This window comes from Hydrogenophaga taeniospiralis CCUG 15921, from assembly GCF_001592305.1.
In the GTDB taxonomy this organism is placed as follows: Bacteria; Pseudomonadota; Gammaproteobacteria; order Burkholderiales; family Burkholderiaceae_C; genus Hydrogenophaga; species Hydrogenophaga taeniospiralis.
Genome location: NZ_BCWR01000015.1, coordinates 55,444 through 166,363 on the forward strand (window position 1 = coordinate 55,444; position 110,920 = coordinate 166,363).

A 110,920-nucleotide genomic window follows, 5' to 3' on the forward strand; every position below is an offset into this window, starting at 1 on the left:
CAGCAAGGCAGCCGTCGACAAGGCCTGCGAGGTGCTCAAGGCTTACGGAGCCAAGCGTGCCTTGCTGTTGCCGGTTTCGGCCCCGTTCCATTCCAGTCTGATGAAGCCGGCGGCAGAGAAGTTGAAGGAAAAGCTCGCCGCGACACCGATGGCTACGCCGCAGATACCGGTGGTCAACAACATCGATGTGTCGGTGGTGACCGACATCGAGGCGATCCGTGACGCCCTGTACCGCCAGGCTTTTGGCCCGGTGCGTTGGGTCGAGTGCGTGCGCGCCATCAAGGAGCAGGGTGTGTCCACCTTGGTGGAGTGCGGGCCGGGCAAGGTCTTGGCTGGCTTGATCAAGCGCATTGACGCCGAGTTGAGCGGTGTCCCTCTCTACGACCCGGCCACGCTGGCCGAGGTGCGGACCCTTTTGGCCTGAATCACGGAGCGAACACATGTCTGAGGTGAACTTTGCGGGCCAGGTGGCTCTGGTGACGGGCGCTTCGCGTGGCATTGGTGCAGCGATTGCCCACGAACTCGCTGCGCGTGGCTTGATCGTGATTGGGACTGCCACCAGCGACCAAGGGGCGACCAAGATCACGGCCGCGCTGTCCGGCGTGACCGGTGCGGCGGCGGGATGCCGTGGGGCGACACTGGATGTGAACGATGTCGCCGCCGGTGAGGCGCTGGTCGATGAAATCGTCAAGGCCCATGGGGGTATCCAGGTGCTGGTGAACAATGCGGGCATCACCCGAGACATGCTGGCCATGCGTTTGAAGGACGATGATTGGGACGCGGTGCTCGATACCAATCTCAAGGCCGTGTTTCGCATGAGCCGTGCCGTGATCCGTCCCATGATGAAGCAGCGTTACGGTCGCATCATCAGCATCACCAGCGTGGTCGGCGCCTCGGGCAATCCTGGGCAGGCCAATTACGCTGCGGCCAAGGCCGGCGTGGCAGGCATGACGCGTGCGCTGGCGCGCGAGCTCGGTAGCCGCAACATCACGGTCAACTGTGTGGCGCCGGGTTTCATCGAGACCGACATGACCGCTGCGCTGCCCGAAGAGCAGCAAAAGGCGCTGCTGGGTCAGATCCCTCTGGGTCATCTCGGCAAGCCGGCCGACATCGCGCATGCTGTGGTGTACCTAGCCAGCCCGCAGGCAGCATATGTGACCGGGCAGGAGTTGCACGTCAATGGCGGCATGTTCATGTCTTGATCGCGATCTGGCGCGGCATCCGATCTCATTTATCTGAAACGCCGCGAAAGCCGTCTGGCGGGCCGCCTAGGGATGCCTCCCTAGCCCGGCTAAAATGACGGTCTGTATTTCAACCACCCTCAGAGGGACTTATGAGCGATATCGAAGCACGTGTGAAGAAAATCATTGCCGAACAACTCGGTGTCGAAGAAGGTCAGGTCACCAACGAAAAAGCTTTTGTTGCCGATCTCGGTGCAGACTCGCTGGACACGGTCGAATTGGTGATGGCCCTGGAGGATGAATTCGGTATCGAGATTCCGGACGAAGACGCGGAAAAAATCACCACCGTGCAGAACGCCATCGACTACGCGATGGCCCACCAGAAGGCCTGAGCCATCCATGAGCCACCGCAAGGTCGCCCCAAGGGGGTTCAGCTCCCTGGGGGGGCAGTGCATTGCACGCCGTGAAAGGCGTGGGGGTAGTCAATGATCCGACGTCGCGTTGTCGTGACCGGTCTGGGGTGCATCAGTCCTGTGGGTAACACAGTGACCGACGCCTGGACCAATCTTCTCGCCGGAAAGTCCGGCATCGACCTCATCACAAAGTTTGATGCGTCAAGCTTTGCCTGCAAGATCGCGGGTGAGGTCAAGAACTTTGATCTGGAGTCCTACATCAGCGCCAAGGATGCGCGCGCGATGGACACCTTCATCCATTTCGGCATCGCCGCGGCCCAGCAGGCCGTGGTGGACGCGGGCCTGCCCGTGGGTGACGCGCTGGACGAGGAATTGGCCAACCGCATCGGTTGCATCATCGGTTCAGGCATCGGCGGTCTGCCGATGATCGAGGAAACCCATGCCGAGTATGTCAATCGCGGTGCGCGCCGGATTTCCCCGTTTTTCGTGCCAGCCTCCATCATCAACATGATCGCTGGTCATGTGTCGATGCGGTTCGGTTTCAAGGGGCCGAACCTCGCCGTGGTGACGGCCTGCACCACAGGATTGCATTGCATTGGCGAGGCGGCTCGCAAGATCGAGTACGGCGACGCCGACGTGATCGTGGCCGGTGGATCCGAGGCCACGGTTTCACCGCTGGGGGTGGGTGGTTTTGCCGCCATGCGTGCCCTGTCGACCCGCAACGACGACCCGAAAACGGCCTCTCGCCCCTGGGACAAGGACCGCGACGGGTTTGTGCTGGGTGAAGGTGCGGGTGTGATGGTGCTCGAAGAGTACGAGCACGCCAAAGCCCGGGGCGCCAAGATCTATGCCGAAGTGATCGGCTACGGCATGAGTGCCGATGCGGGGCACATGACGGCGCCCAGCATGGACGGCCCACGCCGCGCCATGGTCAATGCGCTGCGCAACGCCGGGATCAATGCCGATCAGGTGGACTATCTGAATGCGCACGGCACGTCCACACCGCTGGGCGATGTGAACGAGACCAAAGCGATCAAAGCTGCGCTTGGCGAGCACGCCAAGAAGACCGTGATCAACTCCACCAAATCGATGACCGGTCACCTGTTGGGTGGGGCCGGGGGCATCGAGAGTGTGTTCAGCGTGCTCGCGGTGCATCACCAGAAGAGTCCTCCGACCATCAACATCTTCAACCAGGATCCCGAGTGCGACCTGGATTACTGCGCCAATACGGCGCGCGACATGAAGATCGATGTGGCCGTGAAGAACAACTTCGGGTTTGGGGGCACCAACGGGACCCTGGTTTTCCGTCGCGTCTGATCCGTTCTGACACATCTCTCTCCACGCTATGCGCAACGCCCCATCGGTGGTCTATCCGGTGGGGCGTTGTCTTTTTCATGGGCGACTGCTTGCGTTGCTGGGTGTCCTGAGCCTGTTGGTGTGGGCCGCGTGGTGGCTCGGGGCCGAGGCGCCACCAGCGCCGGGGGTGAGTGGTCGCCAGTGGACCGCGTTGGCGGGGCTGGGGCTGTGGGTGGGCTGGGTGGGGTTTGCCTGGCGCAGCTGGCAGCGCTCACCAGTCGGGCATCTGCATTGGGACGCTCAGGCCACCGTAGACGCCGAACACCCACGCAAGGGTATCTGGCGATGGCGCAGCGATGCGTATCGCGAAGGCGCACCTTTGCTACGTCTGGAACTGGCGCTGGACCTGCAGGACCGTGTGTTGCTGCGGCTCCGCAATCCCGATGCGGCAGGCAGCTGGGTCTGGGTGGAGCGCATGAGCGATCCACCTCGCTGGGGCGATTTTCGCCGGGCGTTGATGGCGGCGCATTCATGATGTTGTGGGCGTTCCGGCGTGTTGCCGGGTGGGGCCGTGCACACGATTGGGTTATATTTCCGCGCGCATGACCCTCGAAGACCATACCGCTCCGCCGCCACCCGACAGCGACGTCATGCTTGTGCAGCGCACCCTGGCGGGCGAGCAGCGCGCGTTCGACATGTTGGTCATCAAGTACCAGCGCCGGGTGGAGCGGCTCATCGGTCGCATGGTGCGCGACACCGATCTGGTGCAGGACATTGCCCAGGAAACATTCATCCGGGCCTACCGCGCCCTGGCGCAGTTCCGGGGGGACGCGCAGTTCTACACCTGGCTTTACCGGATTGCGGTCAACACGGCCAAGAAGCAGCTCATGGAGCTCAAGCGCGATCCGCTGGTTTTCCAGTCGCAGATGAAATCGGCCGATGACGATGAAACTTCCTCGTCGGAACGCGAACTAAATTCCAGTGTGGCCGATACCGAGACGCCCGAAGCGGTGCTGGCCAGCAAGGAGATCGCCCAGGCGGTCAATGCCGCTATGGATGCGTTGCCCGAAGAATTGCGCATGGCGATCACTCTGCGGGAAATCGAGGGTCTGAGCTATGAAGAGATTGCCCAGGCACTCGATTGCCCCATTGGTACGGTGCGCTCCCGGATTTTCCGGGCGCGAGAGGCCATTTCGAGCCGGATCAAGCCGATGCTGGAGCGCCAGACGGGTAAACGCTGGTAGCACCTTGGCCGATTGCATGGATGTCACGACCCCGCAGTTCCAGAAGTCAGGAAGTCAACAATGAATGCCGCAAAAGAAGTCCCGGAATCACACGCTCCGTCGGTGCGGGCCGTGGAGGCATCGAGTCAGCCGCAGGCGTTCGATGCCGACGGGGGTGGTCTGTCTGCCTTGGTCGATGGCGAGGTCGGCCAAGCAGAGCTTGATCAGGTGCTGGCCGAATTCGATGAACAGAGTGATGCCTTTGCGAACTGGCATGCCTACCAGGTGATTGGCGACGTGCTGCGATCTTCCGCGGCGGCTGTCTCCAGGCAGGCGCCGCGGGCTTTTCTCGCTGACATCCATGCGAAGCTGCGGATCGATGCCGATGTCCAGCGAACGGACTCATCCGAGGTGCCCAGGCCCCAGGCTTCGATTGCCGTCGCAGGTCACCTGCAGGTGCCTGCGGCCAACGATGCCGTTTTCCGCTGGAAGCTGGTGGCAGGACTTGCGTCGTTGGCGGCGGTCATGGCCGTTGGCTGGACGGTGCTGGGCAGTGCTCCTGCGGGGGCGGGGGGCTCCGGCGGCGAAGGTGCTCAACTGGCATTGACAGCTCCCGCGTCACCCCGGGCCCCCTCGCCCTCGACTCAGGCCGCGGCTGGGACAACGCTTGCGGCCGATGCGGCCGTGGTGGTGAACACGACGCAGGGCCCGCTGATCCGCGATGCACAGTTGGAGGCGCTGATGGCGGAACATCGGCAGAACGGCGGCATGTCTGTCCTGCAAATGCCTGCTGGTTTTCTGCGCAGCGCCACTTACGACGCGTCGGGACGCTGAATCACCATGATCCTTGCTTCGAGCTTGTGCTCACCCCTTGGTTTGCGCCGCTGGAGTGCCGCGGCCCTCGTTGCACTCGCATCGGGGTTCCTGGCGCCATTGCAGGCGCAGACAGCGCCCCAGGCGGCCACGGCGACCCGCAGTGTCAATGAATGGCTTACCCGCATGCACGAGGCATCGCGACAGCGTGCCTACATGGGCACACTCGTGGTGTCGGCCGGATCGGTGATGTCCGCATCCCGGATCTGGCATGTGTGCGATGGCGCTCAGCAGATGGAGCGTGTCGAAACCCTGACCGGCGCTCCGCGCACCACCATTCGCCGCAACAACGAGGTCATCACTTTCATCCCCGAGTCCAGGACCGCCTGGGTGGAAAAACGCGAATCGCTGGGTTTGTTTCCAGAATTGTTGCGCACGCCGAGCAACGCGATCCCCGATCACTATGGTGTGCGTGAAACCGGTGTCGAACGGGTGGCGGGGCATCTGGCGGACGTGGTGGAAATCGTGCCCAAGGATCCGCTGCGGTTTGGCTATCGCATCTGGTCCGAGAAAAAGACAGGCTTGGTGGTGAGGCTGCAGACGCTGGGTGAGCAGGGCAATGTGCTCGAACAGGTAGCATTTTCCGAGCTCCAGCTGGACGCACCGGTACGCATGGACAAGCTCAACCGTTTGATGAACAACACCCGGGGCTACGAGGTGCATACGCCGGTGCTCAAAAAGACGACCCCCGAGGCCGAGGGATGGCGTCTCAGGGAGTCGGTGCCCGGCTTCCTTTCCATGAGTTGCTACATCCGGGACGGAGGCGAGGCCACCGGTGCAGACGCCGCACCGATGCAGTGGGTATTTTCAGATGGGCTGGCTTCGGTGTCGTTGTTTGTCGAGGTCTTCGACGCACAGCGCCATGGCCAAGAGAAGTCGTCCGTTTCAGGGGCCACGCACTCGGTCACCCGCCGCATCGGCGACCACTGGCTCACGGCGCTGGGAGAGGTTCCGCCCGCGACGCTTCGTCTTTTCGCCCAGTCTCTGGAGCGAGCGCGGTAGATCTGGATTCGCCCGAACCGGGTTGTGCCGCGTTCAATCTGACAGACTTTGTTGTCTATCCGCCTTTGTGTAGAGGATCACCATGACGCTTCCGAAGTTGGCCCGCACGCCTGTGTCTGCCATCCTGGCTTCTGCCGTACTCGCCGCGGGGGCGGCAAGCCTGTTGTCGCCTCAGTCCGTTTGGGCGCAGACATTGCCGTCTGTCGCACCCAGTGTGCGGGGCTTGCCCGACTTCACCGACCTGGTGGATCTGGTGGGACCATCGGTGGTCAACATCCGCACGCTCGAGCGCGCCAGCGCGGACACCGGCTCGAGCGCCGATGAGCAGATGCTGGAGTTCTTCAAGCGCTTTGGCATTCCCATTCCTCCCGGCATGACGCCACGCGGCCCGCGCCAGGACCGGGGGCCGTCCGACGAGGTGCAGCCACGCGGTGTGGGCTCGGGCTTCATCCTGAGTGCGGATGGCCTGATCATGACCAATGCGCATGTGGTCGATGGCGCCGACGAACTGGTCGTCACCTTGCCCGACAAGCGCGAGTTCAAGGCCAAGATCGTGGGGGCCGACAAACGCACCGATGTGGCGGTGGTCAAGATCGAGGCCACGGGGCTGAACGCGGTGAAGATCGGTGACATCAATCGCCTGCGGGTGGGCGAATGGGTGATGGCCATCGGCTCGCCGTTTGGTCTGGAAAACACCGTCACGGCGGGCATCGTCAGCGCGAAGAAGCGCGACACGGGGGACTTCCTTCCCTTCATTCAGACCGACGTGGCGATCAACCCCGGCAATTCCGGTGGGCCGTTGATCAACATGCGCGGCGAGGTGGTTGGCATCAACAGCCAGATCTATTCGCGCTCGGGTGGTTTTCAGGGCATTTCGTTTGCCATCCCCATCGACGAGGCGGTACGCGTGTCTGACCAGCTTCGCGCCAACGGTCGCGTGACGCGAGGACGCATCGGCGTGCAGATCGATCAGGTGAGCAAAGAGGTGGCCGAGTCCATCGGGCTGGGACAACCCAGGGGCGCGCTGGTGCGTGGTGTGGAGCCCAATTCGCCCGCGGCCAAGGCCGGCGTGGAGCCGGGGGACATCGTGTTGAAGTTCGATGGCAAGGAGATCGACAAGTCGGTCGACCTGCCGCGCCTGGTGGGCAATACCAAGCCCGGCAACAAGAGCAGCATGACCGTGTTCCGCCGGGGTGCCCAGCGCGAGCTCGCCATCACGGTGGCTGAACTCGAACCCGACCAGCCACAGCGCCGAGCGGCTGCGCCCGACGCACCCAAACCTCCCGTTCTGGGGGCGGCGCAATCGCTGGGTCTGACCCTGGCCGAGCTCACCCCTGCGCAAAAGAAGGAGTTGAACGTCAAGGGCGGGGTGCGCGTCGAAGCCGCAGAGGGGCCTGCTGCCCGGGCCGGCCTGCGCGAAGGGGACGTGATCGTGGCCATCGCCAACACCGAGGTCGCCAGTGCAAAAGAACTTGAAACCGCGGTGGCTCGACTCGACAAATCCCGCCCGGTCAATGTGCTGTTCCGGCGTGGCGAGTGGGCGCAGTACGCCGTGATCCGCCCTCAGCGCTGAGCCCTGCGCCTCCTCGAAACCACCCCAGGAGTGTCAAATAACCCCCTGTCCCTACTGGGATTTGGGGGTTTGGAGCCCCGGTGGTCGATTCGCCACACACGATCTTTCGGCCCGCCAGACGGTGGGAAGTGATGAAATGTTAGTGATTACTGACTAATATCGTACTTCTGTTGACCGAATTCGATAAAATCAGACCTGTTTGGGATGGATTCCCGTGCCGTTGGACCCCATCGCTTCACGATGTGGGAGCCGCACAGGATGTCCCTAGGTCGTCCACAGCTGCCTCACACGTTGTGCAATTTTCCTGTGGTGAAGCTGTGGATAAGTTTGACGTTGCTGCGTTGCAACAATCGGTTTCGCGGCGTTTGGCGGTTTGCTTTCCAGGCTTTTTGCCTACAATGAAACCCCAACTATCGCAGTTGCCATTGATTGTTGGTTACGGGCGCGTCAACAGCTGACGCGCCCTTTTTTATGGTCGCCCGATGCCGTATGCACGGGCGGCTTTCCCCGTGTTTGAGCTGTCTTCTTGATGAATCACATCCGCAATTTTTCGATCATCGCGCACATCGATCATGGCAAGTCCACGCTGGCCGACCGGATCATTTCGCTCTGCGGTGGCCTGTCCGACCGCGAGATGAGCGAGCAGGTGCTGGACTCCATGGACATCGAGAAGGAGCGTGGCATCACCATCAAGGCGCAGACTGCCGCGCTAAGGTACAAGGCGCGCGATGGGCAGGTCTACAACCTGAACCTGATCGACACGCCCGGGCATGTGGATTTCTCGTACGAGGTAAGCCGTTCGCTCTCGGCTTGCGAAGGCGCGCTCCTGGTGGTGGACGCCAGCCAGGGCGTGGAAGCGCAGACCGTGGCCAACTGCTACACCGCGCTCGACCTCGGTGTGGAAGTGGTGCCGGTGCTCAACAAGATGGACCTGCCCAACGCGGACCCGGACAACGCGAAAGCGGAGATCGAGGATGTGATCGGCATTGACGCCACCGATGCCATTCCTTGTTCGGCCAAGACCGGCATGGGCGTGGAAGACATCCTGGAGGCGGTGGTGGCGCGCATCCCCGCCCCCAAGGGCAAGCCGGACGCGCCCTTGCGCGCCATGATTGTGGACAGCTGGTACGACGCCTACGTGGGCGTGGTGATGCTGGTGCGCGTGGTCGACGGCCACCTGCTCAAGGGCGAGCGGTTCAAGATGATGGCGACCAACACGGTCTACAACGCCGACAGCCTGGGCGTGTTCACGCCGGCCAACGAGCCGCGCGAATCGCTGGAGGCGGGCGAGGTGGGCTACATCATCGCGGGCATCAAGGAACTGCAGGCGGCCAAGGTGGGGGACACCATCACGCTGGAGAAAAAGCTGCCCAACAACGCGGGACCGGCCACCGAGGCCTTGCCTGGCTTCAAGGAAGTGCAGCCCCAGGTGTTTGCGGGTTTGTACCCGACCGAGGCGAATCAGTACGACGCGCTGCGCGACGCGCTCGAAAAACTCAAGCTCAACGATGCCTCGCTCCAGTACGAACCCGAGGTCTCGCAGGCGCTGGGCTTTGGCTTTCGTTGCGGCTTTCTGGGCCTGCTGCACATGGAGATCGTGCAGGAACGGCTGGAGCGGGAGTTCGACCAGGACCTGATCACCACGGCGCCCAGCGTCGTCTACCAAGTGGTCAAGCCCGATGGCGAGGTCATCATGGTGGAGAACCCGTCGAAGATGCCCGACCAGGGGCGCATCGAGGAGATCCGCGAACCCATCGTGACCGTGCATCTCTACATGCCGCAGGAATACGTGGGTGCCGTGATGACGCTGGCCAACCAGAAGCGCGGGATGCAACTGAACATGGCTTACCACGGCAAGCAGGTCATGCTGACCTACGACATGCCGCTGGGCGAGATCGTGCTGGACTTTTTCGACAAGCTCAAGTCGGTCAGCCGTGGATACGCGTCCATGGACTACGAGTTCAAGGAATACCGGGCTTCGGACGTGGTCAAGGTCGACATTCTGCTCAACGGCGAAAAGGTCGATGCGCTGTCCATCATCGTGCACCGCAGCCAGTCACAGTACCGCGGCCGTGCGGTGGCGGCCAAGATGCGCGAGATCATCAGCCGGCAGATGTTTGACGTGGCGATCCAGGCGGCCATCGGTGGCAACGTGATCGCTCGCGAGACCATCAAGGCGCTGCGCAAGAACGTGCTGGCAAAATGCTACGGTGGCGACATCACCCGAAAACGCAAACTCCTCGAAAAACAGAAAGCAGGCAAGAAGCGCATGAAACAGATCGGCTCGGTTGAGGTGCCCCAGGAGGCCTTTCTCGCCATTTTGCAGGTGCAGGACTGATGCAGGCCGTCATGAGTGCGATCACTGCGGTGATCCTGACGGCTTTCGCCGCCTACACAGGGGCCTGGTACACGGGCATGGTCGAGGGCAATTTTGCGCTGTTGTTGATGCTGGCCACGCTGGTCACTGGCGTCTACTGGGTTGCCGAAAAGCTGGTGTTTCTGCCCCAACGCAAGCGCACCGCACAGCGGGTGCTCGACGAGCACAATGCGCGCACGCTGGCTTTGCATCAGCAGGGATTCCATCAGGGCGAGGCCGCCGACATCGAGCCGACGCGCCAGAAGTTGCTGATGCAGCCGTGGTGGCTGGACTGGACGGCGGGTCTGTTCCCCGTGATCCTGGCTGTGTTCGTGTTGCGATCGTTTCTGTTCGAACCGTTCAAGATTCCATCCGGCTCAATGATTCCCACCCTGCGCGTGGGTGACCTGATTCTGGTCAACAAGTTTCATTACGGTGTGCGTCTGCCGGTCTTCAATACCAAGCTGTTTTCCAACAACGATCCACAGCGCGGTGACGTGATGGTGTTCCGTTATCCGCCCCAACCGAGCCTGGACTACATCAAGCGCGTGATCGGGGTGCCCGGTGACGAGGTGGCCTATATCAACAAGCAACTGACCGTCAACGGCAAGCCGGTTCCCCGCAGCGCCGAACCCGAGTTCTTCGACTCCGACTCCATGCGCTACGCGCACCAGTTTCGTGAAACCCTTGGGGAGCGTCAGTACAACACCCTCAATGACGATGATCGCCCAGCCTTTGTCTCGGGCACCACCGACTTTCCTTACAAGGAAAGCTGCAGCTACACCGTGGAGGGCGTGGCGTGCAAGGTGCCCCCAGGCCACTATTTCATGATGGGCGACAATCGGGACAATTCGCAGGACTCCCGGTATTGGGGGTTCGTGCCGGAAGCCAACATCGTGGGCAAAGCTTTTTTTGTCTGGATGAACTTCGGTGATCTGGGACGCATCGGTTCGTTCGAGTGATCCGCTTATCAAGCCCTGCTGGAGGATGACGCACGTGAAACTGAAACAACAACAACGCGGTTTGACCTTTTTCGGTCTGCTGGTCGTCGGGATTTTGCTGGCCTTCGCTGGCGTGGTCCTTGCCCAAGTGGTGCCGACCTACATCGAGTTCCTCGCTGTGCAGAAGGCAGTACAGAGGTCTTCGACGGGCAGTACCGTGGCTGAAGTGCGAATGATTTTTGACAAGGCGGCCCAGATCGATGACATCACGACAATCTCTGGCAAGGATCTCGTGGTGAGCAAGGAAGGTAGCCAGGTCGTGGTTTCCTTCGCCTACAACCGGGACATTCATCTGGCGGGCCCGGCCTATCTGGTCATGAAATACGAAGGCCGTTCGAAGTGATCCTCGTCCAGCCAACGGGGCGGCCAACAGGCTGCCCGTGGCCTTGAATCCGGAGCTTCAGGCGCTGCAGCAGCGCCTGAAGCACAACTTTGCCAACCCGCGCCTGCTGGAGCGCGCGCTGACCCATCGCAGCTTCACGTCCGACCACAACGAACGGCTGGAGTTTCTCGGTGACTCGGTGCTCAATCTGGCCATCTCGGGCCTGCTGTTCGAGAAGCTCAGCCAGTTGCCCGAAGGCGATCTCTCGCGTGTGCGGGCGAATCTGGTCAAGCAGGACACCCTGTTCCAGATCGCATCTGGTCTCGGGTTGACGACGGGACTGCGCCTGGGAGACGGCGAGAAGCGTTCCGGGGGGAACAAACGCCCGTCGATCCTGGCCGACGCGCTGGAGGCCGTCATTGGCGCGGTGTACCTCGATGCGGGTTTTGAAGTGGCCGCCGCGCTGGTGCACCGACTCTACAGTGGCATTGAACTCAATGCCCAGATGAGCGCCATGGGCAAGGACCCAAAGACCGAATTGCAGGAGTGGCTGCAGGCGCGCAAAATGAAGCTGCCGCTCTACCGTGTGGTGGCCACGTTGGGCGAGGCGCACAAACAGACCTTTGATGTGGAGTGCACCGTGACCGAGACCGGTCGCAGTGAACGCGGCATTGGCGCTTCACGCCGTGCCGGTGAGCAGGCTGCCGCTGCGGCCATGTTGCAACACCTCATGGCCGGTTCGCAGAGTGGCCGTTCCTGACCTTCGCCGCTTGTCTCGTTTCTTTCTCTGTCCCTTGCGTTGATCTGCCCGCACGAATCCATGTCCCGAAAACCCGTTCCGTCGCCTGTCCCTTCCCAGCCCGTCGCGCCCGCTGCCAATCCTGAGCTCGACGCCATGCTGGCCCGGGCGCTGGGCAAGTCGGAGGTTGATGCGCCTGAGGTGGCGGAGTCCGAAGTCGACGCGACCGCGGAGGGCGAGACCAGCGAACCCGAGCCCATCGATCCTGCCACGCAGCGCTGCGGTTTTGTCGCCATCGTGGGCAAACCCAACGTGGGCAAGTCGACCTTGCTCAACGCGCTGGTTGGCCAGAAAGTCAGCATCACCTCGCGCAAGGCGCAGACCACACGGCACCGCATCACCGGTATGCGGACGCTCGGGCCCACGCAGTTCGTGTTTGTGGACACGCCGGGGTTCCAGACCCGGCACGGCAATGCGCTCAACCGGGCGCTGAACAAAACGGTGCTGGGCGCGGTCAGCGATGTGGATCTGATCCTGTTCGTGGTCGAAGCGGGTCACTTCAACCTGGCCGACGCCAAGGTGCTGGACCTGCTGCCGGCCAACGTGCCCGTGATGCTGGTGGCCAACAAGTTCGATCTGGTGCACCGGCGCGGCGATCTCGCGCCCTGGTTGCGTTCTATGCAGGAGCGCCATCCCTTCGCCGAGTTTGTGCCCATGTCGGCCAAGCATCCGAAGGACATCCAGCGCCTGTTCGCGATCTGCGAAAAATACCTGCCCCTGCAGCCATGGATGCACGACCCGGACGATCTGACCGACCGCAGCGAGCGCTTCATGGCCAGCGAGATGGTGCGCGAGAAGCTCTTCCGTCTCACGGGTGACGAATTGCCCTACACCTCCACCGTGGTGATCGACAAGTTCGAGGAAGAGGGCGCACTCAAGCGCATCGCCGCGACCATCGTGGTCGAGCGCGAGGGCCACAAGGGCATGGTCATTGGCGACAAGGGCGAAAAGCTCAAGCGCATTGGCACCGAAGCGCGTCAGGAGCTGGAAAAGCTCTGGGACTGCAAGGTGTATCTGGAGCTGTGGGTCAAGGTGCGCTCGGGCTGGGCGGACGACGATGCGCGGGTCCGGTCCTTCGGCTACGAGTGATGCCGGCTTTCGCGTCTGACGTGTAATGGCCGCGCGCCGGTTTTCCGAAGAACCTGCCTTCGTCCTGCACCGCTACGACTGGAGTGAGTCCAGCCTGGTGCTGGAAGTCTTCACCCGCCACCATGGCCGTATCGCGCTGGTGGCCAAGGGCGTCAAACGCCCCACCTCCCAGTTCCGTCCGGTGCTGCTGCCGCTGCAGCCACTGCACCTGAGCTGGGGCGGCGAGGCCGAAGTGCGCACACTCAAGGCGGCACAGTGGCAGGGTGGTCACGTCATGCCCACGGGGGAGGCCCTGCTCTCGGGCTGCTACCTCAACGAATTGCTCATGCGCCTGCTGGCGCGCGACGATCCGCATCAGGGGCTGTTTGACCATTACGCATTGGCGGTCCAGCTGCTGGCCGAACGCGCCGACGCCCAGCAGCTCATCCTGCGTGCGTTCGAGTTGCTGCTGCTGCGCGACATCGGTCTGTTGCCGAGTCTGGCGCACGAGGGCAATACCCTGGCCGGGTTGAATGCGGCGGACCCCTATGTGCTGGTGCCGGACAGTGGGCTGCGCGTGGCACACGACGACGATGTCCATGTGCTCTCGGGCGAACAATGGCTGGCGTTGCAGACCGCCATGGACGAGGTGGGGCCGTTCGTGGCCACCCTGCGCGCCTGCGCCGGCTGCCAGCAGGCCTTGCAGCCGCAACTGCGCGGCTTGCTGCACTACCATAGCGGCGTGCGGGTGTTCAAGACGCGCCAGTTGATGCTGGACGTGCAGGCCATGAGCCGGCCACGCGGTTCCCCGTCCGTTGCCGGGCTGGCGGCCGACCCGCCGGCTTGAGCCCTCAGCACTTCGTTCCGCATTACCGACCCCCATCATCATGTCTATGGCCCCGCACCTCCATTCCCGGCGCACAGCGCTTTCGGTCAACCTCAACAAGGTGGCCCTGGTGCGCAACACCCGGCACCTGGGCATTCCGTCGGTCACACGGGCGGCCACGCTGTGCCTGCAGGCCGGTGCAGGTGGGATCACGGTGCATCCGCGCCCCGACGAGCGACACATCCGGCTGCACGATGTGTTCGATCTGGCCCAGGTGCTGCAAGCCTGGCCCGAGCGCGAATACAACATCGAGGGCAATCCGTTTCACAACCTGATGGACGTGGCGCGCGAAGTGCGTGCTCGTGGACTGCCGCTGCACCAGCTGACCTTCGTGCCGGACGGCGAAGGGCAGTTCACGAGCGACCACGGCTGGAGCTTTCCGCAGGATGCCGAACGCCTGCGGCCCCTCATTGCCGAAGCGCAGGCACTGGGCGCGCGCGTGAGCCTGTTCATGGACCCGGAGCCCGCCGCGATGGTCGCGGCCAAGGCCGTGGGCCCCGACCGGGTGGAGTTGTACACCGAGCCCTATGCCGCAGCCTGGCACACGCCGCAGCGAGCCGATCAACTGGAGCGCTACCGCGCGGCCGCGCAGGCGGCGCTGGACGCCGGCCTGGGGGTCAACGCGGGCCACGACCTCAACCGCGACAACCTCACGGCCTTCCTGCGCGGCGTGCCGGGTGTGAGCGAAGTCTCCATCGGTCATGCGCTGATCGCCGACGCACTGGAGCTGGGCTACAGCGCCACCGTGGCCGACTACCGGCGCTGCATCGACGAGGCATTTGGCGACGCGGGGTCTTCCGCAGGCCCGCGCAGCCATCGGCCCCGTGGCCATGACGAACGTGTGGGTCCATGATCTTCGGCATCGGCACCGACATCTGTGACATCCGGCGCATGGAAGCCACCTGGCAGCGCCAGGGCGAGCGTTTTGCGCGCAAGGTGCTGAGTGATGCCGAATTCCTGGTATGGCAAAAGCGCAGCGCGCGCTGGCCACAGCGGGGTCTGCGTTACCTGGCCACGCGTTTTTCCGCCAAGGAAGCTTTTTCCAAGGCCATCGGTCTGGGCATGCGCATGCCCATGACCTGGCGGCACTGCGAGATCACCAACCTAGCGAGCGGGCAGCCCGTGATCGTGCTGCATGGTGAACTCAGGACCTGGTTTGAAGCCCAGGGCCTGCGTGCCCACGTGACCGTCACCGACGAGAGCGACTATGCGGCCAGTTTTGTGGTGATCGAACGCGACGCACCCGACACCGTGTCAACCGAGAACCCCCCATGCACCAGCACGCCCCCCTGATCATCGACGTCGCCGGCCACAGCCTGACCACCGCCGAGCGCCGACGCCTGGCTCACCCCCTGGTGGGGGGCGTGATCCTGTTCTCCCGCAACTGGCAAGACCGCGCCCAACTGACGCGGCTGTGCCGCCAGATCAAGTCCGTGCGGCACGATCTGCTGATCGCCGTGGACCACGAAGGCGGTCGTGTGCAACGCTTTCGCACCGACGGTTTCACCCACCTGCCGCCTATGGCGGCCTTCGGCACGCTGTGGGGGCAACCCGGGCGCCCGGGCGAGCTGGATGGTGCCTCGGCACTGCGGGCCTGCAACGCGGCCACCGCGGCGGGCTATGTGCTGGGTGCCGAGTTGCGCGCCTGCGGTGTGGACCTGAGCTTCACGCCGGTGCTGGATCTGGATTACGGTGAGAGCTCGGTCATTGGCGACCGCGCCTTTGCACGCGATCCGCGTGTGGTGACCCTGCTGGCCCAGGCCCTGATGCTGGGCCTGCAACAAAGTGGCATGGGCAACTGCGGCAAACACTTTCCCGGTCACGGCTTCGTGAAGGCGGATTCGCACTTGGCGATTCCAGTGGACCAGCGCAGCCTCAAAGCCATTCTGGCGGAAGACGCGGCGCCCTACGGCTGGCTCTCCAGCAGCCTGCAGGCGGTGATGCCAGCACATGTGATCTACCCCAAGGTGGACAGCCGTCCGGCCGGTTTTTCGCCGCGCTGGCTGCAGGAAGTGCTGCGCCGTCAACTCCATTTCACCGGTGCGATCTTCAGCGATGACCTGAGCATGGCCGCCGCGCGTCAGATCGAAGGCCGCGAGGTCGGTTTCGCCGAGGCCGCGCTGGCCGCCTTGTCCGCGGGAGGGGACATGGTGGTGTTGTGCAACCAGAGCGTGGTGGATGGCGGAGCGCCGATTGATGAAGCCATCGAAGCCCTGTCGCGTGCGCAGGTGCAGGGCGACTGGATAGTCAACCCGGCCAGCGAAGAGCGCCGCCTGGCACTGTTTCCTCAGGGGGCTGCGATGGACTGGGATCAACTGATGGTCAGCGCGCGCTACATGGAGGCGCTTTCGTTGTTGCCGTAAGTTGGAGCGTGGGGGCTCAGAGATCCGGCGCCGGGCCGCCCCGAGCCGGATCAGCCCCCCTGGGGGGCAGCAACCCGCGCAGCGGCGGAGCGTGGGGGCTCAGAGATCCGGCGTCGGGCCGCCCCAAGCCGGATCAGCCCCCTGGGGGGCAGCGACCCGCGCAGCGGCGGAGCGTGGGGGCTCAGAGATCCGGCGCCGGGCCGCCCCAAGCCGGATCAGCCCCCTGGGGGGCAGCGACCCGCGCAGCGGCGGAGCGTGGGGGCTCATCTCTCCACGCCGATCTTGTCCAGCAGGTCGGAGATCAACTCCAGTCGCAGCAACGGGTTGTCCAGCGACATCAGGCGGTGCTTGAGCTCGGCCGGTGCCGGCAGCAGCTCGGCCCAGCGGTTGGCCACCCAGCCGCAGTCGTTCCAGTGGTAGGGCGGCTGCAGTGGCACTTCGTTCATGCCCTGTGGGTCACGCTCCCGCAGGTTGTGCAGCAGGCGCTGCAGCGCATCGCGGGTAGGCACCAGGTGCTCTGGCACCGGAATCACGGGTTCGGCCGGGTCGAGCCGCACGTCGGCCACCCACAGGCCATGCGGCAACTGGTGGCTGCGGGTCACCTGGAAGCGCTGCAGGCCGCGGCAATGGATCATCAGCAAACCGGGCTGGGGCCGCTCCAGCTGTTCGATCTGCGCCAGCGTGCCCACCGGGTAAAACACCTCCCGGGTGAAGGCCGCGCCACCGGGTGCCGCGTTCGGGTCGATGCGGCGCACTTCCTCGCCTTCGGACAGGCACACCACGCCAAACGGTGCCCCCGCCTTGTGGCAGCGGCCGATCATGTCAAGGTAGCGCACCTCGAAGATGCGCAGTGGCATCCAGCCGCCCGGAAACAGGACGGTCTGCAAGGGGAACAGGGGCAGCAGCGAGAGCGTGAGCGCTGCGGGTTCGGGACTCAATCGCTGACCACCGCGTCCGCGCTCTGACGCTGCAGCATGGCCAGCGTGTTGGCGACGGTGGTGCGCAATTCCCGGCGGTCGCAGATGAAGTCCACCGCGCCCTTGGTTTGCAGGAACTCGGCGCGCTGGAAGCCCTCGGGCAGTTTCACGCGCACGGTGTTTTCAATCACCCGCGGGCCGGCAAAGCCGATCAGGGCCTTGGGTTCCGCGATCACCACGTCGCCCAGGAAGGCGAAGCCAGCGGACACGCCGCCCATGGTGGGGTCGGTGAGCACGCTGATGTAGGGCAGCCCCTTTTTCGCCAGGCGGGTGAGCGAAGCATTGGTCTTGGCCATCTGCATGAGCGAGAGCAGGCCCTCCTGCATGCGCGCGCCACCGGTGGCGGTGAAGCAGACGAAGGGCACCTTCTGCGCGATGGCCTCTTCCACGCCACGCACGAAGCGCTCGCCCACCACGGAGCCCATGGAGCCACCCATGAAGTCGAACTCGAAACAGGCCACCACCAGACTGACGCCCTGCACCGCACCGCCCACGACGATCAGCGCATCGGTTTCACCGGTGGATTCAAGCGCCTCTTTCAGGCGTTCGGGGTATTTGCGGCTGTCCTTGAACTTCAGCGCATCGACCGGCAGCACTTCCTGCCCGATTTCGTAACGGCCTTCGGCGTCCAGAAAGGCGTTGAGCCGCGCCCGGGCCCCAATGCGGTGGTGGTGGCTGCAATGCGGGCAGACGTTCTGGTTCTTCTCCAGATCGTTCTTGTAGAGCACGGCCTCGCAGCTCGGACACTTGATCCACAGGCCTTCGGGCACGCTGCGGCGCTCGGTCGGGTCGGTGTGGGTGATCTTCGGGGGCAGCAGTTTTTCGAGCCAGGACATACGGGTTCTCCTTAACGACGGCGAATTAAACCATGCAGTGGGGGGTGGGCGCGATCCGCCGCTGGACCGTTCTCACCCCCGGGAGGCCATGCTCAGGCGTCGAGCGCCTTGCGGATGGTGCGCAGGAAATGGGCCGCCACCGCCACCACTTTTTCGTGCGGTTCGTCCTCGATCAATTGAATGATCTTGCTGCCGATCACCACCGCGTCGGCGCTCTTTCCGATGGCTTTGGCCGTTTCGGCATCACGGATGCCAAAACCCACCCCCACCGGGATGCCAACGTGCGCACGGATGCGCGGCAGCATGGCCTCCACCTGGCCCACGTCCAGCGTACCGGCGCCGGTCACGCCCTTGAGCGAGACGTAGTACACATAACCACTGGCCACACGCGCCACCTGCGCCATGCGCTCCTCGGTGGAGGTGGGGGCCAGCAGGAAGATCAGGTCCATGTCGGCGGCACGCAGGGCGGCGGCGAAGTCCTCACACTCTTCGGGCGGGTAGTCCACCACCAGCACACCGTCCACACCTGCGGCCGATGCGTCGCGAACGAAGCTGCCGCCGCCGTGTTTTTGGTCGTAGCGTTCGATCGGGTTGGCGTAACCCATCAGCACGACCGGGGTGGTGGTGTTGCGCTCGCGGAAGGTTTTCACCATCGCGATGACCTGGGTGAGGCCAATGCCCAACGCCAGTGCGCGGTCGCCCGCCCGCTGGATTACCGGACCATCGGCAGATGGGTCGGAAAACGGCACACCGAGTTCGATGACGTCGGCGCCGGCCTCGACCATGCCGTGCATCAGATCGGGCGTGATGTCGGCATAGGGGAAACCGGCGGTGACGAAAGGGACCAGCGCCTTGCGGTTCTGCGCCTTGAGGTCGGTAAAGGTCTTTTCGATGCGGCTCATTTGGTCACCTTGATGGTGGCGGTGGCGTCGCCACCCTTGACCGACTGCCCGCGGCAGCTCGGGCGGCAGTAGAAGTCGGCTTGGGACAGGTCGGCCACGGTGCCAATGTCCTTGTCGCCACGGCCGGAGAGATTGACCAGGATCGACTGGTCAGGCCGCATGGTTTTGGCCAGCTTCATGGCGTAGGCCACGGCATGGCTCGATTCCAGCGCCGGGATGATGCCCTCGGTGCGACAGAGGTAGTGGAAGGCTTCCAGCGCCTCGGCGTCGGTGATGCCTACGTATTCGGCGCGGCCGATGTCTTTCAGGAACGCGTGTTCGGGGCCGACGCCGGGGTAGTCCAGTCCGGCGCTCACGCTGTGGGTTTCGGTGACCTGGCCGTTGTCGTCCTGCAGTACATAGGTGCGGTTGCCGTGCAGCACGCCGGGGCTGCCCTTCTGGATGGAGGCCGAGTGCTTGCCACTCTCCAGGCCTTCACCGGCGGCCTCCACGCCGATCAGGCGTGTGGCGGTGTGGTCGATGTAGGGGTAGAAGATGCCCATGGCGTTGCTGCCACCACCTACACAGGCCACCACCACATCGGGTTGTTCGCCGGTGCAGCCAGCGGCTTTGAGCATCTCGGGCATTTGCACCAGGCATTCATCGCCGATCACGCTCTGGAAGTCGCGCACCATCATGGGGTAGGGGTGCGGGCCGGCCACGGTGCCGATGATGTAGAAGGTGTTGTCCACGTTGGCGACCCAGTCGCGCATGGCGTCGTTGAGCGCGTCCTTGAGCGTCTTGCTGCCGCTTTCCACCGGCACCACGGTGGCACCGAGCAGCTTCATGCGGTAGACGTTGGGGCTTTGGCGCTTCACGTCTTCGCTGCCCATGTAGACCACGCATTCCAGGCCGTAACGGGCGCAGATGGTGGCCGTGGCCACGCCGTGCTGGCCGGCGCCCGTCTCGGCGATGATGCGCGGCTTGCCCATGCGCCTGGCGAGCATGGCCTGGCCGATGACGTTGTTGATCTTGTGCGCACCGGTGTGGTTGAGATCTTCGCGCTTCAGGAAGATCTGGGCGCCACCCTGCTCACGGCTCATGCGCGCGGCGTGGTAGACCGGGCTGGGTCGACCCACGAAGTGCGCGAGTTCGCTCTTGAACTCGGCGATGAAGTCCGGGTCGTGCTGGTATTTCGCGTACGCGGCCTTCAGCTCGTTGATGGCGTGCGTGAGGGTTTCGCTCACGAAACTGCCGCCGTAGATGCCGAAGTGGCCGCTGGCGTCGGGTTGCTGGTAGGTGTCCATGGGGTGTTCTCGGTTCGATGGCCCGAGCGGCCCCGTCGGTGGGGCTCAGCTGGGGCTGGATAACAGCGTGTCGGCCGCCCGCACGGCGGCCACGAAGGCGAGCATCTTGTCGGGGTCCTTGATGCCTTTGGCGGCTTCGACCCCGGAGCTCACGTCAACGGCCCAGGGCCGTACGCGGCTGATGCCATCGGTCACGTTTGCAGGCGTGAGTCCACCAGACAAAACGAGGCGAGAGCTGGCGTTTAGAAGCGGATGTGACCAATTGAATGCTGTCCAGTCGAAGGAAAGACCACCGCCACCAAAACCCTCGACATGGGCGTCGAGCAGGATGGCCTGGGCGGCGGCGAAGTCCTGCCCGTATTTTAGAAGATCGAAGGCTGCGCCGTCAGGGCCGGGGGGAATGCGCGCGGCGCGCAGAAACGGCCTGGCGGCGGCGGCACAGTCGGCGGGCGTCTCGTCGCCATGGAACTGCAGCAGGGCGTTGGGCACGGCCGAGAGGCCCTGAGCGATGTATTCGGGGCTGGCGTTGACGAACAGCAGTACCGGCGTGACGAAGGGGGGCAGGTGGCGTGCGAGCTCAGCCGCGCGCTCGGGCGGGACGAATCGCGGACTCTTGGGGTATAGCACGAACCCGATCGCATCGGCGCCAGCCTGCACGGCGGCGTCCACGTCGGTTTCGCGGGTCAATCCACAGATCTTGATGCGGGTGCGGTGCAGGGGCATGGCGCGAAACCGTCTGCCCTCGCTAGGGCAACCAATCAAAAGCGGGTGTGCGGGTCGGCAAATTCAGCGATTCATCGTACACCGGCCCAAGGAAATACAGGCCGTCCGGAGAAAAGGTGGGCGCAGCGGCGTCCCGGCTCTTCGCGGCCAGCACCTCGGCCATCCAGTCGGGGGGGCGTCTGCCGCTACCGATCATGATCAGGCAACCCATGATGTTGCGGATCATGTGGTGCAGGAAGGCCGATGCCTCGAATTCGAAGCGCCAGTATGCACCGCGCCGGGAGATGTCCACGCGCAGCATCTGCTTGACGGGGCTGTGGGCCTGGCAGGCCGAGGCCCGAAACGAGGTGAAGTCGTGTTCACCGAGCAGTGACTGGGCGGCCCGCTCCATCGCGTCGAGTTGCAGTGGGCGGAACACCCACCCTACCCGGCCGGCATCCACGCTGGGGCGCACCGGAGACTCCAGCAGCACATACGCATAGCGACGTGAGCGCGCACTGGCGCGGGCATGAAAGCTGTGAGGCACCTGACGCGCCCACTGCACCGCGATGTCGGGTGGCAGAAAGCGGTTGGTGCCACGGATCCAGGCGGTTTCCGGTCGGTCCAGCGCGCAGTCGAAATGCACCACCTGCATGAGTCCGTGCACACCGGCGTCGGTGCGGCCAGCACACAGGGTGGAGATACCGTCCAGCGCGGTGAATTGGGTCAGCGCCAGCTCCAGACGGTCCTGCACGGTACGCCCACTGGGCTGGCTCTGCCAGCCATCGTAGGCCTGTCCGTGGTAGCTGACGCCCAACGCGATCCGTGCAGCCTCAGGCGCCATCTCAGACCGCTGGTCTGACGATGGTGGAAGGCTGGGCAGCTCGGTTGTCAATCGACGGAGGGCGACACGTCAGGTGAGATCGGCGAGGAAGGTGCTGGCCTTGTTCTTGAGTGTTCCCGATGCCTCGGCCAGCACTTCTTCGGCCAACGACCGGGCTCCCTCCAGATCGCCGATGGCGCGAAACTCTTCAGCCAGCGAGAGCTTGGTCACCAGGGGATTTTCTTCGGTCAGCGCACCCAGCTCGGAGGGTGCCGTGTTGGGAGCGTCGTCCAGATCCAGCGTGATCTCGTTGAGATCGAACGACAGCATCTCGGGTGCCGCCGGGGCGGTCGCAGCGCGCGGCACCGTTGCAGGCTTTTGGGGTTCGTCCGAACCGAAATCGGGCAGGATTTCGTTGTCGTCGAAGGCAGACACTTCGTTCTTCGACGGCATCTGCGCGCCGTTGTTTGCAGTGGGCGCCGCTGTCGCGCGGGTGAGTGGCGCGGGTTCCGACGGAAAGTCCAGGTCAAAGTCCATGGACATGGACGAAGGCCCCGCTTTGTCCTCTACCGATCGGGTGAGGGCCTCGGTTTCGTTGAGATCGTCCAGCGCGGACATGGCCTCGCTGGGTTGGGCCGCCGGTGGGGTGGCTTGCAGCATAGCCAGCGATGATGGGACGCCTTGAGAAGCGTCCAGATCGAGATCGAGATCCAGATCGAGGTCGGTGTTCAGATCGGCGCCGGGACCGTCCTGTTGCGTCAGCGTGCTGCTGGCGAAAGGAATGGTGTTGTTGGACGATCCTCCCGCCGAGCCACCGCCCTTGACCACCGGGCTTCCGCCTGGTTGGTACAGGGGGTTGTTGGGGTCCAGCTCCTTGCCCAGCTCACAAGCGTGTTCCCATTCGGAGCCTATGCCTTGGGTGAGACCATAGGCCTCGGTGGCGACGACCTCAAAAGCCTTGGCATCGCGCCGCTTGGCATAGATTTCGAGCAGCTTGTTGTGAATGGCCACGCGGGTGGGCGCGCTGCGCATGGCTTCCTTGAGGATCTCCTCGGCCTGCAGGTCGCGGCCATAGGCCAGGTAAACATCGGCTTCGGCCACCGGATCCACGTCCCCGGCTGCATCGAGCTGGCTGGGCGAATACACCATCGATGAGCCCGATGCCGTGGCTTCGGCAGTGTCGATGCGCTGGCCACCGCTGGAGCCAAAGAACGAGTCGGGCTGAAGGCGGCTTTCCAAGAAGGAACTGTCCACACCAACGCTCTTCTTGCGCTGGCGCATGCGGTAGAAACCCAGACCGGCCAGCAAGGCCAGCAAGGCACCAGCACCTGGCAACACGAACGGGTTGTCAAGCAACTGATCGACGAACGAGGGTTCTTCAACCGCAGGGGCCGGTGCCGGCGGGGGTGGCTTGCTCGCGGCAGGCGCAGGGGCGGGTACCGGGGCAGGAGCCGGTTCGGTGGTGGGGGCTGGCGCCTCCGGTGCCGAAGGTTCGGCTGCCACGGGAGCGGGCGCCGTGATCGCGCCGGCGTCCGGTGCGGGCTGGGCAGGCGCTGCGGCGGGGCTGGACGGGGAGGCCGCAGGTGCGGCGGGGGCCGCAGGACTGAGCTTGCCCAACTCCTCGATGTTGCGGGAGAGTTCGGCAACACGTGTAGAGGCTTCTTTGGCCTGACGTTCCTGGGCGATCGCGTCTTCTTTGGCGGTTTGCGCAGGCGTGGCACCTTTGGACAGGGTCAGCTTGTCCTGGGTGGGGGCCTCTGGCTTCTTGTCCTCCACTTCGGCCTGAACGCGACCGGTGTCCTGCCGATCCGCGGTGCCCACGTCGGCGTCGGGCACGGTACCGGCCAGACGACGGCGGAATTCGTTGAAGTCACGGCTCTGGGCCGCGATGATCTGGCGTGCTTCGTTGGCGGGCACCGCGCTGGCGGTCGCCTCGGCGGGCATGTCCAGCACGGCACCGGCCTTGATGCGGTTGACGTTGTTCCCGATGAAGGCCTTGGGGTTGGCGCGCAACATGGCCACCAGCATCTGGTCCAGCGACACATTGGCCGGGCGGTGGTCTGCGGCAAGTCGGCCGGCCGTGTCGCCGGGCTGGACACGCACCTGGGTCTCACCGCTCGGTTCGGACGCTGGTGCTGGGCTCGGGGTGGCAGGCGCTGGCGCCGGGCGCGCGGCCTGAGCGGGTGGGGAGGCCGGAGCGGCGGCCGGGGGTTGCCCCGATGGTGCAGCGCCAACGGCCGCAGGCGGCACGACAGGTCGTGCGGATGGGGGAGGCACCTGCGATGGCCGTGGTTGGGCAGAAACGCCCGGAGCGAGTGGGGCCGCAGCGGCCGGGCGCAGGTTGGGAGGATCAAACAGCAGGGTGTAGTCGCGAACGATGCGACCGGAAGCCCAGTTGGCTTCCAGAATCATGTCCATGAACGGTTCGTTCACCGGGCGGCCGCCGGACAACCGCAAGAAGGAACGACCGTCTGGTCGCCGTTCCAGACTGACGCGCAGGTCGCTCAGGGCGGGATTGAACTCCATGCCCGCGGCGCGAAAAGCGTCGCCAGGGGCCAGACCGACCCGCAGGCTGGCCGCCTCTTCGGCGGAGATTTCAGGCACATCAATTTCGGCTCTCAGGGGTTCCCCAAGGGCCGACTGCACCACGATGCGGCCCAGCGCCAACGCTTGGGCGTCGCCATGCTGCGTCAGGCTGATGCACAACACCGCCGCCGCTGCAACCGCATGTAACCGCGCGAGACCACGCTCGCTGGGATTTCGGGGGTGGGCGGGCGTGTGTTGGGATGGGGTGTGGCGGGTGTGAATGGGCACATGAACCTCGACGTAAAAAACCGAGAATTGACCATAACATCAACGCATTACGGTGACAAGCTGAGAATTCGCTTGAGTTTCCGGGGCGTCGTTGGCCGAACCGTGAAATCGTACACGCGTTGCAACCACACAACGGGACCGACCCGATCCGCGGTCCCGTCGGGGTTGTCTCTTGTCACAGTTTTATGCACTCAGCAAGATTCGCAGCATGCGACGCAGCGGTTCGGCCGCACCCCACAGCAACTGGTCACCGATGGTGAATGCGCCGACATATTCCGGGCCCATGGCCAGCTTGCGGATGCGGCCGACCGGGATCGTCATGGTGCCCGTCACGGCCACCGGCGTCAGATCCTTGATGGTCGCCTCGCGGTTGTTGGGCACGACTTTGACCCATTCGTTGTCGGCGGCGATCATGGCTTCCAGATCGGCGACTGGAACGTCCTTGCGCAGTTTGAAGGTCAAGGCCTGGCTGTGGCAGCGCATGGCTCCCACGCGCACGCAGAAGCCGTCCACCGGAATGGCGGCAGAGCCGAAGCCCTCGCCCATGCCGAGAATCTTGTTGGTCTCGGCCATGCCCTTCCACTCTTCCTTGGACATGCCGTTGCCCAGATCCTTGTCGATCCAGGGAATCAACGAGCCGCCCAGCGGCACGCCGAAGTTGGCCGTTTCAGAACTGCTCAACGCACGTTGCTTGGCGATCACCTTGCGGTCGATTTCCAGGATGGCGCTCTTGGGGTCGTCCAGCAGGGATTTCACTTCGGCATTGAGCGTGCCGTACTGCGTGAGCAGCTCGCGCATGTGCTGAGCGCCGCCGCCGGACGCCGCCTGGTAGGTCTGGGTGCTCATCCATTCCACCAGCCCGGCCTTGTACAGCGCACCCACGCCCATGAGCATGCAGCTGACGGTGCAGTTGCCGCCGACCCAGTTCTTGCCGCCGTTGGCCAGTGCGTCCTTGATCACCGGCATGTTCACCGGATCCAGGATGATGACGGCGTCTTTTTCCATGCGCAGCGTGGAGGCGGCGTCGATCCAGTGGCCGTTCCAGCCAGCGGCACGCAGTTTGGGGAACACCTCGCTGGTGTAGTCGCCACCCTGGGCGGTGATGACGATGTCGCAGCGCTTGAGGGCCGCGATGTCGTGCGCATCCTGCAGGGTGGTCTCGTTCTTCGCCATCGCGGGGGCCTTGCCGCCGGCGTTGGAGGTGGAGAAGAACAGGGGCTCGATCAGGTCGAAGTCTTTTTCCTCGACCATGCGATCCATCAATACCGAGCCGACCATGCCGCGCCAGCCGACCAAACCAACCAACTTGCTCATTTCAAACGCCCTTTCAAGTAGATAAACAGGTCCAGACCAGACCGACTTGCCCGGCTCGTCTGGCCGGGGAGGGCGCACGACGAACCAGGCTGGATCAGCCCTTAATGGTCGTGGTTTTGATGGTGATTGCGCGCGCGACCACACCGGCCAGGGCGGCGGGTGCATTGTTCGGGTTGAACGGGTGGGCGGCAAACATGGTTGGGAATTGTACCGGATGGCCGCTTGGGCGAAACTGACACGCGGGCACAAAAAAAGGCAGCCCGGGGGCTGCCTGTGTCTGGGGTGCGGTGCGGCGGCGATCAGCCCAGCGCCTTGACCACCGCGTCGCCCATCTGCGCCGTACCGACCTGGGTCGTGCCCTCGCTCCAGATGTCGGGCGTGCGCAGCCCCTGTGCCAGCACCTTCTGCACGGCGGCCTCGATGCGTTGCGCGGCCGCTTCCTGGTTCAAGCTGAAGCGCAGCATCATGGCCGCACTCAGGATGGTGGCCAGCGGGTTGGCCACACCCTTGCCGGCGATGTCGGGCGCGCTGCCGTGGCTGGGTTCGTACAGGCCCTGGTTCTTCGAGTTCAGCGAGGCCGAGGGCAGCATGCCAATGGAGCCGGTGAGCATGGACGCTTCGTCAGACAGGATGTCACCGAACATGTTGCCCGTCACCACCACGTCGAAGGCCTTGGGCGCCTTGACCAGCTGCATCGCGGCGTTGTCCACGTACATGTGCTGCAGTTCCACGTCGGGGTACTGGGCGTGCACTTCGGTGACCACGTCTTTCCAGAACTGGAAGGTCTCCAGCACGTTGGCCTTGTCCACGCTGGTGACTTTCTTGTTGCGCTTGCGCGCGGCCTGGAAGGCGACGTGGGCGATGCGCTCGATCTCCGGTTTGCTGTAGCGCATGGTGTCGAAGGCTTCTTCGGCGCCGGGGAAGTGGCCATCGGTGGCCACGCGGCGGCCGCGCGGCTGGCCAAAGTAGATGTCGCCCGTGAGCTCGCGGATGATGAGGATGTCCAGGCCGGCGATCAGTTCGGGTTTGAGGCTGGAGGCCCCCACCAGCTGTTCGTAGCAGATCGCCGGACGGAAGTTGGCGAACAGGCCCAGGTTCTTGCGCAGGCCCAGGATGGCCTGTTCGGGGCGCAGTGGGCGGTCCAGCTTGTCGTACTTCCAGTCGCCCACGGCGCCGAACAGCACCGCGTCGGCTGCTTTGGCCAGGTTCAGCGTGGACTCGGGCAGCGGGTGGCCGTGCGCCTCGTAAGCGGCGCCGCCGACCAGGGCGGATTCCATCTCGAACGTGAGATCAAGCGCGTTGAGAACTTTGACCGCCTCGGCGACGATTTCGGTGCCGATGCCGTCACCGGGGAGAACTGCGATTTTCATGAGATGAATGTCTGGAGTTGATGGGGTGTCCGATCAGGACACCATGGTGTGGGCAAGCCACGGTTTCGTGGCAAGACGCTGCGCCTCAAAGGCCTGTATCTTGTCCTTGTGGCGCAAGGTCAGGCCGATATCGTCCAAACCGTTGAGCAGGCAGTACTTGCGGAAGGCCTGCACCTCGAACGGGATTTCTTCACCCTGCGGTTTCATGATCACCTGGCGCTCCAGGTCAATCGTCAGCTGGTAGCCCGGGAAGGCATACACCTCGTCGAACAGCTGGGCCACCGTGGCCTCGGGCAGCACGATGGGCAGCAGCCCGTTCTTGAAACAGTTGTTGAAGAAGATGTCGGCGTAGCTCGGTGCAATGACGGCGCGAAAGCCATACTGGTCGATGGCCCAGGGGGCGTGTTCGCGGCTGGAGCCGCAGCCGAAATTCTTGCGGGTCAGCAGCACCGAGGCGCCTTTGTAGCGCGGCTGGTTGAGCACGAAATCCGGGTTGGGCTTGCGCTGGCTCTCGGGCACACCGGGCTGGCCCGGCTGGTCCAGGTAGCGCCACTCGTCGAACAGGTTGGGGCCAAAGCCGGTCTTGCGGATCGACTTGAGGAACTGCTTGGGGATGATGGCGTCGGTGTCGACGTTCTCGCGGTCCATGGGGGCCACGAGGCCCTGGTGAATGGTGAATTTCTGCATGATGGTGTGAGGGGTGTTGAGGGGCTGGCCTCAGTTGGTCGCATCCTTGACGGCGTCGCCAGCCTTTTCCAGGCCGGAGCCGACAGCCTGACCAGCGGCCTTGCCGCCTTCGACGGTCTTGTCCTTGACCTCGACGGCTTTGTCAACGACGGCGTCCTTGACTTCCACGACCTTGTCTTTGACCACGTGCGCGTCCTGTTTGACGCCTTGCACGGTGTTGCAGGCGGCCAGGGACATCAGGGCTGCGGTGGCCATCAGGGTGAGCAGGGGTTTGGTAGAGGACATGAGAGGACTCCTTGATGAGGGCTCGGGACGGAGGATCAGGCGATGGTGCGCACGTCAATGAAATGGCCGTGGATCGCGGCGGCGGCGGCCATGGCGGGGGAAACCAGGTGGGTGCGGCCACCTGCGCCCTGGCGGCCTTCGAAGTTGCGGTTGCTGGTGGAGGCGCAGCGTTCGCCGGGTTCCAGGCGGTCGGCGTTCATGGCCAGGCACATCGAGCAGCCCGGTTCGCGCCACTCGAAGCCGGCGGCCTTGAAGACCTCATGCAGGCCTTCGCGCTCGGCCTGTTCCTTGACCAGACCGGAGCCGGGAACGACCATGGCCAGCTTGATGTTTTTGGCCACTTTCTGGCCCAGCTTCTTCACCACCGCTGCGGCTTCGCGCATGTCTTCGATGCGGCTGTTGGTGCAAGAGCCGATGAACACCTTGTCCACGAAGATGTCGTTCAGGGCCTTGCCTGGCTCCAACGCCATGTAGGTGAGTGCACGCTCAATGGCGCCACGCTTGTTCGGGTCTTTTTCCTTCTCGGGATCAGGCACGCGGGCGTCCACACCGAGCACCATCTCGGGCGAGGTGCCCCAGGTGACCTGCGGCACGATCGTGCTGGCGTCCAGCGTCACCACGGTGTCGAACACCGCGTCGGCGTCCGAGTGCAGTGTCTTCCAGTAGGCCACGGCCTGCTCCCATTCCACCCCGGTGGGGGAGAGCGGGCGGCCTTTGACGTATTCGATGGTTTTTTCATCCACCGCCACCAGACCAGCGCGTGCACCGCCTTCGATGGCCATGTTGCACACCGTCATGCGGCCTTCCATCGACAGGGCGCGGATCGCGCTGCCGCCGAATTCGATGGTGTAGCCGGTGCCGCCCGCGGTGCCGATCTTGCCGATGATGGCCAGCACGATGTCCTTGGCGGTCACGCCCTTGGCGAGTTGCCCGTCCACGCGCACCAGCATGTTCTTGGCCTTCTTGGCCAGCAGGGTCTGCGTCGCCATGACGTGCTCGACCTCGCTGGTGCCGATACCGTGCGCCAGCGCGCCAAACGCCCCGTGGGTGCTGGTGTGGCTGTCGCCGCAGACCACCGTCATGCCGGGCAGGGTGGCGCCGTTTTCCGGGCCGATCACGTGCACGATGCCCTGGCGTTGGGACATGAAGGGGAAGAAGGCCGCCGCGCCGAATTCGGCGATGTTGTCGTTCAGCGTGGTGATCTGTTCTTTGCTGATCGGGTCGGTGATGCCGTCGTAGCCCTGCTCCCAGCCGGTGGTGGGGGTGTTGTGGTCGGCGGTGGCCACGATCGAGCTCACGCGCCAGACCTTGCGGCCCGCCTGACGCAGGCCTTCAAACGCCTGCGGGCTGGTCACTTCGTGCACGAGGTGGCGGTCGATGTAGAGGACGGACGTGCCATCCTCCTCGGTGTGGACGACGTGTTCGTCCCAGATCTTGTCGTAGAGCGTGCGTGCCATGGGTGGGGTCCTTTGCTGATGGAATTTTATGCGTGGGGGTCTGTAACGGTGTGTTGCCCGGACTGCTCGCCCAGGTGGGCAACGAGCAGCCGGGCGGTGACGGGCAAGGTCGAAAAATCGCGGGCCACCAGGTCGATCTGCCGGGTGGCCCAGTCATCGGTCAGTGCCACACAGGTGAGCTCGCCCACGCCGTGCATCAGCTCGAAAGCACGCCGGGGCATCAGACCGACGCCCAGACCGTTGTGGATCATGCGGCACATGGCGTCCAGCCCGGTCACCCGGATGCGCAGCCGGATGCCGCGGCCGGCGGCGGTGGCGGCCTGGTGCATGGCCTGGTAGATGGAGCTGTTGGCGTGCAGTCCCACATGATCCCAGTCAAGACTGTCGGCGAAGGCCAGTTGTTTCTCACCCGCGAGGGGGTGTGCCTGCGGGACGATCAGCACCAGCTGGTCCTGCCGGTAGGGGCGAGTCTGCAGGTCGGGCAGGGGGCCGCTCACCCCCGTGTGGCAGATGCCCAGATCGGCCGCGCCTTCCTGCACGGCCCGCACCACCTCGCTGGACAGGTGTTCTTCCAGGTCGATCTTGACCTGGTCGTGCAGGCGGGTGAAGCTGCCCAGATCCTCGGGCAGGAACTGGACGATGGCCGAGATGTTGGCATGCATGCGCACATGGCCACGCACACCGTCGGCGTATTCGGACAACTCGCCCTGCATCTTGTCCAGGCTGAACAACACCGAGCGCGCGTGGTGGAGCAGGCTCTGGCCGGCGGGCGTGGGGCTGGCACCCCGGGCATGGCGGTAGAGCAGCGTGGTGCCCACGGTGCTTTCAAGATCGGATAGGCGCTTGCTCACGGCCGAGGTGGCCATGAATTCCTGCTCGGCCGCCTTGCCGATGCTGCCGCGCTCGCACACCGCCACAAAGAGCTGGAGCGAGGTGAGGTCGAGGCGGCGGGTGAAGCTGCGGTCTGGGGTGTTCATGGCTGACTCTTCGTCAATGACGATGAGTCACAAATTTTCTCACCTTGTTAGAGTTCTAGGCATCGCATTTCACGATGAGTGTCCCCGCCAAAATAAAACCCGCCAAAAGCGGGTTTTGTGGGGGTGGAAGCCGGCTCGGGACTTCTGAGGGGCAGTCCCCGCAGGGCATCGCGGAACCGGCTCCGCCGGGCCGCCAGTGCCGCCCCCTGGAGGGGTGACGCAGCAGGCGGCGCGGGGTTGGTGCTCTTACCTCGAAGCCAGCGGCTTGACGTCGCGGCGCTCGGAGCCGGTGAACAGCTGGCGCGGGCGGCCGATCTTGTACTCGGGGTCGCTGATCATTTCGTTCAGTTGGGCGATCCAGCCGACCGTGCGGGCCAGCGCGAAGATGCCGGTGAACAGGTTGACCGGGATGCCGATGGCGCGTTGCACGATGCCAGAGTAGAAGTCCACGTTCGGGTACAGCTTGCGCGAGACGAAGTATTCGTCTTCCAGGGCGATCTTTTCCAGTTCCTTGGCGAGCTTGAACAGCGGATCGTTTTCCAGGCCCAGCTCGGCCAGCACTTCGTTGCAGGTCTCCTGCATCAGCTTGGCGCGCGGATCGTAGTTCTTGTACACGCGGTGACCGAAGCCCATGAGCTTGACGCCGGAGTTCTTGTCCTTGACCTTTTCCATGAACTCGCCGACCTTGGACACACCGCCCTGGCGCTGGATGTCTTCCAGCATGTTCAGGCAGGCTTCGTTGGCGCCGCCGTGGGCCGGGCCCCAGAGGCAAGCCACGCCAGCCGCGATGGCGGCGAACGGGTTGGTGCCCGACGAACCGCACAGGCGCACGGTGGAGGTGGAGGCGTTCTGCTCGTGGTCGGCGTGCAGGATGAAGATGCGATCCAGCGCCTTCTCCAGCACGGGGTTGACCTTGTACTCTTCACAGGGCGTGCCGAACATCATGCGCAGGAAGTTGCCCGAGTAGCTCAGGTCGTTGCGCGGATACATGTAGGGCTGGCCGATGCCGTACTTATAGGCCATGGCCACCAGCGTGGGCATCTTGGCGATCAGGCGGATCGCGGCGATGCGGCGGTGCTCGGGGTTGTTGATGTCGGTGCTGTCGTGATAGAAGGCCGACAGCGCGCCCACCAGACCGGTGAGCACGGCCATGGGGTGCGCGTCACGGCGGAAGCCACGCAGGAAGAACTGCATCTGCTCGTTGACCATGGTGTGGTTGATCACGAGTTTGTGGAAGTCGCCGCGCTCCTTGTCGTTGGGCAACTCGCCATTGAGCAGCAGGTAGCAGGTGTCGAGGTAGTCGCAGTTGGTGGCGAGCTGCTCGATGGGGTAGCCGCGGTACAGCAGCTCACCCTTGTCGCCATCGATGTAGGTGATGGCCGACTGGCAGGAGGCGGTGGACAGGAAGCCGGGGTCGTAGGTGAACATGCCCGTCTGCGCGTACAGCTTGCGGATGTCGATCACGTCCGGGCCGATGCTGCCGGCGTAGACCGGCATCTCGACGCTGGGGCTTCCGTTGGAGAACGACAGGGTGGCTTTGTTGTCTACGAGTTTCATGCGGGTTCCTTTTAAGGGGGCTTAAATGGGTTGCCGGGCTGCGCGCAGCAGGCCCAGTACGTGCGTGACGTCGTCACGGGCCAGTTCGCCCTGGGGTGGCTTCCTTCCCAGCAACAGATCGAGCAGATCGTTGTCGGACAGTTCCATTAAAACCCCAAGAGCTTGAGCCTGGCTGACGGTCAGGCCAGGGGCGTGCCTGGCAAAAAAACTGTCGATGAACAGATCGTTCTCGAGCAGTCCACGGCGGCAGCGCCAGCGCAGCTTGCTCAAGGCGCGTGGATCGAGCAGGGCGTCGGTGGTGCTGGCTTCCATGATGGGTCGGGTGATGCTGGTGCGCTCAGATCGAGCGCATCACCATCATTTCCTTGATCTTGCCGATGGCTTTGGTCGGATTCAGGTTCTTCGGACACACGTCCACACAGTTCATGATGGTGTGGCAGCGGAACAGGCGGTACGGGTCTTCCAGGTTGTCCAGGCGCTCGCTGGTGGCTTCGTCGCGGCTGTCGGCGATGAAGCGGTAGGCTTGCAGCAGGCCGGCCGGGCCGACGAACTTGTCCGGGTTCCACCAGAAGCTGGGGCAGCTGGTCGAGCAGCTCGCGCACAGGATGCACTCGTACAGGCCGTTGAGCTCTTCGCGCTCTTCGGGGCTCTGCAGACGCTCAGTCTGGGGTGGCGGTGTGTCGTTGATCAGATAGGGCTTGATGCTGTTGTACTGTTTGAAGAACAGCGTCATGTCCACGATCAGGTCGCGCACCACCGGCAGGCCGGGCAGCGGCTTCAAGGTGATCACGCCGGGCAGGGTGTTCATGTTGGTCAGGCAGGCCAGACCGTTCTTGCCGTTGATGTTCATCGCGTCCGAACCGCAGACGCCTTCACGGCAGGAGCGGCGGAAGGAAATCGAAGGGTCCACCGCCTTGAGCTTCATCAGCGCGTCGAGCAGCATGCGCTCGTGGCCGTCGAGTTCGACCTCGATGGTCTGCATGTAGGGCTTGGCGTCCTTTTCCGGGTCGTAGCGGTAGATCTTGAATGTGCGAAGGGCCATGGTGTTTTTCTCCGTGCTTCGTGGGCTATGGGTGGGTGGCTTAGAAGGTACGGACCTTCGGGGGCACGGACTCCACGGTCAGCGGCTTCAAATTGACGGGTTTGTAGGACAGGGTGTTGGTGGCGCTGTCCCACAGGGTGTGCTTCATCCACTCGGCGTCGTTGCGACCCAGCGGGAACTGGGCGTCGTCGGCCGGGCGCTCGTAGTCGTTGACCGTGTGGGCGCCGCGGCACTCGTGGCGCGCGGCGGCCGAGGTCATGGTGGCCTGGGCGACTTCCATCAGGTTGTCGACTTCGAGCGCTTCGATGCGCGCGGTGTTGAACACCTTGGACTTGTCCTTGAGCGTGATGTTGGCCACGCGCTCGCGCAGCGCGTTGATCTTGGTCACGCCTTCGTCCATCATGGCCTGGGTGCGGAACACGCCGGCATGCATCTGCATGGTCGCGCGCATGTCGTTGGCCACGTCCTGGGCGTATTCGCCGCTGGTGGAGTTGTCCAGGCGGGCCAGGCGGGCCAGGGTCTTGTCGGCGGCGTCGGCCGGCAGCGGTTTGTGGTTCTGGTTCTTGTCGTTGGTTTCGACGATGTGGTTGCCGGCCGCGCGGCCGAACACCAGCAGGTCGAGCAGCGAGTTGGTGCCCAGGCGGTTGGCGCCGTGCACGCTGACGCAGGCGCATTCGCCCACAGCGTACAGGCCGTTGACGACCTTCTGCGCGCCGTTGCCGTCGGGGGTGACGACCTGGCCGTTGATGTTGGTCGGGATGCCGCCCATCTGGTAGTGGATGGTGGGCACGACCGGGATCGGCTCGCGCGTGATGTCCACGTTGGCGAAGTTCACGCCGATCTCGTACACCGAGGGCAGGCGCTTGTGGATGGTCTCAGCGCCCAGGTGGTCGAGCTTGAGCAGCACATAGTCCTTGTTGGGACCACAGCCACGGCCTTCCTTGATTTCCTGGTCCATGCAGCGCGAGACGAAGTCGCGTGGCGCCAGATCCTTCAGGGTGGGCGCGTAGCGCTCCATGAAACGCTCGCCTTCGCTGTTGAGCAGGATCGCGCCTTCACCGCGGCAGCCTTCGGTCAGCAGCACGCCCGCGCCGGCCACGCCGGTGGGGTGGAACTGCCAGAACTCCATGTCCTGCAGCGGGATGCCGGCACGCGCCGCCATGCCCAGGCCGTCGCCGGTGTTGATAAAGGCGTTGGTGGAGGCGGCAAAGATGCGGCCCGCGCCCCCCGTGGCCAGCAGGGTCTGCTTGGCTTCGAGGATGTAGGTTTCGCCGGTCTCCATTTCCAGTGCGGTCACGCCCACCACGTCGCCGTCGGCGTCGCGGATCAGGTCCAGCGCCATCCATTCGACGAAGAAGGTGGTGCGGGCCTGCACGTTCTGCTGGTACAGCGTGTGCAGCATGGCGTGGCCGGTGCGGTCGGCCGCGGCGCAGGCGCGCTGCACCGGCTTTTCACCGTAGTTGGCGGTGTGGCCGCCGAAGGGGCGCTGGTAGATGGTGCCGTCGGGGTTGCGGTCGAACGGCATGCCAAAGTGTTCGAGCTCGTAGACCACCTTCGGGGCTTCGCGGCACATGAATTCGATGGCGTCCTGGTCGCCCAGCCAGTCGGAGCCCTTGATGGTGTCGTAGAAGTGGTAGTGCCAGTTGTCTTCGCTCATGTTGCCGAGCGAGGCGGACACGCCACCTTGTGCGGCCACGGTGTGCGAACGGGTCGGGAACACCTTGGAGAGCACGGCCACCTTCAGGCCGGCGCGGGCGAGTTGCAGCGAGGCACGCATGCCGGAGCCGCCGGCGCCGACGATCACGACGTCAAATTGGCGCTTGGGGAGATTTGCAGTTGCGGTCATGGCTTCAGAGACTCCAGAGAACTTGAACAGCCCAGCCCAGGCAGGCCACGAGCCAGACGATGGTGACGATGTGCAGCACGAGGCGGATGCCGGCGGGCTTGACGTAGTCCATCCAGATGTCGCGCATGCCGATCCACGCGTGGTAGGCCAGGGCCACGAAAACGACGAAGGTCAGGGCCTTCATCCACTGGGCAGCAAAGATGCCGGCCCAGGATTCGTAGCCGATGGGGCCGCTGGTGAACAGCACCTGCAGCAGCACGATCAGGGTGAACAGCGCCATCAGGGCGGCGGAGACGCGCTGGGCGAGCCAGTCGCGCAGGCCATAGTGGGCGCCGGTGACGACGCGCTTGGAACCGTAATTGACAGACATGGTGTATTCCTCTCGGTGGCGCTCAGTACAGGCCGAACAGTTTGGCGCCGAGCACCAGCGTCAGGCCGATGCTCAGGGCCAGGGTGACGATGGCCGACGATTTGCCGAACTCTTTGCTAACCGCGTGGGCCACGTCCATGTACAGGTGGCGCACACCCGCGATCAGGTGGTGCAGGTAGGCCCAGATGAGGGCCAGCACCACCAGCTTGAAGAACCAGCCCGGCACAAAACCCAGGCCGGCCGAGAAGGCCGAGCTGAAACGATCGAAGGAAATTTCGGACGACACCGAGGTGTCGAACAGCCAGACGATCAGCGGCAGCAGCACAAACATCAGGCCACCGCTGGCGCGGTGCAGGATCGAGACCCAGCCGGCCAGGGGCAGGCGGTAGGTGGTCAGGTCCTTGAAGGCGTTGATGTTGCGGAACTCGGGCCGCTTCTTGGTCAACTCGGTCATGGTGGGGCTTTCTTCCGGGGGGCGGACAGGGGATTGGAAGGGGGATGTAACTCGTTGGTAACTCGGACCACGGGCCCGTAAATTCTATTGCAACGCAGCATACGGGTCGCTGACGCGGCGAGGATCGCTCTGGCTTTCATGGCGGCATGGGGTCCCGCTTTCAACTCAGTTCGTTGCGGTAGTGGCGCGATTCGGTGCGGTACAGACCGCGGCGCAACTCCATGGGCACGTCGTTGTACGTGTAGGCCAGACGCTCCACGCTGAGCAGCGGGTGGCCTTCGGGTACGTCGAGCAGCCTGGCCGCGTCGGCATCGGCCGCCACCGCCTTGATCTTCTCCACCGCCCGCACCATGCGCACCCCGAACTGGGTCTCAAACAGGGCGTACATCGGGCCCTTGTCGTCGGACAGGGTCTCCACCGTCAGGCCCTTGAACGGACCACCGGGCAGCCACAGGTCTTCCAGGATGGCGGGACTGCCCGCGAAGGCCAGTACGCGCTTGACTTGAAGGATGGGGTCGCCGGTGCGCAGCGCGAGCTGGCGCGCGACCTCGGCGCTGGCCCGCAGGCGGCGGCATTCGATGATGCGGCGCTCGGCCGGGCCCTGTTGCGCCAGATTGCCGGCATCGGGCAGCAGTCGCAGGAAGCGGTACTGGATGTGCTGTTCGGCGTGGGTGGCGACAAAGGTGCCCTTGCCCTGGCGGCGCACCAGCAGGTTGTCGGTGGCGAGTTCGTCGATGGCCTTGCGCACTGTGCCCTGGCTCACGCGAAAGCGCGCGGCCAGATCGAATTCGCTGGGGATCATGTCGCCCGGTTTCCATTCGCCCGCCTGCAGGCTGCGCAGGATCAGCGTCTTGATCTGCTGGTAGAGCGGGCTGAACGCGGGCGCGGCCGGCGCCATGCCGCCCGCGTCGCCAAAGGCCGGGGCGGTGGTGTCCGGCCCGTCGGCGGGCGACGGTTCGGACGGGAATGCAGGTGTGGTGGCCATGATGTCTCGGGACCCGGCGGTGCCGCCCGGTTTGCTCAATCATATCTTATATAAGACATAAGACAAATTGACTTCACAGGGTTTGCACGGGTACACTCGCAGGCTGCGTCAGAACCACCTCTTACGGGTTTGCCCGCGTCTTTGTGGCCTCCGCCCCGGGGTTCTCCCCGCCGATTTCTTTCACCTTTCCACCGTCCTTTCTGGAGTTTTCACCATGAGCAAGAAGCCCGTTCGTGTTGCCGTCACCGGCGCCGCTGGTCAAATCGGTTACGCCCTGCTGTTCCGCATCGCCTCGGGCGAAATGCTGGGCAAGGACCAGCCCGTGATCCTGCAACTGCTGGAAATCCCCGACGAGAAGGCCCAGAAGGCGCTCAAGGGCGTGATGATGGAATTGGAAGACTGCGCCTTTCCGCTGCTGGCCGGCATGGAAGCCCACAGCGACCCGATGACCGCCTTCAAGGACACCGACTACGCGCTGCTGGTCGGCTCGCGTCCGCGCGGCCCCGGCATGGAGCGTGCCGAGCTGCTGAGCATCAACGGCGCCATCTTCACCGCCCAGGGCAAGGCCCTGAACGCCGTGGCCAGCCGCAACGTCAAGGTGCTGGTGGTCGGCAACCCGGCCAATACCAACGCCTACATCGCCATGAAGGCCGCCCCCGATCTGAAGCCGGGCAACTTCACCGCCATGCTGCGCCTGGACCACAACCGCGCCGCCAGCCAGCTGGCCGCCAAGACCGGCAAGGCCGTGTCCTCCATCAAGAAGCTGGCCGTGTGGGGCAACCACTCGCCCACCATGTACGCCGACTACCGCTTCGCCACCATCGACGGTGCTTCAGTCAAGGACATGATCAACGACCAGGCCTGGAACAAGGACGTTTTCCTGCCCACCGTGGGCAAGCGCGGCGCCGCCATCATTGAAGCGCGCGGCCTCTCTTCCGCCGCCTCGGCCGCCAACGCCGCCATCGACCACATGCGCGACTGGGCCCTGGGCACCAACGGCGAATGGGTCACCATGGGCATCCCGTCGCAAGGCTGGTACGGCATCCCCAAGGACGTGATGTTCGGCTTCCCCGTCACCTGCGCCAACGGCGAGTACACGGTGGTCGAAGGCCTGGAGATCGACGCCTTCTCGCAAGAGTGCATCAACAAGACCCTGGCCGAGCTGCAAGGCGAGCAGGACGGCGTCAAGCACCTGCTGTAACCCGTTGGTAACCACGGCGTGATCCATCCGCGCGACATTCTTCTGGGGGCCCAGGCCGGCGCGTTCGCGCTGCCGGTCTGCGACCACTACAGCGGGGTGGAAGCTCGGATGAAGAAGAGCCTGCAGCTGCAGGCCGAGATGACCGAGGAGTTCGGCACCTGCGTGTTCGACGTCACGCTCGACTGCGAAGATGGCGCCCCGGTGGGCGGCGAGGCGGATCATGCGGCGCTGGTCACCGCGCTCGCGCTGGGCGCGGCGCCCGAGGCCCGCGTGGCCGTTCGCGTGCACCCGGTGGACCACCCGGCCTTCGACGCCGACGTGGCCACCATCGCGGGGCAGGCCGCTTCGAAGCTGGTGCACCTGATGGTGCCCAAGGTCGAGTCGGTGGCCGATGTGCTGCGCGCCGTGGCCGCCATGGACGCCGCCGGCGCGACCGCGCTGCCGTTGCACGTGCTGATCGAGTCGCCCGCTGCGGTGCACTGGGCCTTTGACATCGCGGCTCACCCGCGCGTGCAGAGCCTGAGTTTTGGGCTGATGGACTTCGTGTCCGCGCATGGCGGCGCGATTCCGGCGGACGGCATGAGCATGGCCGGGCAGTTCAGCCACCCGCTGGTGCTGCGCGCCAAGCTCGAGATCGCCAGCGCCTGCCATGCCAACGGCAAGGTGCCGTCGCATTGCGTGGTTACCGAGTTCAAGGACACCCAGGCGCTGGGCCAGGCCGCGCGCACGGCCGCGCGAGAACTCGGCTACACCCGCATGTGGAGCATCCACCCCGACCAGATACGGCCGGTGCTCGAAGCGTTCGCGCCCCGGGCCGACGAGATCGAACAGGCCGCCGCCATCCTGCTGGCCGCGCAGCGGGCCGACTGGGCGCCGGTGCCGCACGACGGCCGTCTGCACGACCGCGCGAGCTACCGCTTCTTCTGGCAGGTGCTGGTGCGCGCCCACGCGACCGGGCGTCCGATGCCCGAAGAGGTGACTCCCTTTTTCGCCACAATGAACGTTTTGGCTGATCAATCATGAAGGGGACACTGACCATGGCAAGGACGCAAGCCTCCACCTCCACCTGTACCGCATGGGTTCTGGGCGCCGTTCTGGCGTTGTCGAGCGGGCCGGGCATGGCCCAGTCCAAACCCAAGGCGAATCTGCGCAAAGCCGCGCCCGTGGCCATGCCCGCGCCGGTCGATCCGGTGCTGACCGAACGCGATCTGGGGGTGGCCGCCCGGGTGCATGTCGGCACCTTTCCCTGTGATCTGGGCAGCACGGTCCTGCTGGAGCCCGACACGCAGGCCAATGGCTTTTTCCACCTGCACCTGAACAAGGACCGCTACCGCATGCACCCGGTCGAGAGCCGCACCGGTGCGATACGGCTGGAAGACCCGGTGCAGGGCGTGGTGTGGATCCAGCTGGCCAACAAGTCCATGTTGATGAGCCAGAAACTCGGCCGCCGTCTGGCCGACGAATGCATGGGCGACGTCCAGCGCCAGGTGGCCGAGGCCCTGAAAACCAACCCGGCACCGAGCTTGTTCGAGCCCCTGCCAACCCCTCCCGCTGCGGCAGCCACCACCACCGGCTGCAACCGCAACCCCGAATCCCAACCTTTGACCTCTGGAGTTGAAACATGTTGAAAGCCTACCGAGAACACGTGGCCGAGCGCGCAGCGCTGGGCATCCCGCCCTTGCCGCTGACCGCGCAGCAGGTCGCTGATCTGATCGAGCTCATCAAGGCGCCGCCGGCTGGCGAAGACGCCTTCCTGCTTGACCTGCTCACGCACCGCGTGCCCCCGGGTGTGGACGATGCAGCCAAGGTCAAGGCCTCGTTCCTGGCCGCTGTGGCCCATGGCGACCTGAAGGTCGGTCTGGTGTCCAAGGCCAAGGCCACCGAGCTGCTCGGCACCATGGTGGGCGGCTACAACGTGCACCCGCTGATCGAGCTGCTGGATGACGCCGAAGTCGCCGGCGTGGCCGCCGAAGGGCTGAAGAAGACGCTGCTGATGTTCGACTTCTTCAACGACGTGGCCGAAAAAGCCAAGGCCGGCAACGCCAAGGCCAAGGAAGTCATGCAGTCCTGGGCCGACGCCGAGTGGTTCACCAGCCGCCCCGAAGTGCCCAAGTCCATCACCGTGACCGTGTTCAAGGTGCCGGGCGAAACCAACACCGACGACCTCTCGCCCGCGCCCGACGCCTGGAGCCGCCCCGACATCCCGCTGCACTACCTGGCGATGCTGAAGAACACGCGCGAAGGTGCGGCCTTCAAGCCCGAAGAAGACGGCAAGCGCGGCCCGATGCAGTTCATCGAAGATCTGAAGAAAAAGGGCAACCTCGTGGCCTACGTGGGCGACGTGGTGGGTACCGGCTCTTCGCGCAAGTCCGCCACCAACAGCGTGATCTGGGCCACGGGCCAGGACATCCCCTTCGTTCCGAACAAACGCTTTGGTGGCGTCACCCTGGGCGGCAAGATCGCTCCCATCTTCTTCAACACGCAGGAAGACTCGGGCTCGCTGCCGATCGAAGTGGACGTGTCCAAGCTGGAAATGGGCGACGTCGTTGACGTGATGCCCTACGACGGCAAGATCGTGCGCAACGGCGAAACCGTGGTCGAGTTCCAGCTCAAGAGCGACGTGCTGTTTGACGAAGTGCGCGCCGGCGGCCGCATCAACCTGATCATCGGCCGCTCGCTGACCGCCAAGGCGCGTGAGTTCCTGGGCCTGCCTGCCAGCACGCTGTTCCGCCTGCCCACCACGCCCGTGGCCACCAAGGCAGGCTTCACGCTGGCGCAGAAGATGGTGGGCCGCGCGGTCGGTCTGCCGGAAGGCCAGGGCGTGCGCCCGGGCACCTACTGCGAGCCGAAGATGACCACCGTGGGTTCGCAAGACACCACCGGCCCGATGACCCGCGACGAGCTGAAAGACCTGGCCTGCCTGGGTTTCAGTGCCGACCTGGTGATGCAGTCCTTCTGCCACACCGCGGCCTACCCGAAGCCGGTGGACGTGAAGACGCACCGCGAACTGCCCAAGTTCATCAGCAGCCGCGGCGGCGTCGCCCTGCGCCCGGGCGACGGCGTGATCCACTCGTGGCTCAACCGCCTGCTGCTGCCCGACACCGTCGGCACCGGCGGTGACTCGCACACCCGTTTCCCGATCGGCATTTCCTTCCCCGCCGGCTCCGGCCTCGTGGCCTTTGGCGCCGCCACCGGCGTGATGCCGCTGGACATGCCCGAGTCCGTGCTGGTGCGCTTCAAAGGCCAGATGCAGCCCGGCATCACGCTGCGCGATCTGGTGCACGCGATTCCGCTGTACGCCATCAAGGCCGGTCTGCTGACCGTGGCCAAGGCCGGCAAGAAGAACGTGTTCTCCGGCCGCATCCTGGAAATCGAAGGCCTGCCCGACCTCAAGGTCGAACAGGCGTTTGAGCTGTCCGACGCCTCGGCCGAGCGCTCGGCCGCCGGTTGCACCGTGAAACTCAACCCCGCTCCAATCAAGGAATACCTCACCAGCAACGTCGTGCTGATGAAGAACATGATCGCCGACGGTTACGCCGACGCCCGCACGCTGCAGCGCCGCATCGAGAAGGTCGAAGCCTGGCTGGCCAACCCGAACCTGCTCGAAGCCGACAAGGACGCCGAATACGCGGCCGTGATCGAGATCGACCTGAACGAGCTGACCGAGCCCGTGCTGTGCTGCCCGAACGACCCGGACGACGCCAAGCTGCTTTCCGAAGTCGCCGGCGCCAAGATCGACGAGGTGTTCATCGGCTCCTGCATGACCAACATCGGCCACTTCCGTGCCGCCTCCAAGCTGCTCGAAGGCAAGCGCGACATCCCGGTCAAGCTGTGGATCGCTCCGCCGACCAAGATGGACGCTTCGGAGCTGACCAAGGAAGGCCACTACGGCGTGTTCGGCGCCGCCGGTGCCCGCACCGAAATGCCCGGCTGCTCGCTGTGCATGGGCAACCAGGCGCAGGTGCGCGAAGGCGCCACGGTCGTTTCCACCTCGACCCGCAACTTCCCCAACCGCCTGGGCAAGAACACCTTTGTGTACCTCGCCTCGGCCGAGCTGGCCGCCATCGCGTCCAAGCTGGGCCGCATCCCGACCGTGGCCGAATACCAGGCCGACATGGGCGTGATCAACAAGGACGGCAGCCAGATCTACAAGTACATGAACTTCGACCAGATCGAAGAGTACGCGGAAGCCGCCAAGGCGGTTGCCTGAGCACCGGGCCGCTGGCCGGCTGAATGACAAAGGCCCGGGGAGCGATCCCCGGGCCTTTGTTTTGGTGCTCGTCGACGCGTCGCCATTCCGGCCGACGCAGGCGCCTTGCTATGCTGCGCGCATGTCGACACCACAGGCTTCCATGGGCATCGCAGCGCGGCTGGTAACCCTGCTGTTCAGCGCGGTGTTTGCCCTGGCGTTTGGCGGTGGCGGGCTGTATTTGGGTGTGCTGCCGCTGGCCCGCACGATGAGCGCCGCCTGGGAGGTCCGGTCCTGGCAGGCGGTGCCGGCCGAGGTGCTGTCGAGCCAGCTCATATCGAACCACGACGGCGACGGCACCACCTATGCGGTCCAGGCCCGTTACCGCTACTCCGCCGGTGGCCGCACCCACGAATCCACCCGCGTCGGGCTGGACCCGGCGGCCGGTCTGGACAACATCGGGGACTGGCACCAGCGGTGGCATGCGCGGCTGAATTCGGCCCGGAACCAGGGACAGACGGTCATGGTCTGGGTGGACCCCACAGACCCGACGCGGTCGGTGCTGGACCCGCACATCCGCTGGGCCATGGCCATCTTCCACCTGCCGTTTGCGCTGGTGTTCACGGGCGTGGGCCTGGGGGCTTTGTGGATGTTCTGGGGCGCGTTGTCCGGGCGCGGCACCAGCGCTTTCGGCGCCGCTCGTCTGCGCCGCTCCAGGACCACCGATGCGGCGGCGCAACTGGCCGGCGGCGCAGCCGCCCGGAGCTCGGCCAGCCGCAGCCAGCGCTGGCTCTGGGTGTTTGCGCTGTTCTGGTGTGGCATCGCGTTTCCGATGGCCGCGCTGTTCTGGATGACCGGTTCGCCCTGGTGGGTCAAGCTCTTTGTGTCGGTCTTCGTGGTGGTCGGCATCGGCCTGCTCACGCTCGCCTGGCGCCAGTCGGTGCTGGCTTGGCGCTTTGCCGGGGCCACCGTGCGGTTCGTGCCGGCCGTGCCCCAGGCCGGGGAGGCCTTTGAGGTGGAACTGGCGCTGCCGCCCCGTGCGCTGCAGAACCCACCGTCTGGCGGTCGGCGGTTGCGGCTCGCGCAGTACCGGGTGGACGACGCGGGCTCCGGCACCCAGGAGCGGCAGGTGGAAGCTCTGGAGCGGGCTGCAGCGGCGATGCCCGACATGGCTGGCGGCGAGCGGTGGCATGCGCGCTTTGAGCTGCCGGCCGACGCGCCCACGCACGGCGGCCGGCGCTCGGGCGAGCGGGTCGACTGGCGGCTGGAGATCCTGACTGCGGAGGGTGCTGTCGAGGTGTCGTACGACGTGCCGGTCCAGGAGACGCCAGCCCGGTCTGCGGGTCACCACCCGAGAGCCACGCCGGACCGGTTTGACCGCCGGGCGGCCTGGGGGCGTGAGGAGGCGATTCCGCCACGCCACGGGGGCTGGTCGGTCGGCGATGCTCCGTTGCCATTGCCGAAGCAGGTCCAGGTGGTCGAGCGTCCCGATGTCTGGGAGATGCGCTTCCGGCAGCGCGGGTGGCGCTGGGTGGCCGCGCTGGCGCTGGTGCCGATGGGGTTTTTTTCGGTGCTGTGGTGGCGGTCGGCGCCGCGCGGCTCCTGGCTCGATGCGCTGGGCTCCGGCCCCTGGTGGGGGGCGGCGCTCCTGCTGCTGGTGGCCTTGCATGCGGGCACGCGGCAATGGCGCCTGCGGGTGCGCGACGACGGTTTGGAGCGGGAGCTGGCTTCCTGGATGTGGCGCCGGACGCGGGTGCTTCCGCTGGCATCGCTCGACCACCTGTTTCGCAAGCTGCTCTACACACAAACCAGCGGGCAGACCACGACGGAGTTCCATGCGCTGCATGCCCGCGAGGCGGCCGCCGGGCCCTCGGTCCGGCTGACCCCGGGCCTGCCCGGGGAGGCCTCGGCGGTGGCGGTGGCGCAGGCGTTGCAGGCGGCCGGGGAGCACCGGGCCGGGCGTTTCACCCCCGGCGCCCTGCGCGCGCCATCCGGCGCATCGTGGCGGCCTGCCGCCGGCTGGCTGGTCTGGGCCTTGTGGCTGCTGTTGCTCGCCGTGGGGCCTGGCTGGCTGTAAGAAGGTATCGGTGCAGGCTGCGGTGGATGACCCCGTCTGGACGCGGGCTCGGCCGAAAGAGTCCGTAGGGTTTGGTCAGGCCAGGCCGGTCAGCGTGCGCCAGCCCGGCCAGCTGTCGCGCGCAATGGCGAACTTGCGTGTGGCCTCGCTCCAGGAGGCGCCCACGGCCATGGCGTCGCTGAAGGCCTGGGGGTCGGTCACCCGTGTGCCGCCCAGCAGCGTCACGCCCCGCTCGAACAGGGCGTCCGGCCACAGCCCGGCCGAGGGGCCGATCACCGCGAAGCGCTTTGCGTTGGGCGCCGCGGCGAGCATGGCGTCCAGCGTGTCGTTGAGCAACATGGTCGAGGTGCCCACCACCACGTTGCAGGGGGCGAGGTCGGCGCGGTCCAGCGTGATGTGCACGTTCGGGAAACGCTCGCGCTGGCGCGCGACCATCTCGGCGTTCATCTCCACCACCGAGAGCCGCCCGCCGGCCTCGGCCACGCGTTTCACCAGCGGCGGAAAGAAACCGATCATGCCCAGGTGGTCCTGCGCGGTCAGTTGTACGTCGCCGAGCGAATTGCCCGCGGGCGGTGGCTCGTAGCCCACCCGGCGCCAGACCGAGTCGGTCAGGGCGTTGACGGCGGCCAGCGCGATGGCGCGCTCGACCGCGCTGCCACCGGCCAGGCCTTGCGCGAGGACCAACGGGTCGGCGCCCTTCAAGGGTAAATCACCACCGCCGTGCGCGCGCAGCAGCGCGGCCAGCGTGTCGCCGAGCAGCACGTAGGACAGGCCGAATCCGCCGTCTTCCAGCTCGATGGCGCAGAACTCGGCATCGTGCTCACCCGCGACGCCCGCGGTATCGGGCCGGCGGGGCACGTGCAGACGGCGCACGCGGGGCGCGGGATGCAGCTGCGCGATGGCCGCGAGCTGCGAGAGGATGGCCGAGGCGATGGAGGGTGTCGGGTTCATGGCGGCTCAATGACGGTGGGGCATGGTGCACACCCCGCAGGGAGGCTTGTGGTGGCTGATTCTGGCACCGGGCCGGCGTTGCCGGAGGACGACGACCGAGCCTGGCGCCATCGACGGAGTCGCGGCGGTTGCCCAACGTCAAGGAGCTGGGCTCTCTGGTCGACAAAGGCGTCGCATGCCAAGTACGTGGCTTTTTCCTCTGGCAGGACGTTGTAAGGCCAACGCAATGCCCGTTGAGCCAGACCTTGGTGGTCGATGACGGGCCATGTCGCGCGAACTGCGGCCGGTCGCTGCACTGCGCACGCCAATGGGCAGCGCACCGAGACCCAGTGCCGTCTGGAGCGACCACCGGCGCCATTTGGTGCGCGAAACGCCGACACATTGGGCGGCAAATCAAGGGATTTCCCGGTGACATAAGGTGGTCAGCGGATGCGAAAATTATTTATGTATGGATTCTTAATTCATATATGAATAACACGGCGTGAACTCGCCTCAAACTGGAGACATCATGAATCGCAGCAAGAAGAATGACTCGCCCACGATTGCCAGTGCCGACGGCACTCCCGCCGTGGTCCTGACCCGTCGCGCATTGCTCGGATCGGCCGGCGCCCTGGCCGGCTTGCCACTGCTGAGTGCCTGCGGTGGTGGCGGGGACAGTGGTGGGGGCGGTGTCAGCGACAAAAGTGCCATTACGACGATGGCACCTGCTGCGGAGGGCGCCATCACCACGGAAGCCGTCAACCAGGTGAGCGCCATGACACTCGCGCAGGCCTCCGCGCGATCACTGTGGTTCGCCCGGCCTGCCGATCAATGGATCAAAGCGATGCCGATCGGCAACGGCCGCCTTGGCGCGATGATCTTCGGCGGCACCAGTGTCGACCGGGTGCAGTTCAACGAGAACACGCTGTGGGCGAGTTCGAAGAACTACGACGGCTACGGCGGCTGGGGCTCCTACCAGAACTTTGGCGAGTTCCAGGTCGACTTTGGCACCAGCCCGACCGGGCCGACGGGACAGCCCGGCGAGGGCATCGCCAACACGCTCGATGGCAACACGGCCACCAAGTGGTGCGTGCAGACCAACGCCGCCGTCATCCCGTGGCAGATCCAGCTGCTGCAGCCGACCGTCGTGTCCTCCTACGCGCTGACCAGCGCCAACGACGTGCCCGCGCGCGACCCGCTGGGCTGGACGCTCTCGGGCTCCGACGACGGCTTGACGTGGACCGCGCTGCACACCGTGACGCTCGCCGCGCCGTTCGAGCAGCGAGGCATGACCAAAAGCTTCTCGTTCAGCAACACCCGGGCCTGGCGCCACTACCGCTTTGACTTCCGCCACGACACCACGCAGTGGTATTTCCAGATCGCTGAGGTCCGCCTGGACGGCGCGGGGACCAACGAGCTCTCCGGCCCCTTCTTGAGCTCGCCCAGCGGCCACGGCGGTGAAGGCAACTGGTCGCCCAACGAGGAGATCTCGTCCTCGGTCGACGGCAACCCGGCCACCAAGTGGTGCATCGCCACCGCCGATGCCGAGATCCTGTGGCAGTACGACCACCGCGACGCGGTGGTCATCAACGCCTACTCGCTGACGAGCGCCAACGATGTGCCGCAGCGCGATCCCAAGGGCTGGACGCTCCAGGGCTCCGGCGACGGCGTGAAGTGGACCGACCTCGACGTGCGCCAGGCCGTGTTCATCGCGCGCAATCAGAAGCTGGACTTCGCGTTCGCGAACTCGACCGCCTACCGCTACCACCGCTTCAAGTTCCAGCACGACCCGGCGGCCTCGCACTTCCAGATCGCCGACGTGACACTGCGCGGCAACAACGGCTTCACGACCGCCGGCCGCCCGGTGATCGCGAACTACGAGCGCCGGCTCGACACCCACCAGGGGCTGCACACGGTGGCCTTCCGCCGCGGCACCGAGACCTTCACGCGCGAGGCCTTCGCAACGCGCGCGGACGACGTGATGGCCTTCCGCTACACCGCCGTCGGCAGCGCCCGCCTGAACGGGCGCATCACGCTGAGCAGCGCGCAGGGCGCCACCACCGTCGCGCCGGAGGCCGGTCGCCTCGAGTTCCAGGGCACGATGTGGAACAGCGAGAACTACGGAGCCTCGCTGCGTGTGCTGACCGACGGCACCCTCACCGTGGATGGCGGCAGCCTGCGCTTTGCCAACTGCACGACGCTGACCGTGCTGCTGGATGCGGCCACCGACTACAAGGCCGACTACGCGGCCAACTGGACCAGCGGCCTGAACCCGGGCCAGGTGGTGCAGGTTGCACGCAACCGCGTCAACGCTGCGGCCGCGCTGGGCTGGGACACCGTGCTCACCCGTCACCTGGCCGATTTCGCGCCGCGCATGGCGCGTGTGGACGTGAGCTGGGGCACGGATCCGACGGCCAGCGTCAAGCAGCTGCCGACCGATCTGCGCCGCAAGGCCTACGCGTCCAACCGCACCGACACGGGCCTGGAGGAGATCATGTACGACTACGGTCGCTACCTGCTCATCAGCTGCTCGCGGCCCGACGGGCTGCCCGCCAACCTGCAGGGCCTGTGGAACGACAGCAATTCGCCGGCCTGGTCGAGCGATTTCCACAACAACATCAACGTTCAGATGAACTACTGGGGTGCCGAGTCGGCCGACCTCGGAGACAGCCACCTCGCGCTGATCGGCTTCGTAAAGGCGCAGGCCGCGCCGATGCGCGTGGCCACGCAGCGCGAGTTCGGCGCGCAGACGCCGGGCTGGACGGCACGCACGATGCAGAGCCCGTTCGGCAGCAGCGCCTGGGAGTGGAACACGGTGGCCAGCGCCTGGTATTGCCAGCACGTGTGGGAACACTACGCCTTCACGCAGGACAGGGCCTACTTGCAGACCACCGCGCACCCGCTCCTCAAGGAGATCGTCGAGTTCTGGAAGTCGCTGCTGAAGGTGCGCAGCGACGGCCTGCTCGTCGCGCCGCTGGGGTTCTCGCCCGAGCAGAACCACGTGCCCCGCGAAGACGGGGTGATGTACGACCAGCAGATCATCTGGGACCTGTTCCAGAACTACATCGACGCTTCGGCGGCACTCGGGGTGAGCCCGACCGCGGCCGACGGCACCGACGTGCGCACGCTGCAGGCCAGGCTCGCGCCGAACAAGATCGGCTCGTGGGGTCAGCTGCAGGAGTGGCAGGTCGACCGCGACGACCCGAACGACACGCACCGCCACACCTCGCACCTGTTCGCGGTCTACCCCGGGCGGCAGATCACACCGGCCAAGACGCCGCAGCTGGCCGCTGCCGCGATGGTCTCGCTGAAGGCGCGCTGCAGCGACAAGGGCACGGGCTTCACGGCCGACAACGTCGTCGGAGACAGCCGCCGTTCGTGGACTTGGCCGTGGCGCGCCGCACTGTTCGCCCGTCTGGGCGATGGCATGCGCGCCGGCGAGATGGTCCGTGGCCTGCTGACGTTCAACACGCTGGACAACCTGTTCTGCGACCACCCGCCCTTTCAGATGGACGGCAACTTCGGCATTACCGGCGCGGTGGGCGAAATGCTGCTGCAAAGCCACGAGGGAAAAATTGTCCTGCTGCCCGCGCTGCCGGATCGCTGGAAGGCGAAAGGCTCGTTCAGCGGTTTGCGTGCACGCGGCGGTTACCGGGTCTCGTGCAGCTGGAGCAACGGCGTGGTCACGGGCTACTCCGTCGTGGCGGATCGGGCACCTAACCGCAACCCGGTCACGGTGCGTGTCAACGGACAGGACGTGCAGGTCACGCCCTCATGATCGAGCCGGTGGCCCTGAGGGGCCGAGACACCGGGCGGGGCCGGAGCGCGACCGGCAACGCATGAAACGATCCAGCCACAGGGCACCGCCGGGCTGGCCAGGCACCGGGCGGGAACCGGAGTGCCATCCGCGGCGAATGAAGTGGTTCAACCGGGGGCACCGCCGGGCCGGCTCTGCCGGACGGCCAGTGCCGCCCCCTTGGGGGGTAGCGCGAAGCGCTGCGGGGGCATTCAGCTGGGGGGAGGCTACTCCGCCAGAGGCCGCACCAGCCGCACCAGCAGCTTGCTGCGCTTGAGCACGTCGCCTTGCGCCTCGGCGGTGGCGGTGTTCACGGCCCAGCCGTGCAGGAATTTGATCTGGTTCATGTTCTGTCCGTTCACGCCACGCTGGATGTTGTTGTAGTCGTAGGCGTTGAAGGAGCGGATGTTGATGGTGGTCGTGGCGGTCCAGCTCCAGCCTTGACCGATCGATGGCAACAGCGTCTGTCCCGTCGCGGTCGGCCGGGCGTTCTGGTAGGCCAGTTGCTGCAGCTCTTTCATGTGGGGCAGGCGCCAGGCCACGCCTTCGGCCTCCTGGCGGGCCTTGACCCGCGCCAGCGCTTCGGCGTGGCTGAGCCACAGGGCCTTGCCGGTGCAGCGCTGGCCGCTCCATTGCATGCCCTCCACGCAGCGGGGCCAAGCCACGCGGGCGCTGCGGTGGATGATCAGGCTGCCGTCCTGCGACAGGTCCCAGTCAGGGGGCCGCACCTCGTCGCTGGGGCTGGCAAAGGTCGTGGGCGACACGGCGCACAAGACCCCGAGAAGCAGGTAATCCATGGGGCGGAGTGTGTGGGTTTTCATGGCGTCTCCGCAGGTGGGTCCAGAGGGGTTCAGTTGCGGGCGCGGGCCACGCCCAGCAGCTCCACTTCGGGCCGGGCGCCCAACTGCTGGGCCAGCTGGGGCAGCGACCAGCAGCGGCGCCGGTCCATGGCCACCGCCACGAAGTGCCACTGGGCCAGCGCGTTTTCCACATGGATGGCGATCGACCCGGGGGCCAGTTCGTAGCCGCAGTCCCCGAGCCAGCCGGCAAGCTCGGCCTCGGTTGGTGCACGTGTGGCGCCAAAGCGCAGGGTGATGCCGATGGCGTGGCGCGAGGGCAGGTGCGACTCCAGACGCGAGCCCCACACCATCAGCACGGTGGACAGGGCTGTCAGCAGGATGGCCGCGCCATACAGGCCGACACCGACCAGCACGCCGATGGCGGACGAGGCCCAGATGGAGGCCGCCGTGGTCAGGCCGCTGATGCTCAGGCCCTCTTTCATGATGACGCCGGCGCCCAGAAACCCGACGCCGGTGACGATGCCCTGCACCACCCGCGTGGGGTCCAGGGCTACGCCGGTCATGCCGCCGTGGCCGCCGTACCAGAAGCCCGGGTAACCGACGAAGACCGTCAGCGCGGCCGAGGCCATGCACACGATGCCGTAGGTGCGCATGCCGGCGGCGCGGCCGTGGTACGAGCGCTCGTAGCCCACCACCAGGCCCAGCAACAGGGCACCCAGCAGGTTCATGAAGACGACCAGGTTCGCCTCGACGATGGGTGCCGACCAGAACGAAGCCATCCAGTCCCACGAAAGCATGATCCAACCCTTCCCGTGATTCGCTGGCCACCGCCGCGAGCTGCGCCGTGGCCTTGAACCTCTGTATCGACCGGGACGGGAGAAAGCTGAGCGCTGTTCGGTGCGCGGGGTGGCAGGGGGCCTACAGCAGCCGGGCCAGCAGCGCGCCCTCGGCCGGCGCGCCCAGGGGCACCCAGACGCGCAGCGGGCTGCCCTGGGCCACCTGCACCGGTTCGCCGTCCAGGGAGGTCATGGTGTGCAGCTGGATCACGCGGTTGCCGCCGGGGTGGATCACCTCCAGCCGGTCGCCCACGGCGAAGCGGTTCTTGGTCTCCACCTCGGCCCAGCCGTCTTCGCGCACGCGCAGCACCTCGCCCACGAACTGGCTGCGCTGGCTCTCGGAGCTGCCGCTCTGGTAGTTCTGGTAGTCCTGGCTGGGCCGGCGCTCCAGCAGGCCGCCGGTGTAGCCGCGGTTGGACAGTCCTTCGAGTTCGCGCAGCAGCTCGGGGTTGAACGGCCGGCCGGCGACCGCGTCGTCGATGGCGCGGCGGTACACCTGCGCGGTGCGCGCCACGTAGTAGTGGCTCTTGGTGCGGCCCTCGATCTTGAGCGAGTCCACGCCGATCTGCACCAGCCGGGCCACGTGCTCCACGGCGCGCAGGTCCTTGCTGTTCATGATGTAGGTGCCGTGCTCGTCTTCCATGATGGGCATGAGCTCGCCGGGACGCTCTTTCTCTTCGAGCAGCCACACGCGGTCGGCCAGCGGGTGGCGCGTGCCGCCGCCGCAGGTGGCGGCGAACTGGCGGGCGGCGTCTTCGTCTTCCTGGGCGAAGTTGAAGTCGTTGTCCAGACGTTCTGCGGGCACAGCCTCGCCCGTGTCGCTGTCGGTGTGGGCGCCGTGGGTCTTGTATTCCCAGCGGCAGGCATTGGTGCAGGTGCCCTGGTTGGGGTCGCGGCGGTTGAAATAGCCGCTGAGCAGGCAGCGGCCCGAGTAGGCGATGCACAGCGCGCCGTGCACGAAGACTTCGATCTCGACATCGGGGCAGGCGTCGCGGATGGCGGACACCTCGTCCAGGCTGAGTTCGCGCGAGAGGATGACGCGGGCCACACCCTGGCGGTGCCAGAACTTCACCGCCGCGCTGTTGGTGGTGTTGGCCTGCACCGAGAGGTGGATCGGCACCTCGGGCCAGCGGCCGCTCTCCATCTCCTCGCGCACCAGCATGATGAGCCCGGCGTCGGCCATGATGAGCGCGTCGGGCTTGAGGGCCACCACCGGCGCCAGATCGCGGAGGTAGGTGCGCAGCTTGTCGTTGTGCGCAATCAGGTTGCTGGTGACGAAGAATTTTTTGCCGCGCGCATGCGCTTCTTCGATGCCCTGGGCGATCTGTTCCATGCGGAACTCGTTGTTGCGCGCGCGCAGGCTGTAGCGCGGCTGGCCGGCGTAGACGGCGTCGGCGCCGAAGTCGTAGGCGGCGCGCATGCGTTGCAGCGTGCCGGCGGGGAGCAGGAGTTCGGGGGCTTTGAGGTTCACCCCCGGATTGTCCGGCAATCGGGGGCGGGCCCGGCGCCTGCCAGTCGCGCAGGCGGCGCGGGCCGCGCGGGCGCCGTGCCAGGGCCCAAGACAGCTTGTTACGTGTTGGGCGGGCCTGGCTGGGATAATTGCCGGCTCGATACAACCTGCGCCCAGGGTGCCTGCTCCCAGACCACCCTCCCGCGCACGAACCCCATGGCATTCTCTTTTGCACCGGTGTTGCAGGCGCTGCGCCAGCACCGCCGCTGGCTGCTTCTGGCCCCGCTGGGCGCCCTGGCCGCCGGCCTGTTGGTCCTGGTGGTGAGCATTGCGGTGCTGTACCCGCAGCTGCCCGACACCAGCGGCCTGGCCAACTACCAGCCCAAACAACCCCTGCGCGTGTACACAGCCGATGGGGTGGAGATCGGCGGCTTCGGCAGCGAGCGGCGGCAGTACCTGCGCATCGGGCAGATCCCCAAGCTCATGCGCGAGAGCCTGCTGGCGGTGGAAGACACCCGCTTCTACGAACACGGCGGCATCGACCCCAAGGGCGTGGCACGCGCGGTGGTGGCCAACCTCAGCGGTGGCCGTTCGCAGGGCGCCTCCACCATCACCCAGCAGGTCGCGCGCACCTTTTTCCTCACCAACGAGCGCACCCTCTCGCGCAAGCTCAAGGAGGCCATGCTCTCGCTGAAGATCGAAGGCGAGCTGAGCAAGGACCAGATCCTGGAGCTCTACATGAACCAGATCTACCTGGGCTCGCGCGCCTACGGTTTCGCCGAGGCTGCACAGACCTACTTTGGCAAGCCGCTGGACGCGCTGTCCGCCGCCGAGTGCGCCATGCTGGCCGGCCTGCCGCAAAGCCCGGCCACCGTGAACCCGATCAAGAGCCCCGCGCGGGCCCGGGCGCGCCAGCTGGTGGCGCTCTCGCGCATGCACACCGTGGGCGTGATCGACCAGGTCACCTACGAGGCCGCCAAAAGCGAAGAGCTGGTGGTGCGCAACCCGGGCGACACCGAACTGCACGCCGAGCACGTGGCCGAGGCGGCGCGCCAGCAGGTGTTTGCCCAGTACGGGGAAGCCGCCTACACCTCGGGCATGAAAGTCGTGACTACCCTGGACTCGCGCGAGCAAAAAGCGGCCTGGCAGGCGGTGCGCAAGACCCTGATCGACCGCGAGCTGCGCCTGGCCTGGCGCGGCCCCGAGGCCCACGAAGCGCTGGACACTGACACCCCCCTGGACGACCCGGCCGTGAGCCAGAAGCTGGCCGACCACAGCGACGACGAGACGCTGCGCGTGGCCCTGGTGGGCAGCGCCAGCCCCAAGGAAGTCACCGCCGTGCTGTCCTCGGGCGAGGTCGTGAGCATCCGCGGCAAGGGGCTGCGCCAGGCGCGCCCCGGGCTGGCCAAGGGCGCGGCCAAGGCGCTGCGCATCGAACGCGGTTCGGTGGTGCGCCTGGTGCGCCAGAGCGACGACTGGGTCATCACCCAATGGCCGCAGGCCGAGGGCGCGCTGGTGGCGCTGGACCCGCACGACGGCCGGGTGCGTGCCCTGGTGGGGGGCTTTGATTTCCAGCGCAACCAGTTCAACCACGTCACGCAGGGCTGGCGCCAGCCGGGCTCCGCCTACAAGCCCTTCCTGTACTCGGCGGCGCTGGAAAACGGCGTGATGCCGCAGACCCTGGTCAACGACGCGCCGCTGAACGACACCGGCGCGTGGGCGCCGGCCAACTCCGATGGCAGCGCCGACGGCCCGATCCCGCTGGACGTGGCGCTGGCCCGTTCCAAGAACCTGGTCAGCATCCGCCTGGTGCAGTTGCTCGGCCCCCAGGCCGCGCGCGAATGGACCGGCCGCTTCGGCTTCGACGTGGACCGCCAGCCCGACAACCTCACCCTGGCCCTGGGCTCGGGCGCCACCACGCCCCTGCAGCTCGCCAGCGCCTACGCGGTGATCGCCAACGGGGGCCTGAAGGTCGAGCCCTTGCTGATCCAGCGCATCACCAACAGCGCCGACGAGGTGGTGTTCGAAGCGCCCGAGCCGGTGATCGACGAGTCCAAGCGCACGCTGCCCGCGCGCAACGCCTTCCTCACGGCCACCCTGCTCAACGGCGTGACCCGCAGCGGTACCGCGGCGCGGGCGCAGGCGCAACTGCGCCGCGGCGACCTGTACGGCAAGACCGGCACCACGGACAACGTGGTGGACGCCTGGTTCGCGGGCTTCCAGCCCGACCTGGTGGCCGTGGTCTGGCTGGGCTACGACACCCCGCGCAGCCTGGGCAGCCATGCCTCGGGCGCCTCGCTGGCCCTGCCGGCTTGGATCCAGTTCATGGCCACCGCGCTGCGCGGCAAACCCCAGAAGGCGCTGCTGGCACCCGAAGGGGTGGTGCAGGTGGAGGACGGCGGCTGGCGCTACGTGGAGTGGGCCGACGGGGGCTTCATCGAGGAACTCGGCATGGACGACGAACCGATCGACCGCAACCTGATCCCGGCGCCGCCCGATCCCAACGCGCCGCCGCCCGACACCCTGGAAGACCGGTTGAAGTCTTTCATCGACCGGATGTTCTGAGCGGCCGATCGGCCCGCCGCACGGCCGCTCACGCGGCCTTCAATTGGCGCGTCACCACCGGCGCGGACTGGCGGTTGTCGTGGCACAGGTGCAGGTGCGGTGCGCCGTTCTCGCGCGAGAGGTGGTCGTAGGCGTGCCGGACCACGCCATAGCACTCGCAGCTACGGGCCTCCAGACCTTCGCGGTCCAGGATGGCGATGTGGCCGCGGCTGTAGTGGATCAGCCCCGCCTTCTGCAATTTCAACGCGCAATGGGTCACGCCCTCGCGGCGCACGCCCAGCAGGCCGGCAATGCGCTCCTGCGTCACCAGCATGTCCGGGCTGCTCTGGCGGTCCAGGTGGTGCAGCAGCCAGCGGCACAGCTGCTGGTCCAGCGAATGGTGGCGGTTGCAGGCCGAGGACTGCGCCATGTGGGTGAACAGCGCCTGCGTGTAGCCCAGCAACTGGTGCATGACGGCCGGCGAGCGCTGGGTGTGGCGCACGATGGCCTGGGTGCTCATGCGGTAGCCGTGGCCGGGGTGCTGCACCACGGCGTCGCTCAGCGCGTGTGGATGCCCCATGAAGGCGCACACACCGACCATGCCCTCGTTGCCGACCACGGCCACCTCGGCCGACGCGCCGTCCTCCATGGACGACACGAGCGAAACCGTCGCGGTGGTCGGGAAGTGCACGTGGCGCAGCGGCGCGCCGGTCTGGTGCAGCACGGTCCCCTGCACCAGTTCGATCCACTCCAGGTCGGGTTGCAGCTGCTGCCACTCGGCCGATGGCAGTGCGGCGAGAAGTAGGTTCTTGTGGTTCTTGTCGCGAATCGACGTGACTGCGGTCATGGGTTTGCCCTCCTGTGGTTTGTGACCCGGGCCTTGGCGAGAAGCCGGCGACCTCCGCGCGGCAGGCTCGCCGCCGTGGCCCAGGTTCGGGTTGAAGTCCGATGGTGATGGGCGGTTCCGCTGCCCATGTGTGCAAAGACAGGGATTGGTATCTGAGGGCCATGTGGGCAACACCTGGTTACCACTGCAACACCGCAGAAAGGTTCTGGCGTCGCGCAAACGCGGCCAAGATGCCTTCTGGCCGACCCGGCGAAACGGCGGCGCGGGGTGTTCGCCAGCGCACAGAGGCTTTGCGCACATCCGGCTACGCTGGGCCATGCCGGTTGGACATCCCTGTCGGACCGGCTGGTCGGTGTGACCCGTGCAACCGCCGAAACCACACCCGTTCACCCCTGAAGGACTCCCCATGAACCATTCACTTGTGCTGTTGGCACTGATTTCCACCTTCGGCCTGGCGGCCTGCGATCGCGAACCCGTGGTCGTGAACACGCCTCCGGCCGCCGTGGTGGTGCCCGGCCCCGCCGGTCCCGCTGGCGAAACCGGCGCCACGGGATCGAGTGGTGCCACCGGCTCCACCGGACTGCAGGGCGACACCGGTAGCCAGGGCAGTACCGGAAGCACTGGCGACACAGGTGCCACCGGCAGCACCGGCAGCACGGGTGACACCGGTGCCACGGGCAGTACCGGCGACACCGGTGAAACCGGCAAGACCGGTGGTACCACCCGCGTGATCGTGGTCCCCCCGCCCCCCGCGCCCACGAACTGAACACCCTGTTCGCTGGCACTCATCCAAAGGAGAACCCCATGGGACTTGGAACCATTCTGTTGATCGTGTTGATCCTGATGCTGGTTGGCGTCATCCCGACCTGGTCGCACAGCAGGAGCTGGGGCTACGGTCCCAGTGGTGTGCTGGGCCTGATCGTCATCGTCCTGCTCGTGCTGGTGTTGACGGGACGCCTGTGATGGCCGCTTGACGCCGAAGCAGCCCGGGGCGTCCGTCGCACCGGGCCTCGCCAAGCAAGCCCCCCGGAACCCGTTTCCGTGGGGCTTTTTTGGATGCGCCGCAAACCATTACTGCCAGCACGGTAAAGCGCGCTGCTGACAGAATGGCTCGCAACCCACCGATACCGACAGGAGTTCTCCATGGCACAAGGCGCCGCCTTTTCCCACCCGTTTGCGTCCACGGTCAAAACCTTCAAGACGGCATCGGGGAAAACCGGCCGCTTCTACTCGTTGCCCGCGCTGGCCCGGCAGTTTCCCGGCGTGCAGCGCCTGCCGGTGTCGCTGCGCATCGTGCTGGAAAGCGTGCTGCGGCACTGCGACGGCGAGCGCGTGACGCCGGAGCATGTGGCCCAGCTTGCGCAGTGGCAGCCGAGCGCGGCGCGCACGCAGGAGATCCCGTTCACCGTGGCGCGTGTGGTGCTGCAGGACTTCACCGGCGTGCCGCTGCTGGCCGATCTGGCGGCCATGCGCAGCGTGGCCCAGCGCCTGGGCAAGGACCCCAAACGCATCGAGCCACTGGTGCCAGTGGACCTGGTGGTGGACCACTCGGTGATGGTCGACTACTACGGCACGAAGAACGCCCTGGACCTCAACATGAAGCTCGAATTCCAGCGCAACCGCGAGCGCTACGAGTTCATGAAATGGGGCATGCAGGCTTTTGACACCTTTGGCGTGGTGCCGCCGGGCTTTGGCATCGTGCACCAGGTGAATCTGGAATATCTGGCGCGCGGCGTGCACCTGAAGGGCGGCCTGTACTACCCCGACACCTTGGTGGGCACCGACAGCCACACCACCATGATCAACGGCATCGGCGTGGTGGGCTGGGGCGTGGGCGGCATCGAGGCCGAAGCCGCCATGCTGGGCCAGCCGGTGTACTTCCTGACACCCGACGTGGTGGGCTTCGAGCTCACCGGCCGCCTGCGCGAAGGCTGCACCGCGACCGACCTGGTGCTCACCGTGACCGAAATCCTGCGCAGCCACAAGGTGGTGGGCAAGTTCGTCGAGTTCTTCGGTGAGGGCACGGCCTCGCTGGTGCTGCCCGACCGCGCCACGATTGCCAACATGGCACCCGAATACGGCGCCACCATGGGCTTCTTCCCGGTGGACGACAAGACGCTCGACTACTTCCGGGGCACCGGCCGCAGCAAGGCCGAGATCGAAGCCTTCGAGGCCTACTTCCGCGCTCAGGGCCTGTTCGGCGTGCCGGGCGCCGCGGGGGCTTCGCAGGCCGCGGGTGACATCGATTATTCGCAGGTGGTCCGGCTCGATCTGGGTCTGGTCACGCCCAGTCTTGCCGGCCCCAAGCGCCCGCAAGACCGCATCGAACTCGGCCAGGTGGCGCAGCAGTTCGCCGATCTCTTCAGCAAGCCCAACGCACAGAACGGCTTCAACCGCCCAGCCGAGCTGCTGCACACGCGCTACCAGCCCGAGCTGGGCCAGCCGGCCGACCCCCCGGCGCCCGAGAAGGCGACACCCACGCCCGCCGGCGCGCCGCGTTTCGTGGCCGAGATGGAGGCCAACAAGCCGGCGCGTGCCATCGCCCATGCCGGGGCCGAGCCGCAGTCGCACGCCGTGCTGAAAAAGCTGTCCATCGGCAACGGTGACGTGCTGATCGCCGCCATCACCAGCTGCACCAACACCAGCAACCCCGGCGTGCTGCTGGCCGCCGGCCTGCTGGCGAAGAGGGCGGTGGAGGCGGGCCTGAAGGTGCAGCCGCACATCAAGACCTCGCTGGCCCCGGGCTCGCGCATCGTCACCGAATACCTCACGGCCACAGGCCTGCTGCCCTACCTGGAGAAGCTGGGTTTTTCGCTCGCGGGCTATGGCTGCACCACCTGCATCGGCAACGCCGGCGACCTCACGCCCGAGCTCAACGCCGTGATCACGCAGAACGATCTGGTGTGCGCGGCCGTGCTCTCGGGCAACCGCAACTTCGAGGCGCGCATCCACCCCAACCTCAAGGCCAATTTCCTGGCCAGCCCGCCGCTGGTGGTGGCCTATGCCATCGCGGGCAACGTCATGAAAGACCTCATGACCGAACCGCTGGGGTTGGGAAAGGGCGGCAAGCCGGTGTACCTGGGCGACGTCTGGCCGGACAGCGACGAGATCCACAAGCTCATGCGCTTCGCGATGAATGGCAAGGCCTACCGCGAGAACTACGCGCGGGTCGCCAGCGAGCCCGGCAAGCTCTGGGAGCGCATCCACGGCGTGAGCGGCAACGCCTACACCTGGCCGGTCAGCTCCTACATCGCCGAGCCGCCGTTCTTCGAACATTTTGAGCTGGCCCAGCCGGCCGAACAGGCCCCGGCCGTGCGCGGTGCGCGCGTCATGGCCCTGTTCGGCGACTCCATCACCACCGACCACATCTCGCCCGCCGGCTCGATCAAGGAAAGTTCACCCGCCGGCCAGTGGCTGCTGGCACGCGGCGTGCTGAAGGCCGACTTCAACAGCTACGGCGCGCGCCGTGGCCACCACGAGGTGATGATGCGCGGCACCTTTGCCAACGTGCGCATCAAGAACCTGATGCTCGCGCCCGGCGCGGACGGCTCGCGCGAGGAGGGCGGCTGGACCATCTACCAGAACGAGGGCGTGGGCCAGGGCCAGAAGATGAGCATCTTCGACGCCGCCATGCGCTACCAGGCCGCGGGCGTGCCCACCGTGGTGTTCGCGGGCGAGGAATACGGCACCGGCTCCAGCCGCGACTGGGCCGCCAAAGGCACCCAGCTGCTGGGCATCCGGGCCGTGGTGGCGCGCAGCTTCGAGCGCATCCACCGCAGCAACCTGGTGGGCATGGGGGTGCTGCCGCTGCAGTTCCAGCCCGGCGACAGCTGGGAGCGCCTGGGGCTCACCGGTGAAGAACAGATCGACGTCTTGCCTCACCCGCAATTGCTGCCGCAGAGCGAGGCCACCATGGTGATCACCCGCCCCGACGGGCAGCGCCGCGAGGTCGCGCTCACGCTGCGCATCGACACGCCGGTGGAGGTGAACTATTACCGCGCCGGGGGAATCCTCCCCTACGTGCTGCGCCAGCTGCTCGACGCTTGAGCCCGGCGCAGCAACGCGGCATGATGTGACACACCGCCCCCGCCAGGCGTTTCAGGAGTCGTAATGCGAAAGCCCGCCCTGTACAGCCGATCGGTTCGCGCCGCCCCTGCGGTGCCAGGCGCGCCCGACGTGCGCCCCGATCCGGCCCTGGCGGGCGAAGCGGCGGCGTCTGCGCCCCATCCGCCCGGCCGCTGGCGCGCCGGGCTGGCCCGTGCGGCGGTGAGCCCCCGTGTGATGTGGGCCGCGCTGGCCCTGCTGGGCGCGCTGCTGCTGGCCAGCCTCTGGGCGCCCGGGCCGATGGGCGCCAGGGCCCTGACCCAGAAAGACGTTGACGCGGCGGTGTTGCGCACACTGAGCACGCAGAACCTGCCATCGCCCGCCGCGCGCGCGGCCGAGAAGATCCGGCCCGCCGTGGTGCGGGTGGTGTCCTACATGAAGGACAAGCAGGGCGAAGCCGTCGAGCACGGCGTGGGCACGGGGGTGGTGATCGTGGACAAGGGCATCATCCTGACCAATCTGCACGTGGTGCAGGGTGCGGACAAGGTGCAGCTGGTGTTCGCCGACGGCTCGGAGTCCGGCGCCAGCGTCACCGGCGTGCAGGCCGAAAACGACTTGGCCGTGCTGCAGGCCCACACCATCCCCGACGACCTGCACGCGGCCACGATGCGCAGCACCGGCGACCTGTTGCCGGGGGACCAGGTGGTGGCCGTGGGCTTCCCGTTCGGCATCGGCCCGTCCACCTCGGCCGGGGTGATCTCCGGTTTCGGGCGCTCGTTCAAGGCACCCGAGGGCGAGCAGGAAATCAGCAACCTGATCCAGTTCGACGCGGCGGCCAACCCCGGCAATTCGGGCGGGCCGCTGGTCACCATGGAAGGCGAGGTGATCGGTGTCGTCACCGGCATCCTCAATCCCAGCAACCACCGCACCTTTGTCGGCATCGGGTTTGCCGTGCCGATCGAAAGCGCGGCGTCCGCTGCAGGCCTTCCCCCTTTCTGAATCCAAGGAGCGTTTCATGAGCGAGAACAGCAGCCCCGACACCGCACAGCTCATGGAGCAGATCCTCTACGAGGTCAAGCGCGTGGTGGTCGGGCAGGACCGGTTCCTGGAGCGGGTCATGGTGGCGATGCTGGCGCAAGGCCACCTGCTGGTCGAGGGCGTGCCCGGGCTGGCCAAGACGCTCACCGTGAAGACGCTGGCCAGCGTGGTGCAGGGGCGGTTCAAGCGCATCCAGTTCACGCCCGACCTGGTGCCCGCCGACCTCATGGGCACGCGCATCTACAACCAGAAGACCGGTGAATTCAGCACCTCGCTCGGGCCTGTGTTCGCCAACCTGCTGCTGGCCGACGAGATCAACCGCGCGCCGGCCAAGGTGCAGAGCGCCTTGCTGGAGGTGATGCAGGAGCGGCAGGTGACGATCGCCGGCGAGTCGCACCCGGTGCCCAGCCCGTTTCTGGTGATGGCCACGCAGAACCCGATCGAGACCGAAGGCACCTACCCGCTGCCCGAGGCGCAGGTGGACCGTTTCATGATGAAGGTGTTGGTGGACTACCCGAGCGATGAAGAGGAATTCGTCATCGTCGAACGTGTCACAGGCCCGGCCGTGCAGGTGCAGGCCGTGGCCACCACCGCGCAGCTCGCCGCGTTGCAGGCGCTGTGCCGCGAGGTGTACGTGGACCCCTCGCTGGTGCAGTACGCGGTGCGCCTGGTGTCGGCCACACGCACGCCCGAGAAACACGGCCTGAAAGACTTCGAGCGCCTCCTTACCTATGGCGCCAGCCCGCGTGCCACCATCGGCCTGGTCGAAGGCGCCCGGGCGCTGGCCATGCTGCGCGGGCGCAGCTACGCGTTGCCCGAAGACATGAGCGATCTGGTGCCCGACGTGTTGCGGCACCGGCTGGTGCTGTCCTACGAAGGCCTGTCGGAGGGGCTGGATGCCGACGACCTCGTGGCGCGCATCATGGACGCCGTGACGCCGCCAGCCAAGCCGCTGGAACACGACAAAAAGGCCGCTTGAACGGGAGCGCAGCATGCTGTTCGGCCTCTTCAAATCCCGCCCCGCACAACCGCCGCCTTCCGTGGCAGCGCCGGTCGAGAAGGCAGATGCCCTGCTGCACCGCCTGGAGTGGACCGTGATCCGCCGGCTCGACGGTCTGCTGCAGGGCGACTACCGCACCCTCATGCGGGGCAGCGGGCTGGACCTGGCCGACCTGCGCGAATACCAGCACCACGACGATGTGCGTCACATCGACTGGAACGTCACCGCCCGCCTGCAGACTCCGCATGTGCGCGTGTTCACCGAAGACCGCGAGATGGCCGCCTGGTTTCTGCTGGACCTCAGCCCCTCGGTCGATTTCGGTTCGGGCGATCAGCGCAAGAGCGAGGTGTTGCGTGATGTGGTGACCGTGCTGGCCCGGCTCATCACGCGCCACGGTAACCGGGTCGGCGCGCTGTTGTACGGATCGCGTGGCCAGCCCGTGGTGGACGAGGTGCTGCCCGCGCGCGGCGGGCGTGTGCACCTGCTGCGCCTGATGCACTTGCTGAACACCCCCGCCGCGCTGCGCGTGACCCCGTCCGGCAAAGCCGGCCCGGCGGTGTCCCTGGCGAAGTCGGGATCCGGCGCGGCGGCATTTGGTGGCCCCACGCGGCTGGCCGATCTGCTGAGCGCAGCGGTGCACACCGTGCGCCAGCGCTCCACCGTGTTCGTGGTGTCCGACTTCATCAGCGAGCCCGGCTGGGAGCAGCCGCTGGGCGAGCTGGCGCGCCGGCACGATGTGGTGGCGGTGCGCCTGCTCGACCCGCTGGAGCTGGAGCTGCCCGATCTGGGGCTGATCCCCGTGCGCGACGCCGAGACCGGCCAGCAATTGCTGGTGGACACCCACGACCGGGGTTTCCGCCAGCGCTTCGCCCGCATCGCGGCCCAGCGCGAGGCGCAGCTGCGCGAGAGCCTGGCGCGTGCCGGCGTGGACACGCTGGAGCTCGCCACCGACGACGACCTGGCCGATGCGGTGCTGCGTTTCGTGGAGCTGCGCCGGCGCCGCAGCAACCTGCGCGCCGGCCTGGGCAGACACCTGGGGGCTCGCACCGCGGTGCGCCGTGCGGAGGGCGTCGCATGACCAACCCACCCGTCACCTTCCTCTGGCCCGAGCTGCTGTGGCTGCTGCTGGTGTTGCCGCTGCTGGTGATCGGCTATGTGTGGCTGTTGCACCGGCGCAAGCGCGCCGCGCTGCGGTTTGCCAGCCTGTCCATCGTGCGCGAGGCCATGGGCCCGGGGCCGGGCTGGCGGCGCCATGTGCCGCCGCTGCTGCTGCTGCTGGCCTTCGCGGCCCTGCTGCTGGCGTCCGCACGCCCCATGGCCGTCGTGGTGCTGCCTTCGCAGCAGCAGACCATCATCCTGGCGATGGACGTCTCGGGCAGCATGCGCGCCACCGACGTGGAACCGAACCGGCTGGTGGCCTCGCAGAACGCGGCCAAGGCCTTTCTGGCCGAGCTGCCGCGCCATGTGCGCGTGGGCATCGTGGCCTTCGCCGGCTCGGCCCAGGTGGTGCAGCCCATCACGCTCAGCCGCGAAGACCTCGTGACCGCCATCGACAAGTTCCAGCTGCAGCGGGCCACGGCCATCGGCAGCGCGATCGTGGTGGCCCTGTCCGAGCTGTTTCCGGGGCAGGGGATCGATCTGGCGAGCATGACCTACGGGCGCCAGAGCGATCCGTTCGCTCCCCAGGGCCGGGCCATCGACCAGCCGCAGACGGAGCAGAAAGCCTTTGTGCCGGTGGCGCCGGGCTCCTACACCTCGGCCGCCATCATCCTGCTCACCGATGGCCAGCGCACCACCGGCGTGGACACCGCCGAGGCCGCCAAGCTGGCCGCCGACCGCGGCGTGCGCGTCTACACCGTCGGCGTGGGCACGGTGGACGGCGAGGTGATCGGCTTCGAAGGCTGGTCGATGCGGGTGCGGCTGGACGAGGACACTCTCAAGGACGTGGCGCGCATGACCCAGGCCGAGTACTTCTACGCCGGCACCGCGGACAACCTGAAGAAGGTGTACGAAACCCTCAGCACCCGCCTGACGGTGGAGAAGAAGGAAACCGAAATCTCCGCGCTGCTCGCGCTGGCGGCTTCGCTGCTGGTGCTGCTCTCGGCCGGGTTGTCCCTGCTCTGGTTCCAGCGCGTGCTCTGAAACCTGGGCGGCTCGCCACGGTGCTGATTTGGGTCAAAGCACGGGCCACGGGCCGGAGCACAATCCCGAGCCATGAAACAACAAGTGGTGATTGCCGGTGGTGGCATCGGTGGGTTGGCCTGCGCGCTGGCCCTTTCGCGTGCCGGGGTTTCGGTGCATCTGCTGGAGCAGGCCGGGGCGTTTTCCGAGGTGGGGGCCGGGCTGCAGTTGGGGCCCAACGCCGTGCGGGTGCTCCACGAATGGGATTTGCTGGACGAGCTCAACGCCTGCGCGGCATTTCCCGACGCGCTGCAGGTGCGCGACGCCCACAGCGCCCGCACGCTGGGGCGGCTGCGGCTGGGGCCACTGGCGCGTGCGCGCTACGGCGAGCCCTACGCCACGGTGCACCGCGCCGACCTGCACGAGCTGCTGCTGCGCGCCGTGCAGCGTGAGAGCGGCGCGCGCCTGCGGCTCGACACCCGCCTGGTGGCCTACGAGCTGGCGGGGGACCGGGTGCGTGTGACCTGCGAGGACGACACCGTGATCGAGGGCGACGCGCTCATCGGCTGCGATGGCCTGTGGAGCCGTGTGCGGGCGCAGATGCTGGGCGCGCAGCCCACGCGCGTGAGCGGGCACCTGGCCTACCGCGGCATGGTGCGCGCCACCGATCTGCCCGAGCGCTTGCGCCAGAACCAGGTGACGGCCTGGCTCGGCCCGAGGCTGCACGTGGTGCACTACCCGGTGCGCTCGGGGAACTGGTTCAACGTGGTGGCGGTGGTGGAGGGCATGCTGGGGCTGGGACATGGGGGGCCGCCCGGCTGCGACCCCCAGAGCTGGAGCCACGAGGCCCAGACCGCCGACCTCAAATGGGCCCTGGGCCCGGCCTGTGGTGAGCTCATGCGCATGATCGACGCCGTGTCGGCCTGGAAACTCTGGGCCCTGAACGACCGCGCCCCCATGGCCGGCCCGAACGAACACGCTCAGGGTCGGGTGGCCTTGCTGGGGGACGCGGCCCACCCCTTGCGGCCCTATCTCGCGCAAGGCGCGGCCATGGCCATCGAAGACTCCTGGACGCTGGGCCGGTTGCTGCGGTCACAACCCGAAGGCACCACACCCGACTGGCCCGCGCTGCTGCAGCGCTTCGCGCAGACCCGCTGGCAGCGCAACGCCCGTGTGCAAAGCCGTTCGCAGCGCAACGGCACCATCTTCCACGCCGACGGCTTGCTGCGCTGGGGGCGCAACACCGCCATGGGCCTGCTGGGTGAAAACCTGCTGGACAACCCCTGGCTCTACCGCGGGCCACCGGTGCCTGTGTAAAACCCCCCCGCGCCGCCTGCGGCGTCACCCCCCAGGGGGCGATGCGAGTGGCCCGGCGGAGCCGGTTCCACCGCATCCTGGGTGGGGCATGTCGCGCCGGTTCGATACAACGCGGCCGCGCCCTGCAAAAGGTCAGTCCTGCTGTGTGAGCGGGTGCGCTGGTGCAGCACCTCGCCTGTTAATCTGCGGGCCTGTTGTTCACCTTGAGGAATCGCCGTATGCGCCGCGCCCAACGCCGTCATGTCATCGCTGCCGCCATTGCCATGGCCAGTGGTGTGTCCAACGTTTTCGCCCAGACCGCCTGGCCGAGCAAACCGTTGAAGATCGTGGTCGGTTTCCCCGCCGGCTCCTCGCCCGACCTGATGGCGCGCCTGATTGCCGAGCCGCTGTCGCAGGCCCTGGGCCAGCCCGTGGTGGTGGAGAACAAGGCGGGTGCGGGTGGCAACATCGCGGCCAGCCAGGTGGCGCGCGCCACCGACGACCACACCATCGGCCTCATGATCAACGGCAATCTGACGATCGCCAAGATCCTCAACCCGGCCACCCCCTACGACCCGCTCAAAGACCTGACGCCGATCTCCCTGCTCGCCGTGGCGCCGCTGGTGCTCAGCGTGCCGGGCGACACCACCACCAGCGGCGCCGCCTTCTTCGCCGCCGCGCGCGAGTCGGGCGACCGCTGGAACTACGGCACGCCGGGCGTGGGCACGGTGGCCCACCTGGGCATGGAGCTCATCAAATCGCGCGCCGGCATCGCGCCGGTGCACGTGCCTTACCCGGGCAACCCGCAGGTCATCACCGCGCTGCTCGGCGGGCAGATCCAGATGTCGCTGCTGCCGCCGGGCCTGGCCATGGCCCAGGTGCGCGCGGGCAAGCTCAAGGCCATCGGCGTGACCTCGGCGGGGCGCAGCAGCGTGGTGCCCGAGGTGCCGAGCCTGGCCGAGGCCGGTGTGAAGGACCTGCAACTGGAAATCTGGAACGCCGTGGCCGCGCCCAACAGCCTGCCCAAGGCCCAAGTGAACCGGTTGGCCGCGCTGCTGGCCGAGATCGTGCGCCGTCCCGAGATACGGCAGAAGATCCTGGCCCAGGGCTGGCAGGTCGCGGGCACCTCGTCCGAAGGCCTGGCCAACCGCATCCGCAAGGACACGGCCGCGATGGCCGAGGTGATCCAGAAGAACAACATAAAACCCTGAGTCACCCCCGCTCGACGCCCAGGCAGGTGGCCATGGACGACAGCTCGGCATTCAGCGCGTGGTGGAAGGTGGGGTCGTTGGGCGGCTGTCCGTGCACGAAACCCAGGTCCGCTTGCAGCCGCCCGTTGACCACCGACAGGTTGCCCCAGCCGATGACCTGGTCGCGCCACAGCAGCGGCATGGCGTAGTAGCCGCGCACGCGCTTGGCCGGTGGTGTGTAGGCCTCGAAGCGGTAGGCCCAGTCCCACAGGCGCTCGAAGCGGTTGCGGTCCCAGACCACCGGGTCGAACGGTGCGAGCAGGCGCACCCCCTCGGGCGCCCGCCAGCGGCGCGATTTCGGGTCTTCTTCCTCGGGCCAGTACCAGGTCGTGCCGCCCACGTCGGCGTGGGGCAGCCGCGCGCAGGCCCGTTGCAGCGCCGGGCGCAGCTGGCCCTTCCATTGCGGCACGGCGTGCTGCAGCAGGCCCACCAACTGGCGCAGGCCGGGCGAGGGCAGCGGGGCGTACTTCGCCATCAGGGTGTCCACCAGCGCGTCCAGCGTGGCGGGCACGTCGGTGGGCGCTTCCTTCGGGCTGTGCACCGCGTAGAGCCGGGTGCCGTTCTCGCGCCGGGCCACGCGCAGCCAGCCGCGGTAGTGCATGCCGTCGAGCAACTGGGTACTGGCTTTGGACTGCCCGCCGAAGCCGTTGGTGGTGCGGCCGTGCGCGAAATGCGCGTCCACCTCGCGCGGGTGGACTTCGCCGCGTTCCTGAACGAAGGCCCACACCGCCTGGGCCTGCGCCATGCGCTCGTCGGGCCATTCGGTGAGCGCGGTGCGCGGGTGCATGCGGGCGTGCAGCGCGGGCGTGACGAAGCCGTAGTTGACGAAAAAATCTTCCTCCACGGCCAGCCGGGGGTAATGCCGCTCCAGGTCGCCCGCCCGGTACGCCTTGACCCGGTGGCGCAGCGTCAGGTCCTGCGCGCGGGCGGGAGAGCGAATGGGGTCGGCCTGCACAAAGCCCAGTCGCTCGATGGCCTGGGGCAAGCTGGTGGGGGTGAAGAGGCTGCGGGCGATGGCGTAGCGGCGCAGATCGGGCAGGGTGATGGTGACCATGGAATCATCATGCCGCAGTCGAATGCACAGCGCCGTCACTGGGTTATCTGCGCCCATCCACCGACAACGCGAACCGCGATCCGATCGGATGCGGACCGTGCCGGCGTCCTGAACACGGCCGGATGGCCTGCCATTCCCAGGTGTTTCACGGGTCATGGTGCGCCGGGCCCCCAGCGCATAGACTCGATCGCATGACTTCACTTCAAGGAAATGGCATGAAAGCGTTCATTGCACTGTTGGTTGTTGCCGCTGCCGTCGCAGGCTGCGCTGTCTACACCCCGTCCGGTTCGGTGGTTGTCGACCCTTCCGGCCCTCCGGGCAAGAGTGGCGGCAAGTTCTGCCCCCCTGGCCAGGCCAAGAAGGGCAACTGCTGAAACCGGCTCGCTGTGCAGCCGATGGCGGCGGCAGCGCGCGCAGTTTTCAGATGATCCGGCGGCGGTCTGCGGTGGGCGCAAACCGCCGCTGACGACACGCATCAAAGCTCCGTGCGCAATGTCCAGATTTCCGGGAACAGCACCACGTCCAGCATCTTGCGCAGATAGCTCACGCCGCCGGTGCCGCCGGTGCCGCGCTTGAAGCCGATCACGCGTTCTACCGTGGTCACGTGGCGGAAGCGCCAGAGGCGGAAAGCGTCTTCGAGGTCGGTGAGTTCTTCGCCGAGCTGGTACAGATCCCAGTGTTCCTTGGGGTTGCGGTAGACCTGCAGCCAGGCTTGTTTGACTGCGTCGCTGGCCTCGTAGGGCCGGGTCCAGTCGCGCTCGGTGTGGCTCGCCGGCACTGCGATGCCTCGGCGCGCCAGCAGGCGCAGGGCCTCGTCGTACAGCGACGGCGCCTCGTACGCCATCTGCACCAGCGCCAGCCGCTCGGGGCTGTGCGCGTGCGGCTTGAGCATGGCCGCGTTCTTGTTGCCCATCGAGAATTCGATGCAGCGGTACTGGAAGCTCTGGAAGCCGCTGGAGTGGCCGAGGTAGGGCCGGATCGCGCTGTACTCGGGTGGCGTCATGGTGGCCAGCACGTCCCAGGCGTGCACCAGCTGCTCCATGATCTTGGAGACGCGGGCCATCTGCTTGAACGCGGGGTTCAGTTCGTCGGCCGCAATGTTGCGGATGGCGGCGGTCAGCTCATGCAGCATCAGCTTCATCCAGAGTTCGCTGGTCTGGTGCTGCACGATGAACAACAGCTCGTCGTGCGCGGGCGAGAGTGGTTTCTGCGCGCCCAGGATGGCGTCGAGCTGCAGGTAGTCGCCGTAGCTCATGTCGTTGCTGAAATCGAGCTGGGCTTTTTCTTCGGCGACGATGGCTTCGGTGGGGGACGCGGGGGTGTCGTGGTGCGGACAGGCCATGGGGGTGCTCCGGTTCAGGTGACAGCGTGTTTGCGGTTGAACTCCGGGCGTTGCCACTCGCCCGTTTCCAGCACCTGCTTCAACTGTTCGACCGCGTTCCACACGTCGGCGAAGCCGATGTACAGCGGGGTGAAACCGAAGCGCAGGATGTCCTTGTGCCGTCCGCCATCACCGGCGCGGTAGTCGCCGATCACGCCGCGCGCGATCAGCGCCTGAACGATGGCGTAGGCGCCTTCGTCCCGGGTCAGGCAGACCTGAGAGCCGCGTTGAGCGTGTTCCCGCGGTGTGGCCAATCCCAGCCCGTTTCCTTCGCAGCGTTCTTCAACGAGTTGGATGAACAGGTCGGTCAGCGCGAGCGACTTGGCGCGCAGCGCGGCCATGCCACCGTGGGCCTCGGCGGCCAGCACGGTGTCCACGCCACACTCCAGCGCGGCCAGGCTGATCATGGGCTGGGTGCTGCACTGGTAGCGCGTGATGCCCGGCGCGGGGCGGTAGTCGGGCGTGAATTCGAAGGGTGTGGCGTGGCCCCACCAGCCGGCCAGCGGTTGCCAGAAGCGGTCGGCGTGTTGCGGGTTGACCCACACGAAGGCGGGCGCGCCCGGGCCGCCGTTGAGGTATTTGTAGCCGCAGCCCACGGCGAAGTCGGCCTTGGCCTGTTTCAGGTCCACCGGCACCGCGCCCGCGCTGTGCGCCAGGTCCCACACGGCCAGGATGCCCTCGGCGTGCGCGGCGGCGGTCACGGCGGCCATGTCGTGCATGGCGCCGGTGCGGTAGTTCACGTGCGTGAGCATGAGGATGGCGACCTCGGCGGTGAGCGAAGCGGCGATCTCTTCGGGCTCGACCAGCACCAGCTCCATGCCGTGCTGCCGGCACAGCGCCTCGGCGATGTAGAGGTCGGTCGGGAAGTTGCTGCGTTCGCTCACGATGCGTTTGCGCTGCGGCGCGTCGGCGGCGGCGATGTTCATCGCCGCGCTCAGCACCTTGAACAGGTTGACCGAGGTGCTGTCGGTGGCCACCACCTCGCCGGGGCCGGCGCCGATCAGGCACGCGATCTTGTCGCCCACTTTCTGCGGCATGGCGAACCAGCCGTTCTTGTTCCAGCTCTGGATCAGGTCGGTGCCCCACTCGCGCGTCACGACGTCGGCCACGCGGGCCGGGGCCGCGGCGGGCATCACGCCGAGCGAATTGCCATCGAGGTAGATGGTGCCGGCGGGGATGTTGAAGAGCTGGCGCAGATCGCGCAGCGGGTCGTTCGCATCGAGGGTGGTGCAGTCTTGCTGTGTGGTCATTGAGGTTGTCTCCGTTGAACAGTGTGGATAGGTGGCGCGGGTCTTTCCGGTTCAGGGACACCGCGGAACCGGCTTTGCCGGGCCGCTGGTGTCGCCCCTTGGGGGGTGACGCCGCAGGCGGCGCGGGGGGTTATTCGAGACTTCTGAGCACGGCGCGCACCGGGCTGGCGTCGGCCGTGGCGAGCTTCAGGGGCAGGGCGATGAGCTCGTAGTCGCCTTCGGGCACGTCGTCGAGCAGCAGGTTTTCCAGCACGCGCAGGCCGCGGCGGCGGATCACCTGGTGGCTGTCGAGCGTCTTGCTCTCGGCGGGGTCGATGCTGGCGCTGTCGATGCCGATGAGTTTCACGCCGAGGTCGGCGAGCTGTTCCACGGTGTCCGGCGCAAAGGCGGGCAGGGCGTCATCAAACCGGTCCTGGGGCTGGTGCTGGTACACGCGCACCAGTACGCGGGCAGGCAGCGTTTTAAGCCCCCACGCTCCGCCGCTGCGCGGGTCGCTGCCCCCCGTGGGGGCTGATCCGCCTTGGGAACGGCCCGGCGGCGGATCTGCGAGCGCATGGGCAATGTGTTCGGGCCGCACCAGCGGGCCGCAGCCGATGGCGTGGATCACGCGGCAGGGGCCGAGAAAGGCGTCGAGGTCCACCGCACCGATGGCCGCGCCCGCTGCGTCGTAGTGCAGCGGTGCGTCGGCGTGTGCGCCCACGTGGGGCGACAGCGTGATGGCGCTGACGTTGACCGGACAACCCGGCTCAATGCTCGCCACCCACTGCTGCGAGTAGGCCGTATCGCCCGGAAAAACCGGTGCGCCCGCATGGATCGGAGGGGAAATGTCCCAGAGCTTTTTCATGGTGCGGTGAAGGTAGCACCGGCTCAAAAACCACGGTGTCGGTAATTTCCAACGCTACCGAAATTATTTTAGGTCTAAACCATATGGCGCGGAGCGCGGCAGGGGAATTCCCTCTCAGAGGCTCGGGGCGCGGTACACCAGCACCTTGAGCGCGCGTTCGGGGGACGCATCGGCGAAGCTCGCCGGGTTGGGCAAGCGTTGCTCGAACACGAGCCCGGGTGCGGCCTCGTGCATCTGGTCCTGCAGAAAGGCGGTGTCCAGTTCGGGTGCGTTGAGGCACAGCAGCACCTTGCCGTCTGGCCGCAGCAGGTCCGGCAGGCGGCGCATGAGGCGCAGGTAGTCTTTGGTCGCGACGAAGCTGCCTTTCTGGTAGCTCGGCGGGTCCACGATGACCAGGTGGTAAGGCCCGGATCGTGTGAGCTTGCCCCAGGTCTTGAAAATGTCGTGGGCCAGGAAGCTGGCGCCGGCCTGCAGCCCGTTGAGCGCGTGGTTCTGTTGCCCGAGGGCGATGGCTCCCGCGCTCATGTCCACGTTGATCACCTGCTTGGCGCCGCCCTGCAGCGCCGCCACCGAGAAGGCGCAGGTGTAGGCGAAGAGGTTGAGCACCTTGGCGCCCGCGGCGTGTTCGCGCACCCACTGGCGCCCTTCGGCCATGTCGAGAAACAGGCCGTGGTTCTGCCCTTTGAGCACGTGCACCAGGTAGCGCGCCCCGTGTTCGCTCACCACGTGCGGCTCGGGCACGCTGCCGGCCATCAGCCGGGTTTCGCTGCGGCCTTCGTGCCGGCTCTGGAACACCCAGTTCAGCGGCTCACCGGTTGAGAGCTGTTCGTGGCGCTCGGCGAGTGCGGCCGACACGGTGACCAGTTCGTCGTCGCTGGTTTCGCCAAATCGGGTCAGTACCCACACCGGCGGGTAGGCGTCCAGTGTCCAGGCCTCGCTACCGGGGTGCAGGCCACCCCGGCCGTGGAAGATGCGCTGGGCATCGGAGGGCATGGCCATCGTGGCGATGGTGTCGAGCAGGGCTTGCATATTCAGTGTTCCGGCCGTTCATCCAGCGGCGGCAGGCCATGACGCTGGCGTGCCTTGTTGCAGGCGTGGGAACCTTCCTGCAGTTCGGTGCAGGGTCGGGGGCGCAGTGCGTAGATGGCGCAGCTCACCCCGGTGCCCACGCTGCCCGACAGCGCCACGCAGCGGATCGGCACCTCGCCGGTACCCCGCATGCGGCAGGTGCTGCCGTTGACGGTTTCGGTCAGGGTCACAGGCACCGCGCCGCCCATGTCGTCCAGCTCGTACACCGAAAACTGGACGCGATAGGCGGCGCAACACGCGCCGCAGGTCTGGCACTGGGACATGGGTTCAGCGCGCGGGCAAGGGGGGCAGGCCGTGGCGGCGGCGCGCCTGGCCGCAGGCATCGCTGCCTTCTTCGAACTCACGGCAGGGGTTGGGGCGCCATTCGTAGATGCCGCAGGTGGCTCTTTCGCCGACCTTGCCGGAGAGCGCCGCACAGCGTGGGCGGCCATGGTCGGTGCCGCGCAGGCGGGCGATGTTGTCGGTGACGGGCACCCACAGTCCGTCGGGCACGCTGCCGCCTTCGGACTGGGTTTCAAACACCGAGAAATCCACGCGAAAGCTCGCGCAGCAGGCGCCGCAGGTTTGGCATTCGCTCATGCTCAGGTGGTGGTTTGAATCGGTCGGGTCGAGAGTCGGTGCCGGTCACGGCGAGCCCCATGCACCGGCATGTCCATGGGGGCCTGGCGAACGGGCGTGCGCGGAGGCGAGATTATCTGTCTTGTGTGGCGCCCAGGGCGAAGCGCCCCGGCGTCATGGCATGCCGGGCCTTGAAGGCGCGCTGCATGTGGGCCTGATCGGCGAAGCCCATGGCGTAGGCGGCCTCGGCGAGGTTGACGCCCGAAGCGATGAGTTGGCGCGCGCCGTTGACCTGCCGGTCCCGGAGAAATTCGCCGGGTGTGACCCCCACCGCCGCCTTGAAGCGCCGAATGAACGTGGTGGGGTGCAGGCCGCAGCGCTGGGCCAGGGTTTGCACGGTCACGGGGTGGCCTGCCCCGCCCAACAGGGCGTCCCAGGCGGGAGCCAGCGCGGCGGGCAGCGAGGGCCGGTCAACAGGTGCCCCGGGTTCGGTCACGGTGTGCAGCCATTGGCACAGCCGTTGCGCCAGATGCTGTGCGGTGAGGTCGTTTCCGTTGGTGGACTCCATGGCGCGGCACAGTTGGTCGACCCGGGCTGTGGCTGCGGGCGCCGTCAACCACCGGGAGCGAAAGCGCAGTGCGGCGAGCGGGTGCGCTCTGTCGACGTGCGTGGCCATGAGCTGGTGCAACCAGTCGGCGTCAATGAACAGCATGCGGTAGGACCAGGGGCTGCCAGGCAGCGGGTTGCAGGCATGGGGCACGCCCGGCTCGATCAGCACCACCGCCCCGGCGCCCACCTTGTGGGGGCCGCCGGGGTGGTCGAAGACGGCCTCGCCTGCATCGACCACTCCCACCGAATATTCGTTGTGTGTGTGCGTGCGGTAGCAGGCCAGCGAGCCTTCGGTCACCCGCAGGGTGATGGCGGGCATCTCGGCCAGCCGGGTGATGCGGTGAGAGCCTTCAGCGGTCATGTCTTGGAAGCGGAACGGGTCTTCAGGCGAGCATGCCGGCCACCGTCAGGCACAACAGGGCAGCCAGTGCCTGGTGCAGGCGCCGCTGTCGCACCGGGGTGTTCAGCCAGTGGTTGAGACTCATGCCCAGCACGGCCCAGACGCCCACGCCCAGCATGCAGGCAACGAAGGATACGGCACAGAACAGCCACAGGGTCCGCTGCACGTCGGGCCGCGGCAAGGCGAAGAGGGCTACGCCCGAAAGCGCTACCAGCCAGGCCTTGGGATTCAGGGCCTGGGTCAGAAACCCTTGCACGAAGACGGTCCAGCCACCGGTCTGACCGGTATTGACCGGGACGTCGGCTGCACCCACGGGCGCTCTCGCAATGCGCCAGGCCAGGTAAAGCAGGTAGGCGGCACCGGCCCATTGGCTGAGCTGCACCAGCAGCGGTTGCCGCAGCAGCAGGCCGGCACCCGAGCCCATGGCCCAGACCACCAGGGTGTAGCTGACGCTGGCCCCGAACACAAAAAGCACAGGCACCGACCACGGGCGGCGGGCGCCGTGGCCGATGGCCAGCACATTGACCGGACCGGGCGTCACCGCGCCCACCAACGCAAACGTGGCCATGGCCACCAGACCGCTGTTCACCGCACATCTCCTACAGACACAGACATGGGCGCGAAGTGTGGCGGTGGGGGGCCTTTCTGTATTGAACAGAATTGCGCTGCTGGCGATGCAGCCGTGTGGCAGGGGCGTGGCCGGTGAACCCTACCGCTACAAGATGTCGAGGCTCGTCTTGTGGATCTGGGCCAGCAGCCGGCGCCGGATGAGCCCGCTCACGGGACGGATCAGATACCAGTACGGCACAAAGCGGCGGCGCAGTGTTTCGGTCGGGCAGTGCACGCGAGTGCGCGTGACCAGCCGGCAGCCGCCGGTCTCGGGTTCCACGCAGACGTCGATCACCAGTTTGGGTTCGCCTTGCACGCGTTCGAAGGCCTGGGTGTCTGCAACCGGTACCAGGCCGTAGTCCAACCGCCAGAACTGGCCGACCAGACCATAAGCCGTCTCATGTCCAGGCACAGTCCCCAGCGGTGTGAAACTGCCAAAGCCGAAGGGCCGTGTGGGCAGGCGGGCACCGCCGGCACCCATGCGCTGCAAGCAGCGGCCGGGCCATTCGCGCAGCGCAATCGCTTTTTCTATCAACGGGTCCTTGGCCTGGAGCGCAGGCACCACGGCGGCGAAAGCCCGTTCGGTGGTGATGCCGGGCAGCCAGCGCTCGTGCCGCTCCTCAAACTGCCATTCGGGCAGGAAGCGTTCCATCAAGCTCATGCGGTCCGCGACGCTGCGTTCAGTTCAGCCGGCCCAGCAGCAGGTATTCCATCAGCGCCTTCTGCACGTGCATGCGGTTCTCTGCCTCGTCCCACACCACGCTCTGCGGGCCGTCGATCACTTCGGCGCTCACCTCTTCACCGCGGTGCGCGGGCAGGCAGTGCATGAAGAGCGCGTCGGGTTTGGCCACGGCCATCATGGCTTCGTCCACGCACCACTGCGCGAAAGCGGCGCGGCGCACCTCGTTCTCGGCCTCGTAGCCCATGCTGGTCCACACGTCGGTGGTCACCAGATCGGCGCCTTTGCAGGCTTCCTTTGGGTCCTTGAATACCTTGTAGCAGGCCGGGTTGGAGACGCCGGCGAGCTTCGGGTCGACTTCGTAGCCGCTGGGTGTGCTCACGTGCACGGTGAAACCCAGCAACTCGGCCGCCTGCAGCCAGGTGTTGGCCATGTTGTTGCCGTCGCCCACCCAGGTGACGACCTTGCCCTTGAGGGCATCCAGCGGGTTGCCGCTGGCAGCCGGTCGGTACTCGACCATCGTGAACAGGTCGGCCAGGATCTGGCAGGGGTGGAACTCGTTGGTCAGGCCGTTGATCACCGGCACGCGCGAATGCGCCGCGAAACGCTCGATCTTGCTCTGCTCGAAGGTGCGGATCATCACCAGGTCCACCATGCGGCTGATGACCTTGGCGCTGTCTTCGATGGGCTCGGCGCGGCCGAGCTGGCTGTCGCCCGTGGTCAGGTGCACCACCGAGCCGCCGAGCTGGTACATGCCGGCCTCGAAGCTCACGCGGGTGCGCGTGCTGGCCTTCTCGAAAATCATGGCCAGCGTGCGGTCCGGGTCGGCGAACGGCTGGTGCTTTTCGACGGCCTTGAACTTGGCCTTGATGAAGGCGGCGCGCGTGAGCAGGTAGGCGTACTCGTCGGCGCTCAGGTCCTTGAACTGGAGGTAGTGGCGGATGTTCATGCGTTTTCTGCCAGGAATGCAGCAATGATCGGCAACAGGATGGCCGCGACTTCGTCGGCCTCGGCGGTGGTCATGATCAGCGGGGGCACCAGGCGGATCACGCTGTCGGCCGTGACCGACAGCAGCAGGCCGGCGTCGGCCGCGCGCTGGGTGATCACGCCGCAGGGCTTGTCCAGCTCGATGCCGATCATCAGGCCCTGGCCGCGGATGTCTTTCACGCCGGGCTTGCCGCGCAAGGCGGCTTCGAGCCGGCCGCGCAGGTGTGCGCCCACCGTGGCCGCGTTTTCCAGCAGGCCCTCTTCTTCCATGATGCGGATGGTCTCCACCCCGGCGCGCATGGCCAGCGGGTTGCCGCCGAAGGTGGTGCCGTGGTTGCCCGGCTGGAAGATGTTCGCGGCCTTGGGACCGGCCACCACCGCGCCGATGGGCACGCCCGAGCCCAGGCCCTTGGCCAGCGGCATCACGTCGGGCTGGATGCCGGCCCACTGGTGGGCGAACCACTTGCCGGTGCGGCCCATGCCGCATTGCACCTCGTCGATCATCAGCAGCCAGTCCTGCGCGTCGCACAGCGCGCGCACCTCCTGCAGGTACTGCGCGCGCATCGGGTTCACGCCGCCTTCGCCCTGGATGGTCTCGAAGAACACCGCCACCACGTTGGGGTTGCCCACGGTGGCTTTCTTCAGGGCTTCGATGTCGTTGAGCGGCACGCGGATGAAGCCTTCGACCAGCGGGCCGAAGCCGGCCTGCACCTTGGGGTTGCCGGTGGCCGAGAGCGTGGCGATGCTGCGGCCGTGAAAGGCCTTTTCGTAGACCACGATCTCCGGGCGTTCGATGCCCTTGTCGTGGCCGTACTTGCGCGCCAGTTTCAGCGCGGCTTCGTTGGCTTCCAGGCCGGTGCTGCAGAAGAACACGTTGGTCATGCCCGAACGTTCCACCAGCATCCGGGCCAGCACTTCCTGGTTGGGCACGTGGTAGTAGTTGCTGGAGTGGATCAGCTTGGCCACCTGTTCCTGCAGCGCGGGCACCAGTTTGGGATGGGCGTGGCCCAGCGTGTTGACGGCGATGCCGGCCAGCGCGTCCAGGTATTCCTTGCCGTTGACGTCCCAGACGCGGCAGCCTCGTCCGTGCGACATCGCGATCGGCAGGCGGCCGTAGGTGTTCATCACATGGGGCGAGGTGGCGGCGGGCGCTGCGGCATTCATGCGGGGGACTCCGGTTGAGGACAGACCAAAAAGAAAGCGGCCCAACGAAGGTTGAGCCGTTGAAAAGCGATTTTAGGGGCAGCGGCGGGCATCATCATTGCTTGTTGGGCATCGCTGTCATGCCGCCCGGCCGGTGCCCCACCCACTGGCCCCGGGGCCGGGTAATCCCTGACGCCAAGTCTTATATAAGATAGAATACCTGCCAACCACCCCGGCCAGCGATCCTCGGTCAGGCGGTGGCCATGCCTCCCTTCCAGGGCCCTCCATCCGAAGGCTTCCCCGATGGTTTCACCCACTGCCAAACAAGTGTTCATCCAGGGCGTCACCCAGAGTGGCCGCACCTTTCGCCCCAGCGACTGGGCCGAACGTCTGGCGGGCGTGATGAGCCAGTTCCGCCCGGGTGGCGGCGTGGTCCGGCAGGGCAGCCACATCGCCTATTCGCCCTGGTGCGTGCCCACGGTGATGAACGGGGTGAAAGTCGTCATCGTCCACACCGACCTGCGCGAAGCCGAGCCCATGGCCTGGGACTTCGTCATGCACTTCGCGCGCGACAACGACCTGCAGGTGGTGGAGGGCTGCCTGTTGCCAGATCGGCCTGCCAAACCCTAGAACCCTGGAAAAAGGGCCGCTCCCGACCCTCAGGCCCGACCGCTGGTCGACGTGGCCACCCGCTCCGGCCCCTTGTGGCCCGCCACCGGGTGCGCTTTCGCATCGGACCGCGCCCAGGCAAACACGCCCAGCCCGGCCAGCGCCAGCAGCGCACCCACCCAGCCGGTCGAGTTCCAGCCCAGGCCCGCGCTGATCGCCACCCCGCCCAGCCAGGCGCCCAGCGCGTTGGCGACGTTGAAGGCCGAGTGGTTGAGCGCGGCGGCCAGCACCTGGGCTTCGCCCGCCACGTCCATCAGCCGGATCTGCAACGCCGGGCCGACGGCCACCACGGTGCCGATCAGGAAGATGTTGATCGAGCCCGCCACCACATGCTGGGAGGTGAAGGTGAACGCCACCAGCACCACGACGGACCAGGCCAGCATGCCCCCCACCGTGGGCATGAGCGCGCGGTCGGCCAGACGCGCGCCGAGCACGTTGCCCACCACCATGCCCAGGCCAAAGAGCGCCAGCACCACCGGCACACCCGACAGCGGCAGGCCGGCCATTTCGATCATGGTGGGCTTGACGTAGCTGAACACCGCGAACAGGCCGCCAAAACCGACGGCGCCGATGCCCAGCGTGAGCCACACCTGCTTGTTGCGCAGCGCGCCCAGCTCGCCCAGCGGACTGGACCCCGGGGGCGCAGCCATGGCGGGCACCTCGCGGTGGATCATGCCGGCGGCCAGCAGGGCAATGGCGCCCACCAGCACAAACGCCGCGCGCCAGCCGAAGTGCTGCCCCAGCCAGGCCGCCAGCGGCACGCCCAGCAGCGTGGCCAGGGTCAGCCCGGTCATCACCAGCCCCACCGCGCGCGCCCGCTGGCCCGCCGGCGCCAGCGCTGCCGCCACCAGTGCCGCCACGCCGAAATAGGTGCCGTGCGGCATGCCCGCCAGGAACCGCAGCAGGTTGAGCGAGAGGTAGCCCGGCGCCATGGCGCTGGCGAAGTTGCCCAGTGCGAACACCGTCATCAGCGCCACCAGCAGGGCCCGGCGCCCCCAGCTGGCGGCGAGCACGGCCAGCACCGGTGCGCCGATCACCACGCCCAGCGCATAGGCGCTGATGACGTGGCCCGCCTGCGGAATGGTGACGCCGATGTCCTGGGCCACCTCGGGCAGCAGGCCCATGATGACGAACTCACCCGTGCCGATGGCAAAGCTGCCGATGCCCAGGGCCAGCATGGCCCTGCCCGGGTGGGCGGCGGTGGGGGTTGGAAGGGAAGATGGCGCGAAACCGGGGGTGGGAGCGTGGGACACGTGAGTGGAGGAATAAGTGGGTGCGGCCCGCTGGGTGGGAATCTGGAGGGGAATCGGGCTGCGAACCGTTGATCGTGGCATGGCTGGCATTGGGGCGTGCGAGGGGTTGGTAGAAACCCTGCATGGCCGGGGCGGAACGGGAGGGCCTTTTGGATATAGTGGCGCGGCGTTTTCTGTCACAACCGCGTTCCCCAACCCACCCGAATCTGGAGCTGTACCCCATGGCCATGGACCAAGTTGACTATTTCCTGCACGGCGACGACATGCAATTCGTCGAGATTGAGCTGGACCCCGGCGAAGCGGCCATCGGTGAGGCGGGCAGCATGATGTACATGGAAGACGGTATCGGGATGGACACCGTCTTTGGCGACGGTTCGGCGGGCTCGGGTGCGGGCGGCCTGTTCGGCAAGCTGCTGGGCGCTGGCAAACGCCTGATCACCGGCGAGTCGCTGTTCACCACGGTCTACACCAACAACGGCCAGGGCAAGAAGAAGGTGGCGTTTGCCGCACCCTACACCGGCAAGATCATTCCCTTTGACCTGAGCCAGCACGGCGGCACCATGATCTGCCAGAAAGACGCCTTCCTGTGCGCGGCCAAGGGCGTGTCGCTGGGCATTGCGTTCCAGCGCAAGCTCGGTGCCGGCTTTTTCGGCGGCGAGGGCTTCATCATGCAGAAGCTCGAAGGCGACGGCCTGGCTTTTGTGCACTCCGGGGGCACGGTGCTGGAGCGACAGCTGAAGCCCGGCGAGGTGCTGCGCGTGGACACCGGCTGCGTGGTGGCCTACACGCCAGGCGTGGACTTCGACATCCAGTTCGTGGGCGGCGTGAAGACGGCGCTGTTTGGCGGCGAGGGCCTGTTCTTCGCCACCCTGCGCGGCCCGGGCACGGTGTGGATGCAGTCGCTGCCGTTCGCCCGCCTGGCCTCGCGCATCTTTGCCGCGGCGCCCATGACCAAGGGCGGCGGCGGTTCCGGCGGCGAGCAGGGAGGCTTCTTGACCGGTGGTCTACTGGGCGGTTTCACCGGCGGCGATGACTGACCGAGGCATCCAGCGCGATCTGTCCGTGTTCCGCCTGGGGCGCGACGACGTCGGCACCCTGCATGCGCTGCTGGACCTGTTCAGCCAGGCCTTTGACGACCCCGACAGCTACAGCTCTGCGCGCCCCGAGCGCGACTATCTGGAACGGCTGCTGGGCAAGGGCACGTTCGTGGCCCTGGTGGCCGAGGACGACGAAGGCCAGGTTGTGGGTGGGCTGGTGGCCTACGAGCTGGAAAAGTTCGAGCAGGCCCGCAGCGAGATCTACATCTACGACCTGGCGGTGGACGCGGTGCACCGGCGCCAGGGTATCGCCACGCGGCTGATCGAACACCTCCAGGGCATCGCAGCCGCCTGTGGGGCCTGGGTGATCTTTGTGCAGGCCGACCCGCCCGACGAGCCGGCCGTGGCGCTGTATTCCAAGCTGGGGCCGCGCGAGGAGGTGCTGCATTTTGATATGGCGGTGCCTAACCGCCCATGAAAAAACCGCCGGATCTTGCGACACGGCGGTTCTTTGCTTTTTTTTGCTGGCAGCGCACCGGTTTCAAACGGCAGACCCCGAGGGGTCCGGGCTGGTGGCCTGACGGGTCAGGCCGGGTGGTGTCAGGCGGCGGCGAGTGCCAGGGCCTTGACTTTGCTGGCCAGGCGGCTCTTGTCGCGAGCGGCCTTGTTTTTGTGGAAGATGCCCTTGTCGGCAATGATGTCCACCACTTGCTGCATCTTGGTGAACAGCTCGGTCGCCTTGGTCTTGTCGCCGGCCAGAACGGCTTTTTCAACGTTCTTGACGGCGGTGCGGTATTTGGAGCGCAGCGAGGTGTTCGCGGCGTTGATCTTGACGTCCTGGCGGACGCGTTTGCGGCCAGAGGCCAGACGGGGGTTCTTTTTCTTCGGCTTGGTTGCCATGGTGAATTTCCTTCAGATGTTTGGGGATGATGCCAGCAAAGCCCGCGATTTTAGCACGCCGGACTGCCCTGTGAAGCCTCCCGGGGTGGCCAGGCCCAGGGCGTGGTTACACTGGCTGCCGTGTCGCTCTTCAAGTCCGCCTCCCTCGTCTCACTGCTGACCCTGTTGTCCCGCATCACCGGTCTGGTGCGCGAGCTGCTCATGGCGGCCACTTTCGGCGCCAGCGCGCTCACCGACGCGTTCAACGTCGCCTTTCGCATCCCCAATCTGCTGCGCCGCCTGTTTGCCGAAGGCGCATTCAGCCAGGCCTTCGTGCCGGTGCTCGCCGGCGCGCGCGAAACCGAGGGCGAAGATGCCACCCGCCAGCTGGTGGACCAGATCGCCACCGTGCTGGCCTGGGCGCTCACGATCACCTGTGTGCTAGGCGTGGCCGGCGCGCCGGTGCTGGTCTGGGCCATGGCCAGTGGCCTCAAGCAAAGCCCTGGCGGTTTCGAGGCCGCCGTTTTCATGACGCGCTGGATGTTTCCCTACATCGCCTTCATGTCGTTTGTTGCGCTCTCGGCCGGCATCCTGAACACGTGGCGGCGTTTTGCCGTCCCCGCGGCCACGCCGGTGCTGCTCAACGTGGCCATGATCGCCGCCGCGTACTGGGGCGCACCCTGGTTCGGCCGTCTCGGCCTGCAGCCGATCTACGCCATGGCCGGCGGGGTGCTGCTGGGCGGCGCCCTGCAACTGGGGGTGCAGATCCCCGCGCTGCGCCGCCTGGGCATGCTGCCGCACGTTCGCCTGCGCTGGTCGTCCCTGCGCACCGCCTGGAACCACCCCGGCACGCGGCGCGTCACCACGCTGATGCTGCCGGCCCTGCTGGGGGTCAGCGTGGCGCAGATTTCGCTGCTGATCAACACCCAGATCGCTTCGCACCTGGTCACCGGCAGCGTGAGCTGGCTCACCTACGCCGACCGTCTGATGGAGTTCCCCACCGCGATGCTGGGCGTGGCGCTGGGCGTGGTGCTGTTGCCGCAGCTGGCGGCCGCCAAAGCCGCAGACGATGCCCAGCGCTACAGCAACCTGCTGGACTGGGGCCTGCGCCTGGTGGTGCTGCTGGCGGTGCCCTGCGCGGTGGCGCTGCTGACCTTTTCCAAACCGCTGGTGGCGGTGCTCTACCACTACGGGGCCTTCACCGACGAGGACGTGCGGCAGACCTCCTGGGCCCTCATGGGCTATGGCGCCGGCCTGCTCGGACTGATCGCCATCAAGGTGCTGGCGCCCGGTTTTTATGCCCGCCAGGACATCCGCACGCCGGTGAAGATCGCCATCGTCGTGCTGCTGCTCACCCAGGGCATGAACATGCTGTTCGTGCCTTACCTGGCCCACGCCGGGCTGGCGCTGGCGATCGGCCTGGGCGCCATGGTCAATGCCCTGTGGCTGCTGATCGGACTGATGCGCCGCGGCGCCTACACGCCCACGCCCGGCTGGGCGCGTTTCGGGCTGCAGGTGGTGGCGGCCAGCGCCCTGCTGGCGGTGTTTCTGATGTGGGCCGCCGCGCGGGTCAACTGGCTGTCGTTTGATGGCCATGCCCTGCAAAGGGTGGGCCTGCTGGCGCTGTGCATCGGCGGGGCGGGGGTGGTGTATTTTCTGACCCTGATGCTGGCCGGTTTGCAGTTGCGCCAATTCGTCAGAAAATAGCCTTCAGGCTTTCATAGCGGCACCTTGGCGCTTTCAGGCGGTGATCTCCATGCCCTTTGTCTTCGATTTCTCCGCACCCACCCCGCTGGGTTATTTCGCCGCGCTGGTGGGGGACGACGACAGCCTGCCGCTGCTGGAGGCCGCCACGGCCTTGGCGCAGGACGAATACCCCGACCTGGACGTGCAGGAGGTGCTGGGCGACGTGGACCAACTGCTCGCCCGCCTGCGCCGGCGCTGCAGCAACGACACCGATCCCCTGCAGCGGCTGCGCGCGCTCAACCAGTTCTTCTTTCGCGACATGGGGTTTGGCGGCAACGTCAACAACTACTACGACCCCGACAACAGCTACCTCAACGCGGTGCTGCGCACGCGCCGTGGCATTCCCATCTCGCTGGCGGTGCTGTGGCTGGAACTGGCCCAGGGCCTGGGGCTCAAGGCGCGCGGCGTCAACTTCCCCGGGCACTTCATGGTCAAGGTCAACCTGCCCAACGGCCAGGTGGTGATCGACCCGTTCACCGGCCAGTCGCTCAGCCGAGAGGACCTCTCCGAGCGGCTCGAACCGTACAAACGCCGCAATGGCCTGGTGGACGATTTCGACGTGCCCGTGGGCCTGTACCTGCAGGCGTCGCCGTCGCGCGAGATCCTGGCGCGCATGCTGCGCAACCTCAAGGAAATCCACCGCACGCAGGAAGACTGGCTGCGTTTGATCGCAGTGCAGGACCGCCTGCTGGTGCTGTTGCCCGAGGCCTGGGTCGAGTACCGCGACCGCGGGCTGGCCTGGGCCGAAATGGGCGACGCGCGGCTCGCTGTGAGCGATCTGGAGATCTACATCCTGCACACCGAAGACGCGCTCGACCGCGACGCCATGGACCAGCGGCTGCAGGAACTCAAGCGCGCGCTGAACTGAGCCTCCGTGCGGTGTTCCGGGACCCGGCCCTACCCGGGCGTGAGCGAGTGTGAGCAGATGCCCTGGCGTGTTTCGCGGTGTAAGTCATGTTGACTACAACGGGTGCGTTGCACACCATGCGGGTTCCCGCCATACCTGAGCCGTCTTCTGGCCAGGGCGCCCTACACGGAGGTGCTCACATGTTCAAAAAAACCTTCCGCCGCCTGCTGGTTGCCGTCCTGATGCCTTGCATCGCCCTGGGTGGCATGCCTCTTTCGGCACAGGCCGCCATCGTCACCACCGAGCAGGCCATGGTGACGCCCGCAGGTGATGCCAACCGGGAGCGCGTCTCCGCTGTCCTTGCACGAGACGAGGTGCGCAACGCATTGCAGGCCCAGGGGGCCAGCGCCGACGACGCCATCGACCGCGTGAAGGCCATGTCGGATGCCGAGGTGGCCCAACTGGCCGACCGGGTGGACCAGGCGCCAGCCGGCGGCGACGTGCTGGGTGTGCTGTTCGCGGTGTTCGTGATTCTGCTGGTGACCGACATCCTGGGGTTCACCCAGGTGTTTCCGTTCACCCGCCCCATCCAGTGAGCGGTCCGTCGAGCCGCCGCAGAACCCCCGCCCTGGCGGGGGTTCTGCTTTGCGCGGTGCTGCTGTTCGCGGGCTGCGCCGCGCCACCCCAGTTGGCAGCCTTGCAGCGCGGGTGGCCCACAGAGTGGCCCGATCGGGTGCGGCTGACCACGGTGCCGTTTTTCGCGCAGGACGATCACCTGTGCGGGCCGGCCTCGCTCGCCATGGTGGCGCAGGCGGCCGGCAGTTCGGTGACACCCGAGGAACTGACCCCACAGGTCTACCTGCCTGGGCGCCAGGGCGCGCTGCAGGTGGAGATGCTGGCCGCCGCGCGCCGCCAGGGCCTGGTGGCCTATGTGCTGGCGCCTGAGCTGTCGGCACTGATCGAGGAGGTGGCCGCGGGCCATCCAGTGCTGGTGCTGCAGAACCTCTCGCTGCCGATCTCCCCGCTGTGGCATTACGCCGTGGTGGTGGGCTTTGACCTGCAACAGCAGACGCTGATCCTGCACTCGGGCACCACGGCGAACACGGTCGTGCCCCTGGCCACGTTCGAGCACACCTGGGCCCGCTCGGGCCACTGGGCCGTGCGGGTGACGCCGCCGGTACAGCTCCCCGCCACCGCACAGGCCGACACCTGGGCCACATCCGTGGCCGCGCTCGAACGCGTCGATGCCGCGGCGGCCTACACCGGGTGGCACACCGCACTGCAGCAATGGCCTGAGCACCGCATCAGCATGCTCGGCCTGGGCAATGCAGCCTACGCCACCGGCCAGCGCGAACGCGCCGAACAGGCCTATGACGCCGCCACGCGCACGCACCCTGACTTCGCCGACGCCTGGAACAACCTGGCCCAGGTCCGGCTGGAACTGGGCCGACTGCAGGCCGCGCACGAGGCAGCCTCGCGCGCGGTGGCGCTGGGCGGTCCGCGTCGGGCCGACTATCTGGCCCTGCAACACACTATCGAACAACGTCTGAAATGAAGTATTTCGTGCGGGGCATGGCTGCCCCGGATCGGCTCGACAATGGGCGTTTTGAGATCATAGGAACACCCATGACAACCGTGATGCTGGTCGGGGCCACTGGCCTGGTGGGGCAGGCCGTGCTGCAGCAGGCCCTGGCCGATCCCGCCGTGGCCCGGGTGGTGGCCCTGACCCGCAAGTCGCTGGTGCCGCACCCCAAGCTGCTCAATCCACTGGTGGACTTCGAGCGCCTGCCCGAGGACGCTGCGTGGTGGGCGGTCGACGCCGTGGTCTGTACCTTGGGCACCACCATCGCCAAGGCCGGTTCGCAGGCCGCTTTCTACAAGGTGGACCACGACCACCCGCTGGAGGTGGCTTACCTCGCACGGCGCCACGGCGCGCGGGCCTTTGCCTTCAACTCGGCCCTGGGCGCGGACGCGGCCTCGCGCGTTTTCTATGCCCGTACCAAGGGCGAGACCGAGCGCGATCTGCAGGCCGTGGGCTACCCCTCGCTCACACTGGTGCGCCCGGGCCTGATCGGGGGCGTGCGGCTGGAGAGCCGGCCGGCCGAACAGCTCGCGGTGCGCATCTCGCAGTGGGTGCAGCCCTTGTTGCCGCGGCGCTACCGCGTGGTCCCCGCCCAGCGCATCGCGCACCACCTGCTGCAGGCCGCGCTGGCCGCCACGCCGGGGGTGCATGTGCTGCCGTCGGAGGTGCTGCTCTAGTCAGTGGCCGCGGTGCGCGGGTGAGCCCGCCTTGCCGAGCTGGTGCCAGGTGCGGCGCAGCTGGGTGTCGGAGCTGAAGCCGGCGAGCTCGGCGGCCAGCGTGACACTGTGACCCGAGCGCAGCGCGGCATCGGCCAGATCGAGCCGGATGCTGCGCAGATAGGCCAGCGGGGCAATGCCCGCGTGGGTGATGAACAGGCGCGCGAGGTGGCGCGGCGAGGTGCAGGCCACCTCGGCCATGCGCTGCAGCGACCAGTCGGCCTGCGGTTGCAGGCCGATGGCGTCCTGCACCCGGTGAATGGCCGGATGCAGGTGGGCGCGAAATCGCAGAAAGGGCGAGAGTTCGGGGTCGTTCGGCCCGCGCCGCAGCGCGACCACCATGGTCTGCGCCACCTGGGCCGCCAGGGCCGGCCCGCACAGGTCGGCGATGCGGTGCAGGAACAGGTCGATGCCGGTGGTCACACCCGCGCTGCTGCACACCGGGCCGTCGACCACGAACACACGGTTCGACACCGTTTCGCAACGGGGCGCCACGGCGCGCAACTCGTCCAGGTGCTGGTGGTGGGTGGTGGCCCGGTGGCCATCCAGTAGCCCCGCGTGCGCGGCCAGCAGGGCGCCCGCGCACACGGTGAGCAGCTCCAGCCGGCCCGGCGCCAGCTCGAGTGCGCGCAGCCAGCGGATGAGCTGGCGAGCGCTCTCGCTGTCCACATCGACGGTCGGCCCCGGTTGTCCCACCAGCACCACCCAGGCCGGCTCGGGCAGGCCGGGCGGCAGGGGCTCGATCTGGCTGATCGTGGCGCCCACCGAGCTGCTCGTCTGGCTCTCGGGCCCGATGAACCGAAGTTCGAACGCATCGGGCTTGCCGGCCGCGCGCAGGTACTGGTTGGCGATGCGCAGGGCCTCGGCCGGGCCGGCCCAGTCGAGGATGAGGCTGCCCGGCATGAGCACGAAGGCCACCTGGATGGGGGCGGCAGCGGGCGTCATGTGAGGGAGGCGGGGGTGGTCACTGGACTACCCTCCGTGCTGCGCACTGCGGGGCTGAGCGCCTTCGGAACGGCCGGGCGGCGCTCACTGGAGTACCTTCGCCCTGCGGGCTGCGGTGCGAGCTTGCTTGGGAGCGGCCCGGCGCGGCGCTCATGCCAGTTCCAGCGCCTGCGCGGGCGTGCACAGTCGCGCGAAGCGGTCTTTCAGCACCGTGGCCGTGCGGGCCGTGATGTCGGCGGCGGACAGCGGCGTGCCGTCGGGCTGCACCATGTCAAAGGTCAGCGTGGCGTCGGTCACGAAGTCCACCGTGTAGCCCAGATCGGAGGCGTGCCGGGTGGTGGTTTCGCAGCACTGTTCGGTGCGGATGCCGCTGACGATCAGGCGCTGGATGGCATTCCGGTTCAGCCACACCTCCAGCCCGGTGCCCACGAGTGCACTGTGGCGCGACTTGTGGAAGGTCGCGGCGGCTTCGAAGGGCGCCAGCCCGTCCAGCGGGCGCACGGCGCCGGACTCCAGCGAGAAAGGGTTTTGCGGAACCTGTGGCCCGTCCACGTGGAAGATGCGAACGATGGGCATGCCAGCCGCCTGGGCACCCTCAATGAGCGCGTTCTGCGCGGCCAGGTAGGCGGGCAGATCCCGTTCGGTGAAGAAGGGGCGGTGGCGGAAGGACTCTTGCACGTCGATGATCAGCAGGGCGGTTTTCATGGGGGCTCCGTCGGGGTTGTTGAAGCCTTGATCATGCCGATGGCCGGCACTGGCGTCTGCTCGCGGCCAGACAAGAACCGATCATTTCAGGACATTTTCATTGTCCTCCAGGTAGCCATGATAGTCCTCGCGTGGCGGGACTTTCCGGACACTTCAGGCCATGGCCCGGGAAGTGCTGGGAGTGGCGGTCGGATGCGATGCGAGCTGCAACGGAGACGGCACCACATCCTGCACAGCGACCTGCGCACTGACCTGCGCCGCCTCGCTGAAATGCGCCCGGGCACTCTGGCGCAGGGCCGGTGCCACCGCCATCTCGCTGAGTTGCTGGCTCCGGTGCATCACCGCCAGACGCTGGCCGTCCCGGCTCAGGTAGAACTGCTCGGGCTCCCCCTTGTGGCCATGGCGGGTGCAGTGCGTCACAGCCGCGGCGCAGACCTGGCCCACCTGCGTGGTGCTCAGGCCCGAGCGTTGCAGGGCATCCCCGGTCTGGCGGTACGCCATCAGGAATTGCGCTTGCTGCTCGGGGCGCAGGCCTTGCGCAGCGCGGTGGCCCGCTGTCGCGTCTGTCCTGGCGACGCGCGTGGTACCCGTGTCTTCTTGCCCGGTCGCCTGCTCGTGCAGGGCCACCGTCTCGGTCTTGACCAGCTGGCCTTGGGCGTCGTACTCCCTGACCCTGGCCGGTTCATCCCGGCGCGGGTTCATCTCGATCAGCGTGCGCAGGCCCTGTGGGCTGTGGTGCTCGATCTCGATGGCGCTGGTGTTGGGGTGGATGGCGATGTGCTGTCGGCTGCCGTCTTCGTGCAGCACTTGAAAACGGTCCCATGGGAAGCTGCTGTCGTGCGTGGCGATGCAGCGGGCCTGGGTCACGGGGGACTCGCTGAGCCGAGCGAACAACTTGCGGGCCTCGGGCGGCAGGCGGGCGAAGTCGGCGTGGCCCTCAGGGATGCGGTAGCGGCCGTGGGCATCGACCGACAGGCCCTGCTGACCATCCACCAGGGCACCCATGGTGTGGTCCTTGCCCATGACGGCACCCGCCACCAGCGTGCCACTGCCGCTCAACATGAGCGCGGTCTTCAGCACCGAGGGCAGGGAAGAGCCCGGCAGCAGGGTCGGACCCGGGCCGACATGGCGGCTGAGGTACCGGTTGTTCATCACGCTGTGGTAGGTGTAGGTCGCGATGTCGTTGGGCGTGCGCACGTCGTGCACCTGCCGGCCCGCGGCCTTGTAGCGCTCCAGCGCCGCATCGAAGCCGCCCACATCCTTGAAGTAGTCGCCGTGCACGGTGTCGCGTGCGATGGGCAGGCTGTTGTAGACACAGGCGTCCATGTTGTTTTTCAGCGCAAAACTTTGCGCCATACCGCCGCCCAGGCTGTGACCGGTGGCGGCGAAGCGGTAGTCTGTGAACCGTTCGTCATTTTTCAGGGCTTCATAGGCGGCCTGCGCCTTGGCCTGGATCTTGGCGAACTCGCTGGCGCCGGCGTTGCCGAGATCGGACTTCCAGTTGCTCCAGGCGTCCGAGCCTTTGAAATCGAAGGTGATTTCTTTGGTCTCCTTGTTGATGGAGACCTTGAACTGGTTCTCCAGTTTGCCTTCTGCGTTGTGCTGGGTGTTCCAGCCCTCCTGGGTCAGTTTGCCGTTGGCGCCGTATTGGACGGTGGGCCAGTCGGGGGGCAGTGTCTCGCCGGGTTTTGCGTAAAACCAGGGTTCTGGATATTCAATGACCTTTCGGGCCTCTTCAACGTCCTTATGCGGGTACGCCCAGAACGACAAAGCCATGCCCACATGGGCGTCCAGGCGGTTGAAGGGGTTGTGGCGTAGGCCGGTGGGTTGTGTGTTGTGGTCCATCACTCAACCATTTTGGTAAAGGGTGTCGAGCCACTCGTTTTGTGGTCGGTCGCATTTGCGGTGAATGTCCTCCCAGAGTTTCTGGCGTTTGGCGTCTTTGAGCAGCGTTCGCGTTCCGTCGGGGTTGAGGCGGTAGTAGCCGTCCCGAAACTCTGGCCAAACATAGTAGGCGACCGAGTAGTAGCGAACGCGGGGGCGCGCATCGCCGAGCACTGGCCCGCCGATCACCAGCCGACGGGCATAACACTGTTGCTGCAACAGGGGCAGCAACTCCGCCAACCCGGCTTCCCAGGCCTTCAGGTTCCCGCTCGGCCCATGGGAGGTATCCAGTTCTCCGGGTTTGGGATCGCTGCTGGCCTTTTGCAGCGCCAGCAAAATCTTCGCGTCCATCGAGCCCTTGGCCGCGGCCTTCTCGAACAGCGCGGTGATCGCCTGGGGATCGCTCACGTCTTTGATCCAGCCGTCCGAGTTGCCCAGCGCGTAGAAGTAGTCGCCCAGCGGGTCGCCCTTGTCCTGCAGCGTCTGGATGTGCTGCCTCAGTACCGCCATGCCGCCCTTGAGGGCCTTGTCGTTGCCGGACTTCTCCAGCTCCGTGGCGATGTAGGCCGGCGCCATGCAGCCGCCGAGCAGCAGGCTGGCGCAGAGTGACAAGAGGAGCAACGCCGCTGCGCGCGGCCCTGGTACACGCCTCTGTTGTGTGGTCAAACCTTGGCTGTTCTTGGTCTGGATGTGCTTCATCTTCCATTCCCTCCTCGACATGCGATGCCCTGCCCATCGCGAAAAAAACCAGCGCTCAGGGCGCCCGAACCCGCACCTGAAACGTCTGCCCCGTCGGATACTGCACGCTCGGTGTGGACGCCAGCCCATACACGGCCAGTCGCTGCCCGTTGGCGCAGAGAGGCTGCCGCGGCATCAGGCTGTCCGGCCACCAGTGCCGCAGCTGCAAGGTGCTGAAAGCACCGGCCAGCGCCGCGAACCCCAAGCAGACGCGAATCCACCACGTCCGCACCGTTTTCCACGAGGGCCAGCGCCGCCATGTCGTGCCCAGTCACCGCAGCCATTGTCTGGCGAGCATCGTTGGTCAACTCGGCTTGTAGAGCACCGAAGGCGGCGGGAAAAACGGCAGGGGCTTGCTCACGATCGCCTTGCCGGACTTGTCGAACCTGGCCCCCCGGCTGAGCATGCCGCGCTGCGCCTCGGCCTGCTGCACCTCGTAGAGCTTCTCGCGGTATCGGTAGCCTTCCATTACCAAGCGAATCTGGTCGGTGTCGGCTTGCATCAACGCCTGCAGGCTTTGCAGCTCGAAGTGGTAGCGCTGCATGACGCCGGAGGCGATTTCGTCGCCCGTGACGGTTCGTGATTTCTCGACCAGGCTCCCGATTTGCTTGCGTTTGTCGTAGAGATTGCGCAGTGCTTGCTGGGTTGATTTGAGGGTTTGAATCCGCAAATTGCGCAAACCCACGCAGGCCTTGTACATATTGGGGTTGGTCTGCTCTTCCCCGCAATCTTCGGCACTACCGATGTATTTGGCCTTTTCTGCCGGTGTCAAATCGGTCAGGTCTTCGAACTTGGTGTCTAGGCCTTTTATCACTGCTTTGTTGCTACCTTCGCCGAAGGTCAGGTCTTGGGACTGATTGGTTGCTGTGCTCAGTTCGCTTTTGTAAGTCTTATCCAGCTTGGTGTGGTCGGTGTCCAATTTCTTTATGTTGTTAATTTTAATTAACTCCTTTGTGGCTTTTTCAACTTCTGTGAAGACCTTTTCATCGTAGACAGCCCATTGAGCCGATGCAGTTGTGCAGCATATTAAAATCCCTGAAAAAACCAATACTTTCATTATTTACTCTCCCAGATCTAGCGACCGATCCAGCTGAGTTGAACCTGAAAACCATCTGACTCTATTGGCACCTGCCACCATCTGATCATTGGTTGCAAAAGTCACAAGAAGTTGTTCGTTGCCTTCGGTCCAACTAACTCCGTTCTCATCGTCTTCATGTCTTCCCACAATTGCTCTAACCTCTTCCTTGGTCATTCGGTACTGAATCTTGTCAAAAGCAGCCCGCAGATTGACGGTGGTTGTTTCGTCGCCGTCACCACCACCTCCGCCACAGGCGGCCAAGGTTGCGGCGGTGAGTCCGCCTAAAGCGGTCAATGAAAATTGTCGACGGTTGAGGTTGATGGTTTTGAATGTCATAAAAAACTCCCTTGCGTAAAAATTGATTGAACAATGAGTGGCGGGTTTTGCACTCCAGGCCTGAATCCGTTTCTTTCACGCACGAATTGGTGCGGAAGGTTCTTTCTGAATCGAAGCATTGGCCATTTGGATGGGTTGATCGATTTCATGCCGAGACAGGGCGATGGCTTCGCGCCAATGCGCCTGCGCGCTCTGCCCCAGCGCCTGCGCGACGCTGAACTCGCGCAGCGGCGCGTGTTCCTGGCGCATGGCGATGGTGCTGCCGTCGTTGCTGAGGTAGAACGCCTGCGCCTGGCCCTGAGCGGCGTACCGGGTCTGCTCCTTGACCGCCGCGGCCGACAGGGTGTCGATCTGTAGTTCGCTCATGCCCAGTTGCACCAGCCGGGGGCCAAGCTGGTCTTTGAAGTGCTGGGCCTGGCTGTGTTGTTCGGCGCTGGGGCCGTGGCGTCCAGGTGTCGCCTGCGCTTTGGTCGGGTCCAGGCGCTGGTCCAGTGAGTCGCGCAGGGCCGCGCCGCTGCCCGCTGGCAGGCGTTTGTCCATCAGCAGATGGCCTTGGCCGTCACGGCGCATCAGCACCATGTCCACCCGGTCGTTCTGCGTGCCGGCTGGGTCGCGCTCGACCACCACGGCGCTCAGCGGCACGCCCTTGTCTGATGTGTAGTCCTTGCGCCAGACCGTACCGTGAGCGCCGTTGAAGCGGCTCCAGCCGTCGGCCCTCTGGCGCTCCGGGTGGGCCGAAGGGTTCAACTGGCGCGGGGCGTGGAGTCCTTGGCGCGGGTCGTGGGTGACGGGATAGTCGGCGCCTTGCGCCGCCACCTCGGCGATCCGGCTGGCATTGGGGAGCAGCGTTCGCATCGCCGGGTGGCGGCTGATCTGAATGGCTTCGTCGGTTTTGGGGATGTCGCGCTCGTGGTAGACGGTGGCGCTGCCATCTGGGCGTTTGGCGGCAGGCACGTCGTTGATCGGCACCCCGGTTTTCTTGAACCACTCGGTGGAGGCCTCGAGCACGTGGGCGCCGATGCCCCGGTCGTAGCCGCCACCGATGTTGCAGTGGTTGCCGGTGACGTCAACCGTGTTCACGCCGGGGTGGTGACTGTGGTCCACGCCCTTGAACCACGTTCGGTATTCGTTCTGGGCACGCACGACGGTGACGTTTTTCGAGGCCGGCGAGAACGCCGTATTGCCTTCGTAGCCCGTGGTCACCGGGTCGAGGATCATGGCCCCGGCCAGACCCAGTTGCCCCGGCGGCACCAGGATCTTGCCGGTGTTCGGGTCGCTCAGACCGCGTTCATAGAGCAACTGGCTGAACACCGCCGCCGTGCCTCCGCCCCGGCTGAAGCCGGTGGCCATGACTTGCAGGGATTCGGTGGGGTTGGCGTGGGGGTGGCCGCGCAGCCAGGTAAATGCTTCCTGACTGAACTCACGATATGCCTTTTCCGCTGTGTCCTGCATGTCGGCGGTGGGCCTCAGGACATCGTGGTAACCCTTGGCGCCCGGATCGGTGCCCACGCCGGCGTAATAGGCAGTACGGAAGCTCGGATTCCCCTCTTCGTTTGGCTTCATCTGTTCGTACAGCTCTGCCACATTGGTGGGCTGCGGGTTGCCCGAGAGCGCCAGGTTGTCCTTGTCGTTGTTGGTGCCGTCAAAGTGCGCCACGAACACGAATTGTTCGCCGGGGCCAATGGACAGATTGGGCGCAGCAGTCTGTACGATGCCCTGCGCCTGGGCCGACATCCGGGCGCGTTCGGACTCGTTGAGCTGTTTGACAACCTCGGTCATGGCTTGCCCCGCTCAGCCGCTTCACGCGCCGCCCTCGCGCTGGGCCAGCCTCCCCGGACCTTGGGCGGGGCGTTGTCCGGGTAGAGGGTCTTGACGTCCAGATACTCTCGCCCATCCGGGCCATTGGCGGGCTTGCCCACCGGTCTGTGGTTGCGTTTGGTATCCCAATCGGAGTCTGGAATCAGGTACACATACAACTGGTTGTTGTCGATCAGGAAGTAGATATCCTGCTTGTGCATCTCCTTGGGCGAGGGCAAACGGCTCCGGAGGTCGACCCGGTCTTCGTAGACCTTCTGGGTGTTTTTGTCGCGCCATTTGACATACAGGGAATCACCCAGGAGGATTTTTCCGGCGCCGTTGAAACACTCGCCCCGGCGGGCCTGCCCGGTTTGCACCTCGTGGGCCGTGTGTGTTCCCAGGGTTTCGCCATACAGGCAGTCGAGCAATTCGATATCCGGGCTGTCCACCGCCGGGTTGTATGAAAAGCCGTGAAACACGATCCGATCTTCGCTGCAGGCGTTTTGTGTGCTCATGAGCACTCCCAGAAAACAGGCGACCAGCCAGGGCCGAAAAAAGTGCGTTCTGAAACGGGGCATCTTGGGGTGCATTGAAACCATCCTTTCCATCGTTGGGCGTGTTCCGTAAACCATGGCTATTCAGCGGCCGGTGTTTCAGTTCCGGTAGCGAAGCGCAGGGCGCTGTGGCAATCCTTGTGCGGGAGCAGGGCTGTTGTTGGTTCGTGAGTGATCCAACACATCCTGTGTGGCTGTTTGCCCGCTGCGCTTGCCGTACTCTTTGATGACCTTGGCGTCGGAAACCATGTGCGGGGCATGGGCCGTTTCTCCTGCGCCGGGGGAACTGCCCGGTGTGTTTTCCATGTGGCTGTTGGGCGGCCTGGAGGCGTCCACCGTTGTCGCCGAGCGGTTGCCGACTTCGGTCGCAGAAGTGTTCGCATGGCTGCCCATGGCGCCAGCGGGAAGCCTGGTGGTTCCCGGGCTGCTGTGGCCGTTGGCGTATTCAGGGGACAACTGGCCTCGTGTGCCACTGGTCGAGATGGCGGGCGTTGCGGCCGCGTCGGTGCCACCGTTCCGGTTCGACCCGCTCGCGTGGTTGAGGAGCTGGCGGGTCATGGTGCCCGAAAAACTGTGGTCGGACTCACTGGAGTGGCCCGGGTTGCCGGCGCTCGCTGCCGCGCCCTGATGGCCCAGCGCAGCGGGGCTGTAGCCGGCTTGCTGGCCCGCGCTGGCACCCGCTCCCGCGTAGCCGCCGCCCAGGCCAGCCCGCGGCATGCCCATGGCGCCGGTCAGGTTGGAGGCGTAGCCCATGGACGCATTGAAGAGCTGCATGATCAGCGGCGGGGTGGCCACGATGAGCAGGGCGAAGAGGGCGCCCATGCCCGCGAGGTTGGTGGCAGCGCCGCCCAAGTCCACCCGGGCAGCGGTGCCCAATGTGAGATTGCCCGTGAGGAACCGGATGGCGACTTCCGCGATGGTCCCCAGCGATCCCCCCGCATCGGCTGCGCTGTTGAGCACCGAGGACAGGGCGATCATGAGCCCGTAGCTGACCGTCGACGACATAGCGATCGTGGACACGATGGACAGGAAGGCCAGCGCGAGGAACGTGGAAAACAGGAACTTGAGCCAGCCCCAGAACAGCGATGTGGTGCCTTTGAACAGCAGGAAAAACAGGAACAGCGGGGCGAGCATCAGGGCGAAGCAGATTGCGATCTGCGAGAGCATCACCAGCATGGAGGTCAGGATGGCCGGCCCCGTTTGCCCCAGCGCACCGGCAAACACCGTGAAGGAGCCGCGCCGGCTGCTCTGGTCGGCCACCGAGTTGGTGACATCTTCCACCACCATGTTCATGAACTGACCGATGGCCAGGTTCATGTCGATGAGACGGTCCACCGTGAGGTTCGAACCCGTGACGATCTGGGTGATGGACCGTTCCAGGCCCAGGACGGTGTGGATCACCGTGTCGGTGTTTTTGGTCAGGGCCGAAATGAGCGACATCACCAGGACGATCTTGGCCCCGCGCAACAGCAGCTGGACGATGGGTTCGCGTTGGCTCCCCGTCATGATCCGCAAGCCGGCCAACAGCACCCAGACGGTGACGAAGGCGACGGACGCGGCCATGATCATCTTGGCCAGGTTGTTCACCACGAAGAACATCCACTTGTCCAGGATGGCGTCGTAAAGGATGAACTTCTTCAGATTGCAGTAGAAGGTGGCGTCCTGCAGGGCGTTCACATAGCGCTCGGGCAGGATGGCCGTGAGCGCGTCCGACACCACCGAACTGATGGCGAAATTGGTGAAATAGTCGTCGCCCAGGCTGAAGGGGCTGCAGGTCGGGGGTGATGACAGGAACCCCAGATCGGACGATGGCATGTATGTTTCCCTGAGCGTTTTTGTTGGATTGACCGAATCGCCTTGGTTGGCATTTTTGTTTTAAACCAAGGCCGATTCGGTCCCAATTCTGATTCTAATAATAAATCTTTAGATGTATTTTTTCTGCTCTATCAACATTCCTTTGCACGCTGTCAGCCGTGGGGCGCGCGCGCCGAATGTAGATCGAAAGCGTGCATGCGGCCGAGCCGGCCCCTGTCAGACCTGACAGCGCTGGAAACAGAGGTGGGGATTGGGGCCCGGAAACGACGAAGGCCCGTTGCCGGGCCTTCCTGAAGACGAAGCGGTGTGGCGTCAGTTGACCGTGACGGCCGCGCCCTCGCCCTTGGCGGCGATCACACCGATCTCGTGCACCGTTTCACCCAGCTCGCGCAGCGTGGCGGCGCAGGCGGCGGCTTCGGCGGCGTCGATCACCACCACCATGCCGATGCCGTTGTTGAAAGTGCGGTTCATCTCGATGTCGTCGATGCCGGCGGTTTTCTGCAGCCAGGCGAACAGCTCGGTCTGCGGCCAGCTGCCTTTCTTCAGATGGGCAGCCGTGCCCTCGGGCAGCACGCGCGGGATGTTCTCCAGCAGGCCGCCGCCGGTGATGTGGGCCAGGGCCTTCACCGGGTGTTTGGCCAGGGTGGCCAGTACGTTCTTCACGTACAGGCGGGTGGGCGCCATGATGGCCTGCTTGAATGGCTGGCCGTCCAGCGTGGCGGGCAGGTTGCTGCCGGCGCGTTCGATGCACTTGCGCACCAGTGAAAAGCCGTTGGAGTGCACGCCGTGCGAAGCCAGGCCCAGCACCACGTCGCCGGGTTTCACGCTCTGACCGGTGAGGATCTTGCTTTTCTCGACCGCCCCGACGCAGAAACCGGCCAGGTCGTATTCGCCGGCCGGGTACATGCCGGGCATTTCGGCGGTTTCGCCGCCGATCAGCGCGCAGCCGCTGAGCTCGCAGCCCTTGGCGATGCCGCCGACCACGGCTGCGGCGGTGTCCACGTCCAGCTTGCCGCAGGCGAAGTAGTCCAGGAAGAACAGCGGCTCGGCGCCCTGTACCAGCACGTCGTTCACGCTCATGCCCACCAGGTCGATGCCCACCGTGTCGTGCATGTTCCATTCAAAAGCCAGCTTGAGCTTGGTGCCCACGCCGTCGGTACCGGAGACCAGCACCGGCTCTTTGTAGCGCTTGGGCACTTCGAACAGCGCGCCAAAACCGCCGATGCCGGCGAGCACGCCTTCGCGCATGGTCTTCTTCGCCAGGGGCTTGATGCGTTCGACGAGCGCGTCGCCCGCGTCGATGTCAACGCCGGCGTCTTTGTAGGAGAGGGGGGTGGTGCTGGAGGTCATGGGGTGCGGGTGCCGGCGGCGAGGCCGGGGGGTGTCGTGTGAGCGGTCGGATCGGGCGGTGGGCGGCCCCGCCAGTGGAATGAGGCAACGGTGTCTGGCGGGCGTTTGCGGTGCCGCAAGAGGCGGCGGACTAGAATTTGCCCCAGATTTTAAGGGTTTGCCTCCGCGGCCCGGTCGTTCACCCCGACGTTGCTGTCCATGACCTTCACACCGAACCAGATCCGCGCCGCCACTTGGGGCCTTATTGCGCTCGTGATCTGGCTGCTGCTGTCGCTGCTGGCGCCGGTGCTCATGCCATTTCTGCTGGCCGCCGTGCTGGCCTATGCGCTGCATCCGCTGGTGGAGCGGCTGAAAGCGCGGCGCGTGCCGCGCTGGCTGGGCGCGGGCCTGGCAATTTCGTTGCTTTCGCTGGTGCTGGTGGCGGTGGCGCTGCTGATCGTGCCGGTGATCACCAAGCAGGTGCCGCTGCTGCGCGAGCAGGTGCCGGCCCTGTTCGACAGCGTCAACACCCGGCTGGTGCCGCTGCTGGCGCGCTTCGGCATCGAGCTGCAGGTGGACGTGGCGCTGGTGCGCGGGTGGATGCAAAAGCTCATCAGCGGCCATGAGGGCGAACTCATCGATGGGTTGCTGTCGTCGCTGCGCATCGGTGGCAGTGCACTCGCCGCGGTGTTCGGCAACCTGATCCTGGCGCCCATCGTGGCCTATTACCTGCTGCTGGACTGGACGAATCTGGTGGAGCGCAGCAAGGGTTTGATCCCCCCCCGCTGGCGCGCCAGCGTGCAGAACTTCCTGGACGAGACCGATGGCGTGTTGGGCCAGTACCTGCGTGGCCAGTTGCTCGTGATGGGGGTGCTCGCCGTGTTCTACACCGTGGGCCTGGCGCTGGTGGGCTTGAAGCTTGCCTTGCCGATCGGTGTGTTCACCGGGCTGGCGGTGTTCGTGCCCTACCTTGGCTTTGGCCTGGGCCTGGTGCTGGGGCTGCTGGCGGCGGTGCTGCAGTTCCAGACGGTCACGGGCGTGGCCCTGGTGGCCCTGGTCTACACCGTGGGGCAGGTGGTCGAGAGCATGTACGTCACGCCACGCCTGCTGGGCGAGCGCATTGGCCTGCACCCCATCGCCGTGATCTTCGCCCTGATGGCCTTTGGCCACCTGTTCGGGTTCGTGGGCATTCTGGTGGCGCTGCCGGTCAGCGCGGTGCTGCTGGTGGCCATGCGGCGCGCCAAAGGCGGCTACATGAGCAGCAGTCTGTATCTGGAAGGCTCGCTTCCGACGTCGCCGGTGCAACCCGTCCCCGCTCAGGACGACCCGGCATGAGCACCGGCAAGCCGCCACCCATGAAGCAGATGGCGCTGGACATTGGCCTGGCGCCGGTGTCCACGCTCAGCAATTTCGTGGCCGCGGGCAACGAGGCCGCGCTGGAGCACCTGCGGTTGTGGGCCGGCAACCCCATGCGCTCGCCTGTGCCCACCTTTCTGTGGGGCGAGGGCGGCAGTGGCAAGTCGCACCTGCTGCGCGCGGTGCGCGAGGCCTTGCGCGATCATGGCAGCCGGGTGGGCTGGATCGACGCGACCACGCTGCACCCCGGCGAGTACGACGAACACTGGGACGCCGTGCTGTTCGACGATTGCCAGCTCTACACCGCCGAGCAGCAGGCCGCGGCGTTCAACTGGTTCGTCAATGCCCAGAGCCCGGCGCATGGCCCCGCGCGCTGGGTGCTGGCGGCCGCGGACCGCCCGCCGGCCGACCTGCAGCTGCGCGAAGACCTGCGTACCCGCCTGGGCTGGGGCCATGTGTTCCAGCTGCACGCGCTGGGCGAAACCGAGCGCCGCGCCGTGCTGCGCCGCGCCGCCGACGAACGCGGCGTGTTTCTGGGCGACGAGGTGATGGACTTCATGCTCACCCGCTTCTCGCGCGATCTCTCCAGCCTGATGATGCTGCTCGACCAGCTCGACGCCTACGCCCTGCGCACCCAGCGCGCCATCACCATTCCGCTGATCAAGTCCATGCTGGAAAACGAATGACCGACACGACGACCGCCGGGCGGATGAGCGGCGAGCCATCCTCCGCGGGGCTGCGCCTCGCGCTGTTTGACCTTGACCACACGCTGATCCCGCTGGACTCCGACTATGCCTGGGGCCAGTTCACGGTCTCGCTGGGCTGGCGCGACGCCGAGAGCCACACCCGCGCCAACGACGCCTTCTACGAACAGTACAAGGCTGGCACGCTGGACATCGCCGAGTACATCCGCTTTGCCACCGGCGCGCTGCGTGAGCACGGCATGGCGCGTGCCCATGCCGCGCACCAGCGCTTCATGCAGGAGGTGATCCGGCCCGCGATGAGCGAGGCGGCGCTGGCCCTGCTGCGCGCGCACCAGGCGGCGGGTGACGAGGTCGTGATCGTCACCGCGACCAACGAATTCGTCACCCGCCCCATCGCCCAGGCCTTTGGCGTGGACGAACTGATCGCGATCGACCTGGAACGCGATCCCCAGGGGGAGCCCACCGGTGAGATCCGGGGCGTGCCCTCGTTTCGCGAGGGCAAGGTGGCGCGTGTGGAACAATGGCTGTCCGCGCGAGGCTTTTCCTGGGCCAGCGTGGCGCACAGCACTTTCTACAGCGACTCCATCAACGACCTGCCGCTGCTGGAAAAAGTGCACGAGCCCGTGGCCACCAACCCGGACGCCCGGCTCCAGGCCATCGCCCTTGAACGGGGCTGGCGCATATTGAACCTATTCGAATGATCAAGAAATTCATCAACAGGCTGCTGGGCAAGACCGACAGCACCCCCGCGCGCCGCGCCAATCCCTTTGGCAAACGCGAAGACGTGCCGGTGGCGGTGCACGGCATCGACCGCAGCCTGGTCGACCAGCGTGCGCTGGACGTGGTGCACACCCTCAAGCAGGCCGGCTTCGAGGCCTACCTCGTGGGTGGCGCCGTGCGCGACCTGCTGCTGGGCCTGCGCCCGAAAGACTTCGACGTGGCCACCAGCGCCACGCCCGAGCAGGTCAAGGGCCTGTTCCGCCGCGCCTTCATCATCGGTCGGCGCTTTCGCATCGTGCACGTGATCTACGGCCGCGGTCGCGAGCACGAAATGATCGAGGTCTCGACCTTTCGCGCCTACCTCGACAGCGCGGATGCCGAGCAGGTGGCGGGCAACGAGCGCACCAGCAAGGGCGAACTCGCGGGCATGAAGCACGCGGTGGACGCCAGCGGGCGTGTGCTGCGCGACAACGTCTGGGGCCCGATCGAGCACGACGCGGCCCGGCGCGACTTCAGCATCAACGCCATGTACTACGACCCGGAAACGCAGACCGTGGTCGACTTCCACCATGGCATCCGCGACGCGAAGAAGAAGACCCTGCGCATGATCGGCGACGCCGCCACGCGCTACCGCGAAGACCCGGTGCGCATCATCCGCGCCGTGCGTTTCGCGGCCAAGCTCAGTGGCCTGGGTTTCAAGTTCGACGCCAAGACGCTGGAGCCGCTGGCCTCGTCGCGCAATCTGCTGGCCGATGTGCCACAAAGCCGTTTGTTCGACGAAATGCTCAAGCTGCTGCAGACCGGCCATTCGCTGGCCAGCGTGGAGCAGCTCAAGGCCACCGGCCTGGGCACCGGCATCTACCCGCTGCTCGACGTGGTGGTGCAGCGCGCCGAGGAACCGTTCGTCAAGCTGGCGCTGCAGGACACCGACCGCCGCGTGGGCGAAGGCAAACCGGTGGCGCCCAGCTTCCTGCTGGCCTGCGTGTTGTGGGCCGACGTGCGCAAGGGCTGGAGCCAGCGCCTGCAGACCCGCCCGGGCCAGCGCCCCATGGCGCCGGTGGCGGCCTTGCAGGACGCGGTGGACGACGCCTTCGAGGCGCGCATCGGCGACGTCTCCGGCCGCGGCAAGCTCGGCGCGGACATGCGCGAGATCTGGATGATGCAGCCGCGCTTTGACAAGCGCGTGGGCACCTCGCCGTTCAGCCTGGTGGACCAGCCGCGCTTTCGCGCCGGTTTCGATTTCCTGCGCCTGCGCGCGCAGGTGGGCGAGGTGGAGGAAGAGCTGGCCCACTGGTGGGAAACCTTCAGCATGGCCAGCGATGAGGTCCGCGAAGACATGGTGGACGCGCAGCGCCGCGAAAACCTGGCCAAACCCGGTGCGGGCAAGGCCCGGCGCGTGAAGCGCAGCGATGGCGACCACCCGGCCAATGCCTTGGCGCCCGACCCGCGTTTTCGCGCCACCGACGGTGGCGAGGACGGGGAGGGCGCTGAAGACGACGGCGCGCCCTCCGATGCCGCCGACGGCGCGGCGCCTGCCGATGGCACGTCCCCGGCCAAGAAGCGCCGGCGGCGGCGCCGCAAACCCGGTGGCGCGGGCCGCGCCGATGGCGGGCAGGGCGGCGCAGGCCCGGACGGTGGCGGCGCCATCATCGACTGAACGCCGGGCCACGCCGGCCCGCCCACCGCCATGCCGTGCGACACCCCGCTCCGCGAGCCCGTCACGGCCTACGTTGCCCTGGGCGCCAATCTGGGGGATGCCGCGCAGACGCTGCGCGACGCACTGAGCGCGCTGGGGCGATGCCCGGCCGTGCGTCTGGTCCAGGCCTCCAGCCTCTACCGCACCGCGCCCATCGACTCCAGCGGGCCGGACTACATCAACGCGGTGGCCGAAGTGAGCACCACACTCACCGCGCCCGCACTGCTGGCGGCACTGCAAGACATTGAACAGCAGGCTGGCCGCGAGCGGCCCTACCGCAACGCGCCGCGCACGCTGGACATGGACCTGCTGCTGTACGGCAGTGCGCACATCGATTCACCGGTGCTGACCGTGCCGCACCCGCGCATGATGCAGCGGGCTTTTGTGCTGGTGCCACTGCACGAGATTGCGCCGGGCCAGGTGACGCCGGAGGAGTTGGCGAGCGTCTCAGGGCAGGCGATCCAGCGACTCTGAGAGTGCCAACGCCCACGCGCGTGCCTCAAGGCGCCAGACGTTCCCTCAGCCAGCTTCCGTCCGGCTGTGCTGTGTAGCGCAGCCGGTCGTGCAGCCGGCTCTTGCGGCCTTGCCAGAACTGCCAGTTGTCGGGCTTGAGCCGGTAGCCGCCCCAGTGCGGCGGGCGCGGCGGATTCAGCAGGAACTGCGCGCCATATCTCGCTGCATTCGCCACCAGCACCGTGCGGCTTTCGATCACCTCGCTTTGTGGACTGGCCCAGGCCCCGATGCGGCTGTCCAGCGGGCGGCTGCGGAAGTATTCGTCGCTTTCTTCGGCGCTGACTTTTTCCACCACGCCCTCAATGCGCACCACCCGCTCCAGCTCGACCCAGTGAAACTGCAGCGCGGCGAACGGGTTGCCCGCCAGCTCCTGGCCTTTGCGGCTGGCGTAGTTGGTGTACCAGACGATGCCCTGCGCATCGTAGCCCTTGATCAGCACCACGCGCGTGCTCGGCCGCAGGTCCGAGCCCACGGTGGCCAGCGTCATGGCGTTGGGTTCGGGCACTTCGCTGTGGATGGCCTCGGTGAGCCATTGGTCGAACTGCTGGAGCGGGTCGGCGTGTGAGGCCGACTCGCTGAGTTCGGCCTTTTCATAGCTTTTGCGGAGATCGGCGATGTTCATGCGGCCAGTATAGGAGTTGGGTCAGGGCACGGCGACCCGCGCAGCGGCGGAGTGTGGGGGTGAAAAATCGTCCACCAGCCGCAGCAGCTTTTCCAGTGCGCGGTCTTCGATGCCGTGCGCGCGCAGGCCGTGCCATGTCTGGCGCGCGTAGTCCAGCGTGCTGCCGTAGCGGCCGACCGAGTGGGTGAAGATCTCGCGGTAGCGCTCGGCGTCGAGTGCGCCGGTGTAGTTGGGGCTGTGGCGCGAGAGCGTGAACGCCAGCGCATGCACCGGGCCCTGCGCGGTCTGGCACAGCAGCCACTTCGGGTCGTACACCGGGTTGGGCATCTCGCGGGCCCAGAGCGTGGGCATGAGCGCCTCCACCCGTTCGTGGGGCACACGCAGCGCCAGCCCGCTGCAGCTGCCGCCGGCCATCAGCGCGAACACCAGCCCCGGGCGCTCGGGAGTGCCGCGGTTCACACGGCTCCACATTTGCAGGCTGCGGTGGTAGCCGTGCACCCGGGCCAGGCGCTGTTCGGCGGCGTCGAACTCGGGCCGCCACACCAGCGAGGCATAGCCAAACACCCACAGATCAGGTCGCGACCCCTGGGCGCGCCATTGCTTGAGGGTGTCTTGCATCATCTGCGCGCCATCGCGCTGGGCCGGGTCCCAGGTGGCCGGGCGGGCGCGGCGGGGAGGGAAGGCGGTGGGGTGGGTTTCGAGGGCGGCCATCTACAATCCGGGGACGTTTGCGTCAGTCGTTTCCATGTGCTTTTCGGAGCGATCGCCAGCCGGCTGTCCGTTGCTCGTCACCCATTATTCTTCACGGAGTTGTTGCCCATGTCTTCCCAGGATAACGATCAGGATGCCCTCGTGGTGGCTGCGGTGCTGATTGCCGCGATTGTGCTGGTGCTGGGCGTGGCGGTCGGGGTGGCCATGGGCCAGGTGCGCGGTGCCAGCGCAGCCACCGTGGCGGAGGAGGGTGCGGCAACGCCGGTCGCATCGTCCGCAGCGGCGACCGCACCGGTTGCAGCCGCGCCGGCCGCTGTTACCCCACCTGCTCCTGAGCCCGCGCCCGTTGCACCCCGGCACGACGACGCCAGCGTGGTGGTGGAAAACGGCGTGGTCAAGTTCTACTTTGCCTCCGGTCAGGCCGATCTGGCCCCGGGTGCGCTGGACGCGCTGGAAGACGCGATCGCTGCCGCCAAGGCCGGCAAGCGCCTGGTGCTGTCGGGTTTCCACGATGCCACCGGCGACCCCGTCACGAACGCCGCCCTGGCCAAGCGGCGTGCGCTGGCGGTGCGCGACGCGCTGGTCGGCGCCGGGGTGTCCACGATGGCGCTGGAGCTCAAGAAACCCGAAGAAAGCACCGGTTCGGGCAACGACGCGGAAGCGCGCCGGGTGGAAGTGACGATCGTCGACTGAACATCGGCGGCCCGGTCACCAATCAAAAGCCCGGCAATGCCGGGCTTTTGATTTTCCGCTGTTCAACTCACCGCAGACCCTGGCCGCCGGCGTGTTCCGCCCGCTGGATCAGCTCGATCTTGTAGCCATCGGGGTCCGTCACGAAGGCGATGACGGTGCTGCCGCCCTTGACCGGGCCGGCCTCGCGCGTCACGTTGCCGCCTGCGGCCTTGATCTTTTCGCAGGCCGCGTAGGCATCGGGCACGCCCAGGGCGATATGGCCGTACGCCGTGCCGAGCTCGTAGCTCTCAGTGCCCCAGTTGTAGGTGAGTTCGATCTCTGCCTGTGCCGGGTTGCCCTCGTAGCCCACGAAGGCCAGCGAGTATTGGTACTCGGGGTTTTCCGAGGTGCGCAGCAATTGCATGCCGAGCACCTGGGTGTAGAAGTCGATCGAGCGCTGGAGGTTGCCCACGCGCAGCATGGTGTGGAGGAGTCGCATGCGGACTATTTTGACGGCATTTCGAAAACCAGGCAGGTCGTCGTGGCATGGGCGTAGAGCGTGCCGTCCGGGCCGATCAGTTGCGCGTCGGCGGTGGCGAGCTGGCGCCCGCTGTGGATCACGCGGCCGATGGCGCGCACGCGGGGTACTTTGGGCGTGAGTGCGCGCACAATGTTCACGCTGAGCTCGGCCGTGGTGTAGCCGCGCCCGGCGGGCATCTTCGTGTGCACCGCGCAGCCCAGCGCCGAGTCGAGCAGGGTGGCGAACCAGCCGCCGTGCACCGTGCCCATGGGGTTGAAGTGCTGTGGGCCTGGCGTTCCCTGGAAGGTGGCACTGCCATCGCCGATGTCGATCACCAGGAAGTCCAGCGTCTTCGCGATGGCGGCGTAGGGGATGTCGCCGCGCAGCATGGCGCGCAGCATGTCGATGCCGCTCATGCCGGCCACCTGATCCGGGCGCGCCACGCCCGGACCCGGCCCGGCGTCCAGGCGCCGCAGCACCTCCTGTTCTTCGGCCAGCCAGGATTCCAGCATGTCGGGTCGGGTCATGGGTTGCTCCTCAAAAGGTTGTATATGCAATCATTGTAGATACAATGAATTCCATGACACCTGTCGCCACCGCGTCAAACCCTGCCGCCCCCGAGGTCAAGCCGCTGGGCTGCACCAACCTGAAGCTGCGCCAACTCACGCGCCGCGTCACGCAGCACTACGACCAGCACCTGGCGCTGGCTGGCCTCAGGATCACGCAGTACTCGCTGCTGGCCCATGTGGACAAGCTCGGGCCGCTGGCGCCGGGCGAACTCGCGCGCCGCATGGACATGGGCGCTTCCACGCTCACGCGCAACCTGCGTCCGCTGGTGGCCGCGGGCTGGGTGGAAATGGGCGAGGGCGCTGACGCGCGCAGCCGGCTGATCCGCATCACCGACACCGGGCGCGAGGTCCGCCGCCTGGCGCAGCGCCAGTGGAAGGCCGCCCAGCTGGCGCTGAATCAGAAGCTCGGCCCGGCCACCGTGGTCGCGCTGCACACCCTGCTGGACCAGGGACTGGCCGCGTTCCACGCCGAGCCCGCCGAAGAGCACTGAAGGGGCTGGACAGCTCTGAAATGGCACTTTGGTGCGAAACCGCACGGTTCGCGCCACGAGCCCGTTTTCTTTCGTGAATATCTCACCAGGAACCGCACCGTGCTTGAGGCACAGTGCGGCCATGGCCTCGGTGCAATGAAGCCCATTCGCCCATCGCAGCCCCGTGCCGGATATTCTTTCCTTTCGATGACCAAGCACCCCGTCACCACCGTCAACGCCCCCTCCGATGAATGGTCCCGCCTGCAGGCTTTGCGCTCGCTGGCCGAGCTGGACACTGCGTCGGACACCACACTCGATGATCTCGTGCGCATGGCCGCGCGTGCCTTCCGTTGCCCGATCTCTGCCATCACGTTGGTGAGCGCCGACCGCCAGTGGCTCAAGGCCGCGTTCGGTCTGGAACTGCGCCAGACCACCGACTTCCTGGTCTTCTGTGGCCAGACCATCCGGCACAACGGCGTGTTCGTGGTCTCCGACGCTTCACTGGACCCGGACTACGCCGAACACCCCCTGGTGACCGGGCACCACCGGGTGCGCTTCTACGCCGGCGTGCCGATCCGGGTCGACGCGCACGTGGTGGGTACCCTGTTCGTGGTTGATCGCCAGCCCCGCACCCTGAACGCGGACGAGCGCACGCTGCTGGTGGATCTGGCGCAGGCGGTCGAACACCGCCTGGCCACCCTGCGCGAGCGCATGTACGCGCGCGAGCGCGAGAACGACTTTCGCGAACTGGCCGAGCAGATGCCGGGCATCGTCTACCGCGCCGCGCTCGATGAAGCCAGCTCCACGCTGTACGTCAGCTCGCGCATTCAGGAACTGGGCTACGTCGCCGAAGAGTGGATCGCCCGGCCCGACGCCTGGCTGCTGGCCCTGCACCCGGACGACCGCGAGCGGGTGCTGAGCGAACACGCTCGCGGTGTCGCGCGGGGCCAGCCGTTCGAGCTGCAGTACCGCTTGCGCGACGCCGCAGGCCGCTGGCGGCACATCGAAGACGCGATCCGCATCGTGCGGCCCTCGGGGGACGCAGGCGTTCCGCTGATCCAGGGCGTGATGCTCGATGTGACCAGCCGCGTGCAGGCGCAGGGTCTGGGGGATCTGCTGTTTGAGCACCTTCCCGATGGCGCGCTGCTGGTCGATGCGGGGCACCGGGTGCTGGACGCCAACCCGCAGGCGGAGCAACTGCTGGGCCTGTCGCGCAGCGCCTTGGTCCAGCGGCCCCTGGCCGAACTGTTCAATCTCACCGTGTCGGACGAAGCCGCGCGCCGTCTGCTGGTCGGCGACGCGCAGGGACTCGAATGGGACTACCAGCGCCCGGATGGGAGCCTGCGCTACCTGGAAGACACCGCACGCACGCTGGCCGATGGCCGGCAGATCCGCGTGCTGCGCGACGTGGGCCGCCAGCGCGAAGAATCGAACCGGTTGCGGCGCCTTTCGCTGGCCGCCGAACAGGCGTCCGAGGCCATCGTCATCACCGATCTGGCGGCCAACATCGAATACGTCAACCAGGCTGCGGTCACGTCCTCGGGCTACTCGCGCGAGGAACTGATCGGGCGCAATTCGCGCATGTTGCAGTCGGGCCTCACGCCCATGACGCGCCACCGCAAGCTGTGGGCCACACTCATCGCCGGCCGCTCCTGGCGGGGGTTCCTGAACAACCGGCGCAAGGACGGCAGCCTCTACATCGAGTTCGCCACCATCTCGCCGGTGCGCGCGCCCGACGGCCGGGTCACCCACTACCTGGCGGTGAAGGAAGACATCACCGAGAAGCGGCGCATGGGCGAGGACCTCAACCGCTACCGGCACCACCTGGAAGAACTGGTGGCGCAGCGCACCGACGAGCTGGACCGGGCCCGGCGCGCGGCCGAGGCGGCGAGCACCGCCAAGAGCCAGTTCCTGGCCACCATGAGCCACGAGATCCGCACCCCCATGAACGGGGTGATCGGCGTGGCCGACGTGCTGATGCGCTCCAGCCTGAACCCGCACCAGATGGAGCTCACCGGCACCATCCGCGAGTCGGCCTTCGCGCTGCTGTCCATCATCGACGACATCCTCAACTACTCCAAGATCGAGGCCGGCCGCATGGTGCTGGAGCAGGCCCCGATGAACCTGCTGCGTCTGGCCGAGGGGGCCTGCGACGTGGTGCACCCAATGGCGCTGGCGCAGGGTGTGCGGCTGCATGTCTTTGCCGACCCGGCCCTGCCCGCGGAACTGATCGGGGACGCGGCCCGGGTGCGCCAGGTCATCATCAACCTGGTGGGCAATGCCATCAAGTTCTCCGCCGGCCAGGACCGCCCGGGCCGGGTGGCGCTGCGCCTGCTGCCCCTGGCGGGCGGTGGCCTGCGGCTGGACGTGTCGGACAACGGCATCGGCATGTCGCCCGAGGTCCAGGCGCGCATCTTCCAGCCCTTCGAGCAGGGGGAAAGCTCCACGTCGCGCACCTACGGTGGCACCGGCCTGGGGCTGGTGATCTGCCAGCGCCTGGTGGACGCCATGGGCGGACGCATCCGGGTGGAGAGCACGCCCGGCGTGGGCAGCAGCTTCAGCGTGGAACTGCCCCTGCCCGCCCACGAGACCGATGGCCCGGCGCCCGTGCCGCACGATCTGGACGGGCTGGAATGCGTGCTGGTGCTCGACGACGAGGCGCTGGTACAGGACTGGGCCACCTACCTGAGCGCCGCGGGCGCGGTGGTCAGCCGGGGCGAGGCGCTGCCGGAAACGAGCACCCCGCTGGGTCTTGGCGCGGGCACCACGGTGCTCATCCTGTCGGTGGAGCGCCAGCGCCTGCTGCAGAGCCAGGGGAAGAGCCTGCCGCCGGGGCTGCGCACGGTGCTCGTGCGCCACGCCGAGCGGGGCGCGCCCCGCTTCGTGCAGCCCACCGTGGTGGAACTCGAAATCGGCGGCGTGCACCGCGACGAACTGCTGCTGGCCGTGGCCATGGCCGCCGGACGGGCCAGTGCCCTGCCCATGGATGCCGAACCGCCACAGAATGCCCAGGCGCCCGCCGTGCCCGACCCGGTGCAGGCGGCCGCGCAGGGGCGCCTGATCCTGGTGGCCGAAGACAATCCGATCAACCGCAAGGTGATCCGGCACCAGCTCGAATTGCTCGGGCTTGCGTCGGAGCAGGTGGCCAGCGGCCAGGAAGCGCTGGACTGCTGGCGCGCCGGTCCCGGGCGCTACGGGCTGCTGCTGACCGACCTGCACATGCCGGGCCTGGACGGGTTTGCGCTCGCTGCGGCGATCCGGCGCGAAGAGCCCGCCGGCGAGCGCCTGCCGATCATCGCCTCCACGGCCAACGTGCTGGGGATGGACGCGGCCCGTTGCCGCGAGGCGGGCATGGATGCCTGCATGAGCAAGCCGGTGGCGCTGGACGCCCTGAACGACACCCTGCGGCATTGGCTGGGGCGCGGGAAAACCGGCGGCGGGCCGGCCGTCATCGCTCCACCCCCCCCGCCAGAAGATGCCGCGATGCCAGTCCCCAGGGGCGACGCGGCGCTGCACGAGTTCGACGGCAATGCGTTGACGCGCCTGGTGGGGCCGGACGAAGCCTTTCAGCAGGACCTGCGCCAGCGCTACCTCGACAGCCTGGACCAGGCCCTGGAGGACATCCACCGCGCCATCGCCGCCGAAGACTGGAACGCCGCCGGCCTGGTGGCCCACCGGCTCAGGACGTCGACCCTCGCCCTGGGCGCGGTCGGACTGGGACGGGTCTTCGAGGCCATGGAGACCGCCGGCCGCGAGAACGACGCCCAGGCCCTGCGCCAGCAGGCGCAGTGGCTGGTGCCGGCCGCTGACACGGCGCGCAGCCACCTGCGAGGGCTGTAGAGCCCCGGGTGCTCGAGCCCGGTCACGGCCGTGGCAGGTGGGCTGCGGCCGTCGGGCCGGTCACACCGGAACCGTGTAGTTCAGCGTCATGCGCCCGCCGTCCACCGTCACGATTTCACCCGTGACGTAGCTGGCCGCGTCGCTGGCGAGCCAGGCCACCACGTCGGCGATCTCCGACGGCTCGCCCAGGCGCTTCATGGGCGTGCGGCTCATGATCTTGTGCTTGGCCTCGTCGCTGGTGAGCACGGCGCGCGCCGCGAGTTCGGTGGCGATGGTGCCCGGGGCCACGGCGTTCACGCGGATGCCCCGTTCGGCCAGCGCCAGCGCCATCACACGCGTGAGCTGGTTGATGCCACCCTTGCTGACGTTGTAGCTGGCGATGTTGGGGATGGCCAGCACCCCGTTGACCGAGCTCATGTTGACGATGCAGCCGCCGCCGGTGGCCGCCATCTCGCGCGCCACCGCCTGGCCCATGAGGAAGGCGCCCTTGAGGTTGACGCGCAGCACGGCGTCGAAGTCCTCCTCGGTCACTTCCAGGAAGTCGGCCGCCTTGAAGATGCCGGCGTTGTTGACCAGCACATCGACGCGGCCGTGCCGGGCCAGAGTCTGCGCCACGCAGGCCTTCACCTCGTCGGCGCTGCCCACGTCGCAGTGCACATAGAGGGCGTCGAGCTGGTTCGCCAGCGCCTGGCCGCGCGGGTCGTCCACGTCGGCGATGACCACGTTGGCGCCTTCGCTGGCGAAGCGCCGGGCGCAGGCTTCACCAATGCCCTGCGCGCCACCGGTGACGATGACGACGCGGCCCTGGTGGCCGAAGTGAACGGGATGGAGGGAGGTGGGCAGGGGCTGGGTGTTCATGCCCTGCATGGTAGCCAATCGGAGGCCGCGGCCGGATGCGCGGAGCCTTGGGACGTGAGGCGGCTCAACCGACCTTCACGCCCTTCCAGAAGGCCACGCGCCCGCGGATGTGTTCCGCCTCGGGCTTGGGGTCCGGGTAGTACCAGGCCGCATCGGTGTTGAGTTCACCGTTGACCAGCAGCGAGTAGTAGTGCGCCTGGCCCTTCCAGGGGCAGCTGGTGCGGTGGTTGCTGAAGGTGACGAAGTCGCGGGTGAGCGCGCTCTCGGGGAAGTAGTGGTTGCCTTCCACCAGCACCGTGTCGTCGCTTTCGGCGATCACGGCGCCGTTCCAGGTGGCTTTCATGCGGGGTCCGCCGGGTTCACTTGTTCTTGTCTTTGCCGCGCGGCAGCACCGCCGTGACCGGCGGGGTGGGGCGGTCCGACGTGGCCGGACCTTTGGGGGCCGAACTGTCCTTTTTCGGTTTCTTCGACATTTTTTCGTTGCGCTGTTCTTTGCCCATGGTGCTCTCCGATGGCGGCCGCGGGGTGCGGCCGTTGGTGCGTCAATGGTAAGCGACAAGTGGCGCTGTTCAGGGCGCGGCGAGGCCCAGGAATTCGGTCAGGGCCTGGGTGTCGAGGGCGCCGGCTTTCGTCACCGACTGGCCGCTGCGCGCGTGTTTCGCCACGATGAAGGGCACGGAGTCCGCGCCCAGGTTGT

General features: G+C 66.5%; 108 protein-coding genes (2 of these 108 running past the window's edge). 51 read left to right on the plus strand and 57 right to left on the minus strand.

Features of this window, described 5'->3' with window-relative positions; genetic code table 11:
• The 18 genes from fabD to nagZ form a co-directional block, all read left to right on the plus strand.
• Positions 1–424, plus strand: the 3' end of a protein-coding gene (gene fabD, locus HTA01S_RS17080; protein WP_068173945.1) for an ACP S-malonyltransferase. The gene continues 527 nt to the left of window position 1, outside the view; 424 of the gene's 951 nt are visible here — the last part of the coding sequence; its start codon lies beyond the left edge, outside the window; it ends in the stop codon at positions 422–424.
• A 16-nt stretch (positions 425–440) separates the two neighbouring features.
• Entirely contained in the window at positions 441–1,202 is a 762-nt protein-coding gene (gene fabG, locus HTA01S_RS17085) for a 3-oxoacyl-ACP reductase FabG (RefSeq protein ID WP_068173946.1), read from the plus strand.
• 131 nt (positions 1,203–1,333) lie between these two features.
• Entirely contained in the window at positions 1,334–1,573 is a 240-nt protein-coding gene (gene acpP / locus HTA01S_RS17090) for an acyl carrier protein (protein WP_068173947.1), read from the plus strand.
• 93 nt (positions 1,574–1,666) lie between these two features.
• Positions 1,667–2,911 (plus strand): beta-ketoacyl-ACP synthase II, encoded by a 1,245-nt coding sequence (gene fabF / locus HTA01S_RS17095; protein ID WP_068173948.1) that lies wholly within the window; start codon positions 1,667–1,669, stop codon positions 2,909–2,911.
• A 28-nt stretch (positions 2,912–2,939) separates the two neighbouring features.
• Positions 2,940–3,425: a hypothetical protein gene (locus tag HTA01S_RS17100; protein WP_157572157.1), complete on the plus strand. Its 486-nt coding sequence runs from the start codon at positions 2,940–2,942 to the stop codon at positions 3,423–3,425.
• Between the two features lie 67 nt (positions 3,426–3,492).
• Positions 3,493–4,134 (plus strand): RNA polymerase sigma factor RpoE, encoded by a 642-nt coding sequence (rpoE, locus tag HTA01S_RS17105; protein WP_068173950.1) that lies wholly within the window; start codon positions 3,493–3,495, stop codon positions 4,132–4,134.
• 60 nt (positions 4,135–4,194) lie between these two features.
• On the plus strand, positions 4,195–4,947 hold the full coding sequence (locus HTA01S_RS17110) for a sigma-E factor negative regulatory protein (RefSeq protein ID WP_068173951.1): 753 nt from the start codon (positions 4,195–4,197) through the stop codon (positions 4,945–4,947).
• A gap of 6 nt (positions 4,948–4,953) precedes the next feature.
• Positions 4,954–5,988, plus strand: a complete 1,035-nt coding sequence (locus tag HTA01S_RS17115) for a MucB/RseB C-terminal domain-containing protein (RefSeq protein ID WP_068173952.1) — start codon at positions 4,954–4,956, stop codon at positions 5,986–5,988.
• 82 nt (positions 5,989–6,070) lie between these two features.
• Positions 6,071–7,561, plus strand: a complete 1,491-nt coding sequence (locus tag HTA01S_RS17120; RefSeq protein WP_068173953.1) for a DegQ family serine endoprotease — start codon at positions 6,071–6,073, stop codon at positions 7,559–7,561.
• Between the two features lie 529 nt (positions 7,562–8,090).
• Positions 8,091–9,899, plus strand: coding sequence for a translation elongation factor 4 (lepA, locus tag HTA01S_RS17125; protein WP_068173954.1), 1,809 nt, complete (start codon positions 8,091–8,093; stop codon positions 9,897–9,899).
• Positions 9,900–9,910: 11 nt separating this feature from the next.
• Entirely contained in the window at positions 9,911–10,879 is a 969-nt protein-coding gene (lepB, locus tag HTA01S_RS17130; RefSeq protein ID WP_245638122.1) for a signal peptidase I, read from the plus strand.
• Positions 10,880–10,904: 25 nt separating this feature from the next.
• Complete coding sequence (locus tag HTA01S_RS17135) at positions 10,905–11,261, plus strand: DUF4845 domain-containing protein (RefSeq protein WP_068173956.1); 357 nt, start codon at positions 10,905–10,907, stop codon at positions 11,259–11,261.
• Between the two features lie 43 nt (positions 11,262–11,304).
• Entirely contained in the window at positions 11,305–12,000 is a 696-nt protein-coding gene (rnc, locus tag HTA01S_RS17140) for a ribonuclease III (protein ID WP_068173957.1), read from the plus strand.
• Positions 12,001–12,060: 60 nt separating this feature from the next.
• Positions 12,061–13,128 (plus strand): GTPase Era, encoded by a 1,068-nt coding sequence (gene era, locus HTA01S_RS17145; protein ID WP_068173958.1) that lies wholly within the window; start codon positions 12,061–12,063, stop codon positions 13,126–13,128.
• A 25-nt stretch (positions 13,129–13,153) separates the two neighbouring features.
• Positions 13,154–13,954: a DNA repair protein RecO gene (gene recO / locus HTA01S_RS17150; protein ID WP_068173959.1), complete on the plus strand. Its 801-nt coding sequence runs from the start codon at positions 13,154–13,156 to the stop codon at positions 13,952–13,954.
• Between the two features lie 46 nt (positions 13,955–14,000).
• The gene (locus HTA01S_RS17155; RefSeq protein ID WP_068173960.1) at positions 14,001–14,846 is read left to right on the plus strand and encodes a pyridoxine 5'-phosphate synthase; all 846 of its coding nucleotides are present in this window, start codon (positions 14,001–14,003) and stop codon (positions 14,844–14,846) included.
• A complete protein-coding gene (acpS, locus tag HTA01S_RS17160) occupies positions 14,843–15,286 on the plus strand; it encodes a holo-ACP synthase (protein ID WP_068173961.1) in 444 nt (147 codons plus the stop codon). The genes HTA01S_RS17155 and acpS overlap by 4 nt, the downstream gene beginning before the upstream one ends.
• Positions 15,265–16,356 (plus strand): beta-N-acetylhexosaminidase, encoded by a 1,092-nt coding sequence (gene nagZ, locus HTA01S_RS17165; protein ID WP_068173962.1) that lies wholly within the window; start codon positions 15,265–15,267, stop codon positions 16,354–16,356. Before acpS ends, nagZ begins: the two co-directional genes overlap by 22 nt.
• A gap of 263 nt (positions 16,357–16,619) precedes the next feature.
• On the opposite strand, the gene HTA01S_RS17170 is transcribed toward nagZ, so the two are convergent.
• The 20 genes from HTA01S_RS17170 to HTA01S_RS17265 all read right to left on the minus strand — a co-directional run bounded on the left by HTA01S_RS17170 (position 16,620) and on the right by HTA01S_RS17265 (position 36,953).
• Positions 16,620–17,294 carry an LON peptidase substrate-binding domain-containing protein gene (locus tag HTA01S_RS17170; RefSeq protein ID WP_068173963.1) on the minus strand — a complete coding sequence of 225 codons (675 nt, stop codon included), beginning with the start codon at positions 17,292–17,294 and terminating at the stop codon, positions 16,620–16,622.
• On the minus strand, positions 17,291–18,169 hold the full coding sequence (gene accD / locus HTA01S_RS17175) for an acetyl-CoA carboxylase, carboxyltransferase subunit beta (RefSeq protein WP_068173964.1): 879 nt from the start codon (positions 18,167–18,169) through the stop codon (positions 17,291–17,293). Before accD ends, HTA01S_RS17170 begins: the two co-directional genes overlap by 4 nt.
• A 92-nt stretch (positions 18,170–18,261) precedes the next feature.
• Complete coding sequence (gene trpA, locus HTA01S_RS17180) at positions 18,262–19,071, minus strand: tryptophan synthase subunit alpha (RefSeq protein WP_068173965.1); 810 nt, start codon at positions 19,069–19,071, stop codon at positions 18,262–18,264.
• Positions 19,068–20,357 carry a tryptophan synthase subunit beta gene (gene trpB, locus HTA01S_RS17185; RefSeq protein WP_068173966.1) on the minus strand — a complete coding sequence of 430 codons (1,290 nt, stop codon included), beginning with the start codon at positions 20,355–20,357 and terminating at the stop codon, positions 19,068–19,070. The genes trpA and trpB overlap by 4 nt, the downstream gene beginning before the upstream one ends.
• A gap of 45 nt (positions 20,358–20,402) precedes the next feature.
• Positions 20,403–21,080, minus strand: a complete 678-nt coding sequence (locus HTA01S_RS17190) for a phosphoribosylanthranilate isomerase (protein ID WP_084236198.1) — start codon at positions 21,078–21,080, stop codon at positions 20,403–20,405.
• Between the two features lie 22 nt (positions 21,081–21,102).
• Positions 21,103–21,903: a tRNA pseudouridine(38-40) synthase TruA gene (truA, locus tag HTA01S_RS17195; RefSeq protein WP_068173967.1), complete on the minus strand. Its 801-nt coding sequence runs from the start codon at positions 21,901–21,903 to the stop codon at positions 21,103–21,105.
• Positions 21,904–21,972: 69 nt separating this feature from the next.
• A complete protein-coding gene (locus tag HTA01S_RS17200) occupies positions 21,973–24,591 on the minus strand; it encodes a FimV/HubP family polar landmark protein (RefSeq protein ID WP_245638123.1) in 2,619 nt (872 codons plus the stop codon).
• A 288-nt stretch (positions 24,592–24,879) separates the two neighbouring features.
• Complete coding sequence (asd, locus tag HTA01S_RS17205; protein ID WP_068173968.1) at positions 24,880–26,010, minus strand: aspartate-semialdehyde dehydrogenase; 1,131 nt, start codon at positions 26,008–26,010, stop codon at positions 24,880–24,882.
• Between the two features lie 299 nt (positions 26,011–26,309).
• Positions 26,310–27,380 carry a 3-isopropylmalate dehydrogenase gene (leuB, locus tag HTA01S_RS17210; protein WP_068173969.1) on the minus strand — a complete coding sequence of 357 codons (1,071 nt, stop codon included), beginning with the start codon at positions 27,378–27,380 and terminating at the stop codon, positions 26,310–26,312.
• A 33-nt stretch (positions 27,381–27,413) separates the two neighbouring features.
• Positions 27,414–28,067, minus strand: coding sequence for a 3-isopropylmalate dehydratase small subunit (gene leuD / locus HTA01S_RS17215; protein WP_068173970.1), 654 nt, complete (start codon positions 28,065–28,067; stop codon positions 27,414–27,416).
• A gap of 30 nt (positions 28,068–28,097) precedes the next feature.
• Entirely contained in the window at positions 28,098–28,352 is a 255-nt protein-coding gene (locus HTA01S_RS17220) for a hypothetical protein (protein WP_068173971.1), read from the minus strand.
• Positions 28,353–28,387: 35 nt separating this feature from the next.
• Positions 28,388–29,809, minus strand: coding sequence for a 3-isopropylmalate dehydratase large subunit (leuC, locus tag HTA01S_RS17225; RefSeq protein WP_068173972.1), 1,422 nt, complete (start codon positions 29,807–29,809; stop codon positions 28,388–28,390).
• Positions 29,810–29,835: 26 nt separating this feature from the next.
• Positions 29,836–30,786 (minus strand): LysR substrate-binding domain-containing protein, encoded by a 951-nt coding sequence (locus HTA01S_RS17230; RefSeq protein WP_068173973.1) that lies wholly within the window; start codon positions 30,784–30,786, stop codon positions 29,836–29,838.
• Between the two features lie 246 nt (positions 30,787–31,032).
• A complete protein-coding gene (locus tag HTA01S_RS17235; RefSeq protein WP_068173974.1) occupies positions 31,033–32,343 on the minus strand; it encodes a citrate synthase in 1,311 nt (436 codons plus the stop codon).
• 21 nt (positions 32,344–32,364) lie between these two features.
• A complete protein-coding gene (locus HTA01S_RS17240) occupies positions 32,365–32,655 on the minus strand; it encodes an FAD assembly factor SdhE (protein WP_068173975.1) in 291 nt (96 codons plus the stop codon).
• 25 nt (positions 32,656–32,680) lie between these two features.
• Positions 32,681–33,385: a succinate dehydrogenase iron-sulfur subunit gene (locus tag HTA01S_RS17245; protein ID WP_068173976.1), complete on the minus strand. Its 705-nt coding sequence runs from the start codon at positions 33,383–33,385 to the stop codon at positions 32,681–32,683.
• Positions 33,386–33,425: 40 nt separating this feature from the next.
• Positions 33,426–35,231, minus strand: coding sequence for a succinate dehydrogenase flavoprotein subunit (sdhA, locus tag HTA01S_RS17250; RefSeq protein WP_068173977.1), 1,806 nt, complete (start codon positions 35,229–35,231; stop codon positions 33,426–33,428).
• 4 nt (positions 35,232–35,235) lie between these two features.
• Positions 35,236–35,601: a succinate dehydrogenase, hydrophobic membrane anchor protein gene (gene sdhD, locus HTA01S_RS17255; RefSeq protein ID WP_068173978.1), complete on the minus strand. Its 366-nt coding sequence runs from the start codon at positions 35,599–35,601 to the stop codon at positions 35,236–35,238.
• 22 nt (positions 35,602–35,623) lie between these two features.
• A complete protein-coding gene (sdhC, locus tag HTA01S_RS17260) occupies positions 35,624–36,055 on the minus strand; it encodes a succinate dehydrogenase, cytochrome b556 subunit (RefSeq protein WP_068173979.1) in 432 nt (143 codons plus the stop codon).
• A gap of 160 nt (positions 36,056–36,215) precedes the next feature.
• Positions 36,216–36,953 (minus strand): GntR family transcriptional regulator, encoded by a 738-nt coding sequence (locus HTA01S_RS17265; protein ID WP_068174138.1) that lies wholly within the window; start codon positions 36,951–36,953, stop codon positions 36,216–36,218.
• Positions 36,954–37,254: 301 nt separating this feature from the next.
• On the opposite strand from HTA01S_RS17265, the gene HTA01S_RS17270 reads away from it, so the two are divergent.
• From HTA01S_RS17270 to HTA01S_RS17290, 5 genes are all read left to right on the plus strand, one after another.
• The gene (locus HTA01S_RS17270) at positions 37,255–38,241 is read left to right on the plus strand and encodes a malate dehydrogenase (RefSeq protein ID WP_068173980.1); all 987 of its coding nucleotides are present in this window, start codon (positions 37,255–37,257) and stop codon (positions 38,239–38,241) included.
• A gap of 18 nt (positions 38,242–38,259) precedes the next feature.
• Positions 38,260–39,264 carry an HpcH/HpaI aldolase/citrate lyase family protein gene (locus tag HTA01S_RS17275; protein ID WP_068173981.1) on the plus strand — a complete coding sequence of 335 codons (1,005 nt, stop codon included), beginning with the start codon at positions 38,260–38,262 and terminating at the stop codon, positions 39,262–39,264.
• Positions 39,265–39,278: 14 nt separating this feature from the next.
• Positions 39,279–39,869, plus strand: coding sequence for a hypothetical protein (locus tag HTA01S_RS17280; RefSeq protein WP_157572158.1), 591 nt, complete (start codon positions 39,279–39,281; stop codon positions 39,867–39,869).
• Complete coding sequence (gene acnB, locus HTA01S_RS17285) at positions 39,863–42,451, plus strand: bifunctional aconitate hydratase 2/2-methylisocitrate dehydratase (RefSeq protein WP_068173983.1); 2,589 nt, start codon at positions 39,863–39,865, stop codon at positions 42,449–42,451. The genes HTA01S_RS17280 and acnB overlap by 7 nt, the downstream gene beginning before the upstream one ends.
• 121 nt (positions 42,452–42,572) lie before the next feature.
• Positions 42,573–44,507 carry a DUF3592 domain-containing protein gene (locus tag HTA01S_RS17290; protein ID WP_084236200.1) on the plus strand — a complete coding sequence of 645 codons (1,935 nt, stop codon included), beginning with the start codon at positions 42,573–42,575 and terminating at the stop codon, positions 44,505–44,507.
• Positions 44,508–44,582: 75 nt separating this feature from the next.
• Here HTA01S_RS17290 and HTA01S_RS17295 read toward each other — a convergent pair whose 3' ends face one another.
• Positions 44,583–45,458 (minus strand): Rossmann-like domain-containing protein, encoded by an 876-nt coding sequence (locus HTA01S_RS17295; protein WP_068173985.1) that lies wholly within the window; start codon positions 45,456–45,458, stop codon positions 44,583–44,585.
• A 508-nt stretch (positions 45,459–45,966) separates the two neighbouring features.
• Here HTA01S_RS17295 and HTA01S_RS17300 point away from each other — a divergent pair.
• On the plus strand, positions 45,967–49,215 hold the full coding sequence (locus HTA01S_RS17300; RefSeq protein WP_084236201.1) for a glycosyl hydrolase family 95 catalytic domain-containing protein: 3,249 nt from the start codon (positions 45,967–45,969) through the stop codon (positions 49,213–49,215).
• Positions 49,216–49,460: 245 nt separating this feature from the next.
• Here the strand turns inward: HTA01S_RS17300 and HTA01S_RS17305 are convergent, their stop codons facing one another.
• From HTA01S_RS17305 to trhP, 3 genes are all read right to left on the minus strand, one after another.
• Positions 49,461–50,030, minus strand: coding sequence for an Lcl domain-containing protein (locus tag HTA01S_RS17305; protein ID WP_068173986.1), 570 nt, complete (start codon positions 50,028–50,030; stop codon positions 49,461–49,463).
• Positions 50,031–50,083: 53 nt separating this feature from the next.
• Positions 50,084–50,830: an MgtC/SapB family protein gene (locus HTA01S_RS17310; RefSeq protein WP_068173987.1), complete on the minus strand. Its 747-nt coding sequence runs from the start codon at positions 50,828–50,830 to the stop codon at positions 50,084–50,086.
• 121 nt (positions 50,831–50,951) lie between these two features.
• Complete coding sequence (trhP, locus tag HTA01S_RS17315) at positions 50,952–52,358, minus strand: prephenate-dependent tRNA uridine(34) hydroxylase TrhP (protein WP_068173988.1); 1,407 nt, start codon at positions 52,356–52,358, stop codon at positions 50,952–50,954.
• Between the two features lie 177 nt (positions 52,359–52,535).
• Between trhP and HTA01S_RS17320 the strand changes: the two genes are divergently transcribed.
• The gene (locus HTA01S_RS17320; RefSeq protein WP_068173989.1) at positions 52,536–54,884 is read left to right on the plus strand and encodes a penicillin-binding protein 1A; all 2,349 of its coding nucleotides are present in this window, start codon (positions 52,536–52,538) and stop codon (positions 54,882–54,884) included.
• A gap of 28 nt (positions 54,885–54,912) precedes the next feature.
• Here the strand turns inward: HTA01S_RS17320 and HTA01S_RS17325 are convergent, their stop codons facing one another.
• Complete coding sequence (locus tag HTA01S_RS17325; RefSeq protein WP_084236203.1) at positions 54,913–55,710, minus strand: Crp/Fnr family transcriptional regulator; 798 nt, start codon at positions 55,708–55,710, stop codon at positions 54,913–54,915.
• 406 nt (positions 55,711–56,116) lie between these two features.
• On the opposite strand from HTA01S_RS17325, the gene HTA01S_RS17330 reads away from it, so the two are divergent.
• The 9 genes from HTA01S_RS17330 (at position 56,117) to HTA01S_RS17365 (ending at position 66,420) form a co-directional block, all read left to right on the plus strand.
• A complete protein-coding gene (locus HTA01S_RS17330) occupies positions 56,117–56,476 on the plus strand; it encodes a collagen-like protein (protein WP_068173990.1) in 360 nt (119 codons plus the stop codon).
• 38 nt (positions 56,477–56,514) lie between these two features.
• Positions 56,515–56,673 (plus strand): DUF3309 family protein, encoded by a 159-nt coding sequence (locus HTA01S_RS24835; protein WP_084236204.1) that lies wholly within the window; start codon positions 56,515–56,517, stop codon positions 56,671–56,673.
• A gap of 180 nt (positions 56,674–56,853) precedes the next feature.
• Entirely contained in the window at positions 56,854–59,757 is a 2,904-nt protein-coding gene (locus tag HTA01S_RS17335) for an aconitate hydratase (protein ID WP_068173991.1), read from the plus strand.
• A 63-nt stretch (positions 59,758–59,820) separates the two neighbouring features.
• Entirely contained in the window at positions 59,821–60,753 is a 933-nt protein-coding gene (locus tag HTA01S_RS17340; protein WP_068173992.1) for a S1C family serine protease, read from the plus strand.
• A 16-nt stretch (positions 60,754–60,769) separates the two neighbouring features.
• Positions 60,770–61,771: an AAA family ATPase gene (locus HTA01S_RS17345; RefSeq protein WP_068173993.1), complete on the plus strand. Its 1,002-nt coding sequence runs from the start codon at positions 60,770–60,772 to the stop codon at positions 61,769–61,771.
• A gap of 13 nt (positions 61,772–61,784) precedes the next feature.
• Entirely contained in the window at positions 61,785–62,870 is a 1,086-nt protein-coding gene (locus HTA01S_RS17350) for a DUF58 domain-containing protein (protein ID WP_068173994.1), read from the plus strand.
• Complete coding sequence (locus HTA01S_RS17355; RefSeq protein WP_068173995.1) at positions 62,867–63,934, plus strand: VWA domain-containing protein; 1,068 nt, start codon at positions 62,867–62,869, stop codon at positions 63,932–63,934. The genes HTA01S_RS17350 and HTA01S_RS17355 overlap by 4 nt, the downstream gene beginning before the upstream one ends.
• A 72-nt stretch (positions 63,935–64,006) precedes the next feature.
• Positions 64,007–65,230, plus strand: a complete 1,224-nt coding sequence (locus HTA01S_RS17360; protein ID WP_068173996.1) for an FAD-dependent monooxygenase — start codon at positions 64,007–64,009, stop codon at positions 65,228–65,230.
• A gap of 218 nt (positions 65,231–65,448) precedes the next feature.
• Positions 65,449–66,420: a Bug family tripartite tricarboxylate transporter substrate binding protein gene (locus tag HTA01S_RS17365; protein WP_068173997.1), complete on the plus strand. Its 972-nt coding sequence runs from the start codon at positions 65,449–65,451 to the stop codon at positions 66,418–66,420.
• Position 66,421: 1 nt separating this feature from the next.
• Here the strand turns inward: HTA01S_RS17365 and HTA01S_RS17370 are convergent, their stop codons facing one another.
• Positions 66,422–67,513: a DNA glycosylase AlkZ-like family protein gene (locus HTA01S_RS17370; RefSeq protein ID WP_068173998.1), complete on the minus strand. Its 1,092-nt coding sequence runs from the start codon at positions 67,511–67,513 to the stop codon at positions 66,422–66,424.
• Between the two features lie 215 nt (positions 67,514–67,728).
• Between HTA01S_RS17370 and HTA01S_RS25570 the strand changes: the two genes are divergently transcribed.
• Entirely contained in the window at positions 67,729–67,887 is a 159-nt protein-coding gene (locus HTA01S_RS25570) for a hypothetical protein (RefSeq protein WP_169804789.1), read from the plus strand.
• Between the two features lie 101 nt (positions 67,888–67,988).
• Here HTA01S_RS25570 and kynA read toward each other — a convergent pair whose 3' ends face one another.
• From kynA to HTA01S_RS17425, 11 genes are all read right to left on the minus strand, one after another.
• Complete coding sequence (gene kynA / locus HTA01S_RS17375; protein ID WP_068173999.1) at positions 67,989–68,855, minus strand: tryptophan 2,3-dioxygenase; 867 nt, start codon at positions 68,853–68,855, stop codon at positions 67,989–67,991.
• A gap of 14 nt (positions 68,856–68,869) precedes the next feature.
• On the minus strand, positions 68,870–70,144 hold the full coding sequence (gene kynU / locus HTA01S_RS17380) for a kynureninase (RefSeq protein ID WP_068174000.1): 1,275 nt from the start codon (positions 70,142–70,144) through the stop codon (positions 68,870–68,872).
• 130 nt (positions 70,145–70,274) lie between these two features.
• Positions 70,275–70,988 carry a cyclase family protein gene (locus tag HTA01S_RS17385; protein WP_068174001.1) on the minus strand — a complete coding sequence of 238 codons (714 nt, stop codon included), beginning with the start codon at positions 70,986–70,988 and terminating at the stop codon, positions 70,275–70,277.
• Between the two features lie 114 nt (positions 70,989–71,102).
• Positions 71,103–72,017, minus strand: coding sequence for a class I SAM-dependent methyltransferase (locus HTA01S_RS17390; RefSeq protein WP_068174002.1), 915 nt, complete (start codon positions 72,015–72,017; stop codon positions 71,103–71,105).
• 2 nt (positions 72,018–72,019) lie between these two features.
• Positions 72,020–72,340, minus strand: a complete 321-nt coding sequence (locus HTA01S_RS17395; protein ID WP_068174003.1) for a YkgJ family cysteine cluster protein — start codon at positions 72,338–72,340, stop codon at positions 72,020–72,022.
• Positions 72,341–72,344: 4 nt separating this feature from the next.
• Positions 72,345–72,656, minus strand: a complete 312-nt coding sequence (locus HTA01S_RS17400) for a YkgJ family cysteine cluster protein (protein WP_174545200.1) — start codon at positions 72,654–72,656, stop codon at positions 72,345–72,347.
• Between the two features lie 112 nt (positions 72,657–72,768).
• The gene (locus HTA01S_RS17405) at positions 72,769–73,605 is read right to left on the minus strand and encodes a helix-turn-helix transcriptional regulator (RefSeq protein ID WP_068174005.1); all 837 of its coding nucleotides are present in this window, start codon (positions 73,603–73,605) and stop codon (positions 72,769–72,771) included.
• A 22-nt stretch (positions 73,606–73,627) separates the two neighbouring features.
• On the minus strand, positions 73,628–74,233 hold the full coding sequence (locus tag HTA01S_RS17410; protein WP_068174006.1) for a LysE family translocator: 606 nt from the start codon (positions 74,231–74,233) through the stop codon (positions 73,628–73,630).
• 126 nt (positions 74,234–74,359) lie between these two features.
• Positions 74,360–74,905 (minus strand): hypothetical protein, encoded by a 546-nt coding sequence (locus HTA01S_RS17415; protein WP_068174007.1) that lies wholly within the window; start codon positions 74,903–74,905, stop codon positions 74,360–74,362.
• A 28-nt stretch (positions 74,906–74,933) separates the two neighbouring features.
• Positions 74,934–75,881, minus strand: coding sequence for an ornithine carbamoyltransferase (gene argF / locus HTA01S_RS17420; RefSeq protein ID WP_068174008.1), 948 nt, complete (start codon positions 75,879–75,881; stop codon positions 74,934–74,936).
• Positions 75,878–77,083: an aspartate aminotransferase family protein gene (locus HTA01S_RS17425; RefSeq protein ID WP_068174009.1), complete on the minus strand. Its 1,206-nt coding sequence runs from the start codon at positions 77,081–77,083 to the stop codon at positions 75,878–75,880. The genes argF and HTA01S_RS17425 overlap by 4 nt, the downstream gene beginning before the upstream one ends.
• Before the next feature lie 282 nt (positions 77,084–77,365).
• Between HTA01S_RS17425 and HTA01S_RS17430 the strand changes: the two genes are divergently transcribed.
• Positions 77,366–77,692, plus strand: coding sequence for a DUF3579 domain-containing protein (locus HTA01S_RS17430; RefSeq protein ID WP_068174010.1), 327 nt, complete (start codon positions 77,366–77,368; stop codon positions 77,690–77,692).
• Between the two features lie 29 nt (positions 77,693–77,721).
• On the opposite strand, the gene HTA01S_RS17435 is transcribed toward HTA01S_RS17430, so the two are convergent.
• The gene (locus HTA01S_RS17435; RefSeq protein WP_407656120.1) at positions 77,722–78,909 is read right to left on the minus strand and encodes an MFS transporter; all 1,188 of its coding nucleotides are present in this window, start codon (positions 78,907–78,909) and stop codon (positions 77,722–77,724) included.
• Positions 78,910–79,205: 296 nt separating this feature from the next.
• Between HTA01S_RS17435 and HTA01S_RS17440 the strand changes: the two genes are divergently transcribed.
• Together HTA01S_RS17440 and HTA01S_RS17445 are read left to right on the plus strand one after the other, a co-directional pair.
• Positions 79,206–80,021 carry a TIGR00266 family protein gene (locus HTA01S_RS17440; protein WP_068174011.1) on the plus strand — a complete coding sequence of 272 codons (816 nt, stop codon included), beginning with the start codon at positions 79,206–79,208 and terminating at the stop codon, positions 80,019–80,021.
• Positions 80,014–80,499, plus strand: coding sequence for an AAC(3)-I family aminoglycoside N-acetyltransferase (locus HTA01S_RS17445; RefSeq protein ID WP_068174012.1), 486 nt, complete (start codon positions 80,014–80,016; stop codon positions 80,497–80,499). Before HTA01S_RS17440 ends, HTA01S_RS17445 begins: the two co-directional genes overlap by 8 nt.
• Before the next feature lie 122 nt (positions 80,500–80,621).
• Here the strand turns inward: HTA01S_RS17445 and rpsT are convergent, their stop codons facing one another.
• Positions 80,622–80,921 (minus strand): 30S ribosomal protein S20, encoded by a 300-nt coding sequence (gene rpsT / locus HTA01S_RS17450; RefSeq protein ID WP_068174013.1) that lies wholly within the window; start codon positions 80,919–80,921, stop codon positions 80,622–80,624.
• Positions 80,922–81,041: 120 nt separating this feature from the next.
• Between rpsT and murJ the strand changes: the two genes are divergently transcribed.
• From murJ to HTA01S_RS17475, 5 genes are all read left to right on the plus strand, one after another.
• Entirely contained in the window at positions 81,042–82,607 is a 1,566-nt protein-coding gene (gene murJ, locus HTA01S_RS17455) for a murein biosynthesis integral membrane protein MurJ (protein WP_068174014.1), read from the plus strand.
• Between the two features lie 49 nt (positions 82,608–82,656).
• Positions 82,657–83,514 carry a SirB1 family protein gene (locus HTA01S_RS17460; RefSeq protein ID WP_068174140.1) on the plus strand — a complete coding sequence of 286 codons (858 nt, stop codon included), beginning with the start codon at positions 82,657–82,659 and terminating at the stop codon, positions 83,512–83,514.
• A 179-nt stretch (positions 83,515–83,693) separates the two neighbouring features.
• Positions 83,694–84,089: a PA2779 family protein gene (locus HTA01S_RS17465; RefSeq protein WP_068174015.1), complete on the plus strand. Its 396-nt coding sequence runs from the start codon at positions 83,694–83,696 to the stop codon at positions 84,087–84,089.
• Positions 84,090–84,145: 56 nt separating this feature from the next.
• On the plus strand, positions 84,146–85,048 hold the full coding sequence (locus tag HTA01S_RS17470; RefSeq protein ID WP_218017366.1) for a PA2778 family cysteine peptidase: 903 nt from the start codon (positions 84,146–84,148) through the stop codon (positions 85,046–85,048).
• 71 nt (positions 85,049–85,119) lie between these two features.
• Positions 85,120–85,752, plus strand: coding sequence for a Rossmann-fold NAD(P)-binding domain-containing protein (locus tag HTA01S_RS17475; protein WP_068174016.1), 633 nt, complete (start codon positions 85,120–85,122; stop codon positions 85,750–85,752).
• Here HTA01S_RS17475 and HTA01S_RS17480 read toward each other — a convergent pair whose 3' ends face one another.
• The 10 genes from HTA01S_RS17480 to purM form a co-directional block, all read right to left on the minus strand.
• Positions 85,753–86,736, minus strand: coding sequence for a GlxA family transcriptional regulator (locus HTA01S_RS17480; RefSeq protein ID WP_068174017.1), 984 nt, complete (start codon positions 86,734–86,736; stop codon positions 85,753–85,755).
• 150 nt (positions 86,737–86,886) lie between these two features.
• A complete protein-coding gene (locus HTA01S_RS17485; protein WP_068174018.1) occupies positions 86,887–87,441 on the minus strand; it encodes an isochorismatase family protein in 555 nt (184 codons plus the stop codon).
• A 153-nt stretch (positions 87,442–87,594) separates the two neighbouring features.
• Positions 87,595–89,286, minus strand: coding sequence for an alpha/beta hydrolase family protein (locus HTA01S_RS17490; RefSeq protein WP_068174019.1), 1,692 nt, complete (start codon positions 89,284–89,286; stop codon positions 87,595–87,597).
• 3 nt (positions 89,287–89,289) lie between these two features.
• Entirely contained in the window at positions 89,290–90,024 is a 735-nt protein-coding gene (locus HTA01S_RS17495; protein ID WP_157572160.1) for a hypothetical protein, read from the minus strand.
• 343 nt (positions 90,025–90,367) lie between these two features.
• Positions 90,368–91,120: a hypothetical protein gene (locus tag HTA01S_RS17505; RefSeq protein ID WP_157572161.1), complete on the minus strand. Its 753-nt coding sequence runs from the start codon at positions 91,118–91,120 to the stop codon at positions 90,368–90,370.
• A 3-nt stretch (positions 91,121–91,123) separates the two neighbouring features.
• Entirely contained in the window at positions 91,124–91,477 is a 354-nt protein-coding gene (locus tag HTA01S_RS25380) for a hypothetical protein (protein WP_157572162.1), read from the minus strand.
• Between the two features lie 75 nt (positions 91,478–91,552).
• On the minus strand, positions 91,553–93,256 hold the full coding sequence (locus tag HTA01S_RS17510) for a phospholipase effector Tle1 domain-containing protein (RefSeq protein WP_068174023.1): 1,704 nt from the start codon (positions 93,254–93,256) through the stop codon (positions 91,553–91,555).
• Complete coding sequence (locus HTA01S_RS17515) at positions 93,253–93,789, minus strand: hypothetical protein (protein WP_157572163.1); 537 nt, start codon at positions 93,787–93,789, stop codon at positions 93,253–93,255. The genes HTA01S_RS17510 and HTA01S_RS17515 overlap by 4 nt, the downstream gene beginning before the upstream one ends.
• A gap of 138 nt (positions 93,790–93,927) precedes the next feature.
• On the minus strand, positions 93,928–95,643 hold the full coding sequence (locus HTA01S_RS17520) for a type IV secretion system protein (protein WP_068174025.1): 1,716 nt from the start codon (positions 95,641–95,643) through the stop codon (positions 93,928–93,930).
• Between the two features lie 312 nt (positions 95,644–95,955).
• Entirely contained in the window at positions 95,956–96,993 is a 1,038-nt protein-coding gene (gene purM / locus HTA01S_RS17525; RefSeq protein ID WP_068174026.1) for a phosphoribosylformylglycinamidine cyclo-ligase, read from the minus strand.
• Between the two features lie 198 nt (positions 96,994–97,191).
• On the opposite strand from purM, the gene HTA01S_RS17530 reads away from it, so the two are divergent.
• The 5 genes from HTA01S_RS17530 to folK are packed head-to-tail and all read left to right on the plus strand — an operon-like array spanning position 97,192 to position 101,922.
• Complete coding sequence (locus HTA01S_RS17530) at positions 97,192–98,307, plus strand: AI-2E family transporter (protein WP_068174142.1); 1,116 nt, start codon at positions 97,192–97,194, stop codon at positions 98,305–98,307.
• Positions 98,308–98,327: 20 nt separating this feature from the next.
• Positions 98,328–99,014, plus strand: a complete 687-nt coding sequence (gene hda, locus HTA01S_RS17535) for a DnaA regulatory inactivator Hda (RefSeq protein ID WP_068174143.1) — start codon at positions 98,328–98,330, stop codon at positions 99,012–99,014.
• Positions 99,011–99,733 carry a histidinol-phosphatase gene (locus HTA01S_RS17540; protein WP_245638125.1) on the plus strand — a complete coding sequence of 241 codons (723 nt, stop codon included), beginning with the start codon at positions 99,011–99,013 and terminating at the stop codon, positions 99,731–99,733. Before hda ends, HTA01S_RS17540 begins: the two co-directional genes overlap by 4 nt.
• On the plus strand, positions 99,730–101,409 hold the full coding sequence (gene pcnB, locus HTA01S_RS17545; protein ID WP_068174027.1) for a polynucleotide adenylyltransferase PcnB: 1,680 nt from the start codon (positions 99,730–99,732) through the stop codon (positions 101,407–101,409). Before HTA01S_RS17540 ends, pcnB begins: the two co-directional genes overlap by 4 nt.
• A 30-nt stretch (positions 101,410–101,439) precedes the next feature.
• Entirely contained in the window at positions 101,440–101,922 is a 483-nt protein-coding gene (folK, locus tag HTA01S_RS17550; RefSeq protein WP_068174028.1) for a 2-amino-4-hydroxy-6-hydroxymethyldihydropteridine diphosphokinase, read from the plus strand.
• A 25-nt stretch (positions 101,923–101,947) separates the two neighbouring features.
• Here folK and pdxH read toward each other — a convergent pair whose 3' ends face one another.
• Both pdxH and HTA01S_RS17560 read right to left on the minus strand, forming a co-directional pair.
• The gene (pdxH, locus tag HTA01S_RS17555) at positions 101,948–102,583 is read right to left on the minus strand and encodes a pyridoxamine 5'-phosphate oxidase (protein WP_068174029.1); all 636 of its coding nucleotides are present in this window, start codon (positions 102,581–102,583) and stop codon (positions 101,948–101,950) included.
• A gap of 21 nt (positions 102,584–102,604) precedes the next feature.
• Positions 102,605–103,294 carry a gamma-glutamylcyclotransferase gene (locus tag HTA01S_RS17560; protein WP_245638126.1) on the minus strand — a complete coding sequence of 230 codons (690 nt, stop codon included), beginning with the start codon at positions 103,292–103,294 and terminating at the stop codon, positions 102,605–102,607.
• 108 nt (positions 103,295–103,402) lie between these two features.
• On the opposite strand from HTA01S_RS17560, the gene HTA01S_RS17565 reads away from it, so the two are divergent.
• The gene (locus HTA01S_RS17565) at positions 103,403–103,987 is read left to right on the plus strand and encodes an OmpA family protein (RefSeq protein ID WP_068174030.1); all 585 of its coding nucleotides are present in this window, start codon (positions 103,403–103,405) and stop codon (positions 103,985–103,987) included.
• Positions 103,988–104,054: 67 nt separating this feature from the next.
• Here the strand turns inward: HTA01S_RS17565 and gloA are convergent, their stop codons facing one another.
• Entirely contained in the window at positions 104,055–104,465 is a 411-nt protein-coding gene (gene gloA, locus HTA01S_RS17570) for a lactoylglutathione lyase (RefSeq protein ID WP_068174031.1), read from the minus strand.
• Between the two features lie 5 nt (positions 104,466–104,470).
• The gene (locus tag HTA01S_RS17575) at positions 104,471–105,013 is read right to left on the minus strand and encodes a PaaI family thioesterase (RefSeq protein ID WP_084236206.1); all 543 of its coding nucleotides are present in this window, start codon (positions 105,011–105,013) and stop codon (positions 104,471–104,473) included.
• A gap of 44 nt (positions 105,014–105,057) precedes the next feature.
• Here HTA01S_RS17575 and HTA01S_RS17580 point away from each other — a divergent pair, with 44 nt between their 5' ends.
• Entirely contained in the window at positions 105,058–105,546 is a 489-nt protein-coding gene (locus tag HTA01S_RS17580; protein WP_407656121.1) for a MarR family winged helix-turn-helix transcriptional regulator, read from the plus strand.
• A 186-nt stretch (positions 105,547–105,732) separates the two neighbouring features.
• Positions 105,733–109,365, plus strand: coding sequence for a PAS domain S-box protein (locus HTA01S_RS17585; RefSeq protein ID WP_068174034.1), 3,633 nt, complete (start codon positions 105,733–105,735; stop codon positions 109,363–109,365).
• A 60-nt stretch (positions 109,366–109,425) separates the two neighbouring features.
• Here the strand turns inward: HTA01S_RS17585 and HTA01S_RS17590 are convergent, their stop codons facing one another.
• From HTA01S_RS17590 to HTA01S_RS17600, 4 genes are all read right to left on the minus strand, one after another.
• Positions 109,426–110,223: an SDR family NAD(P)-dependent oxidoreductase gene (locus HTA01S_RS17590; protein ID WP_068174146.1), complete on the minus strand. Its 798-nt coding sequence runs from the start codon at positions 110,221–110,223 to the stop codon at positions 109,426–109,428.
• Positions 110,224–110,287: 64 nt separating this feature from the next.
• Positions 110,288–110,566 (minus strand): DUF427 domain-containing protein, encoded by a 279-nt coding sequence (locus HTA01S_RS17595; RefSeq protein WP_068174035.1) that lies wholly within the window; start codon positions 110,564–110,566, stop codon positions 110,288–110,290.
• Between the two features lie 16 nt (positions 110,567–110,582).
• Entirely contained in the window at positions 110,583–110,723 is a 141-nt protein-coding gene (locus HTA01S_RS25575) for a hypothetical protein (protein WP_169804790.1), read from the minus strand.
• A 69-nt stretch (positions 110,724–110,792) separates the two neighbouring features.
• Positions 110,793–110,920: the 3' portion of a thiol:disulfide interchange protein gene (locus HTA01S_RS17600; protein ID WP_068174036.1), read on the minus strand. Its footprint extends 466 nt past the window's final position; the window shows 128 of its 594 coding nt (coding positions 467–594); its start codon lies off the right edge, out of view; it ends in the stop codon at positions 110,793–110,795.

Excerpts from the sequence above, each read along its gene's own strand:
- HTA01S_RS17295 (WP_068173985.1), bottom strand. The coding sequence starts at position 45,458 with ATGAACCCGACACCCTCCATCGCCTCGGCCATCCTCTCGCAGCTCGCG.
- hda (WP_068174143.1), top strand. The coding sequence starts at position 98,328 with ATGAAGCAGATGGCGCTGGACATTGGCCTGGCGCCGGTGTCCACGCTC.
- HTA01S_RS17505 (WP_157572161.1), bottom strand. The coding sequence starts at position 91,120 with ATGAAAGTATTGGTTTTTTCAGGGATTTTAATATGCTGCACAACTGCA.
- lepB (WP_245638122.1), top strand. The coding sequence starts at position 9,911 with ATGAGTGCGATCACTGCGGTGATCCTGACGGCTTTCGCCGCCTACACA.
- HTA01S_RS17365 (WP_068173997.1), top strand. The coding sequence starts at position 65,449 with ATGCGCCGCGCCCAACGCCGTCATGTCATCGCTGCCGCCATTGCCATG.
- HTA01S_RS17320 (WP_068173989.1), top strand. The coding sequence starts at position 52,536 with ATGGCATTCTCTTTTGCACCGGTGTTGCAGGCGCTGCGCCAGCACCGC.
- HTA01S_RS17400 (WP_174545200.1), bottom strand. The coding sequence starts at position 72,656 with ATGAGCGAATGCCAAACCTGCGGCGCCTGCTGCGCGAGCTTTCGCGTG.
- rpsT (WP_068174013.1), bottom strand. The coding sequence starts at position 80,921 with ATGGCAACCAAGCCGAAGAAAAAGAACCCCCGTCTGGCCTCTGGCCGC.
- recO (WP_068173959.1), top strand. The coding sequence starts at position 13,154 with ATGGCCGCGCGCCGGTTTTCCGAAGAACCTGCCTTCGTCCTGCACCGC.
- acpS (WP_068173961.1), top strand. The coding sequence starts at position 14,843 with ATGATCTTCGGCATCGGCACCGACATCTGTGACATCCGGCGCATGGAA.
- sdhA (WP_068173977.1), bottom strand. The coding sequence starts at position 35,231 with ATGACCGCAACTGCAAATCTCCCCAAGCGCCAATTTGACGTCGTGATC.
- HTA01S_RS17290 (WP_084236200.1), top strand. The coding sequence starts at position 42,573 with ATGTCGACACCACAGGCTTCCATGGGCATCGCAGCGCGGCTGGTAACC.
- HTA01S_RS17335 (WP_068173991.1), top strand. The coding sequence starts at position 56,854 with ATGGCACAAGGCGCCGCCTTTTCCCACCCGTTTGCGTCCACGGTCAAA.
- HTA01S_RS24835 (WP_084236204.1), top strand. The coding sequence starts at position 56,515 with ATGGGACTTGGAACCATTCTGTTGATCGTGTTGATCCTGATGCTGGTT.
- HTA01S_RS17360 (WP_068173996.1), top strand. The coding sequence starts at position 64,007 with ATGAAACAACAAGTGGTGATTGCCGGTGGTGGCATCGGTGGGTTGGCC.
- folK (WP_068174028.1), top strand. The coding sequence starts at position 101,440 with ATGCCGTGCGACACCCCGCTCCGCGAGCCCGTCACGGCCTACGTTGCC.
- era (WP_068173958.1), top strand. The coding sequence starts at position 12,061 with ATGTCCCGAAAACCCGTTCCGTCGCCTGTCCCTTCCCAGCCCGTCGCG.
- sdhD (WP_068173978.1), bottom strand. The coding sequence starts at position 35,601 with ATGTCTGTCAATTACGGTTCCAAGCGCGTCGTCACCGGCGCCCACTAT.
- acpP (WP_068173947.1), top strand. The coding sequence starts at position 1,334 with ATGAGCGATATCGAAGCACGTGTGAAGAAAATCATTGCCGAACAACTC.
- HTA01S_RS17220 (WP_068173971.1), bottom strand. The coding sequence starts at position 28,352 with ATGTCCTCTACCAAACCCCTGCTCACCCTGATGGCCACCGCAGCCCTG.
- HTA01S_RS17120 (WP_068173953.1), top strand. The coding sequence starts at position 6,071 with ATGACGCTTCCGAAGTTGGCCCGCACGCCTGTGTCTGCCATCCTGGCT.
- leuD (WP_068173970.1), bottom strand. The coding sequence starts at position 28,067 with ATGCAGAAATTCACCATTCACCAGGGCCTCGTGGCCCCCATGGACCGC.
- accD (WP_068173964.1), bottom strand. The coding sequence starts at position 18,169 with ATGTCCTGGCTCGAAAAACTGCTGCCCCCGAAGATCACCCACACCGAC.
- trpA (WP_068173965.1), bottom strand. The coding sequence starts at position 19,071 with ATGAGCCGCATCGAAAAGACCTTTACCGACCTCAAGGCGCAGAACCGC.
- leuC (WP_068173972.1), bottom strand. The coding sequence starts at position 29,809 with ATGGCACGCACGCTCTACGACAAGATCTGGGACGAACACGTCGTCCAC.
- HTA01S_RS17265 (WP_068174138.1), bottom strand. The coding sequence starts at position 36,953 with ATGGCGCCGGCCGCGCCCGCGTTCAGCCCGCTCTACCAGCAGATCAAG.
- rpoE (WP_068173950.1), top strand. The coding sequence starts at position 3,493 with ATGACCCTCGAAGACCATACCGCTCCGCCGCCACCCGACAGCGACGTC.
- HTA01S_RS17435 (WP_407656120.1), bottom strand. The coding sequence starts at position 78,909 with ATGCTGGCCCTGGGCATCGGCAGCTTTGCCATCGGCACGGGTGAGTTC.
- pcnB (WP_068174027.1), top strand. The coding sequence starts at position 99,730 with ATGATCAAGAAATTCATCAACAGGCTGCTGGGCAAGACCGACAGCACC.
- kynA (WP_068173999.1), bottom strand. The coding sequence starts at position 68,855 with ATGGCCTGTCCGCACCACGACACCCCCGCGTCCCCCACCGAAGCCATC.
- HTA01S_RS17355 (WP_068173995.1), top strand. The coding sequence starts at position 62,867 with ATGACCAACCCACCCGTCACCTTCCTCTGGCCCGAGCTGCTGTGGCTG.
- purM (WP_068174026.1), bottom strand. The coding sequence starts at position 96,993 with ATGACCTCCAGCACCACCCCCCTCTCCTACAAAGACGCCGGCGTTGAC.
- HTA01S_RS17495 (WP_157572160.1), bottom strand. The coding sequence starts at position 90,024 with ATGAAGCACATCCAGACCAAGAACAGCCAAGGTTTGACCACACAACAG.
- fabG (WP_068173946.1), top strand. The coding sequence starts at position 441 with ATGTCTGAGGTGAACTTTGCGGGCCAGGTGGCTCTGGTGACGGGCGCT.
- HTA01S_RS17595 (WP_068174035.1), bottom strand. The coding sequence starts at position 110,566 with ATGAAAGCCACCTGGAACGGCGCCGTGATCGCCGAAAGCGACGACACG.
- HTA01S_RS17370 (WP_068173998.1), bottom strand. The coding sequence starts at position 67,513 with ATGGTCACCATCACCCTGCCCGATCTGCGCCGCTACGCCATCGCCCGC.
- sdhC (WP_068173979.1), bottom strand. The coding sequence starts at position 36,055 with ATGACCGAGTTGACCAAGAAGCGGCCCGAGTTCCGCAACATCAACGCC.
- HTA01S_RS25570 (WP_169804789.1), top strand. The coding sequence starts at position 67,729 with ATGAAAGCGTTCATTGCACTGTTGGTTGTTGCCGCTGCCGTCGCAGGC.
- HTA01S_RS17395 (WP_068174003.1), bottom strand. The coding sequence starts at position 72,340 with ATGTCCCAGTGCCAGACCTGCGGCGCGTGTTGCGCCGCCTATCGCGTC.
- HTA01S_RS17575 (WP_084236206.1), bottom strand. The coding sequence starts at position 105,013 with ATGACCCGACCCGACATGCTGGAATCCTGGCTGGCCGAAGAACAGGAG.
- HTA01S_RS17510 (WP_068174023.1), bottom strand. The coding sequence starts at position 93,256 with ATGACCGAGGTTGTCAAACAGCTCAACGAGTCCGAACGCGCCCGGATG.
- HTA01S_RS17565 (WP_068174030.1), top strand. The coding sequence starts at position 103,403 with ATGTCTTCCCAGGATAACGATCAGGATGCCCTCGTGGTGGCTGCGGTG.
- HTA01S_RS17330 (WP_068173990.1), top strand. The coding sequence starts at position 56,117 with ATGAACCATTCACTTGTGCTGTTGGCACTGATTTCCACCTTCGGCCTG.
- HTA01S_RS17445 (WP_068174012.1), top strand. The coding sequence starts at position 80,014 with ATGACTGACCGAGGCATCCAGCGCGATCTGTCCGTGTTCCGCCTGGGG.
- HTA01S_RS17230 (WP_068173973.1), bottom strand. The coding sequence starts at position 30,786 with ATGAACACCCCAGACCGCAGCTTCACCCGCCGCCTCGACCTCACCTCG.
- HTA01S_RS17440 (WP_068174011.1), top strand. The coding sequence starts at position 79,206 with ATGGCCATGGACCAAGTTGACTATTTCCTGCACGGCGACGACATGCAA.
- HTA01S_RS25575 (WP_169804790.1), bottom strand. The coding sequence starts at position 110,723 with ATGGGCAAAGAACAGCGCAACGAAAAAATGTCGAAGAAACCGAAAAAG.
- HTA01S_RS17485 (WP_068174018.1), bottom strand. The coding sequence starts at position 87,441 with ATGAAAACCGCCCTGCTGATCATCGACGTGCAAGAGTCCTTCCGCCAC.
- fabF (WP_068173948.1), top strand. The coding sequence starts at position 1,667 with ATGATCCGACGTCGCGTTGTCGTGACCGGTCTGGGGTGCATCAGTCCT.
- HTA01S_RS17100 (WP_157572157.1), top strand. The coding sequence starts at position 2,940 with ATGCGCAACGCCCCATCGGTGGTCTATCCGGTGGGGCGTTGTCTTTTT.
- HTA01S_RS17585 (WP_068174034.1), top strand. The coding sequence starts at position 105,733 with ATGACCAAGCACCCCGTCACCACCGTCAACGCCCCCTCCGATGAATGG.
- HTA01S_RS17430 (WP_068174010.1), top strand. The coding sequence starts at position 77,366 with ATGGTTTCACCCACTGCCAAACAAGTGTTCATCCAGGGCGTCACCCAG.
- HTA01S_RS17235 (WP_068173974.1), bottom strand. The coding sequence starts at position 32,343 with ATGAAACTCGTAGACAACAAAGCCACCCTGTCGTTCTCCAACGGAAGC.
- HTA01S_RS17465 (WP_068174015.1), top strand. The coding sequence starts at position 83,694 with ATGTTCAAAAAAACCTTCCGCCGCCTGCTGGTTGCCGTCCTGATGCCT.
- leuB (WP_068173969.1), bottom strand. The coding sequence starts at position 27,380 with ATGAAAATCGCAGTTCTCCCCGGTGACGGCATCGGCACCGAAATCGTC.
- HTA01S_RS17300 (WP_084236201.1), top strand. The coding sequence starts at position 45,967 with ATGAATCGCAGCAAGAAGAATGACTCGCCCACGATTGCCAGTGCCGAC.
- kynU (WP_068174000.1), bottom strand. The coding sequence starts at position 70,144 with ATGACCACACAGCAAGACTGCACCACCCTCGATGCGAACGACCCGCTG.
- HTA01S_RS17110 (WP_068173951.1), top strand. The coding sequence starts at position 4,195 with ATGAATGCCGCAAAAGAAGTCCCGGAATCACACGCTCCGTCGGTGCGG.
- HTA01S_RS17280 (WP_157572158.1), top strand. The coding sequence starts at position 39,279 with ATGGCAAGGACGCAAGCCTCCACCTCCACCTGTACCGCATGGGTTCTG.
- HTA01S_RS17425 (WP_068174009.1), bottom strand. The coding sequence starts at position 77,083 with ATGAATGCCGCAGCGCCCGCCGCCACCTCGCCCCATGTGATGAACACC.
- HTA01S_RS17240 (WP_068173975.1), bottom strand. The coding sequence starts at position 32,655 with ATGGAAGCCAGCACCACCGACGCCCTGCTCGATCCACGCGCCTTGAGC.
- nagZ (WP_068173962.1), top strand. The coding sequence starts at position 15,265 with ATGCACCAGCACGCCCCCCTGATCATCGACGTCGCCGGCCACAGCCTG.
- pdxH (WP_068174029.1), bottom strand. The coding sequence starts at position 102,583 with ATGAACATCGCCGATCTCCGCAAAAGCTATGAAAAGGCCGAACTCAGC.
- HTA01S_RS17460 (WP_068174140.1), top strand. The coding sequence starts at position 82,657 with ATGCCCTTTGTCTTCGATTTCTCCGCACCCACCCCGCTGGGTTATTTC.
- asd (WP_068173968.1), bottom strand. The coding sequence starts at position 26,010 with ATGAGCAAGTTGGTTGGTTTGGTCGGCTGGCGCGGCATGGTCGGCTCG.
- HTA01S_RS17155 (WP_068173960.1), top strand. The coding sequence starts at position 14,001 with ATGGCCCCGCACCTCCATTCCCGGCGCACAGCGCTTTCGGTCAACCTC.
- truA (WP_068173967.1), bottom strand. The coding sequence starts at position 21,903 with ATGGCGCCTGAGGCTGCACGGATCGCGTTGGGCGTCAGCTACCACGGA.
- HTA01S_RS17305 (WP_068173986.1), bottom strand. The coding sequence starts at position 50,030 with ATGGATTACCTGCTTCTCGGGGTCTTGTGCGCCGTGTCGCCCACGACC.
- HTA01S_RS17390 (WP_068174002.1), bottom strand. The coding sequence starts at position 72,017 with ATGCAAGCCCTGCTCGACACCATCGCCACGATGGCCATGCCCTCCGAT.
- HTA01S_RS17310 (WP_068173987.1), bottom strand. The coding sequence starts at position 50,830 with ATGCTTTCGTGGGACTGGATGGCTTCGTTCTGGTCGGCACCCATCGTC.
- trpB (WP_068173966.1), bottom strand. The coding sequence starts at position 20,357 with ATGGACACCTACCAGCAACCCGACGCCAGCGGCCACTTCGGCATCTAC.
- HTA01S_RS17115 (WP_068173952.1), top strand. The coding sequence starts at position 4,954 with ATGATCCTTGCTTCGAGCTTGTGCTCACCCCTTGGTTTGCGCCGCTGG.
- HTA01S_RS17590 (WP_068174146.1), bottom strand. The coding sequence starts at position 110,223 with ATGAACACCCAGCCCCTGCCCACCTCCCTCCATCCCGTTCACTTCGGC.
- argF (WP_068174008.1), bottom strand. The coding sequence starts at position 75,881 with ATGAACATCCGCCACTACCTCCAGTTCAAGGACCTGAGCGCCGACGAG.
- HTA01S_RS17415 (WP_068174007.1), bottom strand. The coding sequence starts at position 74,905 with ATGGAACGCTTCCTGCCCGAATGGCAGTTTGAGGAGCGGCACGAGCGC.
- HTA01S_RS17480 (WP_068174017.1), bottom strand. The coding sequence starts at position 86,736 with ATGACGCCCGCTGCCGCCCCCATCCAGGTGGCCTTCGTGCTCATGCCG.
- HTA01S_RS17520 (WP_068174025.1), bottom strand. The coding sequence starts at position 95,643 with ATGCCATCGTCCGATCTGGGGTTCCTGTCATCACCCCCGACCTGCAGC.
- acnB (WP_068173983.1), top strand. The coding sequence starts at position 39,863 with ATGTTGAAAGCCTACCGAGAACACGTGGCCGAGCGCGCAGCGCTGGGC.
- HTA01S_RS17245 (WP_068173976.1), bottom strand. The coding sequence starts at position 33,385 with ATGGCCCTTCGCACATTCAAGATCTACCGCTACGACCCGGAAAAGGAC.
- HTA01S_RS17350 (WP_068173994.1), top strand. The coding sequence starts at position 61,785 with ATGCTGTTCGGCCTCTTCAAATCCCGCCCCGCACAACCGCCGCCTTCC.
- HTA01S_RS17475 (WP_068174016.1), top strand. The coding sequence starts at position 85,120 with ATGACAACCGTGATGCTGGTCGGGGCCACTGGCCTGGTGGGGCAGGCC.
- HTA01S_RS17340 (WP_068173992.1), top strand. The coding sequence starts at position 59,821 with ATGCGAAAGCCCGCCCTGTACAGCCGATCGGTTCGCGCCGCCCCTGCG.
- HTA01S_RS17515 (WP_157572163.1), bottom strand. The coding sequence starts at position 93,789 with ATGAGCACACAAAACGCCTGCAGCGAAGATCGGATCGTGTTTCACGGC.
- HTA01S_RS17530 (WP_068174142.1), top strand. The coding sequence starts at position 97,192 with ATGACCTTCACACCGAACCAGATCCGCGCCGCCACTTGGGGCCTTATT.
- HTA01S_RS17270 (WP_068173980.1), top strand. The coding sequence starts at position 37,255 with ATGAGCAAGAAGCCCGTTCGTGTTGCCGTCACCGGCGCCGCTGGTCAA.
- HTA01S_RS17580 (WP_407656121.1), top strand. The coding sequence starts at position 105,058 with ATGAATTCCATGACACCTGTCGCCACCGCGTCAAACCCTGCCGCCCCC.
- HTA01S_RS17190 (WP_084236198.1), bottom strand. The coding sequence starts at position 21,080 with ATGCCCCTGCACCGCACCCGCATCAAGATCTGTGGATTGACCCGCGAA.
- HTA01S_RS17345 (WP_068173993.1), top strand. The coding sequence starts at position 60,770 with ATGAGCGAGAACAGCAGCCCCGACACCGCACAGCTCATGGAGCAGATC.
- HTA01S_RS17540 (WP_245638125.1), top strand. The coding sequence starts at position 99,011 with ATGACCGACACGACGACCGCCGGGCGGATGAGCGGCGAGCCATCCTCC.
- lepA (WP_068173954.1), top strand. The coding sequence starts at position 8,091 with ATGAATCACATCCGCAATTTTTCGATCATCGCGCACATCGATCATGGC.
- HTA01S_RS17325 (WP_084236203.1), bottom strand. The coding sequence starts at position 55,710 with ATGACCGCAGTCACGTCGATTCGCGACAAGAACCACAAGAACCTACTT.
- HTA01S_RS17405 (WP_068174005.1), bottom strand. The coding sequence starts at position 73,605 with ATGACCGCTGAAGGCTCTCACCGCATCACCCGGCTGGCCGAGATGCCC.
- gloA (WP_068174031.1), bottom strand. The coding sequence starts at position 104,465 with ATGCGACTCCTCCACACCATGCTGCGCGTGGGCAACCTCCAGCGCTCG.
- HTA01S_RS17135 (WP_068173956.1), top strand. The coding sequence starts at position 10,905 with ATGACGCACGTGAAACTGAAACAACAACAACGCGGTTTGACCTTTTTC.
- HTA01S_RS17490 (WP_068174019.1), bottom strand. The coding sequence starts at position 89,286 with ATGGACCACAACACACAACCCACCGGCCTACGCCACAACCCCTTCAAC.
- HTA01S_RS17385 (WP_068174001.1), bottom strand. The coding sequence starts at position 70,988 with ATGAAAAAGCTCTGGGACATTTCCCCTCCGATCCATGCGGGCGCACCG.
- HTA01S_RS25380 (WP_157572162.1), bottom strand. The coding sequence starts at position 91,477 with ATGACATTCAAAACCATCAACCTCAACCGTCGACAATTTTCATTGACC.
- HTA01S_RS17560 (WP_245638126.1), bottom strand. The coding sequence starts at position 103,294 with ATGGCCGCCCTCGAAACCCACCCCACCGCCTTCCCTCCCCGCCGCGCC.